The sequence below is a fragment of the Pseudomonas sp. CFBP 8770 genome, assembly GCF_014841705.1.
Taxonomy (GTDB): Bacteria; Pseudomonadota; Gammaproteobacteria; order Pseudomonadales; family Pseudomonadaceae; genus Aquipseudomonas.
The window spans coordinates 227,198-341,277 of record NZ_JACYUL010000001.1; the positions used below are offsets into that span (position 1 = coordinate 227,198).

A 114,080-nucleotide genomic window follows, 5' to 3' on the forward strand; every position below is an offset into this window, starting at 1 on the left:
CGTCGGGTACCTGCAGGGCGAGCTGGTGGTGGCTGCGCCGCTGTACAAGCAGCATTACTGTTTCAGCGACGGGCGCTGCCTGGAGGCGCCGGATCAAGGCATCAGGGTGTGGCCGGTGCGCTTCAACGGGGATCAGGTGGAGATTGGCAGGGTCTAGGGTGGTCTTGCGGGCCTCTTCGCGGGCAGAGGGCTCGCCGCCCGCCCCGCTCCCACAAGTTCAAATGAAACTCTGACTATGTGGGAGCGGGCTCTGCCCGCGAAGAGGCCCTCGCTGCCGAAGCAAACCCCATGGCTCAATGCTACGATTGGCGCCATGAACCTCGACAGCCGTATCAAATTCCGCCATTTGCTGTGCTTTCTCGAAATTGCCCGCCAGGGCAGCTTCGCCAAGGCCGCCGATGGCTTGTCCATCAGCCAGCCGGCGATTTCCAAGACGCTCAAGGAACTCGAAGACCTGCTGCAGACACGCCTGTTCGAACGCGACAAGAGCGGGGTCGAGCTGACCGCCGCCGGCGTGCGCTTCATGCGCTATGCCGGGCCTTGCGTGCAGGCCTTGCGCGATGGCGTCAGCAGTCTGCGCGGCGAGCCTGACGAAGCCCCGCAAGTGCGCATCGGCGTGCTGTCGACCGTGGAAAGCCAGCTGTTGCCTGAAGTACTCTGCCGCCTGCACGAACGCCACGCCGCATTGGTGGTCAGCGTGGCGACCGGGCCGGGGGCCTACCTGCTGGCGCAACTGCACGTCGGCGAGCTGGACCTGGTGATCGGCCGCATGACCGATAGCCCGCAGATCCAGGGCCTGTCGTTCGAACACCTGTACAGCGAATCCATGACGCTCGTGGTGCGTCCGGCGCATCCGCTGCTGGAAATGCGCCCGCTGAGCGCCGCGCAGGTCGGCCGTTACCCATGGGTGTTGCCGCTGGCCGGTACCACCATCCGCAAGCATGCGGACAGTTTGTTCGTGCAGTGCGCCATCACGCCCTCGGCGCAACGTCTGGAAACGCTTTCACCGACCCTCAGTCGACGCTACGTCGCCAGCAGTGACGCCATCTGGGTGGCCCCGCGCGATGCGGTGCAGCGCGATATCGTCACCGGCCAACTGTGCGAGCTCGATCTGGGCGTGCACGAGCCGGGTGGTTCGGTCGGCATTTGTCGCAACGCCGCGTTGCCGCTGGCGTTGCCGGCCCAGTGGCTGTGTGAAGTGGTGCGTGAAGTGGCTGCGCACTACGGGCAGGCACCCAGCACTGCGTGACACATGTTTCATCCAGCCGCTGCCGAGCCACTTTCCTTTTGCTGGCCTGAACTTATCGTCTTTTTGCCTCTCTCATGCCGGTAGCCATTGGTCGTGGCCGCCTGATAAGCTCGCGGCCTCATTCGATTGCCCTTATGGCGCATGAACAAGGAAATAGCATGAAACAGCATCGGTTGGCGGCGGCAGTTGCCTTGGTCACCCTGGTCCTCGCAGGTTGCGATTCCCAGACCAGCGTCGAGCTCAAAACCCCGGCGCAGAAAGCTTCCTATGGTATCGGCCTGAACATGGGCAAGAGCCTGGCTCAGGAAGGTATGGACGATCTCGATTCCAAGGCCGTTGCCTTGGGTATCGAAGACGCCGTCGGCAAGAAAGAGCAGAAGATCAAGGACGACGACCTGGTCGCAGCCTTTGCCGACCTGCAGAAACGCGCCGAAGAACGCATGACCAAGATGAACGCCGAAGCGCAGACCGCCGGCAAGAAGTTCCTCGAGGACAACGCCAAGAAAGACGGCGTCGTCACCACCGCATCCGGCCTGCAGTACCAGGTCATCAAGAAAGCCGAGGGCGCCCAGCCCAAGCCGACCGATGTGGTCACCGTCCACTACGAAGGCAAGCTGATCGACGGCAAGGTCTTCGACAGCTCCATCGAGCGCGGCGCGCCTATCGATCTGCCGGTCAGCGGCGTGATCCCCGGTTGGGTCGAAGGCTTGCAACTGATGCACGTGGGCGAGAAGGTCAAGCTGTTCATCCCGGCTGACCTGGCCTACGGCGCCCAGAGCCCGAGCCCGACCATTCCAGCCAACTCGGTGCTGGTGTTCGACCTGGAGCTGATCGCTATCAAGGACGCTGCCAAGGCTGCCGCTGACGCTGCGGCCGAAACCGACGACGCTGAAGTCGAAGAAGCCGCTCCCGCCAAGTAACCCGCTGAGTTGCCCTGAACGCCCCGCCTCGACGGGGCGTTTTCGTTTGAACCGGGCCCGTGCCAAAGAGTCTTAAAGGAAGCGGCATTAGCTGTTTTCGGAACACTGCGTCAAGGATTTTCGTGGCTTTTTTGTGTGAGTAAAAAACGCCCGATTTGACCTCAGCCCTTGAAAACCGGGCAGGTCAGGCACGAAAAGCAGCTCTGTTCACAAGGTTATCCACAAATACTGTGGATAACCTCAAACTGTCATTCGGCACCGGAGGGCTCATGAAAGCACCGTGGAATTTCACCCGTTTCCTGCCCATTGCCGAACGCGTTCTGAGTCGAGGCCGCTTGCCGGCCCTGATCTTCGCCGTGGCACGCAAGGGCAAGGGCTACCGGTTGGGCGCCTTGAAAGAAGACGTGCAACTGTTGCAGGCCCTGTGCCTGGCCTACTGGCGCGGCGAGTACCGCAGCATCAGCCCCAAGGCACTGGTGTCGATCGTTGCCGGCCTGGTCTACTTCGTCAGCCCCATCGACGCGATCCCGGATTTCCTGATCGGTGTCGGCATGCTCGACGACATCGCCGTGCTGGCTTGGGTGATGAAGACCCTGTCCGGCGAGCTCGACGCATTCCGCGCCTGGCGTCAGCGCCAGTCACCGGAAAAACTGCGAGTGCTCGAACGCCTCCCAGCTTCGGAGAAGGACCTGGAACTGGAAAAGTCCCATCGCTGAATTTTCCCGCTGAACCTGCTCGCCGACTTCGACGCGCAGTTAACGCCCCGAAGTCGGCAATCCCCTGTTAACATTCCGCCATTACGCTCGCATCGTCCGATGTGCGCGCTTATCGGGCGGGAGGATGCAATGGGGGTTCAGGTGATAAGCCGCGACGGCCAGCCGGAGTATGCGGTAGTGCCATGGGCCGAGTACCAGCGGCTGCTGGCTGCAGCTGCCGGTACCCCGGTCAGCGCCTCTGCAGATGTCGTCACCAACGCGCAGTCCTCGGCCGACCCGGTCGGCGCTGTAGCACCCGCACCACCACCCAGTTTCGAGCGCCTGCGTGAACTTCGCGAGGCCCGCGGCGTGCCGCTCGAAAGTCTGGCCCGCGCCGTAGGCATCAGCCCCTCCTACCTGTCGATGATCGAGACCGGCGAGCGCGAACCGGACGCCGCCATACGCCGCAGTCTCGCCTGGGAGCTGGGGGTGCCGGGCTGGAGCAGCAGCACGTGAGCCTGCGCATCAGTCGCCTGCAATGGGAGGGCCTGCTCGGCGAGCTGGATCACGCTCGGCGCCAGCGGCATCTGCTCACTTATCGCGCGCTGCTCGAGCGCCTGGAACTGCCCACACCCGCCATGCAGACGCTCACGGCAGCACTCGAATACCTGGCCATGATCGACGCCCGCGCCGATCAGCCACTGCGCAGCTCCCTGGTGATAAGCCAGGGTGCCAGCCGCTTGCCGCGCACCGGTTTTTTCGAATGCGCGGAAAAACTCGGACGCTTCTGCGGTCCGTCGGATGGCGTTGCCGCCGCCTCCTGGCATGCCTCGGAAGTGGCGCGCGTGTTCGAATACGCCTATCCGCCGACTACCGCGGCCTGAGCCGCTAGGCCGACTCGGCAAGCTGCGTGTCGATCACGTGCACGCTGGACCCCAGGACTTCCTTGGCCAGGTGCTTGGCCTGCGAAGCCATTTCCGCCAGTTGGCTGCCATCCATGAGAGCGCAGGCCTCGGCCCGCAAGCGAACCACGCCGATGGACAGCGACAACAAGGCAAACCGTTGCTGCTCGCCGCGACGATCCTTGGCCAAAAAACAGCCCGCGTGCAGATGCTCCGGGCGATAGAAGCGCCGGCACTGGTGCTGGAAATCCTCCTGTAGCTGGCTCAGGCGACGGCACCAATCGGCCGGGCTGATGACCAGGATGAAATCGTCTCCGCCGATGTGACCGACGAAATCCCGGCTCGGGTCCACGCGTTCGCTCAGGCACTGGGCCAGGCACAGCAGCACTTCGTCGCCACGCGCGTAGCCGTAGATGTCGTTGAAAGGCTTGAAGTTGTCGATGTCGACATAGCAGATGATCGCCTCGCGGCCCTGTTCCAGCACACGGGTCAGGCACTGCTGGATCGGCACGTTGCCAGGCAGCAGGGTCAAGGGGTTGGCATGCCGGGCCTGCTGGATTTTCAGCTCGGTGATCAGCTTGAGCACGTCGATGACCCGCCCCAGTCCCAGGTATTGTCCACCTTGGGTGACAATGAAGTCTTCCTCGATCCGCTGCCGTGCACGCCCGGTCAGCAACCGGCTGACCTGTTGCAGCGACTGCTTGCTGTCCACTGCCAGAAAATCATTGCTCATCAGCCGGCTGATCGGCTTGCGCGCGAACAGCTCGGTGGCGAAGGGCTTGAGCAAGGCATCGGACAGCGAGTGTCGATGGACGATGCCGCAGGGCCGCCGGTCGCTGTCGACGACGGCGAGGGTGTTCAGGTTGGCCTGCAGGCGAAAGCCTTCCAGGACCTGCTGCGTCGGCGTGTCGCGGTGCACCGCGGCCTGCTCGATGACCAACGGTGCGAGATCGCTGCCGTGGTCGCCAAGGGGTGGATTGCCGTCCTCGAACCGCGGGATCAGCCCACGCACGTCCCGTGGCGGCTGTTCCTGAGGGCGGCAAAGCAGATAGCCCTGGACCAGGTCGACACCCATTTCGATCAATACCAGCAACTCCTCGACCAACTCGATGCCTTCGGCGATCACTTGCGCTCGAGAAGCCTTGGCGATCTGCAGGATGGAACCGACGAATTCGCGCTTGAGTGCATCCTGGTGGATGCCGTCGATGAAGTGTCGGTCGATCTTCACATAGTCCGGACGCAACTCGGACCACAGGCGCAGGCTTGAATAGCCTGCACCCAGATCGTCCAGGGCAATCGAAAAGCCCATGGCGCGGTAGTGATGCAGCGCGTTGAACAGCAGTTGGAAATCGTCGGTAGGAGTCTGCTCGGTGAGTTCGATGACCACTTGGCTGGGGCTGATGCCGTAGCGCTGCAACAACTGCAATGTACGGCCGTCCTCGTGCAGGGGTTCGAGCAGCGACTCGGGCGAGACGTTGAGAAACAGCTTGCCGTCCAGGCGCTGTTCGCTGAAGCGGCGGCAGGCGGTTTCCCGGCACATCACTTCCAGCTCGTTGAGCCGACCGGCCTGGCGCGCCACTGCGAACAGATTGATGGGCGAATGCAGCGGGCTGTTCGAGGGCCCTCGACTCAATGCCTCGAAGCCAAGGATCTGCCGTTGCGACAGTGACACGATCGGCTGGAACAAGCAGTGCACACCGCCTTGGGCAAGAATGGTGTCCAGGGCGCTGAGCTGTTCTATGACGGTCATCGGTTCCTACCTTGCTGAATGTCGTGCTGGCCGGTCGCGCGAACGGGTCGAAAGCCGCGGGCCAGACGCAAAAAAAGACCCGCTGCAGACGCAGCGGGTCCCTATTTCACGACAGCTTCATGTCGGTTTGATGACCGTCCTGTCACCTATCCGTCAATGCAGGGCCATGCCACGGTCAATGCCGGGCCACCGACGTGTTGAGCTTCAGGTAGTCGAGCAGGATGCGCCCGGTTTCCGCGAGGTAGGCGTCATCTTCCGGCTTGGTCTTGTCCGGATCGGCGCCCAGGGCATCCTCGTCTTCCTTCTTCAACTCTTTCAGCGGCTCCTCGCCCTTGGCCTTGCGCCGAGTGTTTTCCAGGGCCAGCTGCTTGGCTTCGATATCGCTGTGCTGAGCACGACGGTCGGCCTCGTTCAGGCTGACGGTCTTCTCTTTCATCAACTGCTCGGCCAAGGCCAGGCGATCGCGGATGTAGATGAATTCCGGGTCCTTGACGGTGCGGGCGTCGTGGTCGGCGGTCAGCTTGGCCAGGTACGGCTTGAACGGATCGCTGGCCGGCTTGATGGCCGGGCGGATCGTGTCCCAGGGCATGGCTTCGGGCAGGGCGCTTTCACCGATTTCCTTGGTATCGATGATCGACGGGTAGGCGATATCAGGCAGTACGCCCTGGTGCTGCGTACTCTGCCCCGAGACACGGTAGAACTTGGCCAGGGTCAGCTTGAGCTCGCCGTGGTTGAGCGGCTGGATGGTCTGCACCGTGCCCTTGCCGAAGGTCTGGCCGCCGACGATCAACGCGCGGTGGTAGTCCTGCATGGCACCGGCGAAAATCTCCGACGCCGAAGCCGACAGGCGATTGACCAGCAGCGCCAGCGGGCCCTTGTAGAACGCACCGGGGTTTTCATCTTCAAGCACGTCGACGCGGCCATCGGCGTTGCGCACCAGCACGGTCGGGCCTTTCTCGATGAACAGGCTGGTCAGTTCGGTGGCTTCCTGCAGGGAGCCACCGCCGTTGTTGCGCAGGTCGATGACCACGCCGTCGACTTTCTCCTTCTGCAATTCGGTGAGCAGCTTGCGTACATCGCGGGTGGTCGACTTGTAGTCCGGGTCACCGGCGCGGAACGCCTTGAAGTCCAGGTAGAACGCAGGAATCTCGATCACGCCCAGCTTGTAGTCGCGGCCGTTTTCCTTGAGGTTGAGAATCGACTTCTTGGCCGCCTGCTCCTCGAGCTTGACCGCTTCGCGGGTGATCGAGACGATCTTGCTGGTCTGGTCGTTGGGCGCATTGGTGTGCGGAATCACTTCCAGGCGCACGGTAGAGCCTTTCGGCCCGCGAATCAGCTTGACCACTTCATCCAGGCGCCAGCCGACCACGTCGACCATTTCCTTGTCGCCCTGGGCAACACCGATGATCTTGTCGGCAGGGGCGACCTGCTTGGTCTTGTCAGCGGGGCCCGCGGGGACCAGGCGGACGATCTTGACCTGGTCGTTGTCGCTTTGCAGGACCGCACCGATGCCCTCGAGCGACAGGCTCATGTTGATGTCGAAGTTTTCCGCGTTGTCCGGAGACAGGTAGTTGGTGTGCGGATCGTAGGACTGGGCGAAGGTATTGATGTAGGCCTGGAAGATGTCTTCGGCGCGGGTCTGGTCCAGTCTCGCGAGCTGGTTCTTGTAGCGCTTGGACAGGGTGTCCTGGATCTGCGCTGCGTCCTTCCCGGCGATCTTCTGGCGCAGCACTTCATCTTTCACGCGCTTGCGCCACAGGTCGTCGAGCTCGGCCTCGTTTTTCAGCCAAGGAGCATCCTTGCGGTCTACCAGCAGGGTTTCCTTGGTGGTGAAGTCGAACTTGTCGACGCCCTTGTTCAGTTCGGCCAGGGCGAAGTCCAGGCGTGCCTTGACCCGGTCCAGATAGCGTTTGTAGATGATGAAACCGGGATCCAGGTTGCCGTTCTTCAGGAAGTCGTCGAACTGGGTCTTCCACTTGTCGAACTCGGCGATGTCGGCCGCAGTGAAATAACTGCGCGAGGGATCGAGCAGCTTGATGTAGCTGTCGTAGATGATGACCGAGCGCGCATCGTTGAGCGGCGGCTTGCTGTAATGATGACGCTTGAGCAGTTCGACGACATTGAGGCTGGCCACCACTTCGTCGCGATCGGGCTGAAGTTTGTCCCAGCTGTTGGCAGCGAAGGTATTGGCGGACATCGACAAGCTGCCGAGGCCGATACACAGCGCCAGGGCACTGCCGGGAATGAAATGCTTCATGCTGATTCGACGTGGGGGCAATTGATCACGCATATTAGGCCGTCTTTGAATTCGCCGGTTCCGTTGAAGCCGGACGCATAATGCGAAAAGCCCGACGCCAAGGCGTCGGGCTCAGTCATGACTCAACTATGGAGGCACCGTGAAGGCATTGCAAGGCGTGGAAGGACATGTGGAGTGGCTCGAACAACCGAGCCCGACGTGTGACGTAGGTCAAGTGAAGATTCGGGTAGCCGCGGCCGGCCTGAATCGGGCCGACCTGATGCAGCGCGCAGGCTTGTACCCGCCGCCGCCAGGCGCGAGCGATATCCTCGGCCTGGAATGCGCAGGCGTGATCAGCGAGGTCGGCGTGGGATCGTCCTGGCAGGTCGGCGACCGGGTCTGCACCTTGCTGGCCGGGGGTGGCATGGCCGAAGAAGTGGTGGTCGATGGTCGCCATGTGCTGCCTGTACCCGAGGGACTGAGCCTGCACGAAGCGGCGGGCATCGTCGAAGTCTACGCGACGGTGTGGCTGAACCTGTTCCAGCTGGCCGACCTGCAGCCGGGCGAGAAGGTCCTGCTGCATGCTGGCGCCAGTGGCATCGGCTCGGCGGCGATCCAGCTGTGCAAGGCGTTCGGCAACCCGACCTGGGTCAGCGTCGGTTCCGCCGAGCGCCTGGCCTATTGCGAAGCGCTCGGTGCCCAGGGCGGTGTGGTGCGGGGCGACGGGCTGGAAGCGTTGAAGGACCTGGGGCCGTTCAATGTGATCCTCGACCCGGTCGGCGCCAACTACAGCGAGCTGAACCTGGAGGTAGTGGCCCTTGACGGGCGCTGGGTGATGATCGGCCTGATGGGCGGTCGTGAAGCACAGTTCGACCTGGCCAAGGTCCTGGCCAAGCGTGTGCGGTTGCAGGGTTCAACCTTGCGCAGCCGTGACGATCAGTTCAAGGCCGACCTGCTCAGTGACCTGGGCCAGCAGGTATGGCCATTGTTCACTGAAGGGCGCTTGAAGTCGCAGCTGGCCAAGACGTTTCCGATCGCCGACGCCGAAGCGGCGTTCGAAGCGCTGGCAAGCAATCAGATTTCGGGGAAGGTGGTATTGGTGATCGACGAAACCCTGAGCTGAGCCCAGGGCTTTCGTCACGCGAACCCCTTGACCGGCTGCGAACGAGCGGGCACGGGGTCCGGCGTAGCGGCAATCAGCGCATGTCTGGCAGGCGCGCTTCGCTCTTGACTTCGGTCAGGGCAACGGCTTCGGCTGGCAGCACGACGCGGGTCTTGGCCAGCAGCTCACCCATGCTCGAAAGCACGCGGTACATCGAGTATTCCTCGGTGTAGCGCACTTCGGCGTAGCGGGTGTTGGCGGTGTACAGCTCGTTCTCACTGTCGAGTACGTCGAGCAGGGTACGCTGGCCCAGGCCGAACTGGTCCTGATAGGCCGCCCGCACGCGGGTGGTGGTCTCGGCGTATTCACGGGCGTATGGAATCTGCGTGCCGGCATTCTTCATCGCGTTCCACGACAAAGCCATGTTTTCGTTCAACTGACGCAGGGCATTGTTGCGAATGTCCATGGCCTGGTTGATGCGATGTGCATCGCCCTGCAGACGGGCCTTGTCGCTGCCGCCACGGTACAGGTTGTAGCTCATGCTCACACCGGCACGCCAATCGGTGTTGTTGTGGCCGCGCTCGCCCGAAAGGTTGTTGTTGGCACCGGTAGCCAGTTCAGCGTCGATCCGCGGGTAGAACGCGGACTTGGCGCCTGCGTACTGGCTTTCGGCAGCCTGCACGTCGGCCTGGGCCGATTTGAGGTACGGATTGTTTTCCATCATGGACTGGCGGGCGGCGTTCAGGTCGGCCGGCAGTTCGCCACGCATCGAAGGCAGCGGTTCCAGTTCGTCGGGCATGCGGCCCACGGCGCTGAAGAAGGCCGCTTCGGCATCGGCCAGGTTGACCTGAGCGGTGTTGTAGTTGTTCTCGGCCAGGGCGCGACGAGCACGCGATTGGTCGACGTCGGCGGTGCTGCCCACGCCGCGCTCGCTGCGCAGGCCGATCTGGTCGTTGACGCGCAGATGCGCCTGCAGGTTGTTCTTGGCCAGGGTTACCAGTTCACGGTTGCGCAGTACGTCGAGGTACACCTGAACGGCGCGCAGGGCGAGGTCCTGGGCGGTAGCCTGCACATAGTAGGCACGCGACGTAGCGGTCGAGCGGGTACGGCTGACTTCACTGGAGGCGCTGGAACCGTCGAACAGCATCTGGCGCAGGCGCAACTCTGACTGGGTGTAGTTCAGTGTTTCCTTGTTGTGGTTGCCGCGCGCGCGGGTATTCAGGTTGTCCGAACGCTCGCGACCGTAGCCTGCAACGAAATCGACGCTGGGGCGGTAGGCACCCTGGGCAATCTTCGTGTCCTCATCCGCGGCAAGGCGACTGTTGATGTTGGATGCCAACTCAGGGTGGTTATCCACGGTGCTCTGGATCGCCTCGGTGAGCGACATGGCTTGCGCGTGCGAGCACGCCATGGCCAACAAAATCGCGCTGCAGATGGGGGTGAAAACGCGCATTCGGGTGCTTCTCCGTGATGTGTGAAGTCGTGCAGACGCCAGAATGTTGGCGAATAACTCGTTTAAAAGTCCGTTTCGGGGTTGTAACAAGCGCAATCGAGGCGCCGAAAGCAGCGCGTTCAACGGAATTTTCACATGATATAGAGCAAAAAACAGTTATGCCATCATTCCTTTCGATGCTGGCAAATAGATTTCACTGCTCTCGAGGCGCGCGCCGTGAGCGGGGTTCAGTGCAAAAGAAGGCGCAAGGCCAGCGTTTTGGGGGGTGGCGCGGTACGGGCGAGATAAGACGGAAAAATGCGGTCGTATAGTGACGGAAAATTGTCACTGGTAATGAGGGGTGTATCAACCCTGATCCATCCTGAAGGACGAGATTAGTTGGTTGATTTCATTCAGATTTTATCAGGAGTCGACCGTTCGTCGACATCCTCGGTCACTGGAGGGTGACTTTTTGCGGCACCTGACCTGGGAAATCGATTGTCGGCTTGCGCTTCAGACACGTGTCTTCAGGCGAGCGAGATAGACAGTCACTGCGATGGCGACGCCAATGAGCAACACACGCAGCCACGGCCAGGGCGTCAACCAGCAGGAGACAGCGATGCTGACCCACAGGGAACCGATGGCCAATACCTTGGCTTTGCGGGGAATGCCTTCACCGTTGAGGTAGGCCTTGAGCAACGGGCCCAGTTGCGGATGGCCAAGCAGCCACGCGTGGAAGCGCGGGGAGCTTCGCGCAAAGCAGGCCGCGGCAAGGAGCAGGAAAGGGGTAGTGGGCATCACCGGCAGGACGATACCGATGACGCCGAGACACACGCTGGTACAGCCAATGCCCAGAAGCAGATAGCGCAGCCATGCCGGCCGAGCTTTATCCACGGCCTGTGCTTCAGTGATGGCGAGGCTTGAGAATGGCCGGTTTCTCGTCCGGGGCGTTGCACAGCAGGTAGAGGGCCGTCAGCGCTTCGGGAATCTGCACGATCATGTCGTCCATGAGATTGGCATCGGCGGCAATGTCGGAAAACTCAGGCTGCTCGTCGAACAGTCCGGAACCGACCATGATCGGCAGGAGCATCTCGCTGACTTCGTCTTCGGCGGTTTCGAACCAGGCGGCCTCGCGCAGGAATACCCCTTCCATGAAGCCGATGCACCAGCCGCGCAGGTCGGAGTCATCCGGCTCGTCGCCGAGGTCGAGGTCGCATGGCAGCTCGAATTCCTCGTCGCTGGCCAGCTGGCGCGCGATATGCGCCTTGAGCTGGATCAGCGTGCCTTCGATCTCTTCGCGCTGGGCATCGTCGCTGTAGTGCGGCGGCTCGGCGAACAGGGCGTCGATCCACTCGCGTTCGGGAACCTCTTCGGAGCAGATGGAGAGGGCGGTCAGGTAGCCATGGGCGGCGACGTAGTCCAGCGCCTCGTCATGCAGCTCATCGGCGTCGAGGAAGGCTTGCAGGCGGGTCAGTTGCTCGGCGAAGGACATTAACAGGTTACCTTGGAAGACTATGCGGATACTGAATTCTAGGCCTTGTTAGGCCCTGTGCGCCACCCAAGGGGTGAAATGGCAGGATGTGCGGGTGCTGCGCCGCGGTGCTGGCACTGGGGTATACTGCCGCGGTCTTTCGCTCAGGCCCCGAGTTCACGGGGCGGTAACCCCCGCTTACGCAAAGGCGGATGCGGCAAAAGCGCTTTTCATCCAGCCTGTGCGGCCCGGGTGGTTTTACGATTTCTGGAGTGACCCATGCTCGAACAGGCTCAACGCGTTCTTAAGGACATCTTCGGCTACGACAGCTTCCGTGGTCGCCAGGGTGCCATTATCGAACGTGTGGCCCGCGGTGGCGATGCCTTGGTATTGATGCCCACCGGCGGTGGCAAATCGCTGTGCTTTCAAGTGCCGGCCCTGTTGCGCGATGGCCTGGCGGTGGTGGTGTCGCCGCTCATCGCCCTGATGGACGACCAGGTCGCCACGCTCGAGGAGCTCGGGGTGGCAGCCGCGGCGCTGAACTCCACGCTCAGTTCCGATGAACAGCGCGAGTTGGCTGCGCGCATCCGCCGCGGCGAAATCAAGATGCTGTACCTGGCGCCGGAGCGCCTGGTGCAGCCGCGCATGCTGGATTTCCTGCGCGGTCTGGACATCGCCCTGTTCGCCATCGACGAGGCCCACTGCGTTTCGCAATGGGGCCACGACTTCCGCCCCGAGTACCTCCAGCTGGGCCAGCTGGCCGAACAGTTTCCCCACGTGCCGCGCATCGCCCTGACCGCCACTGCCGACAAGCGCACGCGCGAGGAGATCGTCACCCGTCTGCACCTGCAGGACGCCGAGCGCTTCCTGTCCAGTTTCGACCGGCCCAACATATTCTACCGCATCGTGCCCAAGGAAAGCCCGCGCAAACAGCTGCTGGCATTCCTCGCCGAGCGCCGCAGCGACGCAGGCATCGTTTACTGCCTGTCGCGCAAGAAAGTCGATGAAGTCGCCGCGTTCCTGTGCGAAAACAACTTTCCGGCGTTGCCGTACCACGCCGGCCTGCCTGCCGCGACGCGGGCCGCGAACCAGAAGCGCTTCCTCAACGAGGAAGGCCTGATCATGGTGGCTACCATCGCCTTCGGCATGGGTATCGACAAGCCCAACGTGCGTTTCGTCGCGCACATGGACCTGCCCAAGTCGCTGGAAGCCTACTACCAGGAAACCGGCCGGGCCGGCCGTGATGGCCTGCCGGCAGATGCCTGGATGGCCTACGGCCTGCAGGATGTGCTGATGCTCAAGCAGATGCTGCAGAATTCCGAAGGCGACGAGCGCCACAAGCGGCTCGAACAGCACAAGCTCGATGCCATGCTGGCGCTGTGCGAGGAAACCCGCTGCCGTCGTCAATCGTTGCTGGCCTATTTCGATGAAGAAATGCCCAATCCCTGCGGTCACTGCGACAACTGCGTCGACGGCGTGCAGACCTGGGATGCCACCGAGCCGGCGCGCCAGGCGTTGTCGGCCATCTACCGCACCGGGCAACGCTACGGCGTCGGTCATCTGGTGGACGTGCTGCTGGGCAAGGACACCGAGAAGGTGCGCAGTTTCGGCCACGACAAACTGGCGGTATTCGGTGTCGGCAAGGACCGCTCGGAAGGCGAGTGGCGTTCGCTGTATCGCCAGGTGGTCGCCCGCGGTCTGGCCGATATCGATCTTGAAGGCTACGGCGGCCTGCGTCTGAGCGACAGCTGCCGGCCGCTGCTGCGCGGCGAGGTGACGCTTGCGCTGCGCAAGGAAATCAAGCCGCAGACCTCTGCTCGCGGCAGTGGCTCGGCCAGCCCCGCCAGCCAGCTGGTGCGCGGCGAGGAGCGCGAACAGTGGGAAGCGCTGCGCACCCTGCGGCGCAACCTGGCGCAGGAACATGCGGTGCCGCCCTACGTCATCTTCCCTGACTCGACCCTGCTTGAAATGCTGCGCAGCCAGCCGACCAGCATGGCCGACATGGGGCGGGTCAGTGGCGTCGGCGCACGCAAGCTCGAGCGCTACGGCGAAGCGTTCCTGCAGGTACTGGCTGGCTCGGGCGGCGCGCAAGCGCCACGCGAAGTGGCCGATATCCGTCACGAGCTCATCAGCCTTGCCCGTGCTGGCATGACGCCGCTGCAGATCGCTGGCCAGTTACAGTGCAGTGAGAAGAATGTCTACAGCCTGCTGGCCGAAGCGATCGGCCAGCAGCAGCTGTCACTGGAGCAGGCGCTTGATCTTCCCGAGGAACTGCTCAGTGAAATCCAGGACGCCTTTCTCGACGGCGAAGGTGAATTGCCCGGCGTCGCCGAGATTGCGGGGCAGTTCACCGGCCGGGTGCCCGAAGGCGTGCTGTATTGCGTCCGTGCGGCGTTGCAGTCCGAATTCGAGGTGTGAACGAGGCTGTCACTCGGCATGAGTCTTGCCTGTGGGCTAAGGTCATGATTAGCTGACTAATCATCAGCTCCGACCTTCACGCACGCGCTGCTTGTGCAAGGCTGTTTTTTCAAGAGAGATCTATGCCGTTAACTGATCAACATCGCTTCGGAATGCAGCTGGCGCATATGTCCCGTGGTTGGCGGGCCGAACTGGACCGCAGGCTGGCGGGTCTGGGATTGTCGCAGGCGCGTTGGCTGGTCCTGCTGCACCTGGCGCGGTTCGGCGAAGCGCCGACCCAGCGCGAGCTTGCGCAGAGCGTGGGCGTAGAAGGCCCGACCCTGGCACGCTTGCTGGACAGCCTCGAAGCCCAGGGCCTGGTCGAGCGTCAGGCCGTGGTCGAAGACCGTCGGGCCAAGAAGATCATGCTGTGCCCGCCCGCACGGCCGCTGATCGAGCAGATCGAAACCATCGCCAACGCCTTGCGTGCCGAGCTGTTCATGGGTGTCGACGAAGAAGAACTGAGCACCGCCATGCGGGTACACAGCCGCATCCTGGCGAATCTGGAAAAGAAATCCTGAAGTCAACGGGCCGTCACCCGCTTGGAGCAAGTGGGCCGTACGGGCTATAAAGTTATTGGATGTCGGTCTTCAAGGGATTCCCATGCAAGTGCGTATACCGTCGCGTTCAAGGTTTGCTTCACGTCGTCTGCTGGCATCGGTATGGGCCATTGCGCTGTGCTACTCCACGGCCGCCTCGGCGCTGGGCCTTGGCGAGCTTACCCTGCGCTCGTCGCTCAACCAGCCGTTTCGCGCCGATATCGCCTTGCTCGACACCGCGGGGCTGGAGCAGGACGACATCAGTGCCAGCCTGGCGACGGCCGAAGAGTTCGCCAGGGCGGGGGTGGAACGCAGTTTCTTCCTCAACGACCTGAAGTTCTCGCCTGATTTCAGCGGCGCGCGCAAGGTCATTCACGTCAGCTCCAGCAAAGTGGTTACCGAACCCTTCATGAGTTTCGTGATTCAGGTCGGTCGGCCAAATGGACAGTTGCTTCGCGCCTTCACGGTGTTGCTCGACCCACCGGGGATGGGGCCGGGCCTCGCGGACCGCGCGCCCCAGCGCATCCAGCCAGTGCAGGCAAGTGCCCAGCCGCCCGCAGCAGCGCCGACCAAGCCCAAGGCCGCGACTGCCGCTGCGCCGACCGCCAGCGAGCCTGCGAAACAGGGGCCTGCCAGGGCCGCCGCGCAGGACGCTGCGCAACTGGCCGCCGCCGCCCTGGAAAACCAGCAACTGCAGAAGAGCTTCGACGAAGTGCAGGCGCGCCTGCAGAGCCTGGAGGCGCAGGTAGCCGACAAGGACAAGCAGGTCGCCCAACTGCAGGCACGCATGGCCGAGACACCTGCGGCCGAGGCCGAGTCGCCCGTCGCTCCCGCAACGGCACCCGCTGCGCCTGCGGCAACGCCTGAGCCATCGCCCGCATCTGCCCCACCCGCAGCGGTTGCCACGCCAGCACCGGCACCAGCGGAGGACGGCAGCGGCTGGTTGAACATCCTGGCCCTGGTTGCGGCACTGCTGCTGATCATTGCCCTGTTGCTGCTGTTGCGCCGCCAACGGCAGCGCAAGTCGGCCGCGCTGCAGGACGCGTTCGAACCGGTCGTCACCCAGCCGGTCCGCGCGACGCCGCCCGCCAGCGTGCCGGCCACTGCGCAGGTGGCCGCCACGGCGCCGATGCGTGCCGAGCCTGCGCCGGTGGTACGCCGTGAAACGCCGACGGCCACGGACGCCCTCGACGGTGCCAGCATTTATATTGCCTACGGCCGCTTCAACGAAGCCCTGGGCATTCTGCGTGACGGGCTGGCCAAGCAGCCGGAACGTACCGACCTGCGTGTGCGCATGCTCGAAGTGCTGGGCCAGCAAGGCAATGCGAAGGGCTTCGCCGAGCAGGAAAGCCTGTTGCTGGCTGCAGGATTCAGCGCAGCGACGCTGGCCGAGATACGCAGCCGCTTTCCCAACCTCGAGCCTGCGCAGGCGCCGTCAACGGCAAACAATGGTCTGCCACCGGCAGCAGCTGCAGCTGCAGTTGCACTGGCAACCACTGCGGCCGTTGCGGCATCGGTGCAGCCCGCTTCGAAGCCTGAGCCTGAGCCTGAGCCCGAAGCCGAACTGGAGTTCGAGCTGCCCGATCTCGACCTGGCGCCGCCTGAGCCATCAGCTCGGTCAACCCCGCCGCGCGAGCAGGAAGACGAATTTCAGCTCAACCTCGATGACCTGTCCATGGACGCCGATTGGGCGTTGGTCAGCCCATTCGATGATGCGCCGTCGCCCAAAGGCAAGCCGGCGCTCGTCGAGACGCCGCTCGAGGTCGAAATGGACCCTGCGTTCACCAGCAATCTGAAGGAGCTGCCGGAAGTCTTCGAGATGCCCGAAGAGCAGTTTCTCAGCGACTTCGCCGATGTCGAAGACGAGCCGTTCCTTCAGCAGGACGACGCCCCGCCCGGAAAGACCCAGGATGATATCGACAACGATTTCCTCGACAGCTTCATCGCCGACAGCGACCTGCCCGAGCTCGATGCCCTGACCGTGGATTTCGATGATCTGGAGCTGCAGCACGCTTCGGCGCAGAAACTCGATCAAGCCCAGCAGTTGCTCGATGAGGGCGATACCAGCGAAGCCAGCGCGCTCCTGCACGAACTGCTGCGCGAAGGCGATGACTCCTGCAAGCAGGCAGCACGGCAGTTGCTGAATCGGATGGATGAAGCGTGAACGATGGGACCGCACACAAGCCTCAGGTGGTGATCACCTATTGCACCCAGTGCCAATGGCTGCTGCGCGCCGCGTGGCTGGCCCAGGAGCTGCTCAGCACCTTTGGCGAGGACCTGGGCCAGGTTGCGTTGGCGCCCGCCAGCGGCGGCCGCTTTCTCATCACCTGTGACGGTGTGCAGGTCTGGGAGCGCAAGGCCGATGGCGGCTTTCCCGAGGCCAAGGTGCTCAAGCAGCGTATCCGTGACCTGATCGACCCCGCACGCGACCTGGGCCACAACGAAATCAGGCGCGCAACACCCGAGTAGACCTCCGCCTGGTCTGGATCAGTGCCGCCAGAACGCCGGCATGCACAGGATCAGCACGGTGATGATTTCCAGTCGGCCCAGCAGCATGCCCAGCGCCAGGATCCACTTCGCCGCATCCGGAAGCGTGGCGAAGTTGCCGGCCGGCCCTATCACCTCGCCCAGCCCCGGCCCTACACCGGAAACCGTGCTGGCGGCGCCGGTCAAGGCGGTCATCCAGTCCAGCCCCAGCAGTGACAGAGCCAGGGCGATGATGCCGACGGTAAAGCCGAAGAAGAACGAGAACGTCAGGATCGACCGGACGATTTCCTCGTCGAGGCGGTGGCCGTTGTATTTCTGTTTGATCACTGCGCGCGGATGAATCAGCTGGTTGAGGTTGGATTTGAGCAGGATATAGGCGACCTGGAAGCGGAATATCTTGATCCCGCCTGCGGTCGAGCCCGAGCAGCCGCCGATGAAGCCCAGGTAGAAAAACAGCATCAGCGAGAAATTGCCCCACAGGCTGTAGTCGCCCAAGGCGAAGCCCGTGGTGGTCACCACCGAGGTGACGTTCAGGGCCACGTGGCGGAATGCCGTCCACCATGGCAGCTCGGTGGTGGCCCAGTACCAGGTACCCAGCACCAGCCAGGTGGCGATCAACAGGATCAGCATGCCCTGCACCTGCTGGTCGCGCAGCAGCGCCTGGCGGTTGCCGCGCAGGGTCGAGACATAGAGCGCGAACGGCAGGCTGCCCAGAATCATCACCACGATGGCCACCCAGTGCACAGCCGGTTGCTGCCATTTGCCCAGGGACAGGTCGGACGTCGAGAAACCACCGGTGGAAATGGCCGACATCGCATGGTTGACCGCGTCGAACGGGCTCATCCCTGCCAACCAGAACCCCAGGGTGCCCAAGGCGGTGAAGCCGACATACACCAGCACGATGTACTTGGCGACCATGTGCGAGCGCGGCATGACTTTTTCAGAACGATCGCTGGATTCGGTCTGGAACAGCCGCATGCCACCAATGCGCAACAGCGGCAGAATGGCCACGGCCATGCCGATGAAGCCGATGCCGCCCAGCCAGTGCAGCATCGAGCGCCACATGAGGATGCCCGGTGACATCTCGTCCAGATGACTGAGCACCGTGGAGCCGGTGGCGGTAATGCCCGACATGCTTTCGAAAAAGGCGTCGGTGTAGCTGATGTGCTGAGTCAGCAGGAAGGGCAGGGCGGCGAACACGCACACCACCACCCAGCTGCTGACCGTGAGCAGGTACATGTCGCGCGGCCGCAGGTTGACGTTGTCGGGGCGGCCGGGCAGCACCAGCAGCAGGCCGGCGACGAAGGTGATCAGGCTGGCCCACAGGAACGACTGGATGTCCTCGGTGCGCTCGAACACCACCAGCGTGCCCATGGGCACGACCATGCTCACGGCCAGGGTGATCAGGAAGATGCCGATAATGAAACCGATGATGCGCAGGGTCGGCAACGCCATGGGGTCAGCTCTGGCCATGAAGGAAAGGGCCGCCATTCTACCTGCGGGCCACAGCATGTAAACCCGGCAGGCGAAGGCCGCTTGGGTCTAGAATAGCGGCTTATCGTTCGACAGGAGGTTGCCCATGGAGGCGCTCGAGGTTTTGCTCAATCGTGTTTCAGCTCCCCGGCTCATGGCGCCCGCGCCGACGGCCGCGCAGCGTGAGGTGCTGTTCCAGGCCGCACTGCGCGCGCCCGACCATGGCCAATTGCGGCCGTGGCGTTTTCTCACCGTCGAAGGAGAAGGCTTGCAGCAGCTTGGCGAAGTCTTGGCCGAGGCCACTGCGCTCAACCCCGAGGCGGGCGAAGCGGCGTTGGAAAAAGCACGCAACATGCCGTTGCGCGCGCCCTTGGTGGTGGTAGTGATCGCCCGCTTGCAGGAGCACCGCAAGGTGCCGCAGAGCGAGCAACTGCTGGCGGCTGGCTGCGCCGCCCATGGCATTCTGCTGGCGGCCAACGCGCAAGGGCTGGGAGGGGTGTGGCGCACCGGTGAGCTGTCCTATGCGCCTTATGTGGCCGGCAAACTGGGCCTGATCGAAGGCGAACAGATCATCGGCTTCCTGTACCTGGGCACGCCGGCGCGAGAGTTGCGCGAAGCGCCTGCGCTGGCTACCGCCGACTTCGTGCAAGCCTGGGGCGTCGAGGCCTGAAGCGTTCAGGCCCGAAACGAATGATCGCGGCGGTCTAGGCCACTACCACCGGCACCGGCGGCAGGTCCAGGGTCGCGATCAGGCCGCCTTGGGGGTGGTTTTCCAGGTGCAGGCTGCCGCCATGTCGCTCGGCGGCGCGGCGGGCAATGGCCAGGCCCAGGCCATGGCCAGCGGCGCTCTGCCCTGGCGCGCGAAAAAATGGCTCGCTTAGGCGCCCCAGGTGTTCCTCCGCCACGCCCGGACCATGATCGCGAACGCTGATGCGCACGCGCCCATCCACCTGTTGCGCCGACAGCACGACGGGTGCGGGCCCGGGGTTGAAGCGCAGGGCGTTGCGCAACAGGTTGTCCACGGCCCGCTCGATCATGGTCGGCCAGCCCTGCAGCGCAAGGTGCGTGGCAATGTCCAGTTCGATGGCCTGCTCCGGCATGGCGATCAAGGCATCCTTGCGTACGGCCTGCAGGAGTGCCGGCAGGTCCACATCCTCGGCCGTGGCCTGTTCCGCGTCGACCCGCGCCAGCACCAGGATCTCGCTGATCAGGGCTTCAAGACGATCGCATTCGCGCGTCAGGCGCGGCCACAACAGGTCGCGCTGGGCGGGCTCGGCCCGTTCCGCCAGGGCCAAGGCGATGCGTAGCCGCGCCAGCGGCGAGCGCAACTCATGGGACACGTCGCGCAACAACTGTCGCTGGCTACCGATCAAGCTCTGCAGGCGTGCGCCCATGCGGTTGAAGTCGCGCGCCAGCACGCCGAATTCGTCGCGACGGCTGGCCAGCTGCGCCAGGCTGTTCTGCTGATAGGTGGTCTGCCCCAACTCGTGCACGGCACCGCGCAGCCGGCTCAATGGGCGTGTGATGGACAATGTGACCATCAGGCTGAACAGCGTCAGTACGACCAGTGCGATCACCAGCGCGCTGATCGGCATGAGCAAGGAGTCGCGGTGCCACGAGTCGAGTTCGGGGTGCGGAATGCGGTAGATCAGCAAGTAGGTGTCGCCCGTGGTGGGGCTGGTGTAGTCCGCCGTCAGCCGACGCCATGGCAGGTCGCGATCGGCTTCGTTGTGGCGCGCCTCGAAGGCTTCGGCGCGACGCGGGAAGGTCCCCGGCACCACCGCCTCGCCGGCCTCGTTGAGGACCTGGGTGTCGATGCGATAGCGACGCTTGCGCTGTTCGAGCAGTTCCTGGGCCGCCTCGGCGCCTTTGCTTTCGTACCGCTCTACCCAGTCCTGGGCGAAATGCTTCACCGCCGGGTGCCGACTGAGGATCCAGGTGTCCTGGTTCAACATGTGGCCCAGCAGCACCGACAGGCCGGCTACCAGGGCGATGGCCAGCCAGAAGCTGGCCAGGATGCGCCAGAACAGTGAACGCAAGGCAAATTCCTCAATGAAAGAAGCCCGGTACGCATGCGCGGACCGGGCTGGGGGCTTGCGCCGATATTACTGGGTTTTCTTGCCTTGCTGGGCTTTCCAGGCCTGGAATTCGGCCCATTCGGCGCGGCGCTCGTCCTGCTTCTTTTTCATTTCGTCGAGCTGCTTCTGCTGCTCGGGCTTGAGCACCGCACGCACGTCGGCCTGCGCCTTGTCGTGGTTGGCCTTGATTTCATCTTCCATGGCCTTGCGATCGGCTGCCGGCAGCTTGTTCAGGTACTTCTTGGTGATGTCGCGCTGCTGATGGCGCTCTTCGCCCATCAGTTTGCCCACCTGGGTGCGTTGCTCGTGGGTCAGGTCGAGCTGGGCGAACGGCTCGCCGCCACGAGGGCCTGGGCCGCCCTTGCCTGGGCCTGGGCCGAAACCGTCAGGGCCGCCCTGCGGCATGGCCATCGCCAGGGTCGGCAGGGTAGCGGCGAACAGCATTGCGAGTGTGGTCTTGCGCATGGTGAATCTCCTGTCTGGTTCCCGGTGTCTACCGGATGTGCCCAGTTTATGGAGATCAAGGTCAGGCGCGGTCAATGCCGCGTAAGGCTTGTGTAAAGACATGACGCTAGTGACATTTACAAACCACACCGTTCGCGCTGCACGCAGCGGCAGCTACTGCGCATAGAAATAGCCACGGCTGCGCAGTGCCATGATCCGTGGGCGACCGTCGGCATGCGGGCCGATCTTCTTGCGCAAATTGCTGACGTGCATGTCCAGGCTGCGGTCGTAGAGGGTGAGCTTGCGGCCGAGTGCGATCTGCGCCAGCTCCTGTTTCTCCAGGGGCTCGCCCGGCTGGCGCATGAGTGCCTCGAGCAGGCGGCTTTCGGACACCGTCAGGTTGATGTCGTGTTGATCAATGCTGACCACGCCGCGCGCCGGACTGAAGCACAGGTCGCCCAGCTCCATCTGCCCCGCCACGGCAACCGGGTGACTGCGGCGCAGTACCGCGCGCAGGCGGGCAGTCAGTTCGCGCGGATCACAGGGTTTGGCCAGGTAGTCGTCGGCGCCCAGTTCCAGGCCCAGGATGCGATCCAGCGGTTCGCCCCGCGCCGAGAGCATCAGCACTGGCAGCTCGGCGTGTTCGCTGCGCAGTTGCTTGAGCAGTTCCAGGCCGCTGCCGTCGGGCAGCATCACGTCGAGCACCACGGCTGCCGGGGCCTGCTCGGCCAGGGCCTTGCGCGCGCTGCTGCCATCGTGGCAGGCACGGACCTGAAAACCTTCCTGGCTCAACCAGCTGTTCAGCAGTTCACACAGCTCGACGTCATCGTCGATCAGTAGCAGATCGCTCATCTAGACCTTCATTCGGGCGCAGGCAAGGTCTGCTTGAAGGGTTTGACCAGCACGTCCTTGTAGACCCCGGCTGCGACGAACGGGTCGGCGCCGGCCCAGGCCTGGGCTTCGTCCAGGGACTCGAAGCGAGCCACGATGAGGCTGCCGCTGAAACCGCTTTCGCCGGGGTCATTGCTGTCGATGGCGGGGTGAGGCCCGGCCAGTACCAGTTGCCCGGCGGCTTCCAGCTGTTTCAGGCGCTCCAGGTGCTCGGGCCGTGCGGCCAGGCGCTTTTCCAGGGAGTTGGGTGTGTCGGTGGCAATGATGGCGTAGAGCATGTCAATCCTCGGTTTTAGGTGTTGTACGATCGGAATCATGCAGGTGACGGGACAGGTAGATACCCTGGCCCACCAGGAACAGCAAGGTCATGGCCAAGCTGCCGAACACTTTGAAGTCGACCCAGAACTGCTCGAACGTAAAGGCCACGAACAGGTTGGCGGCACCGCAGAACAAGAAGAAGACCACCCACGCAACGTTGAGTTTCGCCCAGATCGGGTCGGGCAGGGTCAGCGCGTGGCCCATCATGCGTTTGATCAGCAGTTGCTTGCCGATGAAATGGCTGCCGGCGAACGCCAGCGCGAACAGCCAGTTGACCACCGGCGCCTTCCACTTGAGGAAGGTCTCGCTGTGAAAGGCCAGGGTCAGGCTGCCGAACACCAGGCAGGCGATCAGTGTCAGCCACTGGCCCTTTTCCAGCTTGCGCTGCTTGAGGAACAACAGGCCATAGACGACCACGGAGCTGGCGATGAGCACCTTGGTAGCGCTGAAGATGCCGCCCAGTTCGAAGCTGTGGCCCGCCAGGTCGACCATGTGCGGGTCGGTCTTGTAGACGATGAGGAACAGGAGCAGCGGGATGAAATCGATCAATTGTTTCACAGTGGCAGCCAGAAGCAGGATGTGGCGGCATAATAACAAACATCAATGACTGCGAAAGCGCCACTATGAATGTTGACCTGCACTGCCACAGCACCGCCTCCGACGGTGCCCTCGCGCCTGCCGTTCTGGTGCAGCGAGCTTTCGATCACGGCGTGCAGACCCTTGCCCTGACCGACCATGACACCTTGGAAGGCTTGCCAGAGGCCCGTGCGGCGGCCACAGCACTGAACATGCAGTGGGTCAGTGGTGTCGAAATGTCGTGCACCTGGGGCGGTGCGACCATCCACGTGCTCGGTTACAATTTCGCTCTGGATGCACCGCCGCTGGTGGCCGCGCTCGACAGCCTGCACCACGGTCGCTGGCTGCGCGCCGAAGAAATCGACCGACGCCTGGCGCTCAAGGGCATGCCGGGTGCACTGGACGGTGCTCGGGCCATCCAGAAGGGTCTGGGCGACAGCGGCAATGCGCCGGCGCGCCCGCACTTCGCCGATTTCCTGGTGCAGCAGGGCCACGTCAAGGATCGCCAGGAAGCGTTCCGCAAGTGGCTGGGGGCGGGCAAGCTGGGTGACGTCAAGCAGCACTGGCCCACGCTGGAGGACACCGTGCGCACATTGCGCGAGGCGAAGGCGTGGATCAGCCTGGCTCACCCGCTGCACTACGACTTCACGCGCAGCAAGCGGCGCAAGCTGATCGGCGACTATATTCAGGCCGGCGGCCATGCGATCGAGGTGGTCAACGGCATGCAGGCCGCCGAGCAGGTCGGCACGCTGTCCATCCTGGCCCGCGAATTCGGCCTGATGGTCAGTGGCGGCAGCGACTTCCACGGCCCTGGCACGTGGGGTGAAATCGGTGTCTATCGGCCATTGCCCGTCGACCTGCCGCCGTTGTCCGCGCGGTTCAAGCACGACCCGTCAACTTCCGCCTGAACAGGATGCCAACGTGAGTCAATTCTTTCAGATCCATCCGCAGAACCCGCAGCCGCGGCTGATCAAGCAAGCGGTCGAAATCATTCGCGGCGGTGGCATCGTGATCTACCCCACCGACTCCTCCTACGCCATCGGTTGCCAGATCGGCGACAAAAACGCCGTGGAACGGGTGCGCCGCCTGCGTCAGCTGGACGACAAGCACAACTTCGCGATCATCTGCTGCGATCTGTCGCAGCTGGGGCTGTTCGCCAAGGTCGATACCGCGGCGTTCCGTCTGCTCAAAGCGCACACGCCGGGGCCCTATACGTTCATCCTCAGTGCCACGCGTGAAGTGCCGCGCCTGCTGCTGCACCCCAAGCGCCGCACCATCGGCCTGCGCGTGCCCAGCCATCCGATCGCCCTGGCCTTGCTGGAAGAGCTGGGCGAACCGCTGATGAGCGTGAGCCTGATCATGCCCGGCGCCAAGGAGCCGCTCAGCGACCCTTACGAAATGCGCCAGTTGCTGGAAAAGCAGGTCGATCTGATCATCGACGGTGGTTTCGGCGGCACCGAGGCGTCCACCGTGATCAACCTGGCCGATGGCGATCCGCAGGTGGTGCGCGTGGGCTGTGGCGATCCGGCACCGTTCGCGGCCATGGCGTGAGTGATCTGAGTGCGGTCGAAGATCCGCCAATGAATCTTGCCCAGGGCTCGCCCGAGCAGCTGCAACTGGCGCTGGTCTACGGTCAGGCATTCACCCAGATGCCGCAGGACCTGTACATCCCGCCGGATGCACTGGAGGTGTTCCTCGAAGCGTTCGAAGGCCCGCTCGACCTCTTGCTGTACCTGATTCGCAAGCAGAACATCGACATTCTCGACATTCCCGTCGCGGAAATCACCCGTCAGTACATGGGCTACGTCGAGCTGATGAAAACCGTACGCCTGGAGTTGGCCGCCGAATATCTGGTGATGGCCGCCATGCTTGCGGAGATCAAATCGCGCATGCTGCTGCCGCGCAGCGCCGTGGTCGAGGATGACGAACACGATCCCCGAGCCGAGCTGATTCGCCGCTTGCAGGAGTATGAACGCTTCAAGGCTGCCGCCGAAGGCATCGATACCCTCAAGCGGGTAGGGCGCGACCTTTACGTGCCCAGGCTCGATGCGCCCCAGGCCAAGGTACGCAAGCTGCTGCCCGAGGTCAGCCTGGAAGAGCTGCTGATGTCGATGGCCGATGTGTTGCGCCGCAGCGACATGTTCGAAAGCCATCAGGTCAGCCGCGAGGCGCTGTCGACCCGCGAACGCATGAGCCAGGTGCTCGAACGCTTGCGCGGTGGCGGCTTCGTACCCTTCGTCGAGCTGTTCGGTGCCGAGGAAGGCAAGCTCGGTGTGGTGGTGACTTTCATGGCCATCCTCGAGCTGGTCAAGGAGCAGTTGATCGAACTGGTGCAGAATGACGCCTTTGCCGCTATCCACGTGCGTGCCCGAGCCGAACAATGAATTTGACTGACCCGCGCGATCTGGCGCCGCTGCTCGAAGCCTTTCTTCTGGCCTCCGGAAAACCCCAGTCTCTGGAACGCCTCCATGAGCTGTTCGAGGAAGCCGAGCGGCCCGAGCCGGCGGTGTTCAAGAAGGCCCTGGAGGTGCTGGGCAAGTCCTGCGAAAAGCGCGCTTTCGAACTGGTCGAGGTCGCGTCCGGCTACCGCCTGCAGATCCGCGAGAAGTACGCGCCCTGGGTCGGCCGGCTCTGGGAAGAAAGGCCGCAGCGCTATTCCCGTGCGCTGCTGGAAACCATGGCCCTGATTGCCTATCGCCAGCCCATTACCCGCGGCGAGATCGAGGACGTGCGTGGCGTGGCGGTCAACAGCAATATCGTCAAGACGCTGGTGGAACGCGAATGGATCCGCGTGGTGGGTTACCGCGACGTGCCGGGTCGGCCGGCGATGTTCGCCACCACCAAGGCGTTTCTCGACCATTTCAACCTGAAGAGCCTCGATGAATTGCCGCCGCTGGCGATTCTGCGCGAGATGGAACCCGAAACCATCCTCGAAGACCACGACGACGATGCGCCGGTGCCTGCTCATCTGCAGGCGCTTGCCGATGCCAGCGCCGAGGGCGAAGGCGCGGCCCCGGCCAAGGACGAGACCAGCTTCCGCTCGTTGCTGGTGGAACTGGATTCCATGGAGCAGGGCCTCAAGATCGACTTCGACGACCTGCTCCAGGACCCCGCGCCGACCGACGACGACCGCTGATAGCAAGGTAGACCTGTGGGAGCGCTCATCGGCCGCGAAAAGCTCGGCGCGGTGGGTCAGGTGGATCGCATCGAGGCTTTCGCGGCCACTGACCGCTCCTACGGGGGAGGGAGGTGCGATCTTTCTGTGGGAGCGGGCTCTGCCCGCGAAAAGAGCGACGCGGTGGGTCAGGTGGACCGCGGTGAGGCTTTCGCGGCCACTGACCGCTTCTACGAGGAGGGGGTGAACATGCTCCGCCAAGGTGCGCCCTTGGCCTGTGTGCTGCGTCCGGCAGCCGCGATACCGTACGCTTCCTGCGTTTGCCAGATGCACCAATGCGGGCAAGTACCGCCCTCCAATGGAGCATTTAATTCATTAAATTTAGTTCTTGAAGTATTTGATTCTTGGCTCTAGTCTCGTTCTCGACAGGCCTGCGCAAGCACCCAGGCCGCCATTGGCACTGACGTGAATCGGGAGCTGGACATGAGCGTGAAAGTACTTTTGAGCATGGCTGTAGCCACTGCGTTTTCGGCCTCGGCACTGGCTGCCGATTGGACCGTGGGTGCCAACGTCGGCAACGTGCCCTGGGAGTTCCAGGATGCCAAGGGCGATATCGTCGGCTTTGAAGTCGACGTGGTGAAGGAAGTCGCCAAGCGCGCCGGCAAGACCGTGGAGTTCGTCAACATCCCGTTCAATGGCCTGTTCAGCGCCGTGCAGTCCAAGCGCGCGGACATCGCCATTTCGTCCATCACCATCACGCCCAAGCGTCTGGAATCGGTCGGGTTCGCGCAGCCGTACTACGACAGCGACCAGTCGCTGTCGGTGCTGACCAAGTCCGGCATCAAGGGCCTGGATGACATGAGCGGCAAGGTGGTCGGCGTCGACACCGGTTCGACCGGTGACATGTGGGCCGCCAAGCATCAGGGCGAATACAAGTTCAAGGACATTTCGCGCTACGAAGGGCTGTCGCCGGCCATGCTCGACCTGGCGTCCGGGCGCATGGATGGCTACATCAGCGACATTCCCGCCGTGCTCTATTACATCAAGGACAAGCCGCAGTATGCCGTGGTCGCGCGCATCCCCACCGGCGAGAAGTACTCGCTGATGCACGCCAAAGGCTGGGCCGAAGGCGCGCGAGTGAACACGATCATCAGCGAGATGAAAAAAGACGGCGTGATCGCCGACCTGCACAAGAAGTGGTTCGGTGCGGCCGCCGCAGACGACTCCAGCACCGTGAAAGTCGTCGACGTTCCGCAATAAGCACCGCGCTTCAACCCGCCCGCTACCGGCCCACGACCAAGGTAACCGTTCATGGAGTTGCTACAGACTTTCTTCAACTGGGACGTGTTCGTTGACGCGCTGCCTTTGATGCTGCGCGGCCTTGGCGTGACCATATTGCTCGGCGTGGTGAGTATCGTACTGGGCCTGGCCGGCGGCCTGCTGCTGGCCATGCTCAGATTGTATGGCTACACCCCCGTGCGCTGGCTGGCACGGGTGTACATCGATGTGCTGCGGTCCATCCCGCTGCTGGTCCTGTTGGTGTTGATCTACTACGCCTTGCCCTTCGTCGGCATTCGCCTGTCGTCCTTCGCTGCCGCCACGGCCGCGCTGTCGCTGGTGTCGTGCGCCTATTCGGCGGAGATCTTCCGTTCCGGCATCGAGGCCATTCCCAAGGGTCAGTTCGAAGCGGCGGCTTCCCAGGGCATGAGCTTCTTCAACACCATGCGCGACGTGATCCTGCCGCAAGCCATGCGCATCGTCTTGCCGCCCATGACCAGCAACTGCATCAACGTCATGAAGGACACCGCCTTGGCCTCGGTGGTGGCCATGCCCGACCTGCTCAAGCAAGCCACCCAGGCCCAGGCGCTGTCGGCCAATCCAACGCCGCTGGTGGGGGCGGCGATCATGTACCTGTTGTTGCTGCTGCCACTGGTGCAGTTGGTCAGCTGGGTAGAGCGTCGCAACGGCAGCGGAGGCAAGCGAGCATGAGCAACGTCATCGAAATCGAACGGCTGGACAAATTCTACGGGCCATTCCAGGCCCTCAGCGATATCAACCTGACTGTCGCCCAGGGCGAAGTGGTGGTTATCCTGGGGCCTTCCGGGTCGGGGAAATCCACCCTGATTCGCTGCATCAACCTGCTCGAGCCCTACCAGGGTGGCGACATCCGGGTGTCCGGGCAGCGCGTGGAAACCGGCCCCAAGCTCGCCGGCATCCGCTGCGAAGTGGGCATGGTGTTCCAGAACTTCAATCTCTATCCCCACCTGACCGTGCTGGCCAATGTGGCCCTGGCGCCGGTGCGCGTGCGCGGCATGAACCGACGCGATGCCCACGAGCGCGCGCGGCTGTTGCTGGAAAAGGTCGGCATGTCTGCGCATGCCGACAAGTACCCCAGCCAGTTGTCCGGGGGCCAGCAGCAACGGGTCGCGATCGCCCGGACCATGGCCATGGAACCGCGGGTGATCCTGTTCGACGAGCCGACCTCGGCGCTGGACCCGGAAATGGTCGGCGAAGTGCTCGACGTGATGCAGAACCTCGCCCGCTCCGGCGTGACCATGATCGTGGTGACCCATGAGATGGGCTTCGCCCGCAAGGTTGCCGACCGGGTGATCTTCATGGAAACCGGTCGCATCATCGAACAGAACCATCCCCAGGCCTTCTTCACCGCGCCCCAGGAACCCCGTACCCAGGCATTCCTGCAGGCCATCCTGCACCACTGACAGGCTCGACCCCTAACAAGCAACCGGGAGACTCACTTTGACTGCCCTCGATATCGACTACGTCCGTCGCCAATTTCCCGCACTCGCCGACGGCTACGGCTACCTGGACAACGCCGGCGGCTCGGCGGTACTCAAACCGGTGGCCGAGCGCATCAGCCAGTACCTGCTCAACCACGCCGTGCAGTTGGGCGCTTCGTACGAGCCATCGGTGCAAGCCGGTGCCAAGGTGCTGGAAGCACGTGCCTCGGTGGCCCAGTTGATCAACGCTCGCCACTCCGAAGAGTGTGTGATGGGCGGTTCGACCACCTTGTTGCTGCAGTTGCTGGCGCGGGCGATTGCGCCTTCGATCGGCGCGGGCGACGAGATCATCGTCACGCACAGCGACCACGAAGCCAACATCGGCCCCTGGCAGCGGCTGTGCGAAGAGCGCGGGGCCACCCTGCGCGTATGGTCGGTGGATCGGTCCAGCCTGGAGCTGGAGCTGCGCGACCTGGAGCAACTTCTCGGACCGCGCACGCGTTACGTGGCGATGACCCACGCGTCGAACATTCTGGGCAGCGTCAACCCGGTCGCGCAGGTCGCCGAGCGCGTGCACGCCTGCGGTGCCAAGCTGGTGGTGGACGCGGTGGCGTACGCGCCCCACCGTCTGGTCGATGTGCAGGCCAGCGGCGCCGACTATTACGTGTTCAGCTTCTACAAAGTGTTCGGGCCGCATTTCGCGGTGCTGTGGGGCAAGCGCGAACTGCTGCTGGAACTGCCCAGCCTCAACCATTTCTTCATCGGCCAGGACGTGCTGCCGTACAAGCTGCAGCCGGGCAACGTCAACTACGAACTGTCCTACGGCTGCGTAGGCATCAGTGACTACCTGCTGGACATCGGCCGGCGCCTGGGTACCGAAGGCAGCGAACGACAGATCATGCAGGCGGCCTTCGATGCGTTCGAGGTGCAGGAAAACCTCCTGGCCGAGATTCTCCTGGGCTATCTGCGCGAGGCCGACGGCGTGCGCATCATCGGCAAACCGCGGGTGACGGCGGGCGATCGGGTACCGACCATCAGCTTCGTCGTCGAGGGCGTGCAGTCCGAGGCCATCGTGCGCCAGGTGGACGCGGCGCGCATCGGCATTCGTTTTGGTGACTTCTATGCCCGTCACTTGATCGAAGAACTGGGCCTGGCACCTCAGGGAGGGGTGGTACGCGTTTCCATTGCGCACTACAACACCGTCGATGAAATGACGCGGCTGGTGGAATGCCTGGCCCGAGCCATCGCAGACCTGCGTCCCAGCTGACCGCCATCGAGCCACTGAACCATGCCATTACCGCACACCCTTGAAGAACTGCGCAGCGCCATTGCAGTGGGGCAGGACAAACTCACTGCGCGCATGCGCGATGCCGCCCAGTACGTGATCGAGCACCCCCATGATGTGGCGCTCAATACGGTCGCCGCCCTGGCCGCGCGTTCGCAGATTCCCGCTTCGGCGTTCATTCGCCTGGCCCAGGCCCTGGGCTATGGCGGCTTCAGCGATCTGCAGCGGGTGTGCAAGGCGCCGTTGGAAAAGGCCGGGCAGGGCAGCTTCAAGGAACGTATTCGCCATTATCGCGGCGAACAGTTGCTCGACGACCCGAGCGATGTGGGCGCCATGCTCGGCGCGTTCAGCCGGGCCAACATCGTCTCCCTCGAACACCTCGCCGAAGGGCAGCAGGTGCAGGCGCTGAAACAGGCCATTGCCCTGCTGCAACAGGCGCGCACCACGTTCGTGGTGGGCATGCGCCGTTCGTTTCCGATGGCCGCCTACCTCAGTTATGCCCTGAGCCGGGTCGGACGGCGCGCCGTACACATCAGCGGCCTGGGCGGCAGCCTGCGCGAGCAGGTCGGCGCGCTGCACAGTGATGACGTGCTGGTGGCGGTGAGCTTTCCCCCGTATGCCCAGGAAACCATCGACGCCTGCAACCAGGCGGTCGCGGCCGGGACGCCGATCGTTGCCATCACCGACAGCTTGCTCAGCCCCATCGGCCAATGCGCCTCGGTGATGATCGAAGTCGACGACGCCGAACTGCTTGGCTTTCGCTCATTGACCGCCGCGTTCTGCGTGGCCCAGACACTGGCCATGGGCCTGGCCTTCGCCGCAGGTGAAACCTTTGGCGGCATCGACCACGACGCTTTGAAAGATATCGACTGCTGAGGCCCCAGGCCCGGCACTTTGCCCAACCTGCTGGAGAGCCGTACCGTGACATCACCCCTAAGAGATCTGGTCGGCTATGGCCAGCAACGTCCCCAGGGTACCTGGCCCAATGGCGCCCGGCTGGCGATCAGCCTGGTCATCAACTACGAGGAAGGCTCCGAACGGTCCCTGGCCATGGGCGATCCCGATCAGGAAAGCATGACCGAGTGGGGCAGCTATCAGTTTCCCGATGGTGTACGCAACCTGGCCATGGAGTCGATGTACGAATATGGCTCGCGGGTCGGCATCTGGCGCATCCTGCAGATTCTGCAGAAAGCCAACGTGCCGGCCACGTTCCATGCCTGCGCGGTGGCCTTCGAGCAGAACCCCGACGTGGCGCGCGCGGCGGTCGAACTGGGCCACGAAGTGTGCAGCCATGGCTACCGCTGGGAGGAAGTGTTCCGCCTGACCGAGGAGCAGGAGCGCGAGCACATCCGCTTGGCCATCGAGTCCTTCCAGCGCACCTGCGGCAAGCGCCCGGTAGGCTGGTACTGCCGCTATGGCGCCAGCGTGCGCACCCGTCGCCTGGTGGCTGAGGAGGGCGGGTTCCTCTATGACTCCGATGCCTACAACGATGACGTGCCGTACTTCGTCGACGTCGAAGGCAAACGCCGCCTGGTGGTGCCGTACACCAGTGACGTCAATGATTTCCGCTACTGGAATTCGCCGGGCCTGTCCCAGGCTTCCGACTTTCTTGAATACATGAAGGAAAGCTTCGAGGTGCTGCACGAAGAATCTGCAGACGGCTTGCGCATGATGTCCGTCGGCCTGCACCCGCGCATGGTCGGACGCCCGGGCCGGGTGCGCGCCCTGCAGAAGTTCATCGAGTACGCGCAGGGCCACGAAGGCGTGTGGTTCGCCACTCGCGAGCAGATCGCCCAGGCGTGGCTGGAGCGTGACGCTGCCGCAGTGTGAAAGCGGCTCTCTTTACCCGAAGACACTCTCCCACCTGATCGCGCTGTGCTGTTCCTGGCTCAGGTCCAGCACGCTTTCCACGTGGGCGAGGTGATGCAGCATCAGGGCAATGGCGCGTTTCTCGTCCTGCGCTTCGATGGCAGCAACGATTGCACCGTGTTCGTCCTCCGGGCAGGCGTGCATCTGCGGACCATCGTAGAGTGCATGCATCAGTGAGGTGACCGGGCACAACTGGCGCATGATGCGGGTAATGAAGCTGTTGCCGGCGATCTCGGCCAGCAGGCTGTGGAAATCGCCGGACAGCTTGATCAGCGCGCGCCGGTCCTGGTTCTTGCGCGCCAGGGCCTCCTTTTTCAGATGCGCATGCAGCGGCTTGCGTTGGGCCTTGGTCGAGCGATGGATGACGTTGCGAATGATCTCCGGTTCCAGCAGCCGGCGGGTGGCGAACAGGTCGCGGGTTTCCTGCACGGTGGGGCTGGTGACGAACGCGCCGCGGTTGGGGTGGAGCTTGACCAGACCTTCCTTGGCGAGCGCCATCAACGCCTGGCGGATCTTGTTGCGACCCACGCCGAAAGCGATCGCCAGCTTCTCCTCGGCCAGCTTGATACCCGGCGGCAGGCGGTGCTCCATGATGGCGATGGTGATGTGTTCGGCGATGCCGTCGGCATCCTGTGGTGTGCTCAGATCCATATCCGTTTCCTGACGTACCCTTGCCCGCGGTCATCCGCGGATGCGTCGGCTGATGCCGGTCAATTTTTCCATCACGATCATCATCACCAGGGTGACGATGACCAGCACGCTGGACAGAGCGGCGATGGTGACGTCCAGCTTGCTCTCCAGGTCCTGCCACATGCGGATCGGCAGCATGTCGGTGCGCGCGTCGCGCAGAAACAGCGAGACGGCAGTGTTATCGAACGACGACATGAACGCAATGAATGCGCCGGCCGCGATGCCTGGCGCAATCAGCGGCAAGGTAATGCGCCGCAACGCGTGCGCTCTCGATGACCCCAGGCTGGCAGCGCTTTCCAGCAGTGCCGGCGGCAACTGCATCAGCGCCGAAGAGGTGGTACGGATGACGTAGGGTACGCAGACCACGGTGTGACCGATCACTAGCGTGGTCATCGACACCGGCACGCCCAGCTCGCTGAAAAAGATCAATGCCGACAAGCCGAACGCCAGCCCCGGCAGAATCAACGGCGACATGAACAGCGCGTCCAGGCAGCGCGCTGTCTTGCTCGTGGAACGGGCGATTGCCAGCGACGCGGCAGTGCCCATGACCACACACAAGAGCGTGGTCATCGACGCCACCAGAAAACTGTTCCACGCCGCGAAATGCAGGGTGAACGCCTTGAGCAGGGCGACATACCAGCGTGTCGAGAAGCCTTGGGGCGGAAAGCGCAGTGAATAGCTGTCGGTGAACGAGACGATCAGCACGATAAGCGTAGGCGCCAACAGCAGAATCACGGCGGCCCAGGCCACCAGATAGAGTGTGGCCTTGAGGACGATATCAGACAGGTCGTTGCGACGTCCCATGCTCATGTGGTTGCGTACCCCTTGCTGAGGCGGCCCAGGTAGCTCAACAGCGTCACGCAGCCGATCACGGCCACCAGAAACACCAGTGAGATGGCCGCCGCGTATGGCCAGTTCTGCAGGGCCGACGCCTGCTGGTAGATGTACATCGGCATGAACAGCATCTGCCCGCCACCCACCAGAGACTGGGTGATGAAGGCGGTGATGGTCGCCGAGAAGGTCAGCAGGCTGCCGGCGATGATGCCCGGCAGCGACAGCGGCACGGTGATCCGCCGGAAGGTGCGCCAGGCGTTGGCGCCCAAGGCGGCGGAGGCATCCTCCAGATTGCTTTCCAGGCGTTGCAAGGTAGTGATCAGGGGCAGGGTCATCAGCGGCAACTGCACATTGGCCAAGGCCCAGATCAACCCTTCGCGGGAGTAGAGCAAGCGCAGCGGCTTGTCGATCCATGCCCAGCCCAGCAGCAATTCGTTGACGATGCCCTGGCGCCCGAGGATCACTACCCAGGCGAAGGTGCGCACCACCACGCTGGTCAGCAGCGGCATGACGATGATCATCATCAGCACCTTCTGGGTGGTTGGCGAGCTGCGTACGTAGGCCCAGGCCAGAGCGTAGCCCAGGCCCAGGCACAGCACGGTAACCTGCACGCCGAGCCACAAGGTATCGCCAAGCACGCGCAGCGCCAGGCCTTCGCCGAAGATCTTCGCGTATTGCGCTACGCCCCAGACGCTGACGGCGGTGTCGTCGTGCAGGCTGACCAGCACCAGCAACAACAGCGGCGTGATGAAGAACAGCACGAAGAATGCTGCCAACGGCAGGCCGTAGCGCAGGCTGTACACGGTGACGTCATGGTTTCGGGCGCTCACGTGCCGGACTCCTCACAGCGGGAAGGGATGGCTCCAGGCATGGCTCAGACCTGGATGTCCTTGTTGAAGCGCTCGATCCAGGCCGCCCGGTTCGGATTGATCACCTTCCAGTCCTGAAAGCGAAACCGCGACTTCATTTCTGCCTGGTCCTTGGCCAGTGATTCGGCTATCTCGCCAGACATCTTCACCTGCATGTTGGTCGGCACTACCAGGTAGGGCGCTTCCATCAGCTGCGACTGCACCTGGGGCGACATCGATGCCTCGATCAAGGCGAAAGCCAGATCGCGATTCGGTGAGTTCTTGACGATATGGATACTGGTCTTGAAAGCGATCGCGCCTTCCTTGGGCGCCACCCATTCCACCGGTACGCCACGGGCCTTGAGGATTTGGATGGCGTTGAAGTTGCCCGGGCTGATGTCGATCTGGCCTTGCTGGAACAGCGAAGCCAGTTGACCGGGGTTGGCGGCGACGGCGGCCAGGTTGGGCTTGAGTTTGGCCAGCAGTTCAAAGGCCGGTTCGATGTTGCTGTCCGAGCCGCCATGCAGTTTGGCCAGCTCGACCATGAAGCCGGTGCCCAGGGAGGAGTTCATGTTGGTGATGCCTACCCGGCCCTTGTACTCGGGCTTCCACAGGTCCATCCAGGAGTCGGGAGGGGTCTGGATGGTGTCCGGGTTATAGGTCAGGCCAACGATCTGATAGAAGATGCTCGGCCCCATCGGGTCTTGGGCTTCGGGCATCAACTGCTGGTAGTAGGCGCTGTCCGCCACCGGGTAGGGCTCGATCAAGCCCTGTTCGATGGCGGTCAGGGCAGGGCCCGGATCGTGCAACATGACGTCGATGGGCGGATGTTCACGGGAGGCCATGACCTTGGAGATCTGGTCGACAGAGATCATCGGGTCGAGAATGATGTTCGCGTCTTTCATGTGTTCCAGCGCGGCAGGCACCAGCACGGCCTTGTGTGCTTCTTCCCAGCTGCCGGTAAACGTCGCGAACACCAGATTGCGCGCCTGCGCCATGGTCAACTGCGGGAACAGCTGCAGTGCACCCAAGGCCAGGGCGGATTGCATGATGCGTCTGCGGGAAATATCCATCGTCGATTCCTCGTGCGGGTCAGTTCAGGGCTACAGGCTGGGCGCGGTAAACGTGGTGATCGCATGGGCACTGATAGGCCGCAGGCCCACCTGAGTGCCGGGCTTCAATGGCTCGGCACCCAGGCCGCGCGGCGAAGCGATCTTGATCCGCTGTCCGCCGGGCGTGAGCATTTCGTGGACGATCGAAGGGCCCAGTGGCAGGCCCAGTTCGACCTGGGCGGGAAATCCGTCGCCTGCGGTGGTCAGTTCCAGGTTCTCGGGACGGATGCAGGCCACTACGGCGCTTCCGGGCCGAGCGTCCTGCGGGGTGCGGCAGGCCAGCAGGCTGCCGTCGGCCAGGCGTACCCGAGCCGACTCCCCGGCGTAGCTTTCCAGGGTCCCGGGCAGCACGTTGGCGTTGCCGACGAAGGTATTGACGAACAGGCTGCTGGGCGAATCGTAGATCTTCGAAGGCGCGGCGAACTGCTCCAGGCGGCCGGCGTTCAGCACCGCCACACGGTCGGCCATCGACAGTGCTTCTTCCTGATCGTGGGTGACCATCACGCAGGTCACGCCCGACTGGCGCTGGAGCCGCTTGATCTCGATCTGCATGTCCATGCGCAGGCTTTTGTCCAGGGCCGAGAATGGCTCGTCGAGCAACAGGATTCGCGGTTCCACGGCCAATGCCCGGGCCAGCGCCACGCGTTGCTGCTGGCCGCCGGAGAGCTGACGCGGATAGCGATCGGCCAGATGGCCGAGCTGGATCATGTCGAGCATTTCATCGATGCGCGGCTTGCGCCGGGAGCGTGGAACGCGGCGAGCGTCCAGGCCGTAGGCAATGTTTTCGGCCACGCTCAAGTGAGGGAACAAGGCGTAATTCTGGAACACGATGCCGATGTCGCGATGATGCGCAGGCAAGTGGTCGACGAGCTTGCCACCGATCACTACCTTGCCGGAGGTCTGCGGCTGGAAGCCGCCGATGATGCGCAGCAGGGTGGTCTTGCCACAGCCGGACGGCCCCAGCAGCGCGACCAATTCGCCGGCAGCCACTTCCAGGGTGATGTGGTCGACCGCCGGTGTGGCGCCGGCGTACTGGTGGAAGATGTCGTCCAGGGTAAGGTCGAAACTGGCGGTGGCAGTCTTCATGCGGGGGCTCGCAGTGCTGAACTAGGTTGTCTGGCTCGAAGCAATGCATGTGCCAAGCGAGAGCGCCCCAGTGTCAATGCAACCTAACCCCTTGTTTTGCAATCACTCCACGCTTGGATTCGACTCCAGGTGAACTCAGATTGTGCACAATATGGTTAACTAAGTAGTGCACTAATCGGTGCTCATTATTCTCGTCTTCACCACAATGTTGCCATTTTCCGGCGCAGCACCACAGCGAAGGTCAGTCATCCCGGAACCCGCGTGCAGCGGCGCGCTTCTTGCTGGGGCAGCGTCATCGATAGTGTTCAAGGAGACACTGCATGGATATTCATCGTTTGAAGGCGCAACAGATCGCGCATTTGGTCAATACGCGCGAGCTGAGCGCGGTCGAGGTGGCGACAGCGGTGTGCGATCGTCTCGAGCGGTTGAATCCGTCGCTCAATGCGTTTATCGATTACCAGCGGGCCGACGTCCTGGCTCGAGCGCGTACCAGCGACCAGCGGGTCGCCGCCAAGGAATACCTGCCTTTGGCCGGCGTGCCGTTCAGCGTCAAGGACAACCTCTGGTTGGGCGGCCGACCGGCGACTTTCGGTTCCAGAGTGTTTGCCGACTTCGTGGCGCCGCGCGACTCCTGGTGCGTGCAACGGCTGAACGAGCTGGGCGGGGTCGCGCTGGGGATGACCAACTGTTCCGAGTTTGCCTGTAAGGGCATCACCACCAACCCGTTGCACGGCACCACCCGCAACCCGTGGAACCTGGCACTGACTCCGGGCGGATCGTCAGGGGGCGCGGTGGCTGCGGTGGCGGCCGGGTTGGGACCATTGGCCCTGGCGACCGACGCGGGTGGCTCCACGCGGCGTCCCGCCGCGCACACCGGACTGGTCGGCTTCAAACCGAGCCTTGGCGCCGTACCCAATCCCTGGGGGTTCGCCGATCCCAACCATCTGCTCTCGGTGATCGGCCAGTTGGGGCGCGATGTCGAGGACGTGACTCTCATGGCTCGCAGTCTGTTCGCCTGGTACGCCGCCGACCCCTTGTCACAGCCGCATTTCAGTGCCCAGTCGCTGTCTCCACAGCCGCGGGACCAGCGGTCGCTGCGGGTCGCCTGGTCGCCGGACCTGGGCCTGGGCATGGCGCTGGACAGCGATGTGGCCATGGCCATGGAGGCCGCATTGGCGACACTGGAGCGCGCCGGCTGGTCCATCGAGCTGGCCAGCCCGCGCTGGCCAGGCGGCCTGGAAGGTTATGCGTTGCTGGGCTTGCAGCACACAGCTTTGGCCGCGCAGTTCGGGGGGCTTGCAGACGATCAGTTGCAGCGCCTGGACCCAGACATCCTGGCGCAGATCGAAACAGGTCGGACGCTTTCCGGCGTACACACGGCCCGCTTGCTGGAGTTGCGCAACGGACTGTCGCTGAGCCTGGCCACATTCTTCGACGACTATGATCTGCTGCTGTGTCCTACCGCGCCGGTGGAAGCCTGGGCCGTGGGGCAATTGGGCCCCGCGACCATTGGCGGTCAGCCGGCCGGGCCGCGTGGGCATGCCGGTCATACCCCTGTGTTCAACTACTGCGGGGTGCCCGCGCTGTCGTTGCCGTGTGGCTTCGGCAAGCACGGGCTACCGGTGGGGCTGCAGGTGGTGGCAGCGCGGTACATGGACGGCCGCGTGCTTCAGGCCGCTGCAGAAATGGAGCGGGTGCTGGGCCTGTCGTTCGAGGCGCTCATGCTGCGCGACCAAAACATCCTCCAACCCCTGTAGCAGCGGCGCAAGCCGCGTCGGCGGTACCTGCGGTTTGGCAGACACCCCGCGGTGAACCCGGACGCGGCTTGCGCCGCTGCTACAGGAGGGCCTGTAACCCCGCTGGCAAGCCTTGGTTGGGCTTGGCGGGTGGGCGGGCGAAGCTGCCTTGGGTGGCCCGACCCGCCTGCAGGCGGTGCAACAGCTGCGCCTGGGCCACGCCACACGACACGCCGTCCACCACCGGAACCGGCAACCGCCCGGCCAACCCCCGTGCCAGCCCGGCCAACGGCGCACCGGCGAGGATCAGCACGTCGGCGCCATCTTCGTTCACCGCCAGGTGGCTGAGCTCCAGCAGGCGCTCGGCATGATCCTCCTGCACGCTGCCGGCATCGCGCAGCGGGCGGTCCAGATGGCGAATGCTGGCCAGACGGTCGAGCATCCCGTTCTGTGCCACGCACTCGCGGTACCAACTGGTGATGCGCCGGGAGATGGCGATGATCGAGATCCTCTGGCCCAGTTGGGCGGCCGTCATCAATGCCGCTTCGGTCATGCCCACCACCGGCACGTCCAGTACCTCCTTGAGCGCAAGCAGCCCGGGATCACCGAATGCCGCCACCAGTACTGCGTCGTAGCTGCCCAGACGCTCCCCGGCAATGATCGTCGCTGCGTGCGCGCCGAGCAGGGCTTCGAATCGGGTCTCGATGTAAGCCACACCGCTCGCCGCAGTCGCCATCTGGATCCGCGTATCCGCAGCCGCCGTGCGGTGCGCTTCTGCCTCGATCAGGTCGGTGACACTGTGGGAGATATTGGGATTGATGATCAGCAGTCTCATGGCGGTTCCTGGTGGTCAGGTTGCGTGGGGCGTCAGCCGAAAATTGCCTGCAGGTCGACTTCGGCTTCTTCTTCCACCGATAGGTCCAGCGTCGCCTCGATGTGGTCCAGGTGGCCCAGCATCAAGGCGATGGCTGCCTCGACCTGGCCTCGCTCCATGGCCTCGACGATTTCGGTGTGCTCATGGTTGGGGCAGGCGGGCACGTTCGGCGAGTCGTACAGCAGAATGATCAGGCAAGTCAGCGAGGACAGCTCACGCATCAGTTTGATCAGCGGCGGGCTGTCGACCATCTGCGCGATCAGCAGATGAAACTCGCCGGAGAGGCGAATCACCGCGCGCTTGTCGCCGGCTTCCCGAGCGGCGCGCTCCTCGGCCACATGAGCATGCAAGCGTTGAAACTGCTGCCGGTCGGGCTTGGCCGCCAGGCTACGGATCAGCGCCGGCTCCAGAATGCGCCGGGCCTGAAAGACATGCCGGGCTTCCTCCACCGACGGGCTGGCGATGAACGCACCCCGATTGGGAATGGTGGTGACGACTCCCTCATGGGCCAGGCGCGCCAGCACCTCGCGGATGCGTGTGCGATTGACCTGGAACACCCCGGCCAGCTTCTCCTCCACCAGCTTGGTACCGGGGATCAGGCGGTGTTCCATCACGGCGTTGAGGATGCGTTCGTAGATGCCATCGCGGGTGCTGCCGGTGCCCAGGATCTGCCCGGTACTGCGAACACGACGCGGGCGAGGGGAGAGTGTTTGTTGATCGAGCACGTAAGGGCTCCTCATAAGCTTCATTACTGTCAGATGGCGGATTGTCACAAAATGGTGTGCAGTTGTCCAAACATGCACCACGGCGACCCATACTCGGCCAGTGATCACTTTCCTGGGCGCGATGATCTCATACCCGTGGGAGCGATCTGCGAGCGCGACAGCCGCTCCGTGCGTTCACCGAGGCCCCGCCGTGCGGCCGCTGACCCGCCTTGGCACGATGCGAAACCAACCCGGTTTCCACGCGGTGCCACAAACATGGCATAACCGTTGCAAACTCTTTGCCACAAAGCCTCAGCCTTTAGTGACAATTGGAGAAGCCCGATGCCAGCTATTCGTTCGTCCACTACCTTGCTCAAGCGTGCCGTTTCGGCCTTGGTGTTGAGCCTCGGCATGATGGCCATGTCCCATGCCGACGAAGCCAAGCCGGTCAAACTCGGTTATGCCAAGTGCGCCCACTGCACGCCGTTGTCGCTGACGCCGCAAAACGCCACCGGGGTGAAACTCGACGCCATTGCCTTCAACACCGGCAACGATGTGCTCACAGCGCTGCTGTCCAAGAGCATCGACGTGGCGCAGGTCACCTACCTGCATTACGCCACCGCGCTGGACAAGGGGTTCGACGTGGTGGCCGTGTCCGGGCAGATCAATGGCGGCTCACAGATTCTGGTGGGCAACGACCTGCCGCTGCAGCCTGGCGACTGGGCCGGCTTGAAGGCGCTCATCGACAAGTACAAGGCCGAAGACAAGCCTTTCCGTGTCGCCGCTTCGCGCGGCAACGCCCAGGATATCCATATGCGTGGGGCGTTCCTCAAGCACGGCATCGATATCAACAAGGATGTGCAATTCATCAACATCCCCAACCCGTCTGACCACGTGCAGGCACTGCGCCGCGGCGAAGTGGAGCTGATCACTTCGGTGGACCCGTTCGCCACGCAGATCCGCGAGGTCAAGGCGGCCAAGTTCTTCGACTTTCCCTACGACCAGGCGGCTGGCAAGTTGACCAACCTGATCGTTACCCGCTCCGATGTGATCGAGGACAACCGCAAGGGCGTCGAGGAAACAGTGCGTTCCATCGTCAAGGTCAATGACCTGATGGCCAACGACAAGCCGTTGTTCATCGATACCATCCAGAAAGTCACCGGGCTGGACAAGGCCATCGCCACCGGCGCGGTCGACAACCTCTACCCCGACTACGCCATGCACCGCGCATCGGCCGTAGCCATTGCGCAAATGATGCGTGACCTCAAGTACATCAGCACCGATGTCAGCGAGCAGGTAGAGAAGAACCTGGACTACAGCTTTCTGGAAGCGGTGACCGGCAAGCCGAAAACCGAGCTGGGGTACTGAGATGAAAAGTACCGCCATCAAGGCGCACGGGGTCGGGCGAGGGCATGGCCCATCCCTGGGCCGACGCCTGTACAAACGCATCGAGCGCGGCATCGTGCCGGTGCTGCTGCTGGTGGGCTGGGAGATCTTTTCCCGCTCCGGCATCTTGCCGCGCGCGCTGCTGCCGGCCCCGTCCCAGGTCATGATCGCCTGGGCCGACTGGGTCTTCGCCACCGATGGCAACACGCAGAGCTACAGCGGCCACTGGATCCTCGATGTGGCCGCCAGCTCGTTCCGGGTGTTCGCAGGCTTCGCTATCGCGGCCTTGCTCGGCGTCGGCGCAGGCATGGCCATCGGCTGGTCGCGCACCGCAGAAAACCTGTTCGAGCCGGTGCTGCAGATTCTGCGACCGATCCCGCCGGTGTCCTGGATTCCCCTGGCGATCATCTGGTTCGGCATTGCCGACAAACCGGCGATCTTCCTGGTGTTCATGGGGTCGTTCTTTCCGGTGCTGTTGAGCACCATTCACGGTGTCAAGAACTGCGACCGCAACCTGTTGCGCGCAGGCGCCATGACCGGTGGTACGCCAAGCAAACTATTGCTTTACATCGTCTTCCCGGCGGCGCTGCCGAGCATCTTCTCGGGCCTGCGCATCGCCATCGGCTCGGCGTGGATGCTCACGGTCACAGCGGAAATGGTCGCGGTGAAAAGCGGCGTCGGCTATGTGCTGTGGGATTCCTATTATTTCCTGCGTTACGACATCGTCATCGCCTCCATGGTCAGCATCGGCCTGCTGGGTTTTCTCAGCGACTACGCGATCAAGCGTGTGGGCGCTTACCTGTTGCGCTGGCAGCGTGGCTCCACGTTGCAGAAGGAGGGCTGAGGCATGGCACTGATCACCATCGACCGCGTCTCACGCGTGTTCGACGACCCCAAGCGACCCACCGGCATCGTTGCCCTGGACGACGTCAGCCTGACGGTGGCGCGCAACGAATTTCTCTGCCTGCTGGGCCCCAGTGGCTGCGGCAAGTCGACCCTGCTGAACATGATCGCCGGCTTCGATCACCCTACCCAGGGCACGGTCAGCGTGGGCGGGCAGTCGATCACCGCACCGGGGGCCGATCGTGGCGTGGTGTTCCAGCAAGCCAACCTGATGCCGTGGTTGCCGGTCTGGGAGAACGTCGCCTTTCACCTGAAGATGCGCGGCGTGGGCAAGGAGATACGTCGTGAGAAGGCACAGAAATTCATTGAAATGGTGGGTCTGACCGGCTTCGAGAACCACTTTCCCAGCGAACTCTCGGGCGGCATGAATCAGCGCGTGGGCATCGCCCGCGCATTGCTCATGAACCCTGAAGTGATCCTCATGGATGAGCCGTTCGGTGCGTTGGACGAGCAGACCAAAATGGACATGCACGCCGAGCTGATCCGGATCTGGCGCGAGAGCCAGAGCACTATCGTATTCGTCACCCATGGCATCGATGAGTCCTTGGCGCTGGGTACCCATGTGGCGGTGATGTCGGCCCGCCCAGGGCGCATCCGCGAGTTGCTGCCGATCGAGCTGGAACGTCCGCGCGACCCGACCAGCAAGGCCTTCAACGACTACAAACGGCATATCCTGGCGCTGCTGCGCCCGGAGCCGGTACGGGAAAACGCCTGAGATGAAGACGCTGATCACCGGCAGCAGTGGCTTCGTCGGCCTGGCCTTGAGCGAGCACCTGCTGATGGCGGGTGAAGAAGTGATCGGTTTCGACCTGGGGCCGATTCCAGACGCCGCGCGAGCGGTTTTCGCCGAGTTGCCGGGACGCTTCATCGAGCATCAGGGCGATGTGCGCGATGCGACCGACCTGCGTACGCTCATGGGTCGCCATCGTCCCCAGCGGGTGGTGACCCTGGCCGCCATCACCGCCGACGCCGAGCGCGAGCGCCTGGCGCCACAGGCGATCTTCGAAGTGAACGTGGGCGGGGTGCTCGCGGCCATCGGCGCGAGCGCCGAGTGCGGCGTGTCGCGGCTGGTGCACATCAGCTCGGGCTCGGTCTACGGCAGCACCGGGCGTCACGCGCCGTTGCTCGACGAAGCACGTTCCGCCTTGGCCCCCGAGGGCTTGTACGGCCAGTCCAAGCGCAGCGCCGAGGACGCAGCGCGGCGCCTTGCCCAACTGCATGGGTTGCCCTTGGTTATCGGCCGCCTGGGCACTTGCTTCGGGCCCTGGGAAGCCGACAGCGGCGTGCGCGACACTCTCAGCGCACCGCTGCAACTGTTGCAAGTGGCCCGCCGTGGCGGCACGGCGATCCTGGCGCGCGACAGCCTGCGCGACTGGCTGTATGTCCGCGACGCCGCACAGGCCATCGGCCGCCTGCTGGAGCAGCCGCAGTGGCGATATCCCCTCTATAACCTGGCGGCGGGTTTCCAATGGCCGCTCAGTCAATGGTGCACGCGCTTGGCCACACGCTTCCCGGACTTCCGCTGGCGTCTGGCGGCGCCGGGTGAAACGCCGAACATCGAGCTGTACGCCGACTACGACCGGGCGAGCATGGCGCTCGATCGCCTGCGCGAAGACTGCGGCTTCGTTCCGCGATTCGGCATCGACGCTGCCGATCACGATTTTCATCACTGGCTTGCCCAGGTGGCAGGCCCCCAGACAAGGGTGAACCCATGACTCCCAGCCCTTTGGCGAACTCATCGAGTATGGCGGGCCAGGTATGCATCGTCACCGGTGCGGCCTCCGGCATCGGCCGCGCCATTGCCTGGCACCTGGCAAGCCACGGTGCCCGCGTGGTCATCGCCGATGTCACCACGGCTGTCATCGAGGGCGGCGAGCCAACCGCCGACCTGATTCGCGCCGCTGGCCATCAGGCCCTGTTCGTGCAGACTGACGTTGCCGCCAGCGCTCAGGTCGAAGCCTTGGTCGAGACCACGGTAGCGCGCTTCGGACGCCTCGATGTGCTGGTCAATAACGCCTGCATCCGCCACGCGCGGCCCTTGCTCGAGCTCGACGAGGCCGACTGGCAGCGTGTCCTGGACGTCAATCTCGGGGGTGTCTACCGCTGTTGCCGGGCTGCCGTGCGGCAAATGGTCGGCCAGGCGATAGTGGGTGAAACCCGCGGACGCATCGTCAACCTGTCCTCGCAACACGGCATGATTGCCGCGCCCCAGGACTTGGCCTATGGCGTGAGCAAGGCGGCTGTGGATTACCTCACCCGGCAGGTCGCCAGCGACTATGCCGAGCAGCGCATCGTCTGCAACGCGGTGGCGCCCGGCAAGATCCAGACCGGCGCCGGTGGCCGGGCGGTAGACCCGGCGGTGATGGAACGAGCCACGCGGCGTACCCCCTGGCCGCGGTTGGGCCATCCCGACGATGTCGCCAGGGCCGTGCTGTTTCTGGCCAGCGCCGAGGCCAGCTTCATCACCGGCACCACGTTGATGGTGGACGGCGGGTGGATGGCCGCATGATCGACAATCCACTGGATCTACTGATTACCGGCGCCGTGCTGCTGGACCCGGTCGATGGCCTTGCGCGGTCCGCGAGCCTGGGCATCCGTGGCCAACGCATCGCCCACGTCGGGCCAGCCGACCAGGCTGCGCCTAAAGCCGTGCGGCATCTGCACTTGCCGGGCCGGGTGGTGGTGCCCGGCTTCGTCAATACCCATTACCATGCCGGCCTGAATTTCGTCCGTGGGGTGGCGCCGGACTGCGGCTTCGCGCCGTCCTACACCCCCGGCCTGCCGCAGGCTTCATGGCTCAGCCCGGAAGAAGCACTGGCGTTGTCCCGCCTCGGTGCACTCGAAGCGCTACGGGCGGGTTGCACCACGCTTGTGGACAGCTTCGTGCATGCCGAGCACACCGTGGCAGGCATGGCCGAAACGGGTGTGCGGCTGTTCGCCAGCCAACGTCTGGCCGATGTCGATTTCGCCTCGGTGCTGCAAGGCACGCGGCGCTTCGACCTGAAGCGTGGCCTGGCCCAGCTGGACCACGCCGAGGCCTTCGTCGAACGCTGGGCAGGGCAGGCCGACGGACGCGTCCAGGCCCACCTGACCGCTCACGCGCCCGATACCTGCTCGCTGGACTTCCTGCGCCAGATTGATGCCTTGGCCCGCCGGCATGGGTTGCAGATCAGCACGCACCTGGCGCAGAGCCAGGACGAACTGGATTGGGTGCGCGCTACCCACGGCCGCTCGCCGGTGCAACTGCTCGATGAGCTGGGCATGCTCGATTCGCGCCTGCTGGCCGGTCACTGCATTCACGTGGATGACGAGGACATCGCCCGCATCGGCGCCTCGGGTGCTCATGTCGTGCACATCCCGGTCGGCAACGCCATGTCCGGACGGGTAGCGCCCACGCGTCGCCTGCTGCAGGCCGGCGCGCGCCTGTGCCTGGCTACCGACACCATGCACGGCGACATGATCGAGGTGATGCGCTGGGCGCTGGCGGTAGGGCGGTTGAGTGCCGGACGGGTCGCCGACGACTGGCAACCACGCGACGTGCTGCGCATGGCCACCGTCAACGGCGCCGCGGCGCTGGGTTGGGGCGACCATCTGGGTCGATTGGCGGTCGGCCAGTTGGCTGACCTGGCCATCCTCGACTATCGACAGCTCCACCTCACTCCCTGCATCGATGAGCTGGGCAGTTTGGTGCACAACGCCACCGGGGCCGACGTCGAAACCGTGATCGTCGACGGTCGGGTGGTGATCGACCAAGGCCGTTCGACCCAGGTCGACGAAGCCTGTGTACGTGCCGCAGCCGACACCGTGTGCCGCGACCTGTGGCAACGTTGCGAAAACCCTTTGCGCGCCTATCCTTCCTCGCACGCGATCACTGGAGGTCCAGCATGACCCGCCGTATTCGCCTGGGCGTGCTTACGCCTTCCTCGAACACCGCACTGGAGCCGCTGACCCAGGCGTTGATAGCCAGCCTGCCGGAAGTCAGCGTGCATTTCTCACGCTTCAGTGTCACCCAGATCGCCCTCAGTGCCGACGCGCTGGGCCAGTTCCAGCGCGAGCGGATTCTGGACGCGGCGCGCTTGCTGGCCGATGCCCATGTCGATGTCATCGGCTGGAGCGGCACCTCTGCCGGATGGCTGGGTTTCGATACCGACGTTGCGCTATGCCAGGCCATTACCGAGGCCACGGCGATACCGGCGACGACCTCGGTGCTGGCACTGAACAAGGCGTTGCAGCGCTTCGGCATTCGCCGCCTGGGCCTGGTTTCGCCGTATCTGGCGGAGGTACAGGCGAAGATCGTTGCCAATTATGCCGCGCTGGGTATCGATGCCAGCGCCGAAAGCCACCTGTCGCTGCAGGACAATTTCTCCTTTGCCGAAGTGGACGAGGCCACCCTGGATCGCCAGGTGGCCGAGGTGGTCGCGGCCGGTGCCGAGGCCATCACCACCTTCTGCACCAACCTGCACGCCGCCCACCGTGCCGAATCCTGGGAGCGCCAGCACGGGGTACCGGTGTTCGACACGGTGACGACGGTGCTCTGGGACATGTTGAACATGACCGGCGTGGACACACGTCGCTTGACCGGCTGGGGCCGGCTACTGCTTGAAGAGGCTTGATATGCAACCTTTCGATACGGTTATTCGCAACGCGCGCGTGGTCACTGCCGCTGACACCTTCACCAGTGACATCGGCATTCGCGACGGGCGCATCGTCGCCCTGGCCCTGGAGCTGCCCCCAGGCCTTGCGGAAATCGACGCGGCCGGCCGGCACGTGACCCCGGGCGGCATCGACAGCCACGTGCACCTGGACCAGCCCACCGGCGACGGCTCGGTGATGGCCGATGATTTTTTCAGTGGCACGGTGTCGGCGGCCTGCGGTGGGACCACCACGGTGATTCCTTTCGCCTGTCAGCAGAAGGGTGAAACCCTGCGTGCAGCAGTGGATGACTACCATCGCCGGGCAGGCAACAAGCCGGTCATCGACTACGCCTTTCACCTGATCGTCACCGACCCGACGCCGCAGGTATTGCGTGAAGAATTGCCGGCTCTGATTGCCGAGGGCTATACCTCGTTCAAGATCTACATGACCTACGACGCGCTGAAACTGGGCGATCGAGAGATTCTCGAAACCCTGTCCGTGGCCCGCCGCGAAGGGGCCATGGTCATGTTGCATGCCGAGAACAGCGACTGCATCGCCTGGCTCACCGAGCGGCTGCTGGCGGCCGGGCTCAGTGCGCCGCGCTACCACGCCAGCTCGCGACCGATGCTGGTGGAACGTGAGGCCACGCACCGCGCCATTGCCTTGGCCGAACTGGTGGATGTGCCCATTCTCATCGTCCACGTATCGGGTCGCGAGGCCGTCGAGCAGATTCGCTGGGCGCAGAACCACGGCTTGAAGGTGTATGCCGAAACCTGCCCGCAATACCTGTTTCTGACCGCCGACTCGCTGGGCTGTGACGACAGCTTCGAAGGCGCCAAATGCATCTGCAGCCCACCGCCTCGGGACGCCGCGAACCAGCAGGTGATCTGGGACGGGCTGGAAAACGGTTCGTTCGAGATATTCTCGTCCGACCACGCGCCGTTTCGTTACGACGGCCCCGACGGCAAGAAGGCCCACGGCGAAGACGTGTCGTTCGACCAGATCGCCAACGGCATTCCCGGTGTCGAAACCCGCATGGCGCTGTTGTGGTCCGAAGGCGTGCGCACCGGGCGCATCACGGCGCAAAGTTTCGTCGCGCTGACGTCGACCAACGCGGCAAAGATGTATGGGCTGTACCCGCGCAAGGGCAGTATCGCCATCGGCGCCGATGCCGATCTGGTGATCTGGGACGAAGGGCAGCCGGTGTCGATCAGCAACGAGATGTTGCACCACAACGTCGACTACACCCCTTACGCCGGTATGCAATTGAGCGCCTGGCCGGCCATCACGCTGTCGCGCGGCGAGGTGGTATGGGACGGTGAGCCTCGGGGCGAAGCGGGGCGGGGCCAGTTCTTGCCCTGCGAGCGTCCGGCACCGGCGCAGGTACGCCGGCGCAAGACCGAGTTGCCGCTGTGAGCGCGGTCGAGCAGGTGGCCGGGCGGCTGATCCGCGCCTGGCGCGAGCATCGCCGGCAGCCGGTCGACGGTGTGCGCCTGGACACCCAGGCGCAGGCGTATGAGGTGCAGCAGCGGGTGGCCGAGGCAATGGGCTGGTTCGCCCATGCGCCCGCACGGGCGTGGAAGCTGGGCGGTGCGCCCGCAGGTTTCATCAGCGCCGCCGGCGTGCCGGCCAGCGCGGTGCAGGCGTCCGGTTGGCAGGTGCCACCGGGCCACTGCCACGGGTTCGGTATCGAGGGCGAACTGTTCGTGCGGCTGTCCAGGGATCTGGATGAACACACCGACCTGGCTGGGGCGTATGCAGCCATCGACGCGTGGATGCCTGGCATCGAGTTGTGCGACACGCGCTGGGAGAACGGTGCCCAGGCCGATGCCTTGTTGCGCCTGGCGGACCAGCAACTGAACCGAGGCCTGATTGTTGGCATGCCGGTGGCTTTGGCATCCATCCCCGACTGGTCGGCCCAGGCCGCAACGCTGCGCGTCGACGGCGAACAAGTGGTGCGTGGCCTGGGCAGCCATCCGTTCCGCGAACCGTTGAACTCCCTGCCGTGGCTTGCGCGACACGCTGTCGCACTGGGCAACCCTCTGCGCGCGGGCGATCTGATCGCCACCGGAAGCTGGACCGGTATCCAATGGGCGCCCCCAGGCGCCAGCATCGAAGTCGACTTCCCCGGCATCGGCGCCGTGACCCTCGCGACCTGACCCACCGCGTTGCGCCCTTCGCGGCCACGGACCGCTCCTACAGTGGTCATGCGCTGCCACGGGGATCAGCGCCATCTCCCGTAGGAGCGGTCATCGGCCGCGAAAAGGGCGCCGCGGTACGCCTGACCCACCGCGTTGCGCCCTTCGCGGCCACGGACCGCTCCTACGGGAGAGGTGGGTGTGGGGCTGGTCATTGCCCCCGCGCATTCGCCGGGAAAAAAGAGTAGAGTGGCGCGCTTTTCCGATCTGCCCAAAGTTTTTTCATGAAAAGTTCCGCACCCGTCGCACCCAAGCGTTTCACCCTCAAGGTTGCCCTCTGGCTGCTCGACAGCCCCCGCCTGGGCCACAAGGTCAACGTCAAGCACCTGGCCGGACGCATGCTCAAGCAACCCGCGCGCGAAGGCGTGGTGGTCGCGCAGAGCCGCCTTGGCCAGTTGATGTGCCGCGATTGCGGCAACGCCCGCGACCAGCGCATCGGTCAGGAACTCCTGCGTCAGGCTGCCCGTGCCGGCGATGCAGGCGCCCAGACCGCCTTGAGCGATCTGCGCCGCGGCTGACAGGCGGTTTGCCCCTGGCGGCCGATGGCCTCAGACTGCCGCTCATCGAATCCGCATGAGAGCACACCATGGCCCTGGACGTAACCAGCCTGTTGATTGGCCTGCTGGCGGCCGCCTTGCCCTGCCTGGCGCTGGCCTGGCAGCTGCAGCGCAAAAGCACCGCCGCGCTGGCCCAGGTCGCCTTGCTCGACGAGCGCCTGAGCAACGCCCAATTGGCTCAGGACGGCCTGAGCGCGCAACTCGATGCCTGCCGCGATGAAGTCAGCGACCTCGGCCAGGCCAACTCGGCCAAGCAAGCCGAACTCGCCGGTCTGCGCCGCGAGGTCGAACTGCTGCAGAACGAACGCGACAATGCCCGCGATGCCGCCCACGCCTGGAACATCGAGCGTAGCACCCGGGAAACCGAGTTGCGTCGCCTCGATGCCCAGTGCGCCGGACTTTCCGCCGAATTGCGCGAACAACAGGACAGTCACCAGCAACGCCTGAACGACCTGCAGGGTTCACGGGACGAACTGCGCGCGCAGTTCGCCGAACTGGCAGGCAAGATCTTCGACGAACGCGAGCAACGTTTTGCCGAAAACAGCCAGCAACGCCTGGGGCAACTACTCGATCCGCTCAAGGAGCGTATCCAGTCGTTCGAAAAACGGGTGGAAGAGAGCTACCAGAACGAGGCCCGCGAGCGCTTTTCCCTGGGCAAGGAACTGGAGCGCCTGCAACAGCTCAACCAGCGTTTGAGCACCGAAGCCACCAACCTGACCCAGGCCCTCAAGGGCCAGAAAACCCAGGGCAACTGGGGCGAGTTGATTCTGGAGCGGGTGCTGGAGCATGCCGGCCTGGAAAAGGGCCGCGAGTACCAGACCCAGGTCAGCCTCAAGGGGCCGGATGGCGAGCGCTTCCAGCCCGACGTGCTGATCATGCTGCCCGGCGACAAGCAGGTGGTGGTCGATTCCAAGGTCAGCCTCACCGCCTATCAGCAGTACATCGCCGCCGAAGACGGCGCCATCGCCCAGGCGGCCCTGAAGCAGCACGTGCTGTCGCTGCGCAATCACGTCAAGGGCCTTTCGGGCAAGGATTACAGTCGCCTTGATGGCTTGCACAGCCTGGATTTCGTCCTGCTCTTCGTGCCCATCGAAGCGGCATTCTCGGCCGCATTGCAGGCCGAGCCCAACCTGTTCCAGGAGGCTTTCGACCGGCAGATCGTCATCGTCAGCCCGACGACCCTGCTAGCCACCCTGCGTGTCATCGACAGCCTGTGGAAGCAGGAACGGCAAAGCCAGAACGCTCGGGAGATCGCCGAGCGCGCCGGGTGGCTGTATGACAAGTTCGTGCTGTTCATCCAGGACCTCGACGAAGTCGGCAACCGCCTGCAGCAGTTGGACAAGGCCTACGGCGCGGCGCGCAACAAGCTCACCGAAGGACGTGGCAACCTGGTTAGCCGCAGCGAACAGCTCAAGCTGCTGGGCGCCCGTGCCAGCAAGAGCCTGCCGCCCGACCTGCTCGAGCGCGCCATGACCGAGGCCCATCAGGACAGCGGCGCCGAGGCCGACGCCGACGGCGTGTCAGTGCCGGCCCAGGTGCCGGTTGAGTAGCGCCCGCAAGGCCGCAGGCTTTACCGGTTTGGCCAGGTAGTCCAGCCCAGCCGCTTGCACCAGGGCGACGGTTTCGGGGCGCGCGTCGGCGCTGATCACCACGCCCGGCACCGGCTCGGCCAGCGCGGTGCGCAGCCAGGCCATCAGTTGCGTACCGGTTTCGCCCTCGTCCAGGTGGTAATCCACCAACGCCAATTGCGGCCGCTTGCCAGCGGCCAGCAGCGCTGCGCAGTCCTGGCGATTGCGCGCGGTCCACACCTCGCACCCCCAGCGGCTGAGCAAGCTGTGCATGCCCAGCAGAATGCTGTCTTCGTTGTCGACGCAGAGCACCCGTGCGCCACCCAGCGGCTGGCTGATGGGCGGCGGGGCGGGCAGGGCGGTTGCAGTGTCCGCGCCGGCCAGTGGTACCGTCACACTGAACACGCTGCCATGGCCGGGCCATGAGCGTACCTGCAACGGGTGGCCGAGCACCCGGCACAGGCCGTCGGCAATCGCCAGGCCCAGCCCCAGGCCTTTCTCGGCACGGGTCTGGTGACTGTCCAGGCGCTTGAATTCTTCGAAGATCGCTTCCAGCTTGTCGCGGGCAATGCCCGGGCCTCGGTCCCACACCTCGAGACTCAGCGCACCGGGCTTGCGCCGCACACCCAGCAGGATCGGGCCACGCCCATAGCGGAAGGCGTTGGTGAGGAAGTTCTGCAGCACGCGGCGCAACAGCTTGATGTCGCTGTCGACGCGCAGGTTGCTTCCCCTGAGGCGGAAATCCAGGCCCTGCTCCCGGGCCTGGGCCTTGAATTCCGGCCCCAGTGCGTCGAACAGTTCATTGAGCGCGAACCCCTTGCGGTCCGGGCTGATCTTGCCGTTCTCCAGACGGGAAATATCCAGCAGGTCGCTGATCAGGTCTTCGGCCGAGCGCAAGGAGTTGTCCATGTGCTGCACCAGCTGGCTGGCTTCGGCCGACAGGCCCGGCTGGTGTGACAGCGCCGCAGAGAACAGCCGCGCTGCGTTGAGCGGCTGCATCAGATCGTGGCTGACCGCCGCCAGGAAGCGCGTCTTGGACTGGTTCGCCGACTCGGCATGGCCCTTGGCTTCGGTCAGCGCCTGGTTCAACTGGGACAGTTCGTGGGTGCGGTCGGTCACCCGTTGTTCCAGGCCTTCGTTGGCGTCCTTGAGCGCCTGTGCGGCTTCGCGGTAAGCGGTGATGTCGGTGAAGCTCATGACGAAGCCACCCCCCGGCATCGGGTTGCCGATCAGCTCGATGACCCGCCCGTTGGGAAACAGCCGCTCGGAGGTGTGCGCGCGACCCTGGCGCATCCAGTGCAGACGCCTGGCGACGTGTACCTGCGCCTCGCCGGGCCCGCACAGGCCGCGCTCGGCGTTGTAGCGGATGATGTCGGCAATCGGCCGCCCGACGCTGATCAAGCCTTCCGGGTAATTGAACAGCTCGAGGTAGCGGTGGTTCCAGGCCACCAGGCGCAGCGACTGGTCGATCACGCTGATGCCCTGGGTGATGTTCTCGATCGCGCCCTGCAGCAGGGCACGGTTGAACTGCAGCACTTCGCTGGCTTCGTCGGCGATACGCACGACGTCTTCGAGCTGCATGTCGCGGCCTTCGATGGCCGCCTTTACCACCGCTCGCGTCGACGAGCTGCCCAGCACACCGGCCAGCAGGCGTTCGGTGTGGGCAATCCACTGGCCATCGGCATTCTGGTTGGGGTTGAAGCCCTTGCCCTGCCGATAGGCGTAGCGAAGGAAGCTTTGCCGTGCCCGCTCCTCGCCGACGAAGCGTGCCGCCAGGTTGAGCAGGTCATTGATCTGCACCGCCAGCAGCGAGCGGCCATGGGGCCCGGCATTGATCTCCTGGCCGATGAATCGCCCGGCTTGCCAGTGTTCGCTGACGCGGGTACGCGACAGCACCGAAACCCAGGCGAACAGAATGAAATTGCCGGCCAGCGACAGCACCACCCCTTGGGTCATGGGGCTGATGGGCAGGCCGAACGGGTTGCCGTGGATCCAGGCCAGGCCGGGGAACACGTCCAGCGGCAGGTTCAGGCTGTGTGCCGCCACTGGCAGCACCAAGGTGTAGAACCAGAGAAAGATGCCCACCGCCAGCCCGGCGAAAACCCCGCGCCGGTTGGCCTGTTTCCAGTACAGCGCACCGAGCATTGCCGGCGTCAGTTGGGTCACGGCGGCAAAGGCAATCTGGCCGATGGTGGCCAGGCTGGCAGTAGAGCCGAGCAGGCGATAGCTGACGTACGCCAACAGCAGAATCACCACGATGCTCACTCGGCGGACGCTGAGCATCCACTGGCGAAACACTTCGAAGGGCCGTTCCGCGCTTTGCCGACGCAGCAGCCAGGGCAGCAGCATGTCGTTGGAAACCATGGTCGACAGCGCGACGCTGGCGACGATGACCATGCCGGTGGCCGCAGAGGCACCCCCGATGAAAGCCAGCAGGGCCAGGGCCGGGTGGGCTTCGGCCAGCGGCAGGCTGATGACGAACGAGTCGGGAATCACCGAGCTGGGCAGCAGCATCTGCCCGGCCAGGGCGATCGGCACCACGAACAGCCCGGCCAGGATCAGATAGGCGGGAAACACCCAGCGCGCCAGGCGCAGGTCCTGCGGGTCGGTGTTCTCCACTACGGTGACATGGAACTGCCGTGGCAGGCAAAGAATCGCCATCATCGCCACGCCGGTCTGTACCACCATCGAGGGCCAATTGATCGTCTCTTGCCAGTACGCTTCCAGGCGCGGTGCCAGCATGGCCTGGTCGAGCAGGTCCTCGAAGCCGTCGTACAGCCCATAGGTGACGAAGATGCCCACGGCCAGAAACGCGAACAACTTGACCAGTGCTTCGAAGGCAATGGCCAGGACCATGCCGCGGTGGTGCTCGGTGACGTCGAGGGTGCGCGTGCCGAACAGAATGGTGAACAGCGCCAGCACCAGCGTCACCACCATGGCGGTGTCCTGGACGCGGGTCCCGGTGGCGTCGGCACCGGCGCCGATCAGCAGGTTCACGCCCAGCACGATGCCTTTGAGCTGCAGGGCGATGTAGGGCAGCACGCCGACCAGGCAGATCAGCGCCACCACCACGGCGAGGCTTTGCGACTTGCCATAGCGCGCCGCGATGAAGTCGGCAATCGAGGTGATGTTTTCCTGCTTGCTGATCATCACCATCTTTTGCTGCACCCAGGGCGCCAGCAGCATCAGCAGCACCGGCCCCAGGTAGATCGGCAGGAACGCCCACAACTGCTCGGCCGCCTGGCCCACCGCGCCGAAAAACGTCCAGCTGGTGCAGTACACCGCCAGCGACAGGCTGTAGACCCAGGCCCGTACACGGGGCGGCAGGGGCGTGCTGCGGCGGTCGCCGTAGAAAGCGATGGCGAACATCACGGCCATATAGGCCAGGGCGACGGTGGCGATCAATCCGCTGGACAACGACATCGATGACTCCGGAACGGGGCGGGCAGGCACCCGTCGAAGCGGGCACCCGCCAGTCTCGCACGGCGCACGCTGCGCCGTCAGCGCCGACCATGGTCGCAGCCACTGTCATCGAGTTGGGCGATAGGCGGTATAGCGTTATGCTGTGCGCCGACGATGCCGCCGCTGCCGATGGCTTCGTCGCCCCGCCAGAGCCCAGCCCACGCGGCATCATTCAGGTACAGGATCGATGAGTCAGCAGTCGCAGTTCGCCTTGCTCGGCAAGCGCCGTTTCCTGCCGTTTTTCGTGACCCAGGCCCTGGGTGCGTTCAACGACAACATCTTCAAGCAATCGCTGATCCTGACGATCCTCTACAAGCTCGCCATCGAGGGCGACCGCAGCGTCTGGGTCAACCTCTGCGCGCTGCTGTTCATCCTGCCGTTCTTTCTGTTCTCGGCGCTGGCCGGGCAGTTCGGCGAAAAGTTCGCCAAGGATCGCTTGATCCGCGCCATCAAGCTGGCCGAGATCGTCATCATGGCGGTGGGTGCGGTCGGGTTGGCTTTCGATCACCTGTGGCTGATGCTCGTCGCACTGTTCGCCATGGGCACCCATTCCGCGCTGTTCGGTCCGGTCAAGTACTCGATCATGCCCCAGGCCTTGCGGCCTGAAGAGCTGGTGGGGGGTAATGGCCTGGTGGAGATGGGCACGTTTCTGGCGATCCTGGCCGGCACCATCGGTGCGGGTGTGATGATGTCGTCCGCCCACTACGCCGGTGTCGTCGCCACCGCCGTGCTGTTGGTCGCCCTGCTTGGCTATGTCGCCAGCCGCAGCATCCCGCCGGTCAGCGCCGCCAATCCGGGGCTGGTGCTGGACTGGAACATCGCCCGGCAGACCTGGTTCACCCTGCGCCTGGGCCTGGGCCAGACCCGTGCGGTCTCGCGCTCGCTGGTCGGCAACTCCTGGTTCTGGTTCGTCGGCGCCGTCTACCTGACCCAGATTCCCGCCTATGCCCAGCAGTGGTTGGACGGCGACGAAACCGTGGTCACCTTGATCCTCACCGTGTTCTCGGTGGGCATCGCGCTGGGTTCGATGCTGTGCGAGCGCCTGTCCCGGCACAAGGTCGAGATGGGCCTGGTGCCCCTGGGTGCGCTCGGCCTGACGCTGTTCGGGGTGCTGCTGTGGTGGCATTCCAACGGCGTGTTGCAGGCCGCGCAGCCACAAGGCTGGCTGACGGCGCTGGGCCATGGTCAGACCTGGTGGGTATTGCTGGATATCCTCGGCTTGGGCGTCTTCGGCGGGTTCTACATCGTTCCGCTGTACGCGTTGATCCAGTCACGCACCGCCACCGAGCAGCGCGCGCGGGTCATCGCGGCCAACAACATCCTCAATTCGCTGTTCATGGTGGTCTCGGCGATCGTTTCCATCCTCCTGCTCAGCGTGGCCAAGCTGAGCATTCCCCAGCTGTTCCTGGTGGTGTCGCTGGCCAATCTGGCGGTCAACGGGTACATCTTCAGCGCAGTGCCCGAGTTCGCTTCGCGCTTCCTGCTCTGGTTGCGTGGTCGTTGATCGCTGCGCCGCCGGAGTGCTGACCTGGCCTAGAGCGATTCGGCGCGTCCGAGCACCACGCTGAGCGCGTTGCGTGCGTCGTCGAGCTGGACCAGCGTGGCATGCCGGGCGCCCAGGGCATCACCGTTCTCGATGGCAGTCAGGATCGCCTTGTGCCGCGGCAGGGCCAATTCGTGCAGGTTGGGTCGCCGGTTGGAATGACGCAGGGCCTCACGCAACGCCAGCGACAACATGTTGCACAGGTGCGCGAGCAGGTCATTGTGAGTGGCATCGGCGATGCGGCTGTGGAAATCCAGGTCCGGCTGCAGCACGTCATCGACCGACCCGGCCGCCTCCATGCGCTGGTAGGCCTCGCCAATCGAGGCCACTTCGGCCTCGGTGGCATGCTGGGCGGCCAGCGCCGCCGCTGCCGGCTCAATGATGGTGCGCACGCTGGTCAGCAAGGCGAAGAACTCGTTCTGCGGCGTGCTCTGCATCACCCAGTGCAGGACGTCGGGGTCGAGCATGTGCCATTCACGGCGCGGCTTGACCACCGAACCCACCCGTGGCCTGGAGTACACCAGACCCTTGGCCACCAACACCCGTGTTGCTTCGCGCAGCACCGGACGACTGACCGCGTATTCTTCACACAGCAGGGCTTCGGCGGGCAAGCGATCGTCAGGCTTGAAGCGGCCGGAGACGATCTGCATTCCCAGCTCCTGGACGATCCGCGAGTGCATGCTTTTGCGATCTGAAGGCTTGCGATAATCCATGGGGTGCATTCGGTCCTTGGGGCAGGTAATGCGCGATGATAGCACCTGCGCGCCAAGTCTTCGGGCGGGGTGTCAGAGCCCTTGCTGCAGGTTCTTGCGCAACGACAGCAGACTGGTCTGCAGCGCGCGCAGCTCGGCACTGCTGTGGCAGCTGGCCTTGACGATGTTGAGCGGTACCGACTCGGCTTTGTCGCGCAGGGCTCGGCCTTGCGCTGTCAGCTCGACGATCACCACACGCTCGTCGTCCTTGCTGCGGGTACGGCTGAGCAAGCCTTCGGCTTCCAGGCGCTTGAGCAGGGGCGTCAGCGAGCCGGGGTCGGTCAGCAGCCGGGTACTGATTTCGCCCACGGTCATGCCGTTCTTTTCCCACAGCACCATCATGGTCAGGTACTGCGGGTAGGTCAGGCCCAAAGCCTGCAGCAAGGGCTTGTACACCTTGGTCATCAGCAGCGATGTAGAGTACAGCGAGAAGCACAGCTGATTATCCAGCAGCAGGCTGTCGTCGACGCTGACTGCCTCGTCGTGAGTGGATTCGGTGTTCATGCTGATCCTTTTTCCAATGGTGCAAGTGCATTAGGCGATCCGCCGTTCGCAGGTTTCGGCGCTTCGCTCGTTCCTTCGTGAAGCTGGTGTTGATTTCGAGCTACAAACAGCGTGCATAGTTCGTTCTAGGTTGTGCAGCACTTCTACATCCTTCGGCGGCGGTCACACTGGTAGGATGCACGGCTGGATGATGCACGAAGGTGGATAGAGAGGCGGTATGTTCGAAACATTGCTCTACATTGCATTGGGTGCGGTGATGGGCACGCTGGGCGGGGTGTTCGGCATCGGCGGGGGGTTGATCGCGATCCCGGCACTCGGCGTGCTGTTCGGCGTGGACCAGCAACTGGCCCAGGGCACGTCGCTGGTGATGGTCGTGCCCAATGTGCTCCTGGCATTATGGCGCTATCACCAGCGTCGTCCCATACCCTGGCGTCATGCCTTGCCATTGGCCAGCGGCGGACTGGTGTTCGCCTGGATTGCCTCGGTGCTCGCGGCAGGGCTGGACCCGGCGTCGATGCGGGTGGGCTTCGTGGCCTTCCTGTTGGTGCTGGTAGTCTACAACATTGCGCAGATGTTCCTGCGCCCCGTGAACGGTACGGGCGAGATGCGTCATGCCTGGCCGTGGCTGGGCGTACTGGGTGGCTTTTCCGGTGTGATCGGAGGGTTTTTCGGGGTTGGCGGCGCCGTGCTGGCCACGCCCGTGCTGACCAGCGTTTTCGGCACCACCCAGATCATGGCCCAGGGCCTGTCGCTGGCCCTGGCCGCGCCCAGTACCAGCGTGACCCTCTTGACCTATGCTGTGCACGATCACGTCGATTGGGCCATGGGTGTGCCAATGGCCATCGGCGGCCTGTTGAGCATCAGCTGGGGCGTGAAGATCGCCTACAGCCTGTCTGAAAAAGTGCTGCGCGGCAGCTTCTGCGTGTTCCTCTTGCTGTGCGCCATCCTGCTGTTGTTCAGGGTCTGAGGCCCGAGCCGCCAGACAAGGTGCCGGCCTTGGCGGATTAATGCCACAATCGGCGCTTTCATTCGTCGTGACGAGCCTTCAGGTGGAAGACCAAGACAACCTGCAACCCCGCGAACGCACCGAGCACGTATTGGCCGAGGTGCACGACGCCTGGGGCATGATCCGTGTGCTGGAAGTCGCCGACTACCGTTTCCTCGAGTTCGGCGACGCCATCGAACAAAGCTGCACGTTCACGGCCGACCCCAGCTGGCTGGAATACGACTACACCCGTGCCATGCTGGTGGGCGCGCTCTGCCATGCGCAACCTGAAAGCGCGCTGTTCCTGGGCCTCGGTGCAGGCACCCTGACCCAGGCGTGCCTGAAGTTCCTGCCGCTCGACGACGTCGAGTGCATCGAGCTGCGCCCGGACGTGCCTCGCCTGGCGATCGAATACATGGGCCTGGAAGACGATCCAAGGCTGTACATCCGCGTCGGCGACGCGCTCGAGCTGCTACCCACCGCCGAAACCGCAGATCTGATCTTCGTCGACCTGTATACCGACCACGGTCCGGCTCCCGCCCACCTGGCCTGGCGGTTCCTGGAGCAGTGCCAGCAACGCCTGAACCCCGATGGCTGGCTGATCATCAACCAATGGGCGGGCGATGATGGCAAGCCGCTTGGAGCGGCCTTGTTGCGCGGCCTCTACCAGCGGCACTACTGGGAACTGCCGGTCAAGGAGGGCAATGTCATCGTCATGGTGCCGGCCGATATCGAGCAGGTATTGGACATGCCCGGCCTGTGCCAGCGTGCCGAGGCCCTGGCGCCCCAGCTGGGTTACTCGCTGCAGGGGCTGATCGACCTGGTGCGCCCGGCCAGCTGAGGCAGTGCGCCGCGCCACTGGCTGCGCTATTGGCCTCGGAACAGGGCAGGGCGCTGCTGCTGCATGGCCGCCAGGCCTTCGCGCGCGTCCTCGCTGGCGAACAGGCGCCCGCTGGTTGCGGCCAACTGAAGGCTGGCGGCGCCTTCACCTTCGCTCACGGCCAGGCGTGCCGACGCCAGGGTCGCCTGTACGCCCAGCGGTGCCTGTCGGGCAATCCGCTGAGCAAGCTGCAAGGCGTTGGGCAGCAGGTCTTCGCTGGCCATCACTTCCTGCACCAGACCCAGCCGCAGTGCTTCGTGGGCATCGAACTCATCGCCGGTCAGCAACCAGCGCATGGCGTTGCCCCAGCCGGCGATCTGCTGCAGGCGCAGCGTGGCACCGCCGAAAGGGAACAGCCCGCGCTGCACCTCCATCTGGGCAAAACGGGTATTGCTGGCGCACAGGTTGATGTCGGCCGCGAGCATCAGCTCGATGCCCACGGTCAGGCAATAACCCTGGGCCGCGACGATCACAGGCTTGCTCACCACCGGCCCACCCGAGACCCGCCAGGGATCGCAGCCCCCGGGCGGCACCTGCCAGCCCTGGCTGAGGCGCGTGCTCACCTCGGCCAGGTCCAGCCCCGCGGTGAAGTGCTCGCCATGACAGAACACCAGGGCCACTCGAGCCGCCGGCTCGCGTTCGAACGTGCCATAGGCCAGGCTCAAGGCATCGAGCATGGGCAGGTCGAAGGCGTTGCGCTTGGCAGGACGGTCCAGGCCGATGAGCATGACGTGCTCGCGCAGCTCGCAACTGACCTTGCCGGGGCAGGGGGTGGGCATGACGGCATCCTCGGAATGGTTTGAGTGAAAGGTTTCAGCTGCCGCACCTGCGCAGGCGCCTCTGCTAAAATAGACTGCGCCGTCAATTCGCGCAAAGCCCGCGTGGCTCTGCTGTCCACACGGGACGATGGTTCAAAAAAGTCTCACGTCGCGGCCATTTTCAGGTATAGTGCGCGCCGGTCTTTAACCAGGCCACGTTTAGGTAGCGCAATCCCCCGAAGACAGCTTCGGCTGCATGTCCGTTCCGCGGACTCTCCCTAACGATTCTTTCATTCAATCGTTTTCGCAAATCCCCGCCGACAAAGCTGCCAGGGTGACTCTCGAGTCTTACAAGGCATGCGCAGCTTTGGAGCATGGGTCTTTGCGGATGCACTTAGAGGCAGACCCATGACCCAGGAAATCGGCGGCTTCGCCGCTCTCGAACTTCATCCGAACATTGTTGCCGCTGTAGTCGCTACCGGCTACGAAGAGCCTTCGGCTATTCAGCAGCAATCGATCCCGATCATTCTCGCCGGTCATGACATGATCGGCCAGGCGCAGACAGGCACCGGCAAGACCGCGGCCTTCGCTCTGCCGATCCTGCATCGTATCGACCCGAGCAAGCGCGAGCCGCAAGCCCTGATCCTGGCGCCAACCCGTGAGTTGGCGCTACAAGTAGCCACTGCATTCGAAACCTACGCCAAGCAGATGCCTGGCGTTACCGTAGTGGCCGTGTACGGCGGTGCCCCGATGGGCCCGCAGTTGAAAGCAATCCGCAACGGCGCGCAAATCGTCGTCGCCACCCCCGGCCGTCTGTGCGACCACCTGCGTCGCGACGAGAAAGTCCTCGCCACCGTGAATCACCTGGTGCTCGACGAAGCCGACGAAATGCTCAAGCTGGGCTTCATGGATGACCTGGAAGTCATCTTCAAGGCCATGCCCGAGACTCGCCAGACCGTACTGTTCTCGGCCACCTTGCCGCAGTCGATCCGGGCGATTGCCGAGCGTCACCTGCGTGACCCCAAGCACGTCAAGATCCAGACCAAGACTCAGACCGTCACCGCGATCGAGCAGGCTCACCTGCTGGTTCACGCCGACCAGAAGACCTCGGCTGTCCTGCGCCTGCTGGAAGTCGAAGAGTTCGACGCCCTGATCGCCTTCGTGCGCACCAAGCAAGCCACCCTCGACCTGGCCAGCGCCCTGGAAGCCAAAGGCTACAAGGCGGCGGCACTCAACGGTGACATCGCCCAGAACCAGCGCGAGCGCGTCATCGAGTCGCTCAAGGATGGTCGCCTGGACATCGTCGTCGCTACCGACGTCGCTGCCCGTGGTCTGGACGTACCGCGCATCACTCACGTGTTCAACGTCGACATGCCGTACGACCCCGAGTCCTATGTGCACCGTATCGGTCGTACCGGCCGTGCCGGTCGCGAAGGCCGTGCGCTGCTGCTGGTGACGCCGCGTGAACGCCGCATGCTGCAGGTGATCGAGCGCGTGACTGGGCAGAAGGTTGCCGAGGTTCGTCTGCCCAACGGCCAGGCCGTTCTCGATGCGCGCATCAAGAAGCTGACCAACAGCCTGGCTCCGCTGGTCGCAGACGCCGAAAGCACCCATGGCGAGTTGCTCGATCGCCTGACCGCCGACATCGGTTGCAGCCCGCGCGCCCTGGCCGCGGCCCTGCTGCGCAAGGCCACCAATGGCCAGGCGCTGACCCTGGATGCGGTCGAGAAGGAGCAGCCTCTGGTGCCGACCAGCGCTCCGCGCGAACGCACCAGCAGCGGTGATCGCCCTGAGCGCAGTGACCGTGAGCGCCGCGCGCCAATGCCCCTGGGCGAAGGCCGTGCACGCTGCCGTACCGCCCTGGGTGCTCGCGACGGCATCGCCGCGAAGAACCTGCTTGGCGCCATCCTCAACGAAGGCGGGCTGGCCCGTGAAGCCATCGGTCGCATCCAGGTGCGTGACAGCTTCAGCCTGGTCGAGCTGCCGGAAGATGGTCTGGAGAGTCTGTTGAGCAAGCTCAAGGACACCCGTGTCGCTGGCAAGCAGTTGAAGCTGCGTCGCTATCGCGAAGACTGATTGCCTATAGTCTTCAGGCATAAAAAATCCCCGACTGGTTCGGGGATTTTTTTTGTCTTGATCGCGGCTCGTTCATCGCCAGCTCGAACTCGCTCCTGTGGGAGCGGGCTCTGCCCGCGAAGCGGACACCGCCGATCAATCAGTTCTTGGCTGGCGGCACTTGGGTAGCCGGAGTGGTACCTGGTGCGACCGGCATGCTCGAGTCGGACTTGGTAGCCTCCTGAGCTGCAGCCTTGTTCGACTCCATGGCCGCTTCGTTGGCCTTGGCGTTTTCCTTGGCGGCATCGTTCATCTTGTCTTGAGCCGAATCCATTTTTTCCTGCGCTTCCTGACGGTGCTCTGCAGCGTCTTGAGCCTTGTCTTCGGATTTCTTGTCGCAAGCAGCCAGACCAAGGGTGGCAGCCAGCATCAGGGAGTAAGCGAGTGTCTTGCGCATGGTGTTTCTCCTTATTGGGTATCTACGAGGCTAAGAGGGTGTGCGCCGGATATAAGTTCCATCACTGCAGTTATATATAAGTATCGGATCGCAATGAGGTTTTTCCATGACCTTGCTGTACCGATCAAGCACGCGAGTGGTTTTCACGGCGGCCCCGGCTGAAAAGGTCTGTCACCGGATGCCAGCCAACTCGCCTGCCGCAGCCCCCCTTGAAATCCCGATCGGCGGCCCCATCTCCTTGTCATCCCGCCGCTCATAGGCGGCACCTGCCATCTGATTGGAGTTTGATGACCATGAGTGTGGAAACTCAAAAGGAAACCCTGGGCTTCCAGACCGAGGTGAAGCAACTGCTGCACCTCATGATCCATTCGCTGTATTCCAACAAGGAAATCTTCCTTCGCGAATTGATCTCGAACGCCTCTGACGCTGTCGACAAGCTGCGTTTCGAAGCGCTGGCCAAGCCTGAGCTGCTCGAAGGTGGCGGCGAGCTGAAAATTCGCATCAGCTTCGACAAGGCCGCCAAGACGGTCACCCTGGAAGACAACGGCATCGGCATGAACCGTGACGATGTGGTCACCCACCTGGGCACCATCGCCAAGTCCGGCACTGCCGATTTCATGAAGAACCTCACCGGCGACCAGAAAAAGGACTCGCACCTGATCGGTCAGTTCGGCGTGGGCTTCTATTCGGCCTTCATCGTCGCCGACCAGGTTGACGTGTACAGCCGTCGCGCCGGCAGCCCTGCCAGCGAAGGCGTGCATTGGTCCTCCAAGGGCGAGGGCGATTTCGAAGTCGCCAACGTCGAGAAGGCCGAACGTGGCACCCGTATCGTTCTGCACCTGAAAAGCGCCGAAGATGAATTCGCCGACGGTTACCGTCTGCGCAACATCATCAAGAAGTACTCCGACCACATTGCCCTACCGATCGAGCTGCCCCAGGAAAGCTCGCCGGCCGAAGGCGAAGAGGCACCTGCGCAGGAATGGGAAACCGTCAACCGCGCCAGCGCCCTGTGGACCCGTCCGCGTACCGACATCAAGGACGAGGAATACCAGGAGTTCTACAAGCACGTCGGCCACGACTACGAGAACCCGCTGAGCTGGAGCCACAACAAGGTCGAAGGCAAGCTGGAATACACCTCGCTGCTGTACGTGCCCGCCCGTGCTCCGTTCGATCTGTACCAGCGCGAGGCACCGCGTGGTCTCAAGCTCTACGTGCAGCGCGTGTTCGTCATGGACCAGGCCGAATCGTTCCTGCCGCTGTACCTGCGCTTCATCAAGGGTGTGGTCGACTCCAACGACCTGTCGCTGAACGTGTCGCGCGAGATCCTGCAGAAAGACCCGATCATCGACTCGATGAAGACGGCGCTGACCAAGCGCGTGCTCGATATGCTCGAGAAGCTGGCCAAGAACGAGCCGGAGCAGTACAAGGGCTTCTGGAAGAACTTCGGCCAGGTCCTCAAGGAAGGTCCTGCGGAAGATTTCGCCAACAAGGAAAAGATCGCCGGCCTGCTGCGGTTCGCGTCCACCAGCGACGACAGCGGTGAACAGAGCGTTGGCCTGGCTGACTACCTGGCGCGGGTCAAGGAAGGTCAGGACAAGGTCTACTACCTGTCCGGCGAGTCCTATGCCCAGGTCAAGAACAGCCCGCACCTGGAAGTCTTCCACAAGAAAGGCATCGAAGTGCTGCTGCTGACCGATCGCATCGACGAGTGGCTGATGAGCTACCTGACCGAATTCGACGGCAAGGGCTTCGTCGACGTTGCCCGTGGCGACCTCGATCTGGGCAAGCTGGATTCCGAGGAAGACAAGAAAGCCCAGGAAGAAATCGCCAAGGACAAGGAAGGCTTGGTCGAGCGCCTGAAAGCGGCGCTGGGCGATTCGGTCAGTGAAGTGCGGGTTTCCCATCGCCTCACCGATTCGCCGGCGATCCTGGCCATCGGCGAGCAGGACCTGGGCATGCAGATGCGCCAGATCCTCGAAGCCAGTGGGCAGAAGGTGCCGGACTCCAAGCCGATCTTCGAATTCAACCCCAACCACCCGCTGATCGCCAAGCTGGATGTGGAGCAGAGCGAAGATCGTTTCGCCGACTTCTCCCATATCCTGTTCGATCAGGCGGCCCTGGCCGCGGGTGACAGCCTCAAAGATCCTGCCGGTTACGTTCGCCGTCTGAACAAGCTGCTGGTCGAGTTGTCCGTTTAAACAGTCCAGGTAAAAAGCCCGCTTCGGCGGGCTTTTTCGTTTTCAGTCATGACCTTTTGGAGATGCAAGCGTGAGCACATTGACCGTTCAATCCGTTGTCTACCAAATCGACGGGCAGGCCTACGAAAGCCGCCTGGTCTACGACACCGATATCGTGTCTCCGCGTCCGGGGCTGGTGATGGCACCGAACTGGATGGGCGTCAGCGAAGGTGCCGAGCGTATTGCCCAGTCAGTGGCTGCCAAGGGCTATGTGGTGCTGCTGGTCGACTTGTACGGTCAGGGTGTGCGTCCAGGCAATAACGATGAAGCGGCGGCTGCCATGACGCCGCTCAAGAATGATCGCGCCTTGTTGCGCAAGCGCATGCAGGTGGCGCTGCAGCAGCTGCACGAGCAGACGCATGCTGCCGTCGATCCAGCGCAATCGGCGGCCTTCGGTTTCTGTTTCGGCGGCTGCTGTGCGCTGGAGCTGGCACGTACGGGCGCGGCGCTCAAGGCAACCATTTCGTTCCACGGCACACTCGATACACCCAACCCGGCCGATGCCCATGACATCAAAGGTTCGGTTCTGGTGCTGCACGGCGACGCCGACCCCCTCGTGCCGGCCGAACAGCTGCCCGCCTTCCGTTCCGAGATGAACTCGGCAGACGTGGATTGGCAGTTGACCAGCTATGGCGGGGCTTACCATTCGTTCACCGACACCGAGGCCAACAACCCAGGTGTGCAGATGTACGATGCGAAAGTCTCGGCTCGCGCGTTCCAGGCGATGCACAACCTGCTCGAGGAAGTGTTCCAGGCCTGAACCGTCCCTGCACTGATTCCGCTATACCTGTGGGAGCGGGCCTGACTGAAACCGGGTGCTCGACTATTGGACCTCGGCCAGGTACGTCTCGATATCGATGACCGCACTGGTCATCAGCTTGTGCACCGGGCAGTGGTCGGCCACCACGTCCAGATCATGGCGCTGCGCTTCCGTCAGGTTGCCGAGCAAGGTGAGCTTGACCTGCAGGCGGTACTTGCCGGTGGGCTCTTCGCTAGCATCGCGCTTGACCTCCACATTCACTCCTGTGAGCGGAATGTTCTTGCGTTGGGCATAGAGCTTCAAGGTCAGGGCCTTGCAGGCACCCAGTGCGGCGTCGAAATAGTCGTGGGGCGAGGGTGCCGAGCCTGCACCGCCCAAGGCTTCGGGCAGGTCGGTGTGAAAAGCGTGTCGGCCATCGATATCGATGCTGTGGCGAAATCCGTCGCCAGGTTCGGTAATCACGGTGATAGCCATGGAAATCCCTTCGTTGGTGTGCTCGAGTCACACTGTATAGAGGGTTGTGCCATCCAGGGGGTTCAACCGCAGTCAATCGACCGATTGCAGGCAAAAAAAACGGCGCCCGCAGGCGCCGTCTTCAAGCAGAGCTCTGAATCTTACTGGCCGGTCCAGCGCTTGAGTACCAAGGTAGCATTGGTGCCGCCGAAGCCGAAGCTGTTGCTCATCACGGTATTGATTTCGACGTTTTCCTGGGTAACGGTCTGCACCGGCAGATCGGCTACGGCAGGGTCCAGCTCATCGATGTTGGCTGACCCGGCAATGAAGTTGCCTTCCATCATCAGCATGCAATAGATGGCTTCGTGCACGCCAGCGGCGCCCAGCGAGTGCCCGGACAGGCTCTTGGTCGAGCTGATGGCCGGATACTTGCCAGCGAAGACTTCACGCACACCCTTCATTTCGGCCACGTCGCCCACCGGCGTGGAGGTGCCATGGGTGTTCAGGTAGTCGATCGGGGTGTCGACGGTGGACAACGCCTGCTGCATGCAGCGGATGGCGCCTTCGCCGCTTGGCGCAACCATGTCGTAGCCATCGGAAGTGGCGCCGTAGCCAACGATCTCGGCATAGATGTGCGCACCACGGGCCAGAGCGTGCTCCAGCTCCTCGACCACTACCATGCCGCCGCCGCCAGCGATGACGAAGCCATCGCGGTCGCTGTCGTAGGCACGCGACGCTTTTTCGGGCGTGTCATTGCGCTTGCTGGACAAGGCACCCATGGCGTCGAACAGGAACGACTGGCTCCAGTGCTCCTCTTCACCACCGCCGGCGAACACCACGTCCTGCTTGCCCATCTGGATCTGCTCCATGGCGGTACCGATGCAGTGCGCGCTGGTGGCGCACGCCGAGGCGATGGAGTAGTTCAGGCCCTTGATCTTGAAAGGGGTGGCCAGGCAGGCCGAAACGGTGCTGCTCATGGTCCGGGTGACCCGGTACGGACCGACGCGCTTGACGCCTTTCTCGCGCAGGATGTCCAGCGCTTCCATCTGGTTCAGAGTGGAGGCGCCGCCCGACCCGGCGATCAGGCCGGTACGCGGGTTGGACACCTGCTCGTCGGTGAGGCCGGAATCCTTGATGGCATCCTGCATGGCCAGGTAGGCGTAGGCAGCCGCATGGCCGACGAAGCGGTACACCTTGCGGTCGATCAGCTCTTCCAGGTTGAGGTCGATGGAGCCGGAAACCTGGCTACGCAGACCCATTTCGGCATATTCCGGGTTGAAGCGGATGCCAGGGCGGCTTGCACGCAGGTTTGCGGAGACGGTGTCTTTGTCATTGCCCAGGCACGAAACGATGCCCAGACCAGTGATAACAACGCGGCGCATGCGGATAACCCTTAGAAATTTTCGGTGGATGTAAAGACGCCAACCCGAAGGCCGTCGGCGGTGTAGATCTCGCGGCCGTCGACGCTGACCGAGCCATCGGCGATGGCCATGTTCAGCTTGCCCTTGAGCACGCGCTTGATATGAATGTTGTACGTGACCTTCTTGGCCGTCGGCAGCACCTGGCCGAAGAACTTCACTTCGCCCGAGCCCAGCGCACGGCCACGACCTGGCAGGTCCTGCCAGCCCAGGAAGAAACCGACCAGCTGCCACATGGCATCCAGGCCAAGACATCCCGGCATCACCGGATCGCCTTCGAAGTGGCAGGCGAAGAACCACAGGTCCGGGTTGATATCCAGCTCGGCGACCAATTCACCCTTGCCGTACTTGCCACCTTCGGCGCTGATATGGGTGATACGGTCCACCATCAGCATGTTCGGGGCGGGCAGTTGCGCGTTACCTGGGCCGAACAGCTCGCCACGACTGCAGCGCAGCAGATCTTCCCGGGTAAAGGCGTTTTGTTTGGTCATGCGAGCTCCTCAATAGTCCCTGGTGGCAGGGGGCAGATCTTCCCGACCGACCAGAAGAATCAACGCCTGGGCCGGCAGCCTACACATAGACTATTGCGTTGTAGTGAAAGTCACAGCGCAAGCGATACGGAAGTACACTTGTTCACTGAAATTATAATGCCAGACAGCAGGCTTTGTCCGAATGGATGTACAAGACTGCCGCACTTTAGCATTTCTTGCCAGCAACGGGCGCTATCGCGAGGACATCCGGCATCCATTCCACGGCGCGTGTTCAGCCCGTCCAGCGCAGTAGAACCTGTTGCAGATCTGCGCGTTTGAACGGTTTTGCCAGGTAATCGTTCATTCCGGCATCCAGGCAGGTGTCGCGGTCGCCCAGCAGCGCGTTGGCGGTCAGGGCGATGATCGGCAGCTCTGCGCGTCCTGGAATCTGGCGAATCTGCCGCGACGCCTCGTAACCGTCGAGTACCGGCAGACGACAGTCCATCAGCACGGCCGAATAGAGGTGTGCACGTACCTGGCTGACCGCTGCGGCCCCGTCGCTGACGACATCGACGGCGTAGCCCAGGCTGCGCAGCATGGCTTCGATCACGGTCTGGTTGACCGCGTTGTCTTCCACCAGCAAGACACTGTGGCCGGCGCCGTCGTCGTTGCCGGACAGGTTGGGCACCGCTGCCGGGCGGGCCAGGCTCTGCTGGCTCAGCGCCAGCGGCATTTCCAGGGTGAACAGCGAGCCGTGCTTTTCCTTGCTCTGCGCACGCAGCGTGCCACCCATGCGTTCGGCCAGCGTCCGCGCGATGGGCAGCCCCAGGCCCGTGCCCCCATAGCGCCGCGAGATCGAGCTGTCGGCCTGGGCGAAGGCATCGAACATGCTCTCCAGTCGATCCTCGCCGATGCCGATCCCGGTATCGCGCACTGTACAGGTCAGCCAGATCAATTGGTGATCCAGTACCTGCCAGTGCACATTGATGTGCACCGCGCCTTCATCGGTGAACTTCAGCGCATTGCCGATCAGATTGACCAGAATCTGCCGGATGCGCGTCGGATCGCCCTCGACCTGCAACCCTTCGATGCCCTCGGCCAGCGTCAGTTCGAGCGCCAGTTTGCGTTGCCGAGCGGTGTGCTGAAAAGCCTGAACGCAACTGGTGATCAATTCGTGCAGGCCGAAACCGATGTGTTCCAGCTCCATCGCCGCTCGCTCGATGCGGGAAAAATCCAGAATGTCGTTGATGACTTTGAGCAGGTGCTCGGTGGACTCGGTTGCCACCTGGGCATAGTCGCGCTGTTCATGGCTCAGCACGGTGGTTTCGAGCAGCTGCAGCATGCCCAGCACGCCGTTCATGGGGGTGCGCAGCTCGTGGCTCATCATCGCCAGGAAATCCGACTTGGCGCTGTTGGCACGCTCGGCTTCCTCGCGGGTCTGGATCAGTTGCTGCATGGCCTGGTGTTGTTCGTGGCTGGCCTTGGCCAGGGCGCTGGCAAGGTTATTGATATGCCCGGCCAGATGCCCCAGCTCGCTGTCGTCGACGATGGGCAGTGGCCTGTCGAACTCGCCCTGGCCGATGGCCTTGACCACGCGACTCATTTCGCTGATGGGTTGGGCCAGGCTGCGCGCCAGCCGCCGGGCCAGCAGATAGGTGAACAGCAGCGCGAACAATGCCAGCACGCCGGCCTTGAGGACGATTTCCTGCTGGCGTTCGCTGAACGCGTCGTCGGACATGCCCACGATCACCCGGCCCAGGTAGTCGCCACTGCTGGCGCTGCCCATGTGCTGCTGCACCTGCGCCTGGTGGTCCTCCAGAAATGCCCCGCGGATCTGGATCGGCGCCTGGAACACTTCGACATGGGCCGACCGGTGCTCGTTCCTGACCCGCTGCTCGACATAGGCCAGGCGCCGATCGGTCTGGTCCTGAATCTCCAGAAAGCGAACGTGCGGAGTGGCGAGGGTTGCGCCGAGCAGCCCTTCCAGTACCGCGGCATTGTCGGTGACCACGCCATATTCCGAAGCGGGCGCGAGCTGGTTGGCAATCAATTGGCCAGTGTGATTGAGCTCCTGGCGCAGGTCCTGCAAACGCACGAAGGTGAAGAAACCGATCAGTAGCAGGGTCAGCAGCAGGGCCGGCCCGACGCTGATGATCTGGGTACGCGTATGAATGTCGCGGTTCAGGCGCAACTTCATGTCAGGGCGCGAGGCAATGGGAAAGTGGCGGACACGACTGGGCCTGAATCGAGTTGAACAGTCAGGCATGTTAACCGGTCAGAGCGACAATTCCAGTCGTATTGTTACCGCGGCGCAGGCCGGGGCTGGTTGTGTCGGGGCGGCTCCGTATAATGCTGCCGATCGCCCTCAACTCGACCAAATGGATGGGATATGACTCAAGAGCAGCCGATAGCCGTGCTGGGAGGAGGTAGTTTCGGCACTGCCGTGGCCAACTTGCTGGCCGAGAACGGCCATTCGGTTCGCCAGTGGATGCGCGACCCGGAGCAAGCCGAGGCGATTCGCCTGAATCGGGAGAATCCGCGCTACCTCAAGGGCATCAAGATTCTGCCGGGGGTGATCCCGGTCACCGACCTGCACGCGACCATCGCCGGCAGTGCATTGATTTTCGTCGCGCTGCCTTCCAGTGCCCTGCGCAGCGTGCTTGCCGTGCACGCCGACCAGCTGAGCGGCAAGATGCTGGTCAGCCTGACCAAGGGCATCGAAGCGCAGACTTTCAAGCTGATGAGCGAGATCCTCGAAGAGGTTGCGCCAGATGCCCGTATCGGCGTGTTGTCCGGCCCCAACCTGGCTCGCGAGATCGCCGAACATGCCCTGACTGCCACGGTGGTGGCGAGCGCCGACGAAGCCCTCTGCGAGCGGGTCCAGGCCGTCCTCCACGGGCGCACGTTCCGCGTCTATGCCAGCAGCGACCGCTTCGGCGTCGAGCTGGGCGGTGCGCTGAAGAACGTCTACGCGATCATCGCCGGCATGGCCGTGGCATTGGGCATGGGCGAGAACACCAAAAGCATGCTGATTACCCGTGCCCTGGCCGAGATGACGCGTTTTGCCGTCAGCCAGGGCGCCAACCCCATGACCTTTCTCGGTCTGGCCGGGGTAGGCGACCTCATCGTGACCTGCTCGTCGCCCAAGAGCCGCAACTATCAAGTCGGGTTCGCCCTGGGCGAAGGCCTGAGCCTGGAAGATGCCGTATCGCGCCTGGGCGAGGTGGCCGAGGGGGTCAACACGCTCAAGGTGCTCAAGGCGAAGGCCCAGGAACTGCAGGTCTATATGCCGTTGGTGGCAGGGTTGCATGCAATCCTGTTCGAAGGGCGTACCCTGAACCAGGTGATCGAGCTGCTGATGCGGGCCGAACCCAAGACTGATGTCGATTTCATTTCCACCAGTGGCTTCAACTGAGGAATACGCCATGAACCGTTCTTTCAACGATCCGGGCCGCGAGGCAATCGTTTTGCGGGTGCTCTGGATGCTGGTGTTCGTGCTGGTCTGGCAGGTTGCCCAGTTCCTGCTCGGTGCGCTGGTGCTGGTGCAACTCATCCATCGTCTGGTCCAGGGCGCGCCGAACGCTGCCATGATGGCCTTCGGCGACAGCCTGAGCCGCTACCTGGCCCAGATCGGTCGCTTCGGCAGCTTCCATACCGAGCAGAAGCCCTGGCCGTTTTCCGATTGGCCGCAGGCGCGTCCCGCCGACGGCGAAACTGCCTACGAGGCAGGCGCGGCCCGGCCTTTGGCCGACGAGCCGAAGCCATGAAGCTCTGGGTACTGCGCCACGGCGAAGCCGCCAGCCATGCCCGCAGCGATGCCGAGCGCGCCCTGACCTCGGTGGGCGAACGGCAGGTGCTGACCAGCGCGGTGCGCCTGCACGATCAGCCACTGGATGCCATCCTCGCCAGCCCGTATGTGCGCGCGCAGCAGACCGCCGCCCTGGTCCATGGCGTGCTGCACGCCGCCCCGGCGGTGCAGACCGTGCCGTGGCTGACGCCAGAGAGCGATCCGCTGGAGGTCGTTGACCACCTGCAGAAATTGGGCCTGGAGAACGTGCTGCTGGTCAGCCACCAGCCGCTGGTCGGCAACCTGCTGAGCCTGCTGGTTCATGGCAACTTGCGCGAGCCTGAGCCCATGCAGACCGCCAGCCTGGCCGAGCTGCACGGCGACTGGCCCTTGGCCGGGCTGATGTCCCTGCACGCCGTTCACCATCCCTAACCCGTCAGGAATACTCCCATGAGCCTGTGGCGTACCGAACCGGATCTCGAGCGCTTGAATGCGGCGCAGAAAAATACCATCGGCGAGTTGCTGGATATTCGCTTCGAAAGCTTCGATGCGCACTCCCTGACTGCCAGCATGGTCGTTGATGCACGCACCCATCAACCGTTCGGTCTGCTTCATGGCGGGGCCTCGGTGGTGCTGGCTGAAAGCCTGGGCTCCATGGCCAGTTTCCTCTGCATCGACACCGAGCGCTTCTACTGTGTGGGCCTGGAGGTGAACGCCAATCATCTGCGCGGGTTGCGCAGCGGCCGGGTGACGGGCGTGGCCCGTGCGGTGCACATTGGCCGCACCACTCACGTATGGGACATTCGTCTGCAGGGCGACGATGGCAAACCCAGCTGCATTTCGCGCCTGACGGTAGCCGTGGTGCCGCTGGGGCAGAACCCGCCGGCCCGTTGAGTCATGACTGCGCCGGTCCGCGAAATCCGCCTGTCGCTGCCTCATATCGAGCTGGCCGCCCATGTCTACGGACCCGAAGACGGCAGGCCGGTGCTGGCGCTGCACGGCTGGCTGGACAACGCCAACAGCTTTGCCCGCCTGGCGCCGCAGTTGACCGGGCTGCGCATCGTCGCCCTCGACCTGGCCGGGCATGGATACTCCGGGCATCGTCCGGTCGGCGCCGGTTATGCCCTGTGGGATTACGCCCACGACGTGCTGCAGGCGGCCGACCAGCTGGGGTGGCAGCGTTTTTCCCTGCTGGGGCACTCGCTGGGCGGGATCGTCGCCACCTTGCTGGCGAGTGCCTTGCCCGAGCGAATAGAGCGGCTGGCGTTGATCGACGGCGTGGTACCGCCGCTGGGCGCTGCCGAGGAGGGGCCACAGCGCCTGGGCGAAGCCCTGCATGCGCAGCAGGCATTGGGTCACAAGCGCAAATCAGTGTATGCCGACATCGATCGGGCTGTGCTTGCGCGCATGCACGGTCGTATCGCCGTCAGCCACGAGGCGGCCGAATTATTGGCGGCGCGAGGGCTGGAAGCGGTGGCAGGTGGATTCAGCTGGCGTAGCGACAGCCGCCTGACGCTGCCATCGCCGGTGCGCTTGAGCGAAGAACAGGCACTGGCGTACGTGCAGGCGATTCGCTGCCCGAGCCTGTTGATCCTCGCCGAGCAGGGCCTGCTGGTGAAAAATACTGCGCTGCTGGCCCGGTTGGGGCTCCCCCTGCAGGCGCTGCCCGGAGGCCATCACCTGCATCTGAATGACGACACCGGGGCCAGGCTTGTCGCAGGCTGTTTCAATCGCTTTTTTGCCACACCTTGACTTGCAGCAGGCAACTGCCGAGGCTTGTTAGGTTGAAACAGGAGAAGATCTTGATGGAACTCGCTGCTACGCTCGTTTACGGCCCTCCGGGCCACCACGCCTTGCTGCCCTCATGAATGCCTCGAAGCGGCTGCTGCCGGTACTCGCCGCTCTGCTGGGCAGCACCGCCCTGAGCACCTCGGCCATGGCCGCCGAGCTGCCCGCGCCGCCGGACGCCAAGGTCGTCGACCAACGTCCTGCGGTCGACAAGGAACGTATCTATCCGCTGGGGTCGCTGCGCAAGATCAGCGGCAAGCTGCGCATGGACGGCCAGGTCAACGCCAGAGGCCAGGTCAGCGCCACCACGTATGAACTTCCCGAAACCCAGACCGCGCGACAAGCCTTCAACGATGCCCGCGAGGCGCTGCAGCAGGGGGGCGCGCACACCTTGTACTGGTGCCAGGCGCGCGACTGCGGTGAAAGCAGCCTGTGGGTCAACGATGTCTTCGATGGCGCACGGCTGTCGGGGGCCGACGACCAGCAGGCGTTCGTGCTGCTGCGCCAGGCCGCTCCGGATGACAATACCCTGACCGCCCTCTACGCCATCACTCGCGGCAACCGTCGCGCCTATCTGCATGTCGAAACCTTCGTCGCCGATGCCCCGCTGGGTACCTTGCTGCCCACGCCGGCCACGGTGCTGCACGAATTGCGCAGCACCGGCGATCTCGATTACCCGGCCATGGGCGAAACGCCCGATGACACCTGGGTGGCCTTGCTGGCCCGCAGCCTGCAACTCGACAGCTCGATTCGGGTAAGCGTCTCCGGTGTATCGAGCGCTGCGGCCGCCGCCTGGCGCGACGCCCTGGTCGCCAAGGGTGTGCGCGCGGCTCGCTTGGAAACCGGTACCGAAAGCGTCAAGGGGCTGCATCTGGAAATCATTCGTTGAGCCTGCGTCGCCTTTGGAGCATTGATGCCGAGTAACGATCGCCTGCTGGTACAGATTGTCTTGCTGGCCCTGCTCGGCGCCTGCCTTTGGGTACTGGCGCCGTTTTGTTCAGCCCTGCTGTGGGGTGCGATCCTGGCCTACGCCAGTTGGCCGCTGATGCGGTTGCTGACCCGCTGGCTCAATGGCCGCGAGTCGCTGGCAGCCGGCATTCTCACCGGCTGCTGGATGCTGCTGGTGGTGTTGCCGCTGGTCTGGCTTGGCTTCAACCTGGCCGATCACGTGCGCGATGCGACGGCGTTCATTCGTGACGTGCAGGTCGATGGGCTGCCCGATGCGCCCGACTGGCTGGCCGGCATTCCTCTGGTCGGTGCGAGCCTGGTCGGTATCTGGAACACCCTCGACGAGCAGGGCGCGGCGTTCCTGGCCAGCGTCAGGCCCTACCTGGGGCAAGTCGGCAATTTCCTGTTGGCGCGCAGCGCGCAGATCGGCGGCGGGATCCTCGAACTCACGCTGAGCCTGGTCTTCGTGTTCTTCTTCTATCGCGACGGGCCACGCATGGCAGCCTTCGTGCTTCGGCTGTTGGAACGTCTGATCGGAGAGCGCGCCGGGTACTACATCGATCTGGTGGCAGGCACGGTGCAACGGGTGGTCAACGGGGTGATCGGTACCGCCGCCGCCCAGGCGATCCTGGCCTTGATCGGCTTCCTGATCGCCGGTGTGCCCGGGGCATTGGTACTTGGCATTTTCACCTTTCTGCTCAGCCTGATTCCCATGGGGCCGCCGCTGGCGTGGATTCCGGCCACCGCCTGGCTGGTGTGGCAGGGCGATTACGGCTACGCGATCTTCCTTGGCATCTGGGGGACTTTCGTCATCAGTGGCGTGGACAACGTGCTCAAGCCCTACCTGATCAGTCGCGGCGGCAACTTGCCGTTGGTGATCGTGCTGCTGGGTGTGTTCGGCGGACTGCTGGCCTTCGGCTTTATCGGCCTGTTCATCGGCCCGACCCTGCTGGCAGTTGCCTACAGCCTGCTGCACGACTGGACCCACACGGAACACAAGCCAAGTTAGATCTGCTGCGCCCTGTCGGGAGTCCCCCGGTGGGTCAGGCAGTCCGGGTGCACCCTTCGCGGCCGATGACCGCTCCTGCACGGATTTCGCAACCCTTGTGGGAGCGGTCAGTGGCCGCGAAAAGGTCGCTGCGGTGTGTCAGGCAGTCCCGGTGTACCCTTCGCGGCCGATGACCGCTCCTACGGATTCGGCGTGCGCCGACCGCCCCGAGGGTGTTTCCAGAGGGAAGGGGATCACTTGGGGTACAGCGGCGGCAATCCGGCGTTTTCTGCGGAAGGCTCCAGGGGCGGCTCGGTGCGCAGGAGGCTGCCGATGGCGCGCCATAGCTCCTCGCCCTGCCAGTATTGGCCACTTTCGCTGTAGAGCGCCCCATTGAGCCCATCCAGGGCATCGGACAGCGGCACGAAGCGCGCCGTCATGTCGGCCAGCGTCTCCGGTTGCTGCCGAGCCCAGGCGTCCAGGGCCTGGCGCGTTGCCTGAGGATCATTGGCCTGACAGGCGCGTTTCAGGTCGTCGAGCAAGGTGCGCGGGTTGGGCCCATTCTGTGCTGCGCGCAATACCGCCGGCTGTCCACGAGCCCGCCACCACAAGGCGAAGCCGATCATGGTGGTGAACAACAGCGTCACACTGGCGAGTTTCCATGGCCACGCAAGATCGGGGTCGGCATCGGCGGCGCCAACCGGGGTATCCACCATCAGGCTGGCGTTGCCGGCAACTTCCAGGCTGCGCGCGGGCAGACCGGTGCGCTCCAGATGGTCTTCATGGGTGTTCCACCAGACCACCTCGACACTCGGCAATTGCAGGGTGCCACTGCGCGCCGGTACCAGCGCCTCGCGTTCCTGGCGGCTGCCGATCAGACCCCGTTCACCGCTCTGGTTGTTCAACTGGGGCTGATCCGGGTAGCGTCGCAGGCCTTCCACTACGGTACTGGGCAAGGCCGGCAGCTGTGCGCTGGAGAGCCCCTCGGCCTTTACCTCCAGCGTACGGGTCAGAGAGTCGCCGACCTGGCTGCTCGGCGGGTCGGGGTTCCAGCTTTCACTCAGGCTCAGACTGCGTGCCGGCAACCACGGCGTGTCGGCGGGGTAGGCTGCTGGCACGCCCTTGACCGTCAAGGACATCTGCGCGGACGTCACCTTCATGAGCTTGCCGGGCCGCGGCGCGCTGTTGGCGCTGTCGCCAGGTGCGGTCGGCTCGACGGTGGTGGCGGTGAATGCCAGGGCGGGAATAATCAATTCGCCACTGCGCTGCGGATAGATCGCATAGCGCATCTCGATGACCCCGTGCCTAACGCCGTTGATGATCTTCTCGAAGGTGCGCGAGCCGCCCAGCGGCTCGATGCGCGCGTCGGCCAGTTGCAGAGGCGTCAGGCTGCTGTCGTCGTACAGGGGCACCGAGTGATAGATGCGCAAGGTCAACACCGCCTGGGCCTGCACATAGACACTGTCTTCATCCAGGCTGGCATCGATGAACACCGGCGCCATGTTGGCACGCAGCGGCTGGTCGCTGTGCAGCACTTGCAGCACGATTGGCTGGCTGCGCAGTTCACCCAGTTGCAGCGCAGCAATGGTAACGCTGCCGGTCTGTCGCGGGAGCAGGGTGATGATCCAGCGAGTCGTGGCCTGGCGGTCGCCATCCAGGCTGGTCAGGCGATTGACCTGGCGCGTGTCGCGCACCTCGAACGGGCCCTCGAGCGGCGTCAGATCGGGCTTGCCGAACTGCGTGACGTCGTTGGTTTCCAGGGTCAGTTCGACTGTTTCCCCTGAGTTGAGCCGCGAGCGATCGACGCTGGCCACCAGCGTGGCGGCATGCGCGCATTGGGCAAGCACGGCCAGGGTTGCACTGATGCAGAAGGCGCTGAAGCGACTCATCGACTCTTGTCCTGATGTTGTTGCTGTTCATACCAGAATTTGCGCCGCAACAGCTCGGCTGGATCGTCCGGAATCTGTCGCAGCCATTGTTCCAGGGCTTGGCGCTGTTCGGCATCCAGAGTGGTCTGGGCTGGCCGTGACGGCGGCCGGGTAGTGGACTCGTCATTCGGCGGCTGCGCCAGCGCCGAGGATTGTGCCTGATTCTGTTCTCCTCCAGCCTGACCGGAGGGGTTTTCTCGACTGCTCTGCGCGTCGTTGTTGCCTGGGGAAGCGTCGGCCGCCGTGGACGCGTTCGGATCCTCGGCGTCCGGCGCCGTCGCGCCCGGTGCGCGGGGCCGGTCGGCCTGGTCCGTGGAAGCTGCGGGAGGCTCGGCCTGGGCCTGGCGGACGAGTTGTTCCACCAGTGTGCGGTTGTCCAGCGCCGGCTGCAGGTCCGGCTGGCGCTCCAGCGCCTGCTCATAGGCGTCGAGGGCAGCTTCCAGTTCGCCGCTGCGCGCCAGGGCGTTGCCGCGGTTGTAGTGGTCGCGGGCGCTGTCGCCCTGGGCGAACCGCTCGGCGGCCGCTTCGTAGTCGCCCGCTTCGTACAGCGCCATGCCTTGCCACTGCGCATCGGCGAAGCGCCGCGCGGCCTGGGCCGGACGCTGCTGTTCGAGCAGGGCCTGGCCTTGCTGATCGCGGCGCAGCCAAAGGTCCTGAACATCGAAGGCATAACCTGGCTGCGGCACGATCAGCAGGCATAACGGCAAACAGAACAGCCAGCCGCGGCGGCCGGCGAGCGCCGCCAGCAACAGCAGGGGCAGCAGCAGCCAGTGACCTTGATCGGCCCAGCTGTCCAGCTGCTGTAGCTTGCCGTTGCCACGCAACACCGTGGGGCGATCGAGAAGGCCCAGGTTGCGCAGGTCCAGATCGTCCAGACGCGCTTGTCGGTACAGGCCGCCGACATCGGCAGCAAAGCTGCGCAGACCGACACTGTCCAGACGGGGCAAGCGAATCGCGCCTTGCTCGTCCTTGAGAAAATCACCGTTTTCCTGCTTCACCGGTGCACCGTCACGGGTGCCGATACCCAGAATCAACAATTGTGGCGAGTGCTGGTCCAGACGTTGGGCGATGCCCCGACGCTCGGCGTCGGACAGCTGCGACGCCAGCAGCAGGATGCGCCCCTGGCCCTGTTCCGCCTGGTCGAGCAAGTCCAGCGCGCGCTGCACGCCGAGGTCGGCGCGCTGGCCCTCGACAGGCATGATTGAGGGCTTGATTGCCTCCAGCAGGTTGCGACTGGTTCCCAGGTCATCGGACAGCGGCACCAACACGTGCGCGCTGCCGGCGTAGACGATAATGGCCGTCTGCGCATCACGGCGTGCGTCGAGCAGGTCCAGCAGTTTGCGCCGCGCCTGTTCCAGGCGATTGGGAGCCACATCGGTGGCCAGCATCTCGGGGCTCAGGGCGAGCACCACTACCAGCGGGTCGACGACGGTCCTGCCCGGCTGTTCGATGCGCTGCCAGCTGGGTCCCAACAGGGCCACCCCGGTCAGCAGCCAGGCCAGGCCCAGCACTATCCAGGGCGCCTTGCTCTGCCGACCGCTGCCACCGTCCAGCAGGACTCCGTGAAAGTGGCGGGGCAGCAGCAATTGCCAGCGCCCCGCGCGTTTCTGCCGGTGCCACAATTGCCACAGCAGCCAGACCAATGCTGGCCAGGCCAGCAGCCACCAGGGGCGAAACCAATGCGGCCACGCGTCGATCATTTGCGCCTCCGCAGCTGCAGCCGCTGCAGGCGCTCGCGCCATTGCGGAGCCGTCGGCAGAAAGCGGCGCTTGCGCAGGAACAGTTGCAGGGGATTGTTCGGCCAGTTCTGACGCACGACCAGCAACACGCTCAACAGCAACGCCGCGCTCAGCGGCCAGATATACAGCGCTTGCGCCGGTCGCGCCTGGGTGGGCTTCTGGTCGACCGGTTCCAGGGTGTCGAGGCTGGCGCCGATGGCTTGCAGCTGGTCACCGTCGCGGGCACGGAAGTACTGACCGCCGGTGATCTGCGCGATCTCGCGCAGAGAGGGCTCGTCCAGGTCCAGGCTGGGATTGAGCCCCAGCATGCTCAGCGCGCCATCGGCGCCGGGGTCGGCGCCGATGCCGATGGTATGGATGCGCACATGTTCCTGGGCCGCCAGGCGCGCGGCAGTGATGGGGTGAATCTGACCCCCATTGTTGGCGCCGTCGGTGACCAGAATGAGCACCCGGCTTTGCGCCGGGCGCAGGCGCAGACGTTTGAGCGCCAGGCCGATGGCGTCGCCGATGGCGGTGTTCTTACCGGCAATGCCGATCCGTGCTTCGTCGAGCCAGGTACGCACGGTGCGCCGGTCGAAGGTCAGCGGCGCCTGTACGTAGGCCTTGCTGCCGAACAGGATCAGCCCGACCCGGTCGCCCTGGCGATGTTCGAGAAAGTCACCGAGCAGGCGTTGGACCAGCTCCAGCCGACTGATGTCCTCGTTCTGCCAACGCATGTCGGGGTAGTCCATGGATCCGGACACATCCACCGCCACCAGCAGGTCGCGCCCGCTGGCAGCGATGGGCAGGGGGTCGCCCAGCCATTGCGGACGCGCCGCCGCGATCAGCAGCAGTAGCCACAGCAGCACGTAGGGCGCCTGTTGCTGCCAGGTCGGCAGGCTGATGCGTGCCCGGCGCCCGGCCAGCCCCTCGAGCTCATCGAGGAAGCTGACCTTGAGCGCCGCCTCGCCGCTGTCGGCGGCCGGCAGCAGCACACGCAGCAGCCACGGCAGCGGCAGCAGGGCGAAGACCCACAGCCAGGCGAACTCAAACATGCTTGCGTATCCAGGTTTCGACCGACTGCTGCAGGCCGGCGATGGCTTTGTCGTCCAGCTTGCACTCAGGCTTGTAGACGCCTTCGACCAGTACCATCCAGCGCGTGAGGCCGGCGGCCGGGCAGCGATTGTCGAGGAATGCCAGCCACTGGCGGCCATTGAGCACATGACTGTTGGCGTTCGGGTAGTGGTTGCGACACAGGCGCTTGAGCAGGCCGTTGATCTGCTGCAGCCACGCCCCGGCAGGTGCGCCATCGTAGGGTCGGGGCAAGCGCGCCAGCTCTTCCAGCGCGCCCTGGCGCACCGGATCCAGAAGTGGCTCGCCCACCATCGGCAGCACGGTCCTGCGGCGCCAGCGGTGACGCCAGTGCCAGGCGGCCCAGCCAAGGCTCGGCAGCAGCACGGCGAGCAGCCACCAGCCTGGGGCGGGTGGCCAGAGGCCGATCGGTGGCGGCGCGATCAACGGCTGCAACTGCTCCAGGGTACTCATTTGAGTGTGCCCGGCCGCTGCGGATTGAGGTATTCGCGCAGTTGCTCGATCATCTCGCTCTGCGTGCTCAGGGGCATCAGCAGCACACGCAGTTTTTGCGCCAGGCGTTCCCAGCGGGCGATGCGCGCTTCGCTCAACGCGCGGTAGGCCAGGCGCATCTCCGGGTTCAGCGTATCGATTTCCATCTGCCTGCCACGCTGGGCAAAACGCAATAGCCCGGCGGCCGGCAGCGCATGATCGAGCGGGTCGGACACCGGCAGCAACAGCAGGTCGCAGTGGCGCGACAGCAGGCTGAGCTGCTGCTCGGCGCCGTCGGTCAGCGCGCGCTCATCACAGATGACGATGGCCAGGCTGCCGGGGCGCAACACTTCGCGCGCCCGACGCAGGGCCATGCCCAGCGCGTCCTTTTCCGGCAGCGCTTCGGTGTGCAGCGACTGGTTAACGCGCACCAGGCGGTTGAGCAACTGCAGCAGGCTCTGCTTGCTGCGTCGGGGCTTGATCTCGTAGTGCTCGCCGTCGCCGAACACCAGCCCGCCAACTCGATCGTTGTGCCCCAGCGCGGCCCAGCCGATCAACGCCGCGGCCTGGGCGGCGAGCACCGACTTGAACATCTGGCCCGAGCCGAAGAACAACCGCCGGCTCTGCTCGACGAGAATGAAGATGGGCCGCTCGCGCTCCTCGTGGAACAGCTTGGTGTGCGGCTCCTGGGTGCGCGCCGTGACCCGCCAGTCGATGCTGCGCACATCGTCACCTGCCTGATACACGCGCACCTGGTCGAAGTCCACACCGCGGCCGCGCAGTTTGGAGTGGTGCAGGCCGATCAACGGGCTGCGCTGGGCCGGGGTGGAGAACAGCTGCACTTCGCGCACCCGATGGCGCATTTCGATCAGCTCGGCCAGGCTGATGCGAATGCCAGGCTCTGGCCGCGGCTCCTGGGTCATGGGGCTAGGCGACGGCAACGACGTCGAGGATGCGCTGGATCACGCGATCCTGATCGACCCCGGCGGCTTCCGCTTCGAACGACAGGATGATGCGATGGCGCAGCACATCGAACAGCACGGCCTGGATGTCTTCCGGGCTGACGAAGTCGCGCCCCGCCAGCCAGGCATGGGCGCGTGCGCAGCGATCCAGGGAAATGGAGCCCCGCGGGCTGGCGCCATAGGCCAGCCATTCGCCGAGCTCGGCGTCGAACTTGCTTGGGGTGCGCGTCGCCATGACCAGCTGCACCAGGTATTCCTCCACCGCATCGGCCATGTACAGCCCGAGGATCTCCTTGCGTGCGGCGAAGATGGCCTGCTGGCTGACACGCCGCTCGGGCTTGGTTTCGCCATTGAGCGCCTCACCGCGGGCCTGCTGCAGGATGCGCCGTTCCACGGCCGCATCCGGAAAGCCGATCTTGACGTGCATCAGGAAGCGATCGAGCTGCGCTTCGGGCAGCGGGTAGGTGCCTTCCTGCTCGATCGGGTTCTGCGTTGCCATGACCAGGAACAGCGGAGACAGGTCGTAGGTGCTGCGACCGACGCTGACCTGGCGCTCGGCCATGGCTTCGAGCAGGGCTGACTGCACCTTGGCAGGCGCACGGTTGATTTCGTCGGCCAGCACCAGATTATGGAAGATCGGCCCCTGCTGGAACACGAAGCTGCCGGTTTCGGGTCGATAGATCTCGGTGCCGGTGATGTCGGCCGGCAGCAGGTCCGGGGTGAACTGGATACGGTGAAACTGCGCCTCGACGCCTTCGGCCAGTTCCTTGATGGCTTTGGTCTTGGCCAGCCCCGGCGCTCCCTCGACCAGCATGTGACCGTCCGCCAGCAGCACGATCAGCAGACGCTCGACCAGTTTTTCCTGGCCAAGGATCTGCGTTGAAAGAAAGGTTCGCAGCGCCATCAGCGCTTCACGATGTTCCATCGTCGACGGTTCCTGAAAAAGGGACCGAGTACGCAGGTGAGGGCGTCTTGGCCGGGGGTCACTACTTTAATGCATTGGCGGGTGGCAGAGAAATCGGCATGTTCGATCGGGCAACTCTGTGGCCGCTCCTACACGTATACAGCTATACACAGCTGCGGAGAGCGAGGTCAGTTGATTGCCAATGTCCCGACACCCGCCAGCAGAATCCTCAATGTCTCCCCGATCTCCGCCAGTTCCGCCGCATCGCTGGAATGCTCTATTTCCAGCACATCATCGCCACCGAACACATCGGCATCCGCAGCGGCCACTTCCACCAGCAGGTGCTTGGCGCTCAGGGTCACCTTCAGGTCGCGCAGCAGGTAAGGCTCTTCACCGAGGGTGATTTCCAGCTCTTCTTCGTCCGGAAAGCGCGTCATCAGAAACATTTCTTCAGCGCTGCCGTGGCAGCACAGCAGCGCCATGTCGTCTTCTTCTTCGTCACGGGGGTTGACCAGCAACAGAGTGGCGGTGATGCGCATGCGGGGGAACCTGTCATATGAATGTGCCATGATTATACCCGACTACTGTCCGATCGGCTGGAACGCCCGTACCAGCGGTCTCGTACGACAACTCCTGCATGACCGAATATGTCGCCGCACCGCAAGAGTGCATGCCGGGCTCTGGGTAAGCTAGGTCGTTGGACCTCTTGAAATGTCGCCCCGCAGCGCCGGATTGGCTATGGTTGATCCGAACCGGGGTGACTTGCGACGCTTCACCCAATAACAAAGCCCAAGCGGAGTACCACAGATGGCGTTCTTCACCGCAGCCAGCAAAGCCGACTTCCAGCATCAACTGCAATCGGCCCTGGCTCAGCACATCAGCGAACAGGCACTGCCACAAGTGGCGCTGTTCGCCGATCAGTTCTTCGGCATCATCTCGTTGGACGAGCTCACCCAGCGGCGCCTCAGCGACCTGGCCGGCTGCACCCTGTCGGCCTGGCGTCTGTTGCAGCGCTTCGATCACGCCAAACCGCAGGTGCGCGTCTACAACCCCGATTACGAACGTCACGGCTGGCAGTCCACCCACACCGCCGTCGAAGTGCTGCATCACGACCTGCCGTTCCTGGTGGATTCGGTGCGCACCGAGCTCAACCGTCGCGGCTACAGCATCCATACCCTGCAGACCACCGTGCTCAGCGTGCGCCGCGGCAGCCAGGGCGAGCTGCTCGAAGTGCTGGCCAAGGGTGCCCAGGGCGAAGACGTCCTGCACGAATCGCTGATGTACCTGGAAATCGACCGTTGCGCCAACGCCGCCGAGCTCAGCGTGCTGGCCCGGGAGCTGGAGCAGGTGCTGGGCGAAGTGCGGATGGCGGTGCAGGACTTCGAGCCGATGAAGGCCAAGGTCCGCGAAATGATCACGCTGGTCGAGCAGACCGCGTTCGCCAGCGACGCGCAGGAAAAAGCCGAGATCACCGCATTCCTCGAATGGTTGACCGACAACCACTTCACCTTCCTGGGCTACGAGGAGTTCGTGGTCGACGCCGATGCGCAGGGTGGCCAGCTGCGCTACGACCCGCAGTCGTTCCTGGGCCTGACCCGGCTGCTGCGTGCCGGCCTGACCAGCGAAGACCTGCATATCGAAGACTACGCCGTGCAGTACCTGCACGAGCCGATGCTGCTGTCCTTCGCCAAGGCCGCGCACCCCAGCCGTGTGCATCGCCCGGCCTATCCCGACTACGTGTCGATCCGTCAGATCGACGGCGACGGCAAGGTGCTCAAGGAATGCCGCTTCATGGGCCTGTACACCTCGTCGGTGTATGGCGAAAGCGTGCGCGAAATTCCCTACATCCGGCGCAAGGTCGCCGAGATCGAACGCCGCTCCGGTTTCCACGCCAAGGCGCACCTGGGCAAGGAACTGGCCCAGGTGGTCGAGGTGCTGCCGCGCGACGACCTGTTCCAGACCCCGATCGACGAGCTGTTCAGCACCGTCATGTCGATCGTGCAGATCCAGGAACGCAACAAGATCCGCGTGTTCCTGCGCAAGGACCCCTACGGGCGCTTCTGCTACTGCCTGGCCTACGTGCCGCGCGACGTGTACTCCACCGAAGTACGGCAGAAGATCCAGCAGGTGCTCATGGAGCGCCTCAAGGCCAGCGATTGCGAGTTCTGGACGTTCTTCTCCGAGTCCGTGCTGGCTCGCGTGCAGCTGATCCTGCGCGTGGACCCCAAGAGCCGTCTGGACATCGACCCGCAGCAACTGGAAAACGAAGTGATCCAGGCCTGCCGTTCGTGGCAGGACGACTACGCCAGCCTGACCATCGAAAGCTTCGGCGAGGCCGCCGGCACCAATGTACTGGCCGACTTCCCGAAAGGCTTCCCGGCCGGTTTCCGCGAGCGCTTCGCCGCGCATTCGGCGGTAGTCGACATGCAGCACTTGCTGGCGCTGTCCGAATCGCGCCCGCTGGTGATGAGTTTCTACCAGCCACTGGCGCAGGGCGGTGAACGCCAGCTGCATTGCAAGCTGTACCACGCCGACACGCCGCTGGCGTTGTCCGACGTGTTGCCGATCCTCGAGAACCTGGGCCTGCGCGTACTGGGCGAATTCCCTTACCGCCTGCGCCATCGCAGCGGTCGCGAGTACTGGATCCATGACTTCGCCTTTACCTACAGCGAAGGCCTGAACCTCGATATCCAGCAGCTCAACGACACGCTGCAGGATGCCTTCGTGCACATCGTGCGCGGCGACGCCGAGAACGACGCGTTCAACCGCCTGGTGCTCACCGCCGGCCTGCCATGGCGCGACGTCGCGTTGCTGCGTGCCTATGCGCGCTATCTCAAGCAGATCCGCCTGGGCTTCGACCTCGGCTACATCGCCAGCACCCTGAACAACCATACCGACATTGCCCGTGAACTGACGCGGCTGTTCAAGACCCGCTTCTACCTGGCGCGCAAGCTGGCAGGCGATGACCTGGACGACAAGCAGCAACGCCTGGAGCAGGCCATCCTGAGTGCCCTGGACGACGTTCAGGTGCTCAACGAAGACCGCATCCTGCGTCGCTATCTGGACCTGATCAAGGCCACCCTGCGTACCAACTTCTACCAGCCCGATGCCAACGGCCAGGTCAAGTCGTACTTCAGCTTCAAGTTCAACCCCAAGCTGATTCCCGAACTGCCCAAGCCGGTGCCCAAGTTCGAGATCTTCGTCTACTCGCCGCGGGTCGAAGGCGTTCACCTGCGTTTCGGCAACGTCGCCCGCGGTGGCTTGCGCTGGTCGGACCGCGAGGAAGACTTCCGCACCGAGGTACTGGGCCTGGTCAAGGCGCAGCACGTGAAGAACTCGGTGATCGTACCGGTGGGCGCCAAGGGCGGGTTCGTTCCGCGCCGGTTGCCGCTGGGCGGCAGCCGCGACGAGGTGCAGAACGAGGCCGTGGCCTGCTACCGTATCTTCATCTCCGGTCTGCTCGACATCACCGACAACCTCAAGGACGGCAGCGTGGTGCCGCCGGCCAACGTCGTGCGTCACGACGATGACGACCCGTACCTGGTGGTGGCCGCAGACAAGGGCACCGCGACCTTTTCCGACATCGCCAACGGCATTGCCATCGACTACGGCTTCTGGCTCGGCGACGCGTTCGCCTCCGGCGGCTCGGCGGGCTACGACCACAAGAAGATGGGTATCACCGCCAAAGGTGCCTGGGTCGGCGTGCAGCGGCATTTCCGCGAACGCGGCATCAACGTGCAGAAAGACAGCATCACCGTCATCGGTATCGGCGACATGGCCGGCGACGTGTTCGGCAATGGCTTGTTGATGTCCGACAAGCTGCAACTGGTGGCGGCATTCAACCACCTGCACATCTTCATCGATCCCAACCCCGAGCCGGCCAGCAGCTTCGCCGAGCGTCAGCGCCTGTACGACCTGCCACGCTCCGCGTGGAGCGACTACGACACCTCGATCATGTCAGCCGGTGGCGGCATCTTCTCGCGCAGCGCCAAGAGCATTGCCATCAGCGCGCAGATGAAAGAGCGCTTCGACATCAAGGCCGACAAGCTGACCCCGACCGAGCTGCTCAACGCGCTGCTCAAGGCGCCGGTCGACCTGCTGTGGAACGGCGGTATCGGTACCTACGTCAAGTCCAGTGACGAGAGCCACGCCGATGTCGGCGACAAGGCCAACGACGCCCTGCGCGTGAATGGCAACGAGCTGCGCTGCAAAGTGGTGGGCGAGGGCGGCAACCTGGGCATGACCCAGCTGGGCCGTGTCGAGTTCGGCCTCAACGGCGGCGCGACCAACACCGACTTCATCGACAACGCGGCCGGGGTGGATTGCTCCGACCACGAAGTCAACATCAAGATCCTGCTCAACGAAGCCGTGCAGGCCGGGGACATGACCGAGAAGCAGCGCAACCTGCTGCTGGGCAGCATGACCGAGGAAGTCGGCCATCTGGTGCTGGGCAACAACTACAAGCAGACCCAGGCGCTGTCCCTTGCGGCGCGCAAGGCCTACGAGCGACTGGCCGAGTACCGTCGTCTGATGGCCGACCTGGAAGCACGCGGCAAGCTGGATCGCGCCATCGAGTTCCTGCCGACCGAGGAGCAGCTCAACGAGCGCGTCGCGAACAAGCAGGGTCTGACCCGAGCCGAGCTGTCGGTACTGATCTCCTACAGCAAGATCGACCTCAACGAAGCGCTGCTGGCTTCGGCAGTACCTGACGACGTCTATCTGACTCGCGACATGGAGACGGCCTTCCCGCCGTCGCTGGTCAGCAAGTACGCCGAGGCCATGCGCAGCCACCGCCTCAAGCGCGAGATCGTCAGCACCCAGATCGCCAACGACCTGGTCAACAACATGGGCATCACCTTCGTGCAGCGCTTGAAGGAGTCCACTGGCATGACCCCGGCCAGCGTGGTCGGGGCCTACGCCATCGTGCGCGACATCTTCCACCTGCCGCACTGGTTCCGCCAGATCGAGGCGCTGGACTATCAGGTGTCTGCCGATGTCCAGCTGGCTCTGATGGACGAGCTGATGCGCCTGGGTCGACGGGCTACCCGCTGGTTCCTGCGCAGCCGCCGCAACGAGCTGGACGCCGGTCGCGATGTGGCGCATTTCGGTCCGCACATCGCAGCGTTGGGGCTCAAGCTCGACGAGCTGCTCGAGGGTCCGACCCGCGAGCGGTGGCAGACCCGCTACCAGGGCTATGTCGAGTCTGGCGTACCGGAGCTGCTGGCGCGCATGGTTGCCGGCACCAGCCACCTGTACACGCTGTTGCCGATCATCGAAGCGTCGGACGTCACCGGCCAGAATGCCGCCGAAGTGGCCAAGGCATTCTTCGCCGTGGGCAGCAAGCTGGACCTGACCTGGTACCTGCAGCAGATCAGCAGCCTGCCGGTGGAGAACAATTGGCAGGCGCTGGCGCGCGAGGCCTTCCGCGACGACATCGACCTGCAGCAACGGGCGATCACCATTTCGGTGCTGAAGATGCAGGATGCGCCGGGTGATGTCGAAGAGCGCCTGGACCTGTGGCTGGAACAGCACGAGGTGATGGTCAAGCGCTGGCGTGCCATGCTCGACGAGATCAAGGCCGCCACGGGTACCGACTACGCCATGTACGCAGTGGCGAATCGCGAACTGATGGACCTGGCATTGAGTGGGGGCGTGCAAGTCAGCTGAGGCGAGGTTGGCTTTTTCGCGGCCGATGACCGCTCCTACGGGTTATCCGTAGGAACGGTCATCTGCAGCTAAGCGCTCAGCGCCTATCTCTGACCCGATCACCGCCCACAAAAAAACCCGTCATTCGACGGGTTTTTTCGTTCAGCTCATTTCAGCGTGGCATCAAGCCTGAACCACCGGAATGTTCGCGTTGGCCGCAGCATCGCGGAACTCGGCGATCTGGTCGAAGCTGAGGTAGCGGTACACATCGGCAGCCATGCTGTCGATGCTGGCCGCATAGCCCATGTACTCTTCAACGGTCGGCAGCTTGCCCAGAATGGACGCCACGGCGGCCAGCTCGGCGGATGCCAGGTACACGTTGGCACCATCGCCCAGGCGGTTCGGGAAGTTGCGCGTCGAGGTGGACACTACGGTGGAGTTGGGTTCCACGCGTGCCTGGTTACCCATGCACAGCGAGCAGCCCGGCATCTCCATGCGTGCGCCCGCCTTGCCGTAGATGCCGTAGTAGCCTTCCTCGGTCAGCTGATGGGCATCCATCTTGGTCGGCGGCGACAGCCACAGACGCGTCGGCAGTTGGCCCTTGACCTTGTCGAGCAGCTTGCCGGCAGCGCGGAAGTGGCCGATGTTGGTCATGCACGAACCGATGAACACTTCGTCGATCTTCTCGCCCTGAACGGTGGACAGCAGACGTGCATCGTCCGGATCGTTCGGTGCACACAGGACCGGCTCTTTCAAGTCGCTCAGGTCGATCTCGATGATTTCGGCGTATTCGGCGTCGGCGTCGGCACTCAGCAGTTCCGGGTTGGCCAGCCACGCTTCCATGGCCTGCGCACGACGTTCCATGGTCCGCGCATCGCCGTAGCCTTCGCTGATCATCCAGCGCAGCAGGGTGATGTTGGACTTCAGGTATTCGGCAATGGCCTTTTCCGGCAGCTTGATGGTGCAACCGGCGGCAGAGCGCTCGGCCGAAGCGTCGGACAGTTCGAACGCCTGTTCCACGGTCAGCTCGTTCAAGCCTTCGATTTCCAGGATGCGGCCCGAGAAGGCGTTGATCTTGCCTTTCTTCTCGACGGTCAGCAGGCCTTTCTGAATGGCGTAGTAAGGGATCGCATGGACCAGGTCGCGCAGGGTGATGCCTGGTTGCATGGTGCCCTTGAAGCGCACCAGCACCGACTCGGGCATGTCCAGCGGCATGACGCCGGTAGCGGCCGCGAAGGCCACCAGACCGGAGCCGGCCGGGAACGAGATGCCGATCGGGAAGCGAGTGTGCGAGTCACCACCGGTGCCGACGGTATCCGGCAGCAGCATGCGGTTCAGCCAGCTGTGGATGATGCCGTCGCCTGGACGCAGGGATACGCCGCCACGAGTGCGGATGAAATCCGGCAGGGTGTGGTGGGTGGTCACGTCGATCGGCTTGGGATAGGCCGCGGTGTGGCAGAAGGACTGCATGACCAGGTCGGCGGAGAAGCCCAGGCACGCCAGGTCTTTCAGCTCGTCGCGGGTCATCGGGCCAGTGGTGTCCTGGGAACCGACGGTGGTCATCTTCGGCTCGCAGTAGGTGCCGGGGCGCACGCCCTGGTTCTCTGGCAGGCCGCAGGCCTTGCCGACCATCTTCTGCGCCAGGGTGTAGCCCTTGCCGGTGTCGACCGGGGCTTCGGGCAGCTTGAACAGATCGGTCGGGCCCAGGCCCAGCTCGGCACGCGCCTTGTCGGTCAGGCCGCGGCCGACGATCAGCGGGATACGACCGCCTGCACGGACTTCGTCGAGCAGTACCGGGGTCTTGAGCTCGAAGGTGGTGATCACTTCGTCGCTGTCGTGCTTGCAGACCTTGCCCTGGTGCGGGTACAGGTCGATCACGTCACCCATGTTGATGTTCGACACGTCGAACTCGATCGGCAGGGCGCCGGCGTCTTCCATGGTGTTGTAGAAGATCGGAGCGATCTTGGTGCCGAAGCAGAAACCGCCGGCGCGCTTGTTCGGCACGTACGGGATGTCGGTACCGAAGAACCACAGCACCGAGTTGGTCGCCGACTTGCGCGACGAACCGGTACCGACCACGTCACCCACGTAGGCGACCGGGTAGCCGTCGGCGTACATCTGGGCAATCTGCTTCATCGGGCCGATCGAGCCCTGCACGTCGGGCACGATGCCTTCGCGAGCCATCTTCAGCATCGCCAGGGCGTGCAATGGGATGTCCGGGCGCGACCAGGCGTCGGGCGCAGGCGAGAGGTCGTCGGTGTTGGTTTCGCCGGTGACCTTGAAGACCCGCAGGCTGATCTTGTCGGCCAGGGTCGGACGCTTCTTGAACCACTCGCCGTCGGCCCAGGATTGCAGCACGCCTTGAGCGTGGGCATTGCCGTTCTTGGCTTTTTCCGCGACGTCGTGGAAGGCATCGAACATCAGCAGGGTGAACTTGAGCTGTTCGGCGGCAACCGGCGCCAGGGTCGCGTCGTCGAGCAGTTCGACCATGGTGGCGATGTTGTAGCCGCCTTGCATGGTGCCGAGCAGTTCAACGGCACGCTTGCTGTCGATCAGTGGCGATGTGGCTTCGCCCTTGGCCAGGGCGGAGAGGAAGCCGGCCTTGACGTAGGCGGCTTCGTCGACCCCTGGCGGTACGCGGTTGGTGATCAGGTCGACCAGGAAGGTTTCTTCGCCGGCAGGAGGGTTTTTCAGCAGCTCGACCAGGCCTGCGGTTTGTTCGGCGTTAAGCGGCTGGGGCACGATACCCTGGGCGGCACGCTCTTCGATGTGTTTGCGATAGGCTTCAAGCACAGTTATTACCCTCATCAGTGGTCCCGGAAGGGACGCTCATCCAGAGAACGCCTGCATCCATGCGCACGGTCTTTTCGGCCGTTCAGTCAGGAGGGCAGGTGTTCCATGCAGAAGCTGTTTTCAAAGTTTTACGCCTGTAGAAGGGAAATCTGATGAGGGCTGGCACCGGACGAGCGGTGCCAACACCCTTCTACTGGATCAACTGTGCTCGTGACGCTTTGAAAACAGCTTCCAATGGACATTGGCGCCTAAAAAGGCTGCATGATTCTACTTTATTTTGCGCAGGAAGTTAAGTTAAGCCCCACGATTTCTGGGGTGACCCCTGTTAGACAAAGGACTAACATGCGCCCGGTGTTCCACCGTCCAGCGTGCCGATCCGCCATGTCCAACCACTCCATCAAGACGCCCTGCGTGGGCCTGTGCTCCACCGTCTACGGTGACCTGGTATGCCGGGGCTGCAAGCGCTACCACCATGAAGTCATCCATTGGAACGGCTATGACGAAGCGCAGAAACGCGCGGTATGGATCCGTCTGGAGCAGTTGCTGGTGCAGGTGATGGTGGCCAAGCTGGAAGTCTTCGATGCGTCGAAGCTGCGCCAACAGCTGGAACAACGCAAGATCCGTTTCGTCGAGCGCCAGTCGGAGTACTGCTGGGCCTACCAGTTGATCGCCCGCGGCGCCCGCGTGATCAACAACCTGGAGGCCTATGGTCTGGTGCTGCTGCCCGAGTTCCGCGACTGGGATCTGCCACAGTTGCGCGATGCCATCGATCGGGAGTTCTTCATCCTGTCCGAGGCGCATTACCAGCGTTATATCGCGCCGGCGTTCGTGCGCGAGCTGAACGAACAGCGCATTATCTGAACTTGCAGCGAGGCCTTCGCGGGCAGAGACCCGCTCCCACAGGGTCCGCGCCAGTCTCTGTGGGAGCGGGTCTCTGCCCGCGAAGAGGCCCGCCCTGACCCCTCACAACCCCGGATACCCCCATGCTCATAGTCGCCGACGAAAACATCCCGCTGCTCGACGCATTTTTCGCAGGCTTCGGGGAAATACGCCGCTACCCAGGCCGAGCGATCGACCGCACTGCTGTCGCCGAGGCCGACATCCTGCTGGTGCGCTCGGTGACCCAGGTCGATCGTACCCTGCTCGAAGGCAGCAACGTGCGCTTCGTCGGCACCTGTACCATCGGCACCGACCACCTCGACCTCGATTACTTCGGCGAAGCCGGTATCCACTGGGCCAGCGCGCCGGGATGCAATGCCCGTGGCGTGGTCGACTACGTGCTGGGCAGCCTGCTGACCCTGAGCGAGATCGAAGGCCTGGCGTTGCCCCAGCGCTGCTACGGCATCGTCGGCGGCGGTCAGGTCGGTGGCCGCCTGGTGCAGGTACTGCGCGGCCTGGGCTGGGATGTGAGGGTGTGCGACCCCTTGCGCGCAGCAAAGGAGGGCGGCGACTTCGTCAGCCTGGAACACATCGTCGAGCATTGCGATGTGATCAGCCTGCACACACCGCTGACCCGCGGCGGCCCCCACCCGACCTGGCACCTGTTCGACGGCCCGCGCTTGCGCGCGCTCAAACCGGGTACCTGGCTGATCAATGCCGCGCGCGGCCCGGTGGTCGACAACGCTGCATTGCTTGAAGTGCTGCTCGAACGCGAAGACCTGCAGGCGGTGCTCGACGTCTGGGAGCACGAACCGGCGGTCGACCGGGCGCTGGCCGAGTGCTGCGTGATCGGCACCCCGCACATCGCTGGCTACAGCCTCGACGGTCGTCGTCGCGGCACGGCGCAGATCCATCAGGCGCTGTGCGACTTTCTCGGTCGCAGCGTCGATGTCCGCCTGGACGACCTGCTGCCCAGGCCCTGGCTCGGCGAAGTCAGCCTGAGTGCCGACAGCGACCCGGTCTGGGCGTTGGCCATGCTCTGTCGGGGCGTCTACGACCCGCGGCGCGACGATGCCGACTTCCGTCGCAGCCTGGCCGTTGACGGCCGGCAAGACCTTCCCCATGACGCCGACAATGCCCGGCAGCGGCTGGCCTTCGACCAGCTGCGCAAGCACTACCCGCCGCGTCGCGAAATCGAAGGGCTGCGCGTACACATCGACGGTCCGGCGCCGGAGCTCGAGCGCATCGTCGCGGCGCTGGGTGCGGTGCTGGTCTAGAACAGCATCGCTGGCCGAAGGCCTGAAAATCGAAACCCGGCCACCTGGACCGGGTTTCGAAGGCAGCGCAGCGGCGGGCTCGATCAGTCGTTGCCGACCGGCTTCACCACGTGTTCTTCCAGTTCGCGGCAGGCGTCCTGCACCATGTCTTCGGTGATGGGTACTTCGCGCCCCTGTTCATCGATGATCGCGCCCCCAACCGGCTCGTGGGGGTTCACGCGTACCACTTCGATGCTTTTCTGGGTGTCGTCATGCGAGCTCATGGCCTGTCTCCTCTTCAGGTGTGTGCGCCGTCTGCTTCGGGCCGCTTCCTAGCTGACTTTGTCCGTTTGATGGAGTTCCACTGTAGTCGATCGTGCGTCTGGGTGTAGGCTTGCAGATCATCTGAATACGGATCACCTCCCTTGCAGCTATTGTCTTCGGGTCAGCGGCGCGGCTTGCGCCTGGCCTGGCGCTTCGTGCGCCCCTATCGCTGGCAGGCCGTCGGCGCGTTGCTGGCACTGCTGCTCACCGCCGGCATTACTCTGTCCATGGGTCAGGGCATTCGCCTGCTGGTCGACCAAGGCTTCATGACCCAGTCGGCACACCTGCTCAATCGTTCCATCGCCGTGTTCGTGGTGCTGGTGCTGGCCTTGGCCACGGGAACGTTCGCGCGCTTCTACCTGGTGTCCTGGATCGGCGAGCGCTGCGTCGCCGACATCCGCAAGCAGGTGTTCGACCATCTGGTTCACTTGCACCCGGCGTTCTACGAAAACAACCGCAGTTCGGAAATCCAGTCACGGCTGACCACCGACACGGCATTGCTGCAGTCAGTCATTGGCTCGTCGCTGTCGATGTTCCTGCGCAACCTGCTGATGGTGATCGGCGGGGTGGTGCTGTTGTTCGTCACCAACCCCAAGCTCACCAGTATCGTGGTGGTGGCCTTGCCACTGGTGCTGGCGCCCATCCTGATGTTCGGGCGTCAGGTGCGGCGTCTGTCGCGGCAGAGCCAGGACCGTATCGCCAATGTCGGCAGCTACGTGGCCGAAACCCTGACCCAGATCAAGACGGTGCAGGCCTACAATCACCAGGCCGAAGACCAGAAACGCTTCGCCGTTACCGTGGAGCAGGCGTTCGACACGGCCCGACAACGCATCGTCCAGCGTGCGTGGCTGATCGCGCTGGTGATCGTGCTGGTGCTGGGTGCTGTCGCGGTGATGCTCTGGGTCGGCGGCATGGACGTGATCGGCGGGCGCATTTCCGCCGGCGAGCTGGCCGCGTTCGTGTTCTACAGCCTCATCGTCGGCAGTGCCTTCGGCACGTTGAGCGAGGTGGTCGGTGAGCTGCAGCGCGCCGCCGGTGCCGCGCAGCGCATTGCCGAGCTGTTGCAGGCGCGCAGCGATATCCAGCCGCCCAGCGTCGGTCTGCAGCAGCTGCCGCTGCGGGTCACAGGGGCGCTGGCGCTCGACGACGTGGTATTTGCCTACCCTGCGCGGGAAGCTGCACCCGCCATTCGCGGCCTGAGCCTGCAGGTCAGGCCGGGTGAAACCCTGGCGCTGGTCGGCCCCTCCGGCGCAGGCAAATCGACGCTGTTCGATCTGCTGCTGCGTTTCTACGACCCACAGCAGGGCCGCATTCTCATCGACGGGGTGGACCTGCGTCAGTTGGATCCGCAGGACCTGCGTCGGCATTTCGCCACGGTGTCGCAGACCCCGGCGTTGTTCTTCGGCAGCGTCGAGGACAATATCCGCTATGGCCGGGCGGACGCCACGGCCGAGCAGGTCGAGGCGGCAGCACGCATCGCCCATGCCCACGACTTCATCATGCAGTTGCCGCAGGGCTACCAGACGCCGCTCGGCGATGCTGGCCTGGGGCTTTCGGGAGGTCAGCGTCAACGCCTGGCAATTGCGCGCGCCTTGCTGGTCGATGCCCCGATCCTGCTCCTGGACGAAGCCACCAGCGCCTTGGACGCGCAAAGCGAACACCTCATTCAGCAGGCCATGCCCACGTTGATGCAGGGTCGCACGACACTCGTCATCGCCCACCGCCTGGCCACGGTACAGAACGCCGACCGCATTGCAGTCATGGATGAGGGGTGTCTGGTGGCGCTGGGAACCCACGCCGAGCTGGTGGCGAGCAATGCGCTGTACGCGCGTCTGGCTCATTTGCAGTTCGGGCGCTAGCGCAAACGGCCCCCAGGGCTGGGGGCCGCGATCATCAACGGTATTGGCAAAGGTAGGCGGTTTCCACTTCCACGGTCAGTTGAAACTTGCTGTTGGCAGGCACGTTGAACTGGCTGCCGGAGGCGAAGGTTGCCCATTCGCTGGCACCGGGCAGCTTGACCGTCAGGGCGCCCGATACCACATGCATGATTTCGGCCTGGGCCGTCCCGAATTCATACTCGCCTGGCGCCATGACGCCGATGGTGGCGGAGCCGTCCGTTTCGGAAAAAGCAATGGACTTCACGGTGCCGTCGAAGTACTCGTTGACCTTGAACATGAGGCGGTTCCTTGCGGAGGATTGGAAAGGGCTGGCCAGTATGCCCAAGCCCTCGCAGGTCGTCATCCGCTTTACGGCGCCAGCACCATGGGCAACAGTCGCGCCGTGTTGCGCGCGTCTTCGAGGGCTCGGTGCTGCTGACCGCAGAACTGCAGCCCGGCCAGTTGCAAGGCGCCGGTCAGACCGAGCGGCCGCGGTAACTGGCGGGTCTTGGCAAAGCGCTGCTTGAGGTTGATGTGGGGGACTCGCGCCAGTGCGCTTTCCAGGTTGAGCCGCTGCCAGTCCTGCAGCAACTGCAGCCGGTCGTAATCGCCCCAACTGACCCAGCCCTGCAGTTGCCCGCGGTGGGGTGACAACCACTGCTCGAAGTTTCTCCACACCTGGGTCAGCACCGCCGCCGCGTCCACGTCCGCTTGGCCGATGTGGGTCAGTTCTCGACAAAACGGGGTCAGGCTGGGGCGTCGCAATGGTTTGACGAATCGCTGGAAGTGATCGACCTCGCGTCCGTCGCGGTCGACCAGGCTCGCACCGATCTCGATGATTTCCATTTCAGTGACCGGCCAACCACCTTCGTCGGTGGTGGCTTCCAGGTCGATGACCAGCCAATGCGGCATACCAGGCTCCCATGCACGTGCGCTTAGAGCCTAGAGCACAGCCGGATGCAAAGAGTTCCGATAGCCCTGCAACCCTGTAACAGCGTTGCTCGACAGCGCCTGCTGCGGGCGCACGGGGCGTACTGCGCACCGGCACAGGGTTTAGCAGTTGTCAGCTCGACGTAAAACCCCTAGCGTACGTGCTTCGCGAAACGGCTGGTGGGGGTTTTCTGTCTTGAAGTACGGTTATGTTAAGGCGGCCCTGCCACGCCTGTTGCTGGCCGCAGTGGTTCCATGGGTAGCGGCCCTGTGGGCATCGGGCGCACACGCGGCCCAGGAAGTGCGGATCGGCGCGGCGCATTTTCCGCCGTACGTCGTTCATCCCGAGCAAGGCCGCAACGAAGGCCTGTTGCCGTCGCTTATCGAGCAGCTCAACCAGGTGCAGACCCACTGGCATTTCGTTCTGGTGCCGACTTCGATCGCGCGACGTTATCAGGACTTCGAGCGGGGCCGTGTCGACATGGCGATCTTCGAGAACCCGCTGTGGGGCTGGCAGCGCATCAAGCACAGTGCGGTCGATCTCGGACTGGAGGATGCTGAAGTCTTCGTGACGCTCAAACAGGGCAACAACCAGGATTTCTTCGCCGATCTGAATGGCAAGCGCATGGCGCTGTTCTACGGCTATCACTACGCGTTTGCGGATTTCGACGCCAACCCGCAGTACCTGCTGCGCCGGTTCAACGCCGTGCTCACGTATTCCCACGAAAGCAACTTGATGATGGTGGTGCGCAAGCGGGCCGACATTGCGATGGTCACGCAGTCATTCCTCAGCGACTTCATCGCCCGCAACCCGGATATCGGCGCACAACTGCTGGTTTCGCAACGGGTGGACCAGATCTATCGACACTACGCCTTGATACGTCCCGGTGCGCCGATCAGTGCCGAAGAGTTCGCTGCGCTGATGCAGCAGATGCACGCCAGCGGCAGATTGCTGCCTATCTTCGCGCCAGCCAAAGTGGCTGTGCTGGAGCAGCCTGCCCGTCGTGTGGTCGTGCGTAACCCTGCAGCCAAGCCCTGAAAGGCCTAACGATAGGATTGACGCCCCGAGACACGGGACACATACGCCCGGCTTTCGCGTTCAGCTTCCTCGCGGGTCGCGAAAGGGCCTTCCAGGGTCTTTTCCCGGGTGCTGAAAAAATAGAAACCGTTGACCGTGCTGAATCGTTCGGCACGAAAGTGCGTGGTTTCAACGAGGTCCTGCGCACGCTTGCCAAACATGATGTGCGTCCTGTGTAGAAATGGATCTTGGGTGTGGATCGGGCGAGTTCGCCGCCGGCGTCATCGTTGGCAGACGATGACGCCGGCGGCAAGAGCTTAAAGCATTTCTTCGGGCCGCACCCACTGGTCGAACTCGGCCTCGCTCAAGTAGCCCAGGGCCAATGCCGATTCACGCAGCGTCAAGCCTTCAGCGTAGGCCTTCTTGGCGATCTCGGCGGCCTTGTCGTAGCCAATGTGCGGGTTGAGTGCGGTGACCAGCATCAAGCCACGCTCGAGGTGCTCGCCCATCTGCTGCACGTCCGGCACCAGCCCGGCTACGCAGTGTTCCTGGAAATTGCGGCAGCCATCGGCCAGCAGCTTGATCGACTGCAGCAGGTTGTGAATGATCACCGGCTTGTACACGTTGAGCTGCAGGTGACCCTGGCTTGCGGCAATGCCGATGACCACGTCGTTGCCCATGACCTGGCAAGCCAGCATGGACAGCGCCTCGCACTGGGTCGGATTGACCTTGCCAGGCATGATGGAACTGCCCGGCTCGTTGGCAGGCAGTTTGATTTCGGCCAACCCTGCGCGAGGCCCTGAACCGAGCAGGCGGAAATCGTTGGCCAGTTTCATCAAGGCCACGGCGAGGGTCTTGAGAGCGCCCGAAAGACTGGTCAGCGGCTCGTGGCCGGCCAATGCCGCGAACTTGTTCGGCGCGGTGACGAAGGGCAGGCCAGACAGCGCAGCCAGCTCGGCGGCGATCGCTTCACCAAACCCTTTGGGCGCATTGAGCCCGGTACCTACTGCAGTGCCGCCCTGGGCCAGCTCGCACACGGCAGGCAAGGCATTGCGAATGGCCTTCTGGGCGTATTCGAGCTGCGCCACGTAGGCCGAGACTTCCTGGCCGAAGGTGATCGGCGTCGCGTCCATCATGTGTGTGCGGCCGGTCTTGACCAATTGCATGTGGCGTCCGGCCAACTCGGCCAGGCCCTCGCCGAGTGCGGCGATCGCCGGCAGCAGATCAGCCTGCACGGCTTGCACGGCGGCGATGTGCATGGCAGTAGGGAAGCAGTCGTTGGAGCTTTGCGAGCGATTGACGTGATCGTTCGGATGCACTGGGGACTTGCCGCCGCGGCCCTTGCCGGCCAGTTCGTTGGCGCGCCCGGCAATGACTTCGTTAACGTTCATGTTGCTCTGCGTGCCGCTGCCTGTCTGCCAGACCACCAAGGGAAACTGATCGTCATGCTCGCCTGCGAGGACTTCGTTGGCGGCCTGCTCGATCAGTCGGGCGATGTCGGCCGGCAGGTCACCGTTGCGATCGTTGACCCGCGCGGCGGCCTTCTTGACCAGTGCCAGGGCGTGCGAAACCGGCAGCGGCATGCGTTCCTCGCCAATGGCGAAGTTCACCAGCGAACGTTGGGTCTGGGCGCCCCAGTAGGCCTCTTGAGGAACTTCGACCTGTCCCAGGCTGTCTGTTTCGATACGACTCATGCTGTTCATGCTCCTTGTTGTCGATCTCGCGTCACACCCCGAAGATGCACGGGCGGGTCATGCTGCAGTTCACCGGCAGCCTTGGCTGTTAGGGTACGTACCGGGCGTCTGGTTCCATGAAACTGCAAGTGCCGTTCGTAGCCTGGGGTTGAGAGACGCACGAGCTTGAGCGCAGAATGATCGTTTCTGGGGTCTTACCTCGCTTGCTAGATAAGGAAACTCGATGACTCGTTTTCGCGCCATCTGCACCGCGGCTGTTCTCGTCTGTGCCAGTGGCCAGGTACTTGCCGACACCGCCAGCCACAACGCCAGCGCCGAAGCCTTCCTGATGATGGCTCATGCGGACAAGCTGGGTACGCCGGTGTACATGCAAGTGCAGCAAATGTTCGCTCAGCGCTTCGAGCAGACCAAGGCACCGGCCAGCAAGCAGGCGACCCTGGAGACCTATCAGGCCAAGGCCAATGCGGCGTTGGACCAAGCCATCGGCTGGCCCAAGCTCAAGCCGGACATGGTCAAGCTGTACACCACCAATTTCTCCGAGCAGGAGCTCAAGGACCTGGTGAAGTTCTACCAGTCGCCGCTGGGCAAGAAAGTGCTGGAAAAAATGCCAGCCGTGACCCAGCAGTCCGCGCAACTGACCCAGCAGAAGCTGGAGAGCGCAGTGCCAGTGGTCAACAACCTGTTGGCTGACATGACCAAGGAACTGGACCCACAGGGCGCAGCCAAGGCTGCTGCCGGCCCGGCCAAGCCAGCGAAGCCTTGACGGAGTCGTCGCCGATGTCGATGAAGGAACGTATCGTATCCACCCTGCAGATGCTGCAACCCACACATCTGCAGGTGCTGGACGAAAGCCACATGCACAGCCGGGGCACCGAGACCCACTACAAGGCGGTGTTGGTCAGTGAGCGCTTCGCCGGCCTCAACAGCGTCAAGCGCCACCAACTGGTGTACGGCACGCTCGGCGAGCTGATGGGTGAGTTCCATGCATTGGCGTTGCACACCTACACGCCTGAAGAATGGGCGCAGACAGGGGCCGCACCGGCTTCGCCCACCTGCGCTGGCGGTGGGCACTGAGTCAGGGAATTTGCTAGAATCTGCGACCCGCCAGCGGCATGCCGTTAGCGGGTTTTTTCATTTCCGTTCCCTGACCTGTCCCCTGGCTAGTCCTGCGGACTGTCCCCCAAGAAAATCCGGTCCGGCCCTTGCGCGGTCGACCACCTGGAGCGTTTTACCCATGACCCAAGCGATCGTCGTGGCGGCACTGTACAAGTTCGTCACCCTGGAAGATTACGTCGAAATGCGTGAGCCGCTGCTGCAGGCCATGCTCGACAACGACATCAAAGGCACGCTGCTGATAGCGGCCGAAGGCATCAACGGCACCGTGTCCGGCACCCGCGAAGGCATCGACGGCTTGTTGGCCTGGCTCAAGCTAGACCCACGCATGGACGACATCGACCACAAGGAATCGTACTGCGACGAGCAGCCGTTCTATCGCACCAAGGTCAAGCTGAAGAAGGAAATCGTCACCCTGGGCGTCGCGGGAGTGGACCCCAACCTGACGGTCGGCACCTATGTCGAGCCGCAGGACTGGAATGCGTTGCTCGACGATCCTGAAGTGCTGCTGATCGACACTCGCAATGACTACGAAGTCGCCATCGGCACCTTTCAGGGCGCCGTGGACCCCAAGACCGCTTCGTTCCGCGAATTCCCGGATTACATCAAGGCGCATTTCGACCCAGCGGTACACAAGAAGGTCGCCATGTTCTGCACCGGCGGTATCCGTTGCGAAAAAGCCTCCAGTTACATGCTCGGCGAAGGCTTCGAAGAGGTCTATCACCTCAAGGGCGGCATTCTCAAGTACCTGGAGCAGGTGCCCCAGCAAGAAAGCAAGTGGCAAGGTGACTGCTTCGTCTTCGACAACCGCGTCACGGTGCGCCACGACCTCAGCGAAGGCGATTACGATCAGTGCCATGCCTGTCGCACGCCGATCAGTGTCGACGATCGCGCCAGCGAACACTACGTTCCCGGCGTCAGCTGCCCGCATTGCTGGAACAGCCTGAGCGAAAAGACCCGCAAGAGCGCCATTGATCGTCAGAAGCAGATCGAACTGGCCCGCGCGCGCAATCTGCCGCACCCTATCGGCCACAACTATCGCAAAGCTGCCCAGGATTGAGTCCATGTCGCACAACCGCCTGATCTACGTGATGGACCCGATGTGCTCCTGGTGCTGGGGCTTCGCGCCCGTGGCCCAGGCCCTGATGGACCAGGCCGAGGCGGCAGGGGTCAAGACCCACATCGTAGTGGGCGGACTGCGCAGCGGCGGCGCGGCGCTGGAGCCGACCACCCGCGATTATATCCTCGAGCACTGGCACGCAGTGCACGAGGCCAGCGGCCAGGCCTTCGCGTTCGAGGGCGCGTTGCCGGCAGGCTTCGTCTACGACACCGAGCCGGCTTGCCGAGCGATCGTGGCGGTGCGCGAACTGGCCCCCGATCTGGCCTGGCCCTTGGTCAAGCTGATCCAGCAGGCGTTCTACACCCTGCGCCTGGATGTGACCCAACCGGTGCAGTTGGCTGCCCTGGCCGAACAGGCCGGTGTGCCGCGCATCGAGTTCGTCGAGGCTTTCGACAGCGATCAACGGGTGCAAACCACCCAGGCTGATTTTGCCTGGGCGCAGGGACTGGGCATTGCCGGCTTTCCCACCTTGCTCGCAGAGCGCGATGGCCAGTTGGCTTTGCTGACCAATGGCTATAGGCCCCTGGCCGATCTGGCGCCGCTGTTGGACCGCTGGCTGGAACGTGCCGCCGATGCATGAGCGACCCGGCCCCGTCGGGGCGGCAGGTTCGCAGACCACGCCCGCGGCAGACCGCCTGAGCTGGGGCGAAATACGCCGATTGGCATTGCAGCACAAGCGTACGCTGTGGACGGCCAATGGCGTCGCGGTACTCGCCACCTTGTGCAGCGTGCCGATACCCCTGTTGCTGCCGCTGCTGGTCGATGAGGTGCTGCTGGGGCATGCCGGCAGTGCCACGCGCTGGATGAGCCAGGTGTTGCCCGCGGCCTGGCAAATCCCCGTCGGGTTCATCGGCCTGATGCTGGTGATCAGTTTCACCCTGCGTTGTGGCGCATTGCTTTTCAATGTCGTGCAGGCGCGGCTGTTCGCCGGGCTGGCCAAGGACGTGGTCTATCGCCTGCGTCTGCGTCTGATCGAACGGCTCAAGCGCATCTCCCTCAGTGAATACGAAAGCCTGGGCAGCGGGACCGTCACCACCCACCTGGTCACCGACCTGGAAACCCTGGACAAATTCGTCGGCGAGACCCTGAGCCGCTTTCTGGTGGCCGTGCTGACGCTCGCCGGCACTGCAGGCATCCTGATGTGGATGCACTGGAAACTGGCGCTGCTCATTCTCCTGTTCAACCCTCTGGTGGTATACGCCACGGTGGTGCTGGGCAAGCGCGTCAAACACTTGAAGAAGCTCGAGAACGACAGCACGGCGCGCTTCACCCAGGCACTCGGCGAAACCCTGGACGCCATCCAGGAAGTACGCGCCAGCAACCGCCAGGGTTATTTCCTGGGCCGCCTCGGCCTGCGCGCGCGCGAGGTGCGCGACTTCGCGGTCGCCTCGATGTGGAAGAGCGATGCGTCGGGCCGTGCCAGCGCGCTGCTGTTCCAGTTCGGCATCGATATCTTCCGCGCCGCAGCGATGCTCACGGTGCTGTTCTCCGACCTCAGTATTGGCCAGATGCTGGCGGTGTTCAGCTATCTCTGGTTCATGATCACCCCGGTGGAGCAGTTGTTGAACCTGCAATACGCCTATTACGCTGCAGGTGGAGCGCTGAACCGGATTAATGAAGTGCTCGCTCGCGCCGATGAACCCAGGTACCCGGGCGGCAGCGATCCGTTCCATGACCGCGAGACGGTGGGCATCGACATTCGCGGTTTGAGCTTCGCCTATGCCGAGGACAAGGTGCTGGACCGGCTGGACCTGAGCATTGCGCCTGGCGAAAAGGTCGCCATCGTCGGCGCCAGCGGGGGAGGCAAGAGCACACTGGTGCAATTGCTGCTCGGGCTCTATACGCCGCAGGCCGGAGAGGTGCGCTTCGGCGGTACGTTGCAGCAGGCGATCGGCCTGGAAACCCTGCGCGACAATGTCGCGGTGGTGTTGCAGCATCCATCACTGTTCAACGATACCATTCGTGCCAACCTGACCATGGGGCGCACGGCCTGCGACCAGGCGTGCTGGAATGCGCTGCAGATTGCCCAGTTGGACAACACGGTGCGAGACATGCCCCAGGGCCTGGACAGCATCGTCGGCCGTTCGGGCGTTCGCCTTTCCGGAGGCCAGCGCCAGCGTCTGGCGATTGCTCGAATGGTGCTGGCCGAGCCCAAGGTGGTCATTCTCGACGAAGCCACTTCTGCGCTCGATGCGGCCACCGAGTACAACCTGCACCAGGCCCTTGCGCGATTCCTGCGCGGGCGCACCACTTTGATCATTGCCCACCGGCTGTCTGCGGTGAAGCAGGCCGACCGGGTGCTGGTATTCGACGGCGGCCGGATCGCCGAAGATGGCGATCATCAGCAGCTCATCGCGGAGGCCGGGCTGTATGCGCGTCTGTACGGTTATCTGCAACAGGTTTGAGTCCGTGCCTGGCGGCGCGACCAGCCATGAAAAAAAAGATTCGGCACTGACGAAAACTGTGCCGGTCCTTTCCGAAACTAGCCTAGAGTGTGCCAGTGGTGATTGAAGTTCTGACTTGGACGTTGCCTGGATCGCTGAAGCAAGGAACCTCATGAAGCACACACAGACTCTCGATACGCCGAGATTGCTGGGGATTGTCTGGCCATTCATCGCCGTTGTGGGGTTGATGGCAATGCTGGGTTGCATCAGCCTCTACGCGCTGTCCGCGGTGCGTAGCTATGTCGCGGGCGAAAGCTTCTGGTCCAAGGGCCAGAAAGACGCTATCTACTACCTCAACCTGTACGCCGACAGCCGCGACGAGGAAGTCTTCCAGAAGTACCTGCGCGCCATCGCCATTCCCCAAGGCGGTCACCAGCTGCGGCTGGCCCTCGACCAGCCCGAGCCCGATCTGGCAGCTGCACGGACGGGAATCCTCAAGGGCAACAACCACCCTGACGACATGCAGAACATCATCTGGCTGTACCGCCACTTCAGCGATGTGAGCTACATGTCCAGGGCCATCGCGCACTGGAAGATCGGCGACACCTACCTGGTCGAACTCGACGCCCTTGCGCAGCAGATGCACTCGGCGCAGCAGGCCGGCACCGCCAGTGAAGCGGACATGGCGCGCTGGAAGCACCAGATCATGCTCATCAATGATGCGGTCACGCCTGCCGCGATGGCCTTCAGCGCGGCACTGGGCGAAGGCTCGCGCGCGGTGCAGTACCTGTTGGTGGTCAGCAACCTGCTGGTGGCACTGCTGTTGATCGTGCTGGCGCTTTGGCGTACGCGCAAATTGCTCAACCAGCGCCATGCTTTCGCCTATGCCTTGCAACTGGAAAAGGACCGCGCCCAGGTCACCCTGGCGTCGATCGGCGACGGCGTGATCACCACGGATGTCGAAGGCGCGATTCTCTACATGAACCCGGCCGCCGAGCGACTCACCCACTGGAGCGCCGACCAGGCCGTGGGGCTGCCGCTGGCGGCGCTGTTCAACCTGCTCGACGAAAACGCGGAGAAGGACAGCTTCACCCTGATCGATCACATCGTCAGTGGCGACCTGCGCGGCGGCAGCGAACACGCCAAGCTGATCCAGCGCCTGGACGGCAGCACGGTCTCGGTGACGCTGGTGGGTGCGCCGATCCAGACCGACCAGCACATCAGCGGTACCGTGCTGGTGCTGCACGACATGACCCAGGAGCGTCAGTACATCGCCAACCTGTCGTGGCAGGCCACGCACGATGCGCTGACCGGGCTGGCCAACCGCCGCGAATTCGAGTTCCGCCTCGAGCAGGCGCTCAGCGCGCTGCAGCGCTATCCGGGCTGCCACTCACTGATGTTCCTCGACCTCGACCAGTTCAAGCTGGTCAACGACACCTGCGGCCACGCGGCGGGCGACGAGCTGCTTCGCCACATTTGCGCACTGCTGCAGTCCGGGCTGCGCGAGGGTGACACCCTGGCCCGCCTGGGCGGTGACGAGTTCGGCATCCTGATCGAGAACTGCTCGGCCGCCGAATCGGAGAAACTGGCCGAAACACTGCGCCACACCGTGCAGAACCTGCACTTCGTGTGGAAGGGGCGCCCGTTCGTCACCACTGTCAGCGTTGGCATGGTGCACCTGACCCAGGCCCCGATCACCCTGGAAGCCTCGATGCGCGCCGCCGACATGGCCTGCTACCTGGCCAAGGAACGCGGTCGCAACCGCGTTCAGGTCTACCACGCCGCCGACAGCGAACTAACCGTGCGGGTCGACGAGATGGCATGGGTCCAGCGCCTGCACATGGCCCTGGAGGAAAACCGGTTCTGCCTGTACGCACAGGAGATCGCCGCCCTGGGGATACAGGACGGACCGCCAGGTGGGCACATCGAGATCCTGCTGCGCCTGAGCGATGAAACCGGCCGCATCATCATGCCCGAAGTGTTCATCCCGGCTGCCGAGCGCTACGGCCTGATGACCGCCCTCGATCGTTGGGTGGTGCAGAACGTATTCAAGGTCGTGCGCCAGACCCTCGACCAGCCCGATCAGGGGCCGCTGGCGGTGTGCGCGATCAACCTGTCCGGAATCAGCATCGGGGATGACGAATTCCTTGAATTCCTCCGCGAGCAATTTAGCTTGCATGCGATTCCCCCCGAGCTGATATGTTTCGAGATTACCGAGACCAGCGCCATCGCAAATCTCGGCAGCGCTATCCGTTTTATCAATGAATTGAAGGGCTTGGGTTGTCACTTTGCACTCGACGACTTCTGCGCCGGTATGTCTTCTTTTGCTTATTTGAAACATTTACCCGTTGATTATTTGAAAATCGACGGCAGCTTCGTTAAAGATATGTTGGACGACCCGATCAATCGGGCGATGGTGGAAGTGATCAACCATATTGGCCATGTCATGGGCAAGCGCACCATTGCCGAGTTTGTCGAGACGCCTCTGATAGAACAGGCCTTGCTGGAAATTGGTGTGGACTACGCACAAGGATACTTGATCGAGCGACCGCAGGTTTTCACCTGTAACAGTCTGCGCCGTCACCTGGGCAGACTGCGGCCGTTGCGCTTTGGCGTTCCCGACACTTTCCGATAAGGGCAATTTGCCGCTGTTCTTCACTTAATTAAATGGAGGTTTGCCAGTGAACGATCCTTTTATTCGCCTGGGTCCGCTGATGGACGCAAAAAGTTATCCCGAGTGGGCACAGAAACTGATCGAAGACTGTGCGCCGAACAAGCGTCGGGTCGTCGAGCATGAGGTTTACGCGCGCATGCGCGACAACCAGCTGAGCTCGCGCACCATGCGACATTACCTGATCGGCGGCTGGCCGGTGGTGGAGCAGTTCTCGCTGTACATGGCGCAGAACCTGACCAAGACCCGTTTTGCCCGGCATCCGGGCGAGGACATGGCGCGGCGCTGGCTGATGCGCAACATCCGTGTCGAACTCAACCATGCCGATTATTGGGTGCATTGGAGCCAGGCGCATGGCGTCAGTCTGCAGGATCTCATTGCCCAGGACGTGCCGGCCGAGCTGCATGCACTCAGTCACTGGTGCTGGCAAAGCTGTGCCACCGACTCGCTGGCGGTCGCCATGGCGGCCACCAACTATGCCATCGAGGGTGCAACCGGCGAGTGGTCGGCAGTGGTCTGCGCCGAAGACACCTATGCCCAGGCATTCCCCGAGCAGAACCGCAAGCGCGCCATGCGCTGGCTGAGCCTGCATGCCCAGTACGACGATGAGCATCCGTGGGAAGCGCTGGAAATCATCTGCACCTTGATCGGCAACCATGCCACCGAACTGCAGCAGGCCGAGCTGCGCAACGCCATCTGCAAGAGCTACGACTTCATGTTCCTGTTTCTGGAGCGCTGCATGGCGCTGGAGCTGCAGCGCACCACCACCCTGGACAAAAGGGTCGTGGCTTGAAACGGGCTAGCGGCGTGACGCAGCACTAGCAGGACTGCCTCAGGCGGCGCCACGGTTGCGCGACAGGCTGGCTGGCCGGTCGTCACAGCGGTCGGCGTCCGCCCTGAGGACACATTTCACTGGGCGTCGAACGCCCGGCCATTGACCCCCCGACTGTCGGGTCCCATCAAGTACAGATACACCGGCATGATCTGTTCGGGCAGCGGGTTGCGGCCTGGCTCCTCGGCAGGGTACGCCTGCGCCCGCATGGCCGTGCGCGTGGCACCGGGGTTGATACTGTTGGCGCGCGCCGCGCTGACACCTTCCAGCTCGTCGGCAAGGGTCTGCATCAGGCCTTCGGTGGCGAACTTCGACACGCCATAGGCGCCCCAGTGTGCGCGGCCCTTGCGACCGACACTGCTGGAGGTAAATGCTATCGAGCCATCCGCTGCCTGCTTCAGCAGCGGTAGCAGCGCGCGAGTGAGCATGAAGGTGGCATTGACGTTGACCTGCATCACCTGGACGAACTCGTCGTCAGGCAGCACGTCGAGTGGCGTGCGCGGGCCAATGATCGAGGCGTTGTGCAGCAGGCCATCGAGGCGGCCGAACGTGCGCTCGATCATCTGTGCCAATTGCGCGTACTGCTCGCTTCGCGCGCTCTGCAGGTCGAAGGTGATGACCACCGGCTGGGCATGCCCGGCGGCTTCGATCTCGTCGTACACGCTGGTCAGGTTGGATTCGGTCTTGCCCAGCAGCAGCACGGTCGCGCCATGGGCAGCGAAGGTTTTCGCGGCGGCAGCGCCGATGCCACGGCCGGCACCGGTCACCAGGATGATGCGCCCGGCCAGCAGGTCGGGGCGGGCTGAGTAATCGAACATGGAAACTCCTGCAAAGTTGTACGGTTCAGCAGCCGCAAAGGGCCTGGTCAAGCACGCGGCGCAGATCCGACGGGTGATCGACCACCACGTCGGCGCCCCAGTGATCCGGGTTGTCTTCGGGATGGATGTAGCCGTAGCGCACTGCTGCCGTCCTGGTGCCGGCATCGCGGCCCGACTCGATGTCGCGCAGATCATCACCGACGAACAGCACGCTGGCCGGGTCCAGGTCGAGCTTGCTGCAGGCCAGCAGCACCGGTTCAGGGTCCGGCTTGCTGCGCGTCACGTGATCGGGGCAGATCAGTACCGCCGACCGCTGCGCCAGCCCCAGCTGCTGCATGATGGGCTCGGCGAAGCGCAACGGCTTGTTGGTCACCACGCCCCAGATCAGCTTGGCCTGCTCGATGTCCGCGAGCAGTTGCGCCATGCCTTCGTAGAGATGGCTGTGGACCGCGCAGCCGTGTTGGTAGCGCTCGAGGAACTCCAGGCGCAAGGCCTCGAACTCCGCTGACTCGGGCGCCAGGTCGAACGACGCCTGGACCATGGCCTTGGCGCCGCCGGAGATCACGTCGCGCACACGTTGCTCGTCGATCGGCGGCAGGTCGCGCTCGGCGCGCATGGCCTGGCAGATGGCGATGAAGTCCGGCGCGGTGTCGAGCAGCGTGCCGTCCATATCGAAAAGTACCGCTCGAAGGCGCATGCTCATTCCTCGCGAAGGGTCTGGATCATGTAGTTGACGTCGACGTCCGCAGCCAGCTTGTAGTGCTTGGTCAGCGGGTTGTAGGTCAGGCCGGTGATGTCCTTGACGGTCAGTCCGGCCTCGCGGCTCCAGGCGCCGAGTTCGGAAGGGCGGATGAATTTCTTGAAGTCATGGGTGCCGCGGGGCAGCAGCTTCATGATGTACTCGGCGCCGATGATCGCGAACAGGTACGCCTTGGGGTTGCGGTTGATGGTCGAGAAGAACACCTGGCCGCCAGGCTTGACCATGCGGAAGCAGGCGCGGATCACCGATGAAGGGTCCGGCACGTGCTCGAGCATCTCCAGGCAGGTAACCACATCGAAGCGCTGCGGGCATTCGGCCGACAAGGCTTCCGCGGTGATCTGGCGGTATTCCACTTCCACCCCGGACTCCAGCTGGTGCAGGCGGGCGACCGCCAGCGGCGCCTCGCCCATGTCGATGCCGGTGACCTTGGCACCGCGCAAGGCCATGGCCTCGCTCAGGATGCCGCCGCCACACCCCACATCCAGAATCTGCTTGCCCGCCAGGTTGACGCGCTCGTCGATCCAGTTGACGCGCAACGGATTGATGTCGTGCAGCGGCTTGAACTCGCTGTTGCGGTCCCACCAGCGGTGCGCCAGGGCTTCGAACTTGGCGATTTCAGCGTGGTCGACGTTGCTCATTGGGTGTCCTCTAAACGATATGATTCTTGAATTCTGTAGGGCCGGGCATCGCAGCCGTCACTGTCCGGCGGCGATACGCTCGCCCCAGGCGCATGCCTTGTCGCGCAGCAGTCGTTCGTCCAGGCGGGTCAGGCGACCTTCGTCGAGCAGTTGCCTGCCGGCGACCCAGACATGCCGGACGCAGTCGCGGCCGCTGGCGTAGATCAGTTGCGAGACCGGGTCGTAGACCGGCTGCTGAGCCAGTCTGGACAGGTCGAATGACGCCAGGTCGGCGGCCTTGCCGACTTCCAGCGAGCCGATATGTGCCTCCATGCCCAGCGCCCGGGCACCATTGAGGGTAGCCATGCGCAGCGCGCGATGGGCATCCAGTGCGGTCGCCGAACCCGCCACGGCCTTGGCCAGCAGCGCTGCGGTGCGCGTATCGCCGAGCAGGTCGAGGCTGTTGTTGCTTGCCGCACCATCGGTACCCACGGCCACGTTGACGCCGGCTTGCCAGAGCTTCTCCACCGGACAGAAGCCACTGGCCAGCTTGAGGTTGGACACCGGGCAGTGCACGACGTTGCTGTTGCTTTCCATCAACAGCGCAAGGTCGGCGTCGTCCACCTGGGTCATGTGCACCGCCTGGAAGCGCGGCCCCAGCAAGCCGAGGCGGGCGAGCCTGGCCAGCGGACGCTCGCCGCTCTGTTGCAGGGCATCGTGCACCTCGCCTGCGGTTTCGTGAACGTGCATGTGGACGGCGGCGTCCAGCTCGTCCGCCAGCACCCGGATCTTCTCCAGGTTCTCGTCGCTTACCGTGTAGGGCGCATGCGGGCCGAAGGCAATGCTGACGCGTGGATGGTGCTTGAGGTCGTTGAACAGCTCTACACCCTTGTGCAGCGCCTCGTCGGCATCACGCGCGCCGGGGATGGGGAAGTTCAGCACCGGCACGGTGATCTGCGCGCGCATGCCACTGGCGTGCACGCGCTCGGCGGCCACTTCCGGAAAGAAATACATGTCCGAAAAACAGGTGATGCCGCCCTGTAGCTGCTCGGCGATCGCCAGGTCGGTGCCGTCGCGCACGAACGCCTCGCTGACCCAGCGGGCCTCGGCGGGCCAGATGTGTCGTTCGAGCCAGGTCATCAGCGGCAGGTCGTCGGCCAGGCCACGGAACAGCGTCATGGCCGCGTGCCCATGAGCATTGACCAGCCCCGGAGCGAGCAGCTGCCCCGGCAGTTCGCGGGTTTCGCGTGCCTGCAGCCGGGCGGCTGCGCTGCGTGGCCCGATGAAGGCTATCTGGCCGTCGCGGATACCCAAGGCATGCTCCTCGAGCACGACACCGGCGGGCTCGACCGGTACCAGCCAGGTGGGCAGTAGCAGCAGGTCCAGGGCGGTATCGACATCGGGCATGGCAAGTTCCGGGGCTTCGGCAGGTGATGGCGAAGTATACCCGAGCGTCTTGGACGGGGGCTCGCTATAATCGAGCGCTTTTGGTGTCTGAGTACGGAGTGGGGCATGCGTGATCGATTGTTGGCGGCGGAACGGGTCAAAGCCGTTGATTGGCGAGGTGACGCGTTGCACCTGATCGACCAGCGCGCGCTGCCTGCGCAGCAAGTCTGGCATGCCTGTGTCGATGCACCCGGTGTGGTAGACGCAATCCGCTCCGGGGTCGTGGCCGGTGCCTCTGCCGTTGCCATCAGTGTCGCCTATGCGGTGGTGCTGGCCGCACGCTTGCACCGCGCGGCCGGGCCTGACTGGCGCGCTGCGCTGGACGAGGACCTGCGCCTGCTGGCCGCGGTTCGCCCGGCCACCGCTCACCTGTTCTGGGCGCTGGAGCGCATGCGCGAGCGCCTGGGCCGGGTGCTTGCGGACGAGGACCCACTGCCCGCGCTCGAAGCCGAAGCCTTGGCCATCCATGAAAGCGACCGCGAAGCCAACCTGACCATGGCCCAGTTGGGCGTGGAACTGATCCGTCGGCACCAGGGCAATCTGCAGACCGTGCTGACCCATGGCAATGCCGGTGCCCTGGCCACCGGCGGGTTCGGCACGGCGCTGGGGGTGGTGCGCGGCGCGTTCCACGACGGCATGCTCGAACGTGTCTATGTCGATGAAACCCGGCCGGGCCTGCAAGGCTCGCGCCTGACCGCCTGGGAGTTGTCCAGCGAGGGTGTCCCGGTGACCGTGGCCGCCGACTCGGCAGCCGCACACCTGATGAAAAGCAAAGGCATCACCTGGGTGATCGTCGGCGCCGAGCGAATTGCCGCCAACGGCGATGTCGCCGCCCGGATCGGCACCTATCAGCTGGCGGTCTGCGCGATGCACCACGGCGTTCGTTTCATGGTGGTGGCCGCCAGCGCGGCAATCGACATGGCGCTGGAGAGCGGCGATGACATTCCCTTGCTCGAGCGCGATGCCCGGGAGCTGCTGGAAGTGTCCGGGACACGAATCGGCGCGGACGTCGAGGCGTTCAACCCGGTTCACGACGTGACGCCGGCCGATCTGATCGACGTGCTCGTCACTGAAAAAGGCATCGTCGAGCGGCCCGATGCGGCCAAGCTGGCGCAACTCATGTGTCGCCGGCGTCTGCATTGAGCGCGCCGTATCCATAAAAAGACCTTTTTTCGATGAAGAGCTGGCCTAGCAGCGCCGCAGCGCCATGTCAGAGGCGCGATGCCCTTCGATCAAGGGTCCTGTCAGGGTTTAAGGGGATAGGTGTCTGACGGCGATTGTGCTACCATTCGGCGGTTTTCGGGGGTGCATCGCGGTGTCCCCCCAACGCCGTGGGTCCAAGGCGTAACTCGTTGATTTGTCGTAAGTCGCCGTTGGCATCGGCCAGCGGTGGCAAGCTTCGTTCTTCTCACAGGGAGGCAACGGAGTTTCACCAGAAAAAGGAATCAGGCTTCTCATGGGCGAACTGGCCAAAGAAATCCTCCCGGTCAATATCGAAGACGAGCTGAGACAGTCCTACCTCGACTACGCCATGAGCGTGATCGTCGGTCGTGCACTGCCTGATGCACGTGATGGCTTGAAGCCCGTGCATCGCCGCGTTCTGTTTGCGATGAGTGAGCTGGGCAACGATTGGAACAAACCCTACAAGAAATCGGCCCGTGTGGTCGGTGACGTGATCGGTAAGTACCACCCGCACGGTGATACCGCGGTCTACGACACCATCGTGCGCATGGCCCAGCCGTTCTCGCTGCGCTACCTGCTGGTCGATGGCCAGGGCAACTTCGGTTCCGTGGACGGCGACAACGCCGCCGCCATGCGTTACACCGAAGTGCGCATGACCAAGCTGGCCCACGAGCTGCTGGCCGACCTGCACAAGGAAACCGTCGACTGGGTGCCCAACTACGACGGCACCGAATTGATCCCAGCGGTCATGCCGACGCGCATTCCCAACCTGCTGGTCAACGGTTCCAGCGGTATCGCCGTGGGCATGGCGACCAACATCCCGCCGCACAACCTGGGCGAGGTGCTCGATGGCTGCCTGGCGGTCATCGACAACCCGGACGTCACCTTCGATGAACTGATGCAGTTCATTCCCGGGCCGGACTTCCCGACTGCCGCCATCATCAACGGTCGCCAGGGAATCATCGAGGCGTACCGTACCGGTCGTGGCCGGATCTACATGCGTGCCCGCTCCCATGTCGAGGACATCGACAAGGTCGGCGGCCGTCAGCAGATCGTCGTCACCGAGCTGCCGTACCAGTTGAACAAGGCCCGCCTGATCGAGAAGATCGCCGAGCTGGTGAAAGAGAAGAAACTCGAAGGCATCTCCGAGTTGCGCGACGAGTCCGACAAGGACGGCATGCGCATCGTCATCGAGCTGCGCCGCGGTGAAGTGCCGGAGGTGATCCTCAACAACCTCTATGCCCAGACCCAGCTGCAGGCCGTGTTCGGGATCAACATCGTTGCCCTGATCGACAACCGTCCGCGCATCCTCAACCTCAAGGACCTGCTCGAAGCCTTCGTTCGCCACCGCCGTGAAGTCGTCACCCGGCGCACCGTGTTCGAACTGCGCAAGGCGCGCGAGCGTGGCCACATTCTCGAAGGCCAAGCGGTTGCGCTGTCCAACATCGATCCGGTCATCGCCCTGATCAAGGCCTCGCCGACGCCGTCCGAAGCCAAGGAAGCGCTGATCAGCACGCCATGGGAGTCCAGCGCCGTTGTGGCGATGGTCGAACGTGCCGGTGCCGAGTCCTCGCGTCCGGAAAACCTCGATCCGCAGTACGGCCTGCGCGACGGCAAGTATTTCCTGTCGCCGGAACAGGCCCAGGCCATCCTCGAACTGCGTCTGCATCGCCTGACCGGTCTGGAGCACGAGAAGCTGCTGGCCGAGTACCAGGAGATCCTCAACCAGATCGCCGAGCTGATCCGCATCCTCAACAGCGCCGAGCGCCTGATGGAAGTGATCCGCGAAGAGCTGGAACTGATCCGCTCCGAATATGGTGATGTGCGCCGTACCGAGATCCTCGATTCGCGCCTCGACCTGACGCTGGGCGACATGATCCCGGAAGAAGAGCGCGTGGTGACCATTTCCCACAGCGGCTACGCCAAGACCCAGCCACTGTCGTCCTACCAGGCCCAGCGCCGGGGCGGCAAGGGCAAGTCGGCCACCGGCGTCAAGGACGAGGACTACATCTCGCACCTGCTGGTCGCCAACAGCCATGCCACGTTGCTGCTGTTTTCCAGCAAGGGCAAGGTGTACTGGCTCAAGACCTACGAAATTCCCGAGGCGTCCCGTGCTGCGCGCGGCCGTCCGCTGGTCAACCTGCTGCCGCTGGATGATGGCGAGTACATCACCACCATGCTGCAGATCGACCTCGAGGCCCTGCAGGCCACCGCCGGCGCCGACGAAGACCTCGACGACGCC

The 114,080-nt window shown here is 63.8% G+C and carries 103 protein-coding genes and 2 pseudogenes (2 of these 105 running past the window's edge); 61 read left to right on the forward strand and 44 right to left on the reverse strand.

What is annotated here, in order from left to right; translation table 11 throughout:
• The 6 genes from nirD to IFT98_RS01030 form a co-directional block, all read left to right on the forward strand.
• Window positions 1-157 carry the final stretch of a nitrite reductase small subunit NirD gene (gene nirD, locus IFT98_RS01005; protein WP_192049702.1) on the forward strand. 206 nt of this gene lie to the left of the window's left edge, so the window shows 157 of its 363 coding nt (coding positions 207-363); its start codon lies beyond the left edge, outside the window; the stop codon is at window positions 155-157.
• Between the two features lie 156 nt (window positions 158-313).
• Window positions 314-1,249, forward strand: coding sequence for a pca operon transcription factor PcaQ (gene pcaQ, locus IFT98_RS01010; protein ID WP_192049700.1), 936 nt, complete (start codon window positions 314-316; stop codon window positions 1,247-1,249).
• Window positions 1,250-1,407: 158 nt separating this feature from the next.
• Complete coding sequence (locus tag IFT98_RS01015) at window positions 1,408-2,169, forward strand: FKBP-type peptidyl-prolyl cis-trans isomerase (RefSeq protein ID WP_122713182.1); 762 nt, start codon at window positions 1,408-1,410, stop codon at window positions 2,167-2,169.
• Window positions 2,170-2,438: 269 nt separating this feature from the next.
• A complete protein-coding gene (locus IFT98_RS01020) occupies window positions 2,439-2,885 on the forward strand; it encodes a YkvA family protein (RefSeq protein ID WP_122479188.1) in 447 nt (148 codons plus the stop codon).
• A gap of 129 nt (window positions 2,886-3,014) precedes the next feature.
• Window positions 3,015-3,380: a helix-turn-helix domain-containing protein gene (locus IFT98_RS01025; protein WP_192049698.1), complete on the forward strand. Its 366-nt coding sequence runs from the start codon at window positions 3,015-3,017 to the stop codon at window positions 3,378-3,380.
• Window positions 3,377-3,748 (forward strand): hypothetical protein, encoded by a 372-nt coding sequence (locus tag IFT98_RS01030; RefSeq protein ID WP_192049696.1) that lies wholly within the window; start codon window positions 3,377-3,379, stop codon window positions 3,746-3,748. The genes IFT98_RS01025 and IFT98_RS01030 overlap by 4 nt, the downstream gene beginning before the upstream one ends.
• Window positions 3,749-3,752: 4 nt before the next feature.
• Here IFT98_RS01030 and IFT98_RS01035 read toward each other — a convergent pair whose 3' ends face one another.
• On the reverse strand, window positions 3,753-5,516 hold the full coding sequence (locus IFT98_RS01035; protein ID WP_192049694.1) for a bifunctional diguanylate cyclase/phosphodiesterase: 1,764 nt from the start codon (window positions 5,514-5,516) through the stop codon (window positions 3,753-3,755).
• A gap of 175 nt (window positions 5,517-5,691) precedes the next feature.
• Window positions 5,692-7,773, reverse strand: coding sequence for a carboxy terminal-processing peptidase (locus IFT98_RS01040; protein ID WP_192049692.1), 2,082 nt, complete (start codon window positions 7,771-7,773; stop codon window positions 5,692-5,694).
• Between the two features lie 139 nt (window positions 7,774-7,912).
• On the opposite strand from IFT98_RS01040, the gene IFT98_RS01045 reads away from it, so the two are divergent.
• Window positions 7,913-8,875, forward strand: coding sequence for a zinc-binding dehydrogenase (locus IFT98_RS01045; protein ID WP_192049690.1), 963 nt, complete (start codon window positions 7,913-7,915; stop codon window positions 8,873-8,875).
• Window positions 8,876-8,948: 73 nt separating this feature from the next.
• Here IFT98_RS01045 and IFT98_RS01050 read toward each other — a convergent pair whose 3' ends face one another.
• From IFT98_RS01050 to IFT98_RS01060, 3 genes are all read right to left on the reverse strand, one after another.
• Window positions 8,949-10,307, reverse strand: coding sequence for a TolC family outer membrane protein (locus tag IFT98_RS01050; RefSeq protein ID WP_192049688.1), 1,359 nt, complete (start codon window positions 10,305-10,307; stop codon window positions 8,949-8,951).
• A 492-nt stretch (window positions 10,308-10,799) separates the two neighbouring features.
• Entirely contained in the window at window positions 10,800-11,180 is a 381-nt protein-coding gene (locus IFT98_RS01055; protein WP_192049686.1) for a DUF454 family protein, read from the reverse strand.
• A 10-nt stretch (window positions 11,181-11,190) separates the two neighbouring features.
• Window positions 11,191-11,778 carry a UPF0149 family protein gene (locus IFT98_RS01060; RefSeq protein ID WP_090356978.1) on the reverse strand — a complete coding sequence of 196 codons (588 nt, stop codon included), beginning with the start codon at window positions 11,776-11,778 and terminating at the stop codon, window positions 11,191-11,193.
• A gap of 258 nt (window positions 11,779-12,036) precedes the next feature.
• Here IFT98_RS01060 and recQ point away from each other — a divergent pair, with 258 nt between their 5' ends.
• The 4 genes from recQ to IFT98_RS01080 all read left to right on the forward strand — a co-directional run bounded on the left by recQ (window position 12,037) and on the right by IFT98_RS01080 (window position 17,222).
• Window positions 12,037-14,175 (forward strand): DNA helicase RecQ, encoded by a 2,139-nt coding sequence (gene recQ / locus IFT98_RS01065; RefSeq protein ID WP_192049684.1) that lies wholly within the window; start codon window positions 12,037-12,039, stop codon window positions 14,173-14,175.
• A gap of 122 nt (window positions 14,176-14,297) precedes the next feature.
• Window positions 14,298-14,735, forward strand: coding sequence for a MarR family transcriptional regulator (locus IFT98_RS01070; protein ID WP_122797331.1), 438 nt, complete (start codon window positions 14,298-14,300; stop codon window positions 14,733-14,735).
• Window positions 14,736-14,817: 82 nt separating this feature from the next.
• Complete coding sequence (locus IFT98_RS01075) at window positions 14,818-16,917, forward strand: FimV/HubP family polar landmark protein (RefSeq protein ID WP_192049682.1); 2,100 nt, start codon at window positions 14,818-14,820, stop codon at window positions 16,915-16,917.
• On the forward strand, window positions 16,914-17,222 hold the full coding sequence (locus IFT98_RS01080) for a SelT/SelW/SelH family protein (protein WP_192049680.1): 309 nt from the start codon (window positions 16,914-16,916) through the stop codon (window positions 17,220-17,222). Before IFT98_RS01075 ends, IFT98_RS01080 begins: the two co-directional genes overlap by 4 nt.
• A gap of 18 nt (window positions 17,223-17,240) precedes the next feature.
• Here IFT98_RS01080 and IFT98_RS01085 read toward each other — a convergent pair whose 3' ends face one another.
• Entirely contained in the window at window positions 17,241-18,695 is a 1,455-nt protein-coding gene (locus IFT98_RS01085) for a TrkH family potassium uptake protein (protein ID WP_185793857.1), read from the reverse strand.
• Between the two features lie 124 nt (window positions 18,696-18,819).
• Between IFT98_RS01085 and IFT98_RS01090 the strand changes: the two genes are divergently transcribed.
• The gene (locus IFT98_RS01090) at window positions 18,820-19,383 is read left to right on the forward strand and encodes an NAD(P)H nitroreductase (protein ID WP_122713169.1); all 564 of its coding nucleotides are present in this window, start codon (window positions 18,820-18,822) and stop codon (window positions 19,381-19,383) included.
• Between the two features lie 34 nt (window positions 19,384-19,417).
• Here the strand turns inward: IFT98_RS01090 and IFT98_RS01095 are convergent, their stop codons facing one another.
• From IFT98_RS01095 to IFT98_RS01115, 5 genes are all read right to left on the reverse strand, one after another.
• Window positions 19,418-20,752: a sensor histidine kinase gene (locus tag IFT98_RS01095; RefSeq protein WP_192049678.1), complete on the reverse strand. Its 1,335-nt coding sequence runs from the start codon at window positions 20,750-20,752 to the stop codon at window positions 19,418-19,420.
• A gap of 66 nt (window positions 20,753-20,818) precedes the next feature.
• Window positions 20,819-21,256 (reverse strand): Spy/CpxP family protein refolding chaperone, encoded by a 438-nt coding sequence (locus IFT98_RS01100; RefSeq protein ID WP_192049676.1) that lies wholly within the window; start codon window positions 21,254-21,256, stop codon window positions 20,819-20,821.
• 153 nt (window positions 21,257-21,409) lie between these two features.
• Window positions 21,410-22,087, reverse strand: coding sequence for a response regulator transcription factor (locus tag IFT98_RS01105; protein ID WP_192049674.1), 678 nt, complete (start codon window positions 22,085-22,087; stop codon window positions 21,410-21,412).
• An 8-nt stretch (window positions 22,088-22,095) separates the two neighbouring features.
• Window positions 22,096-22,404, reverse strand: a complete 309-nt coding sequence (locus IFT98_RS01110; RefSeq protein ID WP_122479170.1) for a YciI family protein — start codon at window positions 22,402-22,404, stop codon at window positions 22,096-22,098.
• A 1-nt stretch (window position 22,405) separates the two neighbouring features.
• Window positions 22,406-23,002, reverse strand: a complete 597-nt coding sequence (locus tag IFT98_RS01115; RefSeq protein WP_192049672.1) for a septation protein A — start codon at window positions 23,000-23,002, stop codon at window positions 22,406-22,408.
• A gap of 65 nt (window positions 23,003-23,067) precedes the next feature.
• Here IFT98_RS01115 and IFT98_RS01120 point away from each other — a divergent pair, with 65 nt between their 5' ends.
• The 10 genes from IFT98_RS01120 (at window position 23,068) to IFT98_RS01165 (ending at window position 31,988) form a co-directional block, all read left to right on the forward strand.
• Window positions 23,068-23,928 carry a PHP domain-containing protein gene (locus IFT98_RS01120; protein WP_122479168.1) on the forward strand — a complete coding sequence of 287 codons (861 nt, stop codon included), beginning with the start codon at window positions 23,068-23,070 and terminating at the stop codon, window positions 23,926-23,928.
• A gap of 13 nt (window positions 23,929-23,941) precedes the next feature.
• Window positions 23,942-24,571, forward strand: coding sequence for an L-threonylcarbamoyladenylate synthase (locus tag IFT98_RS01125; protein WP_122479167.1), 630 nt, complete (start codon window positions 23,942-23,944; stop codon window positions 24,569-24,571).
• Between the two features lie 131 nt (window positions 24,572-24,702).
• Complete coding sequence (locus tag IFT98_RS01130; protein ID WP_192049963.1) at window positions 24,703-25,404, forward strand: segregation and condensation protein A; 702 nt, start codon at window positions 24,703-24,705, stop codon at window positions 25,402-25,404.
• A complete protein-coding gene (gene scpB, locus IFT98_RS01135) occupies window positions 25,401-26,156 on the forward strand; it encodes an SMC-Scp complex subunit ScpB (protein WP_192049670.1) in 756 nt (251 codons plus the stop codon). The genes IFT98_RS01130 and scpB overlap by 4 nt, the downstream gene beginning before the upstream one ends.
• A gap of 462 nt (window positions 26,157-26,618) precedes the next feature.
• Window positions 26,619-27,395, forward strand: coding sequence for a transporter substrate-binding domain-containing protein (locus tag IFT98_RS01140; protein ID WP_122713162.1), 777 nt, complete (start codon window positions 26,619-26,621; stop codon window positions 27,393-27,395).
• Window positions 27,396-27,446: 51 nt separating this feature from the next.
• Window positions 27,447-28,124, forward strand: coding sequence for an amino acid ABC transporter permease (locus IFT98_RS01145; protein WP_122479164.1), 678 nt, complete (start codon window positions 27,447-27,449; stop codon window positions 28,122-28,124).
• Window positions 28,121-28,855: an amino acid ABC transporter ATP-binding protein gene (locus tag IFT98_RS01150; protein WP_192049668.1), complete on the forward strand. Its 735-nt coding sequence runs from the start codon at window positions 28,121-28,123 to the stop codon at window positions 28,853-28,855. The genes IFT98_RS01145 and IFT98_RS01150 overlap by 4 nt, the downstream gene beginning before the upstream one ends.
• A gap of 37 nt (window positions 28,856-28,892) precedes the next feature.
• Window positions 28,893-30,140, forward strand: a complete 1,248-nt coding sequence (locus IFT98_RS01155) for a cysteine desulfurase-like protein (protein WP_192049666.1) — start codon at window positions 28,893-28,895, stop codon at window positions 30,138-30,140.
• 21 nt (window positions 30,141-30,161) lie between these two features.
• On the forward strand, window positions 30,162-31,034 hold the full coding sequence (locus tag IFT98_RS01160) for a MurR/RpiR family transcriptional regulator (RefSeq protein ID WP_192049664.1): 873 nt from the start codon (window positions 30,162-30,164) through the stop codon (window positions 31,032-31,034).
• 45 nt (window positions 31,035-31,079) lie between these two features.
• Entirely contained in the window at window positions 31,080-31,988 is a 909-nt protein-coding gene (locus IFT98_RS01165; RefSeq protein ID WP_192049661.1) for a polysaccharide deacetylase family protein, read from the forward strand.
• A 12-nt stretch (window positions 31,989-32,000) separates the two neighbouring features.
• Here IFT98_RS01165 and IFT98_RS01170 read toward each other — a convergent pair whose 3' ends face one another.
• The 5 genes from IFT98_RS01170 to IFT98_RS01190 are packed head-to-tail and all read right to left on the reverse strand — an operon-like array spanning window position 32,001 to window position 36,597.
• A complete protein-coding gene (locus IFT98_RS01170; RefSeq protein WP_197976682.1) occupies window positions 32,001-32,678 on the reverse strand; it encodes a GntR family transcriptional regulator in 678 nt (225 codons plus the stop codon).
• Between the two features lie 30 nt (window positions 32,679-32,708).
• A complete protein-coding gene (locus IFT98_RS01175; protein ID WP_192049659.1) occupies window positions 32,709-33,527 on the reverse strand; it encodes an ABC transporter permease in 819 nt (272 codons plus the stop codon).
• Window positions 33,524-34,381, reverse strand: a complete 858-nt coding sequence (locus IFT98_RS01180; RefSeq protein ID WP_122713158.1) for an ABC transporter permease subunit — start codon at window positions 34,379-34,381, stop codon at window positions 33,524-33,526. Before IFT98_RS01180 ends, IFT98_RS01175 begins: the two co-directional genes overlap by 4 nt.
• A gap of 44 nt (window positions 34,382-34,425) precedes the next feature.
• On the reverse strand, window positions 34,426-35,472 hold the full coding sequence (locus tag IFT98_RS01185) for an ABC transporter substrate-binding protein (protein WP_192049657.1): 1,047 nt from the start codon (window positions 35,470-35,472) through the stop codon (window positions 34,426-34,428).
• Window positions 35,473-35,502: 30 nt separating this feature from the next.
• Window positions 35,503-36,597, reverse strand: coding sequence for an ABC transporter ATP-binding protein (locus IFT98_RS01190; RefSeq protein ID WP_192049655.1), 1,095 nt, complete (start codon window positions 36,595-36,597; stop codon window positions 35,503-35,505).
• Between the two features lie 320 nt (window positions 36,598-36,917).
• Between IFT98_RS01190 and IFT98_RS01195 the strand changes: the two genes are divergently transcribed.
• Complete coding sequence (locus IFT98_RS01195; protein ID WP_197976681.1) at window positions 36,918-38,354, forward strand: amidase; 1,437 nt, start codon at window positions 36,918-36,920, stop codon at window positions 38,352-38,354.
• A gap of 79 nt (window positions 38,355-38,433) precedes the next feature.
• Here IFT98_RS01195 and IFT98_RS01200 read toward each other — a convergent pair whose 3' ends face one another.
• Entirely contained in the window at window positions 38,434-39,168 is a 735-nt protein-coding gene (locus tag IFT98_RS01200; RefSeq protein WP_192049653.1) for an aspartate/glutamate racemase family protein, read from the reverse strand.
• Between the two features lie 32 nt (window positions 39,169-39,200).
• Complete coding sequence (locus tag IFT98_RS01205) at window positions 39,201-39,932, reverse strand: GntR family transcriptional regulator (RefSeq protein ID WP_342214112.1); 732 nt, start codon at window positions 39,930-39,932, stop codon at window positions 39,201-39,203.
• Window positions 39,933-40,253: 321 nt separating this feature from the next.
• Here IFT98_RS01205 and IFT98_RS01210 point away from each other — a divergent pair, with 321 nt between their 5' ends.
• The 11 genes from IFT98_RS01210 to rmuC all read left to right on the forward strand — a co-directional run bounded on the left by IFT98_RS01210 (window position 40,254) and on the right by rmuC (window position 51,140).
• Complete coding sequence (locus tag IFT98_RS01210) at window positions 40,254-41,279, forward strand: ABC transporter substrate-binding protein (protein WP_192049649.1); 1,026 nt, start codon at window positions 40,254-40,256, stop codon at window positions 41,277-41,279.
• Window position 41,280: 1 nt separating this feature from the next.
• A complete protein-coding gene (locus tag IFT98_RS01215; protein WP_122713151.1) occupies window positions 41,281-42,141 on the forward strand; it encodes an ABC transporter permease in 861 nt (286 codons plus the stop codon).
• 3 nt (window positions 42,142-42,144) lie between these two features.
• Window positions 42,145-42,915, forward strand: a complete 771-nt coding sequence (locus IFT98_RS01220; protein ID WP_192049647.1) for an ABC transporter ATP-binding protein — start codon at window positions 42,145-42,147, stop codon at window positions 42,913-42,915.
• A 1-nt stretch (window position 42,916) separates the two neighbouring features.
• Window positions 42,917-43,915, forward strand: coding sequence for an NAD-dependent epimerase/dehydratase family protein (locus tag IFT98_RS01225; protein ID WP_192049645.1), 999 nt, complete (start codon window positions 42,917-42,919; stop codon window positions 43,913-43,915).
• Window positions 43,912-44,709 (forward strand): SDR family NAD(P)-dependent oxidoreductase, encoded by a 798-nt coding sequence (locus IFT98_RS01230; protein ID WP_197976680.1) that lies wholly within the window; start codon window positions 43,912-43,914, stop codon window positions 44,707-44,709. Before IFT98_RS01225 ends, IFT98_RS01230 begins: the two co-directional genes overlap by 4 nt.
• Complete coding sequence (locus IFT98_RS01235; RefSeq protein ID WP_192049643.1) at window positions 44,706-46,088, forward strand: amidohydrolase family protein; 1,383 nt, start codon at window positions 44,706-44,708, stop codon at window positions 46,086-46,088. Before IFT98_RS01230 ends, IFT98_RS01235 begins: the two co-directional genes overlap by 4 nt.
• Window positions 46,085-46,813 (forward strand): maleate cis-trans isomerase family protein, encoded by a 729-nt coding sequence (locus IFT98_RS01240; protein WP_192049641.1) that lies wholly within the window; start codon window positions 46,085-46,087, stop codon window positions 46,811-46,813. The genes IFT98_RS01235 and IFT98_RS01240 overlap by 4 nt, the downstream gene beginning before the upstream one ends.
• Window position 46,814: 1 nt before the next feature.
• The gene (gene hydA, locus IFT98_RS01245) at window positions 46,815-48,251 is read left to right on the forward strand and encodes a dihydropyrimidinase (protein WP_122797351.1); all 1,437 of its coding nucleotides are present in this window, start codon (window positions 46,815-46,817) and stop codon (window positions 48,249-48,251) included.
• Complete coding sequence (locus IFT98_RS01250) at window positions 48,248-48,994, forward strand: fumarylacetoacetate hydrolase family protein (protein WP_192049639.1); 747 nt, start codon at window positions 48,248-48,250, stop codon at window positions 48,992-48,994. The genes hydA and IFT98_RS01250 overlap by 4 nt, the downstream gene beginning before the upstream one ends.
• 263 nt (window positions 48,995-49,257) lie before the next feature.
• A complete protein-coding gene (locus IFT98_RS01255; protein ID WP_192049637.1) occupies window positions 49,258-49,551 on the forward strand; it encodes a sel1 repeat family protein in 294 nt (97 codons plus the stop codon).
• Window positions 49,552-49,733: 182 nt separating this feature from the next.
• Window positions 49,734-51,140 (forward strand): DNA recombination protein RmuC, encoded by a 1,407-nt coding sequence (gene rmuC, locus IFT98_RS01260; protein ID WP_192049957.1) that lies wholly within the window; start codon window positions 49,734-49,736, stop codon window positions 51,138-51,140.
• Here the strand turns inward: rmuC and IFT98_RS01265 are convergent.
• Window positions 51,111-54,581 (reverse strand): hybrid sensor histidine kinase/response regulator, encoded by a 3,471-nt coding sequence (locus IFT98_RS01265; protein WP_192049635.1) that lies wholly within the window; start codon window positions 54,579-54,581, stop codon window positions 51,111-51,113. The two genes, rmuC and IFT98_RS01265, sit on opposite strands and share 30 nt — an antisense overlap.
• A 226-nt stretch (window positions 54,582-54,807) precedes the next feature.
• On the opposite strand from IFT98_RS01265, the pseudogene IFT98_RS01270 reads away from it, so the two are divergent.
• Window positions 54,808-56,112 (forward strand): annotated as a pseudogene (locus IFT98_RS01270) (MFS transporter); the annotation flags it as partial.
• A 41-nt stretch (window positions 56,113-56,153) separates the two neighbouring features.
• On the opposite strand, the gene IFT98_RS01275 reads toward IFT98_RS01270, so the two are convergent.
• Together IFT98_RS01275 and IFT98_RS01280 are read right to left on the reverse strand one after the other, a co-directional pair.
• On the reverse strand, window positions 56,154-56,876 hold the full coding sequence (locus IFT98_RS01275; protein ID WP_122713141.1) for a FadR/GntR family transcriptional regulator: 723 nt from the start codon (window positions 56,874-56,876) through the stop codon (window positions 56,154-56,156).
• A 72-nt stretch (window positions 56,877-56,948) separates the two neighbouring features.
• Window positions 56,949-57,419 (reverse strand): MarR family winged helix-turn-helix transcriptional regulator, encoded by a 471-nt coding sequence (locus IFT98_RS01280; protein ID WP_192049633.1) that lies wholly within the window; start codon window positions 57,417-57,419, stop codon window positions 56,949-56,951.
• Between the two features lie 217 nt (window positions 57,420-57,636).
• Here IFT98_RS01280 and IFT98_RS01285 point away from each other — a divergent pair, with 217 nt between their 5' ends.
• Window positions 57,637-58,386 (forward strand): sulfite exporter TauE/SafE family protein, encoded by a 750-nt coding sequence (locus tag IFT98_RS01285; protein ID WP_192049631.1) that lies wholly within the window; start codon window positions 57,637-57,639, stop codon window positions 58,384-58,386.
• A 157-nt stretch (window positions 58,387-58,543) separates the two neighbouring features.
• Complete coding sequence (locus tag IFT98_RS01290) at window positions 58,544-59,245, forward strand: spermidine synthase (protein WP_244650984.1); 702 nt, start codon at window positions 58,544-58,546, stop codon at window positions 59,243-59,245.
• A gap of 26 nt (window positions 59,246-59,271) precedes the next feature.
• Here the strand turns inward: IFT98_RS01290 and IFT98_RS01295 are convergent, their stop codons facing one another.
• Window positions 59,272-60,063: a crotonase/enoyl-CoA hydratase family protein gene (locus IFT98_RS01295; RefSeq protein ID WP_192049627.1), complete on the reverse strand. Its 792-nt coding sequence runs from the start codon at window positions 60,061-60,063 to the stop codon at window positions 59,272-59,274.
• A 353-nt stretch (window positions 60,064-60,416) separates the two neighbouring features.
• On the opposite strand from IFT98_RS01295, the pseudogene IFT98_RS01300 reads away from it, so the two are divergent.
• Window positions 60,417-62,118: pseudogene (locus tag IFT98_RS01300) on the forward strand (DEAD/DEAH box helicase).
• Window positions 62,119-62,257: 139 nt separating this feature from the next.
• On the opposite strand, the gene IFT98_RS01305 reads toward IFT98_RS01300, so the two are convergent.
• Window positions 62,258-62,554, reverse strand: a complete 297-nt coding sequence (locus IFT98_RS01305) for a hypothetical protein (RefSeq protein WP_122479134.1) — start codon at window positions 62,552-62,554, stop codon at window positions 62,258-62,260.
• A 293-nt stretch (window positions 62,555-62,847) separates the two neighbouring features.
• Between IFT98_RS01305 and htpG the strand changes: the two genes are divergently transcribed.
• Both htpG and IFT98_RS01315 read left to right on the forward strand, forming a co-directional pair.
• Window positions 62,848-64,752 carry a molecular chaperone HtpG gene (gene htpG / locus IFT98_RS01310; protein WP_192049625.1) on the forward strand — a complete coding sequence of 635 codons (1,905 nt, stop codon included), beginning with the start codon at window positions 62,848-62,850 and terminating at the stop codon, window positions 64,750-64,752.
• A gap of 70 nt (window positions 64,753-64,822) precedes the next feature.
• On the forward strand, window positions 64,823-65,551 hold the full coding sequence (locus tag IFT98_RS01315; RefSeq protein ID WP_192049624.1) for a dienelactone hydrolase family protein: 729 nt from the start codon (window positions 64,823-64,825) through the stop codon (window positions 65,549-65,551).
• A gap of 63 nt (window positions 65,552-65,614) precedes the next feature.
• Here IFT98_RS01315 and IFT98_RS01320 read toward each other — a convergent pair whose 3' ends face one another.
• The 4 genes from IFT98_RS01320 to IFT98_RS01335 form a co-directional block, all read right to left on the reverse strand.
• Window positions 65,615-66,025: an OsmC family protein gene (locus tag IFT98_RS01320; protein WP_192049622.1), complete on the reverse strand. Its 411-nt coding sequence runs from the start codon at window positions 66,023-66,025 to the stop codon at window positions 65,615-65,617.
• A 140-nt stretch (window positions 66,026-66,165) separates the two neighbouring features.
• Window positions 66,166-67,386 (reverse strand): beta-ketoacyl-ACP synthase I, encoded by a 1,221-nt coding sequence (fabB, locus tag IFT98_RS01325; RefSeq protein WP_192049620.1) that lies wholly within the window; start codon window positions 67,384-67,386, stop codon window positions 66,166-66,168.
• Window positions 67,387-67,397: 11 nt separating this feature from the next.
• Window positions 67,398-67,913 (reverse strand): 3-hydroxyacyl-[acyl-carrier-protein] dehydratase FabA, encoded by a 516-nt coding sequence (gene fabA / locus IFT98_RS01330; protein ID WP_122479130.1) that lies wholly within the window; start codon window positions 67,911-67,913, stop codon window positions 67,398-67,400.
• A 271-nt stretch (window positions 67,914-68,184) separates the two neighbouring features.
• Window positions 68,185-70,089: an ATP-binding protein gene (locus tag IFT98_RS01335; protein WP_192049618.1), complete on the reverse strand. Its 1,905-nt coding sequence runs from the start codon at window positions 70,087-70,089 to the stop codon at window positions 68,185-68,187.
• 192 nt (window positions 70,090-70,281) lie between these two features.
• Here IFT98_RS01335 and IFT98_RS01340 point away from each other — a divergent pair, with 192 nt between their 5' ends.
• The 7 genes from IFT98_RS01340 (at window position 70,282) to IFT98_RS01370 (ending at window position 75,424) form a co-directional block, all read left to right on the forward strand.
• Window positions 70,282-71,307, forward strand: a complete 1,026-nt coding sequence (locus tag IFT98_RS01340) for an NAD(P)H-dependent glycerol-3-phosphate dehydrogenase (protein ID WP_192049616.1) — start codon at window positions 70,282-70,284, stop codon at window positions 71,305-71,307.
• A 10-nt stretch (window positions 71,308-71,317) separates the two neighbouring features.
• Entirely contained in the window at window positions 71,318-71,659 is a 342-nt protein-coding gene (locus IFT98_RS01345) for a DUF4389 domain-containing protein (protein WP_192049614.1), read from the forward strand.
• Complete coding sequence (gene sixA / locus IFT98_RS01350) at window positions 71,656-72,111, forward strand: phosphohistidine phosphatase SixA (RefSeq protein ID WP_192049612.1); 456 nt, start codon at window positions 71,656-71,658, stop codon at window positions 72,109-72,111. Before IFT98_RS01345 ends, sixA begins: the two co-directional genes overlap by 4 nt.
• Before the next feature lie 18 nt (window positions 72,112-72,129).
• A complete protein-coding gene (locus tag IFT98_RS01355; RefSeq protein WP_192049610.1) occupies window positions 72,130-72,573 on the forward strand; it encodes a hotdog fold thioesterase in 444 nt (147 codons plus the stop codon).
• Window positions 72,574-72,576: 3 nt separating this feature from the next.
• The gene (locus IFT98_RS01360; RefSeq protein ID WP_192049608.1) at window positions 72,577-73,431 is read left to right on the forward strand and encodes an alpha/beta fold hydrolase; all 855 of its coding nucleotides are present in this window, start codon (window positions 72,577-72,579) and stop codon (window positions 73,429-73,431) included.
• Window positions 73,432-73,615: 184 nt separating this feature from the next.
• Window positions 73,616-74,356: a DUF4892 domain-containing protein gene (locus IFT98_RS01365; RefSeq protein ID WP_244650983.1), complete on the forward strand. Its 741-nt coding sequence runs from the start codon at window positions 73,616-73,618 to the stop codon at window positions 74,354-74,356.
• 24 nt (window positions 74,357-74,380) lie between these two features.
• Entirely contained in the window at window positions 74,381-75,424 is a 1,044-nt protein-coding gene (locus tag IFT98_RS01370) for an AI-2E family transporter (RefSeq protein ID WP_192049604.1), read from the forward strand.
• 233 nt (window positions 75,425-75,657) lie between these two features.
• Here the strand turns inward: IFT98_RS01370 and IFT98_RS01375 are convergent, their stop codons facing one another.
• From IFT98_RS01375 to IFT98_RS01405, 7 genes are all read right to left on the reverse strand, one after another.
• On the reverse strand, window positions 75,658-77,292 hold the full coding sequence (locus tag IFT98_RS01375) for a BatD family protein (RefSeq protein WP_192049602.1): 1,635 nt from the start codon (window positions 77,290-77,292) through the stop codon (window positions 75,658-75,660).
• Complete coding sequence (locus IFT98_RS01380) at window positions 77,289-79,031, reverse strand: VWA domain-containing protein (RefSeq protein WP_192049600.1); 1,743 nt, start codon at window positions 79,029-79,031, stop codon at window positions 77,289-77,291. The genes IFT98_RS01375 and IFT98_RS01380 overlap by 4 nt, the downstream gene beginning before the upstream one ends.
• Window positions 79,028-80,104: a vWA domain-containing protein gene (locus IFT98_RS01385; protein ID WP_192049598.1), complete on the reverse strand. Its 1,077-nt coding sequence runs from the start codon at window positions 80,102-80,104 to the stop codon at window positions 79,028-79,030. Before IFT98_RS01385 ends, IFT98_RS01380 begins: the two co-directional genes overlap by 4 nt.
• Window positions 80,097-80,594, reverse strand: a complete 498-nt coding sequence (locus tag IFT98_RS01390; protein ID WP_192049596.1) for a DUF4381 domain-containing protein — start codon at window positions 80,592-80,594, stop codon at window positions 80,097-80,099. The genes IFT98_RS01385 and IFT98_RS01390 overlap by 8 nt, the downstream gene beginning before the upstream one ends.
• Complete coding sequence (locus IFT98_RS01395; RefSeq protein ID WP_192049594.1) at window positions 80,591-81,535, reverse strand: DUF58 domain-containing protein; 945 nt, start codon at window positions 81,533-81,535, stop codon at window positions 80,591-80,593. The genes IFT98_RS01390 and IFT98_RS01395 overlap by 4 nt, the downstream gene beginning before the upstream one ends.
• A 4-nt stretch (window positions 81,536-81,539) precedes the next feature.
• On the reverse strand, window positions 81,540-82,499 hold the full coding sequence (locus tag IFT98_RS01400; RefSeq protein WP_122479105.1) for an AAA family ATPase: 960 nt from the start codon (window positions 82,497-82,499) through the stop codon (window positions 81,540-81,542).
• Between the two features lie 167 nt (window positions 82,500-82,666).
• Window positions 82,667-83,017, reverse strand: a complete 351-nt coding sequence (locus tag IFT98_RS01405; RefSeq protein WP_122797374.1) for a hypothetical protein — start codon at window positions 83,015-83,017, stop codon at window positions 82,667-82,669.
• A gap of 268 nt (window positions 83,018-83,285) precedes the next feature.
• Here IFT98_RS01405 and IFT98_RS01410 point away from each other — a divergent pair, with 268 nt between their 5' ends.
• Window positions 83,286-88,145 (forward strand): NAD-glutamate dehydrogenase, encoded by a 4,860-nt coding sequence (locus IFT98_RS01410; protein WP_192049592.1) that lies wholly within the window; start codon window positions 83,286-83,288, stop codon window positions 88,143-88,145.
• Between the two features lie 162 nt (window positions 88,146-88,307).
• Here the strand turns inward: IFT98_RS01410 and acnB are convergent, their stop codons facing one another.
• The gene (acnB, locus tag IFT98_RS01415; protein WP_122797376.1) at window positions 88,308-90,917 is read right to left on the reverse strand and encodes a bifunctional aconitate hydratase 2/2-methylisocitrate dehydratase; all 2,610 of its coding nucleotides are present in this window, start codon (window positions 90,915-90,917) and stop codon (window positions 88,308-88,310) included.
• A 381-nt stretch (window positions 90,918-91,298) separates the two neighbouring features.
• On the opposite strand from acnB, the gene IFT98_RS01420 reads away from it, so the two are divergent.
• Complete coding sequence (locus IFT98_RS01420) at window positions 91,299-91,778, forward strand: DUF1289 domain-containing protein (protein WP_192049590.1); 480 nt, start codon at window positions 91,299-91,301, stop codon at window positions 91,776-91,778.
• A 122-nt stretch (window positions 91,779-91,900) separates the two neighbouring features.
• On the forward strand, window positions 91,901-93,073 hold the full coding sequence (gene pdxB, locus IFT98_RS01425; protein WP_192049589.1) for a 4-phosphoerythronate dehydrogenase PdxB: 1,173 nt from the start codon (window positions 91,901-91,903) through the stop codon (window positions 93,071-93,073).
• Between the two features lie 83 nt (window positions 93,074-93,156).
• On the opposite strand, the gene IFT98_RS01430 is transcribed toward pdxB, so the two are convergent.
• Entirely contained in the window at window positions 93,157-93,336 is a 180-nt protein-coding gene (locus tag IFT98_RS01430) for a PA1571 family protein (RefSeq protein WP_122797379.1), read from the reverse strand.
• Between the two features lie 141 nt (window positions 93,337-93,477).
• Here IFT98_RS01430 and IFT98_RS01435 point away from each other — a divergent pair, with 141 nt between their 5' ends.
• On the forward strand, window positions 93,478-95,235 hold the full coding sequence (locus tag IFT98_RS01435) for an ABC transporter transmembrane domain-containing protein (protein WP_192049587.1): 1,758 nt from the start codon (window positions 93,478-93,480) through the stop codon (window positions 95,233-95,235).
• Between the two features lie 34 nt (window positions 95,236-95,269).
• On the opposite strand, the gene ppnP is transcribed toward IFT98_RS01435, so the two are convergent.
• Entirely contained in the window at window positions 95,270-95,551 is a 282-nt protein-coding gene (gene ppnP, locus IFT98_RS01440) for a pyrimidine/purine nucleoside phosphorylase (RefSeq protein WP_192049585.1), read from the reverse strand.
• A gap of 71 nt (window positions 95,552-95,622) precedes the next feature.
• Window positions 95,623-96,165: an exonuclease domain-containing protein gene (locus IFT98_RS01445; RefSeq protein WP_192049583.1), complete on the reverse strand. Its 543-nt coding sequence runs from the start codon at window positions 96,163-96,165 to the stop codon at window positions 95,623-95,625.
• A 214-nt stretch (window positions 96,166-96,379) separates the two neighbouring features.
• Between IFT98_RS01445 and IFT98_RS01450 the strand changes: the two genes are divergently transcribed.
• Window positions 96,380-97,222, forward strand: a complete 843-nt coding sequence (locus IFT98_RS01450) for a PhnD/SsuA/transferrin family substrate-binding protein (protein WP_192049581.1) — start codon at window positions 96,380-96,382, stop codon at window positions 97,220-97,222.
• Between the two features lie 5 nt (window positions 97,223-97,227).
• Here IFT98_RS01450 and IFT98_RS01455 read toward each other — a convergent pair whose 3' ends face one another.
• Together IFT98_RS01455 and IFT98_RS01460 are read right to left on the reverse strand one after the other, a co-directional pair.
• Complete coding sequence (locus IFT98_RS01455) at window positions 97,228-97,422, reverse strand: DUF6316 family protein (protein ID WP_122479086.1); 195 nt, start codon at window positions 97,420-97,422, stop codon at window positions 97,228-97,230.
• A 96-nt stretch (window positions 97,423-97,518) separates the two neighbouring features.
• The gene (locus tag IFT98_RS01460) at window positions 97,519-98,895 is read right to left on the reverse strand and encodes a class II fumarate hydratase (protein WP_192049579.1); all 1,377 of its coding nucleotides are present in this window, start codon (window positions 98,893-98,895) and stop codon (window positions 97,519-97,521) included.
• Window positions 98,896-99,118: 223 nt separating this feature from the next.
• On the opposite strand from IFT98_RS01460, the gene IFT98_RS01465 reads away from it, so the two are divergent.
• The 7 genes from IFT98_RS01465 to IFT98_RS01495 all read left to right on the forward strand — a co-directional run bounded on the left by IFT98_RS01465 (window position 99,119) and on the right by IFT98_RS01495 (window position 106,976).
• Window positions 99,119-99,658, forward strand: coding sequence for a DUF2059 domain-containing protein (locus IFT98_RS01465; protein WP_122479082.1), 540 nt, complete (start codon window positions 99,119-99,121; stop codon window positions 99,656-99,658).
• A 14-nt stretch (window positions 99,659-99,672) separates the two neighbouring features.
• Entirely contained in the window at window positions 99,673-99,969 is a 297-nt protein-coding gene (locus IFT98_RS01470) for a BolA family protein (protein ID WP_192049577.1), read from the forward strand.
• Between the two features lie 160 nt (window positions 99,970-100,129).
• Window positions 100,130-101,068 (forward strand): oxygen-dependent tRNA uridine(34) hydroxylase TrhO, encoded by a 939-nt coding sequence (trhO, locus tag IFT98_RS01475; RefSeq protein WP_192049575.1) that lies wholly within the window; start codon window positions 100,130-100,132, stop codon window positions 101,066-101,068.
• Between the two features lie 4 nt (window positions 101,069-101,072).
• A complete protein-coding gene (locus tag IFT98_RS01480; RefSeq protein WP_192049573.1) occupies window positions 101,073-101,708 on the forward strand; it encodes a DsbA family protein in 636 nt (211 codons plus the stop codon).
• Window positions 101,701-103,533 carry an ABC transporter ATP-binding protein gene (locus tag IFT98_RS01485; protein ID WP_192049564.1) on the forward strand — a complete coding sequence of 611 codons (1,833 nt, stop codon included), beginning with the start codon at window positions 101,701-101,703 and terminating at the stop codon, window positions 103,531-103,533. The genes IFT98_RS01480 and IFT98_RS01485 overlap by 8 nt, the downstream gene beginning before the upstream one ends.
• Before the next feature lie 151 nt (window positions 103,534-103,684).
• Window positions 103,685-106,147 (forward strand): EAL domain-containing protein, encoded by a 2,463-nt coding sequence (locus tag IFT98_RS01490; protein ID WP_192049562.1) that lies wholly within the window; start codon window positions 103,685-103,687, stop codon window positions 106,145-106,147.
• Window positions 106,148-106,193: 46 nt separating this feature from the next.
• Window positions 106,194-106,976, forward strand: coding sequence for an iron-containing redox enzyme family protein (locus IFT98_RS01495; protein WP_192049561.1), 783 nt, complete (start codon window positions 106,194-106,196; stop codon window positions 106,974-106,976).
• 116 nt (window positions 106,977-107,092) lie between these two features.
• On the opposite strand, the gene IFT98_RS01500 is transcribed toward IFT98_RS01495, so the two are convergent.
• From IFT98_RS01500 to IFT98_RS01515, 4 genes are read right to left on the reverse strand one after another with little or no spacing between them, the layout of a single operon-like run.
• Entirely contained in the window at window positions 107,093-107,833 is a 741-nt protein-coding gene (locus IFT98_RS01500; protein ID WP_192049559.1) for a YciK family oxidoreductase, read from the reverse strand.
• A gap of 25 nt (window positions 107,834-107,858) precedes the next feature.
• Window positions 107,859-108,530 (reverse strand): N-acetylmuramic acid 6-phosphate phosphatase MupP, encoded by a 672-nt coding sequence (mupP, locus tag IFT98_RS01505; RefSeq protein ID WP_192049557.1) that lies wholly within the window; start codon window positions 108,528-108,530, stop codon window positions 107,859-107,861.
• A 2-nt stretch (window positions 108,531-108,532) separates the two neighbouring features.
• Window positions 108,533-109,231 (reverse strand): bifunctional 2-polyprenyl-6-hydroxyphenol methylase/3-demethylubiquinol 3-O-methyltransferase UbiG, encoded by a 699-nt coding sequence (gene ubiG, locus IFT98_RS01510; protein WP_122713103.1) that lies wholly within the window; start codon window positions 109,229-109,231, stop codon window positions 108,533-108,535.
• Window positions 109,232-109,288: 57 nt separating this feature from the next.
• The gene (locus IFT98_RS01515; RefSeq protein WP_192049555.1) at window positions 109,289-110,617 is read right to left on the reverse strand and encodes a TRZ/ATZ family hydrolase; all 1,329 of its coding nucleotides are present in this window, start codon (window positions 110,615-110,617) and stop codon (window positions 109,289-109,291) included.
• Window positions 110,618-110,722: 105 nt separating this feature from the next.
• Between IFT98_RS01515 and mtnA the strand changes: the two genes are divergently transcribed.
• Together mtnA and gyrA are read left to right on the forward strand one after the other, a co-directional pair.
• Window positions 110,723-111,799 (forward strand): S-methyl-5-thioribose-1-phosphate isomerase, encoded by a 1,077-nt coding sequence (mtnA, locus tag IFT98_RS01520; RefSeq protein WP_192049553.1) that lies wholly within the window; start codon window positions 110,723-110,725, stop codon window positions 111,797-111,799.
• 313 nt (window positions 111,800-112,112) lie between these two features.
• Window positions 112,113-114,080, forward strand: partial view of a DNA gyrase subunit A gene (gene gyrA, locus IFT98_RS01525; RefSeq protein WP_192049551.1) — the 5' portion only. It continues 837 nt past the right edge of the window; the window shows 1,968 of its 2,805 coding nt (coding positions 1-1,968); its start codon is at window positions 112,113-112,115; the stop codon falls past the right edge of the window.

What these genes read in the sequence shown, in the direction of transcription:
- IFT98_RS01365 (WP_244650983.1), top strand. Translation starts at nt 73,616, where the DNA reads ATGGCCGCCGAGCTGCCCGCGCCGCCGGACGCCAAGGTCGTCGACCAA.
- IFT98_RS01380 (WP_192049600.1), bottom strand. Translation starts at nt 79,031, where the DNA reads ATGATCGACGCGTGGCCGCATTGGTTTCGCCCCTGGTGGCTGCTGGCC.
- IFT98_RS01200 (WP_192049653.1), bottom strand. Translation starts at nt 39,168, where the DNA reads ATGAGACTGCTGATCATCAATCCCAATATCTCCCACAGTGTCACCGAC.
- IFT98_RS01340 (WP_192049616.1), top strand. Translation starts at nt 70,282, where the DNA reads ATGACTCAAGAGCAGCCGATAGCCGTGCTGGGAGGAGGTAGTTTCGGC.
- IFT98_RS01120 (WP_122479168.1), top strand. Translation starts at nt 23,068, where the DNA reads ATGAATGTTGACCTGCACTGCCACAGCACCGCCTCCGACGGTGCCCTC.
- IFT98_RS01385 (WP_192049598.1), bottom strand. Translation starts at nt 80,104, where the DNA reads ATGTTTGAGTTCGCCTGGCTGTGGGTCTTCGCCCTGCTGCCGCTGCCG.
- IFT98_RS01025 (WP_192049698.1), top strand. Translation starts at nt 3,015, where the DNA reads ATGGGGGTTCAGGTGATAAGCCGCGACGGCCAGCCGGAGTATGCGGTA.
- ubiG (WP_122713103.1), bottom strand. Translation starts at nt 109,231, where the DNA reads ATGAGCAACGTCGACCACGCTGAAATCGCCAAGTTCGAAGCCCTGGCG.
- IFT98_RS01215 (WP_122713151.1), top strand. Translation starts at nt 41,281, where the DNA reads ATGAAAAGTACCGCCATCAAGGCGCACGGGGTCGGGCGAGGGCATGGC.
- mtnA (WP_192049553.1), top strand. Translation starts at nt 110,723, where the DNA reads ATGCGTGATCGATTGTTGGCGGCGGAACGGGTCAAAGCCGTTGATTGG.
- IFT98_RS01500 (WP_192049559.1), bottom strand. Translation starts at nt 107,833, where the DNA reads ATGTTCGATTACTCAGCCCGCCCCGACCTGCTGGCCGGGCGCATCATC.
- IFT98_RS01110 (WP_122479170.1), bottom strand. Translation starts at nt 22,404, where the DNA reads ATGCTCTACGCCATCATTGCCACCGACACACCCAACTCCCTGGAAAAG.
- sixA (WP_192049612.1), top strand. Translation starts at nt 71,656, where the DNA reads ATGAAGCTCTGGGTACTGCGCCACGGCGAAGCCGCCAGCCATGCCCGC.
- IFT98_RS01235 (WP_192049643.1), top strand. Translation starts at nt 44,706, where the DNA reads ATGATCGACAATCCACTGGATCTACTGATTACCGGCGCCGTGCTGCTG.
- IFT98_RS01455 (WP_122479086.1), bottom strand. Translation starts at nt 97,422, where the DNA reads ATGTTTGGCAAGCGTGCGCAGGACCTCGTTGAAACCACGCACTTTCGT.
- IFT98_RS01430 (WP_122797379.1), bottom strand. Translation starts at nt 93,336, where the DNA reads ATGAGCTCGCATGACGACACCCAGAAAAGCATCGAAGTGGTACGCGTG.
- IFT98_RS01445 (WP_192049583.1), bottom strand. Translation starts at nt 96,165, where the DNA reads ATGCCGCATTGGCTGGTCATCGACCTGGAAGCCACCACCGACGAAGGT.
- IFT98_RS01485 (WP_192049564.1), top strand. Translation starts at nt 101,701, where the DNA reads ATGCATGAGCGACCCGGCCCCGTCGGGGCGGCAGGTTCGCAGACCACG.
- IFT98_RS01280 (WP_192049633.1), bottom strand. Translation starts at nt 57,419, where the DNA reads ATGAACACCGAATCCACTCACGACGAGGCAGTCAGCGTCGACGACAGC.
- IFT98_RS01480 (WP_192049573.1), top strand. Translation starts at nt 101,073, where the DNA reads ATGTCGCACAACCGCCTGATCTACGTGATGGACCCGATGTGCTCCTGG.
- pcaQ (WP_192049700.1), top strand. Translation starts at nt 314, where the DNA reads ATGAACCTCGACAGCCGTATCAAATTCCGCCATTTGCTGTGCTTTCTC.
- IFT98_RS01345 (WP_192049614.1), top strand. Translation starts at nt 71,318, where the DNA reads ATGAACCGTTCTTTCAACGATCCGGGCCGCGAGGCAATCGTTTTGCGG.
- IFT98_RS01320 (WP_192049622.1), bottom strand. Translation starts at nt 66,025, where the DNA reads ATGGCTATCACCGTGATTACCGAACCTGGCGACGGATTTCGCCACAGC.
- IFT98_RS01015 (WP_122713182.1), top strand. Translation starts at nt 1,408, where the DNA reads ATGAAACAGCATCGGTTGGCGGCGGCAGTTGCCTTGGTCACCCTGGTC.
- IFT98_RS01265 (WP_192049635.1), bottom strand. Translation starts at nt 54,581, where the DNA reads ATGTCGTTGTCCAGCGGATTGATCGCCACCGTCGCCCTGGCCTATATG.
- IFT98_RS01160 (WP_192049664.1), top strand. Translation starts at nt 30,162, where the DNA reads ATGCCATTACCGCACACCCTTGAAGAACTGCGCAGCGCCATTGCAGTG.
- IFT98_RS01400 (WP_122479105.1), bottom strand. Translation starts at nt 82,499, where the DNA reads ATGGAACATCGTGAAGCGCTGATGGCGCTGCGAACCTTTCTTTCAACG.
- IFT98_RS01085 (WP_185793857.1), bottom strand. Translation starts at nt 18,695, where the DNA reads ATGGCGTTGCCGACCCTGCGCATCATCGGTTTCATTATCGGCATCTTC.
- IFT98_RS01240 (WP_192049641.1), top strand. Translation starts at nt 46,085, where the DNA reads ATGACCCGCCGTATTCGCCTGGGCGTGCTTACGCCTTCCTCGAACACC.
- IFT98_RS01105 (WP_192049674.1), bottom strand. Translation starts at nt 22,087, where the DNA reads ATGAGCGATCTGCTACTGATCGACGATGACGTCGAGCTGTGTGAACTG.
- IFT98_RS01335 (WP_192049618.1), bottom strand. Translation starts at nt 70,089, where the DNA reads ATGAAGTTGCGCCTGAACCGCGACATTCATACGCGTACCCAGATCATC.
- IFT98_RS01285 (WP_192049631.1), top strand. Translation starts at nt 57,637, where the DNA reads ATGTTCGAAACATTGCTCTACATTGCATTGGGTGCGGTGATGGGCACG.
- IFT98_RS01150 (WP_192049668.1), top strand. Translation starts at nt 28,121, where the DNA reads ATGAGCAACGTCATCGAAATCGAACGGCTGGACAAATTCTACGGGCCA.
- IFT98_RS01395 (WP_192049594.1), bottom strand. Translation starts at nt 81,535, where the DNA reads ATGACCCAGGAGCCGCGGCCAGAGCCTGGCATTCGCATCAGCCTGGCC.
- hydA (WP_122797351.1), top strand. Translation starts at nt 46,815, where the DNA reads ATGCAACCTTTCGATACGGTTATTCGCAACGCGCGCGTGGTCACTGCC.
- IFT98_RS01275 (WP_122713141.1), bottom strand. Translation starts at nt 56,876, where the DNA reads ATGGATTATCGCAAGCCTTCAGATCGCAAAAGCATGCACTCGCGGATC.
- IFT98_RS01295 (WP_192049627.1), bottom strand. Translation starts at nt 60,063, where the DNA reads ATGCCCACCCCCTGCCCCGGCAAGGTCAGTTGCGAGCTGCGCGAGCAC.
- IFT98_RS01515 (WP_192049555.1), bottom strand. Translation starts at nt 110,617, where the DNA reads ATGCCCGATGTCGATACCGCCCTGGACCTGCTGCTACTGCCCACCTGG.
- IFT98_RS01100 (WP_192049676.1), bottom strand. Translation starts at nt 21,256, where the DNA reads ATGCGCAAGACCACACTCGCAATGCTGTTCGCCGCTACCCTGCCGACC.
- IFT98_RS01020 (WP_122479188.1), top strand. Translation starts at nt 2,439, where the DNA reads ATGAAAGCACCGTGGAATTTCACCCGTTTCCTGCCCATTGCCGAACGC.
- fabA (WP_122479130.1), bottom strand. Translation starts at nt 67,913, where the DNA reads ATGACCAAACAAAACGCCTTTACCCGGGAAGATCTGCTGCGCTGCAGT.
- IFT98_RS01355 (WP_192049610.1), top strand. Translation starts at nt 72,130, where the DNA reads ATGAGCCTGTGGCGTACCGAACCGGATCTCGAGCGCTTGAATGCGGCG.
- IFT98_RS01070 (WP_122797331.1), top strand. Translation starts at nt 14,298, where the DNA reads ATGCCGTTAACTGATCAACATCGCTTCGGAATGCAGCTGGCGCATATG.
- fabB (WP_192049620.1), bottom strand. Translation starts at nt 67,386, where the DNA reads ATGCGCCGCGTTGTTATCACTGGTCTGGGCATCGTTTCGTGCCTGGGC.
- mupP (WP_192049557.1), bottom strand. Translation starts at nt 108,530, where the DNA reads ATGCGCCTTCGAGCGGTACTTTTCGATATGGACGGCACGCTGCTCGAC.
- IFT98_RS01170 (WP_197976682.1), bottom strand. Translation starts at nt 32,678, where the DNA reads ATGGATCTGAGCACACCACAGGATGCCGACGGCATCGCCGAACACATC.
- htpG (WP_192049625.1), top strand. Translation starts at nt 62,848, where the DNA reads ATGAGTGTGGAAACTCAAAAGGAAACCCTGGGCTTCCAGACCGAGGTG.
- IFT98_RS01220 (WP_192049647.1), top strand. Translation starts at nt 42,145, where the DNA reads ATGGCACTGATCACCATCGACCGCGTCTCACGCGTGTTCGACGACCCC.
- recQ (WP_192049684.1), top strand. Translation starts at nt 12,037, where the DNA reads ATGCTCGAACAGGCTCAACGCGTTCTTAAGGACATCTTCGGCTACGAC.
- IFT98_RS01140 (WP_122713162.1), top strand. Translation starts at nt 26,619, where the DNA reads ATGAGCGTGAAAGTACTTTTGAGCATGGCTGTAGCCACTGCGTTTTCG.
- IFT98_RS01360 (WP_192049608.1), top strand. Translation starts at nt 72,577, where the DNA reads ATGACTGCGCCGGTCCGCGAAATCCGCCTGTCGCTGCCTCATATCGAG.
- IFT98_RS01040 (WP_192049692.1), bottom strand. Translation starts at nt 7,773, where the DNA reads ATGAAGCATTTCATTCCCGGCAGTGCCCTGGCGCTGTGTATCGGCCTC.
- IFT98_RS01470 (WP_192049577.1), top strand. Translation starts at nt 99,673, where the DNA reads ATGTCGATGAAGGAACGTATCGTATCCACCCTGCAGATGCTGCAACCC.
- IFT98_RS01175 (WP_192049659.1), bottom strand. Translation starts at nt 33,527, where the DNA reads ATGAGCATGGGACGTCGCAACGACCTGTCTGATATCGTCCTCAAGGCC.
- IFT98_RS01305 (WP_122479134.1), bottom strand. Translation starts at nt 62,554, where the DNA reads ATGCGCAAGACACTCGCTTACTCCCTGATGCTGGCTGCCACCCTTGGT.
- IFT98_RS01420 (WP_192049590.1), top strand. Translation starts at nt 91,299, where the DNA reads ATGTCCAACCACTCCATCAAGACGCCCTGCGTGGGCCTGTGCTCCACC.
- IFT98_RS01185 (WP_192049657.1), bottom strand. Translation starts at nt 35,472, where the DNA reads ATGGATATTTCCCGCAGACGCATCATGCAATCCGCCCTGGCCTTGGGT.
- IFT98_RS01410 (WP_192049592.1), top strand. Translation starts at nt 83,286, where the DNA reads ATGGCGTTCTTCACCGCAGCCAGCAAAGCCGACTTCCAGCATCAACTG.
- IFT98_RS01050 (WP_192049688.1), bottom strand. Translation starts at nt 10,307, where the DNA reads ATGCGCGTTTTCACCCCCATCTGCAGCGCGATTTTGTTGGCCATGGCG.
- ppnP (WP_192049585.1), bottom strand. Translation starts at nt 95,551, where the DNA reads ATGTTCAAGGTCAACGAGTACTTCGACGGCACCGTGAAGTCCATTGCT.
- pdxB (WP_192049589.1), top strand. Translation starts at nt 91,901, where the DNA reads ATGCTCATAGTCGCCGACGAAAACATCCCGCTGCTCGACGCATTTTTC.
- IFT98_RS01230 (WP_197976680.1), top strand. Translation starts at nt 43,912, where the DNA reads ATGACTCCCAGCCCTTTGGCGAACTCATCGAGTATGGCGGGCCAGGTA.
- IFT98_RS01290 (WP_244650984.1), top strand. Translation starts at nt 58,544, where the DNA reads ATGATCCGTGTGCTGGAAGTCGCCGACTACCGTTTCCTCGAGTTCGGC.
- IFT98_RS01370 (WP_192049604.1), top strand. Translation starts at nt 74,381, where the DNA reads ATGCCGAGTAACGATCGCCTGCTGGTACAGATTGTCTTGCTGGCCCTG.
- IFT98_RS01090 (WP_122713169.1), top strand. Translation starts at nt 18,820, where the DNA reads ATGGAGGCGCTCGAGGTTTTGCTCAATCGTGTTTCAGCTCCCCGGCTC.
- IFT98_RS01075 (WP_192049682.1), top strand. Translation starts at nt 14,818, where the DNA reads ATGCAAGTGCGTATACCGTCGCGTTCAAGGTTTGCTTCACGTCGTCTG.
- IFT98_RS01195 (WP_197976681.1), top strand. Translation starts at nt 36,918, where the DNA reads ATGGATATTCATCGTTTGAAGGCGCAACAGATCGCGCATTTGGTCAAT.
- IFT98_RS01375 (WP_192049602.1), bottom strand. Translation starts at nt 77,292, where the DNA reads ATGAGTCGCTTCAGCGCCTTCTGCATCAGTGCAACCCTGGCCGTGCTT.
- IFT98_RS01060 (WP_090356978.1), bottom strand. Translation starts at nt 11,778, where the DNA reads ATGTCCTTCGCCGAGCAACTGACCCGCCTGCAAGCCTTCCTCGACGCC.
- IFT98_RS01490 (WP_192049562.1), top strand. Translation starts at nt 103,685, where the DNA reads ATGAAGCACACACAGACTCTCGATACGCCGAGATTGCTGGGGATTGTC.
- IFT98_RS01145 (WP_122479164.1), top strand. Translation starts at nt 27,447, where the DNA reads ATGGAGTTGCTACAGACTTTCTTCAACTGGGACGTGTTCGTTGACGCG.
- IFT98_RS01465 (WP_122479082.1), top strand. Translation starts at nt 99,119, where the DNA reads ATGACTCGTTTTCGCGCCATCTGCACCGCGGCTGTTCTCGTCTGTGCC.
- scpB (WP_192049670.1), top strand. Translation starts at nt 25,401, where the DNA reads ATGAATTTGACTGACCCGCGCGATCTGGCGCCGCTGCTCGAAGCCTTT.
- IFT98_RS01405 (WP_122797374.1), bottom strand. Translation starts at nt 83,017, where the DNA reads ATGCGCATCACCGCCACTCTGTTGCTGGTCAACCCCCGTGACGAAGAA.
- IFT98_RS01035 (WP_192049694.1), bottom strand. Translation starts at nt 5,516, where the DNA reads ATGACCGTCATAGAACAGCTCAGCGCCCTGGACACCATTCTTGCCCAA.
- IFT98_RS01190 (WP_192049655.1), bottom strand. Translation starts at nt 36,597, where the DNA reads ATGAAGACTGCCACCGCCAGTTTCGACCTTACCCTGGACGACATCTTC.
- IFT98_RS01460 (WP_192049579.1), bottom strand. Translation starts at nt 98,895, where the DNA reads ATGAGTCGTATCGAAACAGACAGCCTGGGACAGGTCGAAGTTCCTCAA.
- IFT98_RS01210 (WP_192049649.1), top strand. Translation starts at nt 40,254, where the DNA reads ATGCCAGCTATTCGTTCGTCCACTACCTTGCTCAAGCGTGCCGTTTCG.
- trhO (WP_192049575.1), top strand. Translation starts at nt 100,130, where the DNA reads ATGACCCAAGCGATCGTCGTGGCGGCACTGTACAAGTTCGTCACCCTG.
- IFT98_RS01390 (WP_192049596.1), bottom strand. Translation starts at nt 80,594, where the DNA reads ATGAGTACCCTGGAGCAGTTGCAGCCGTTGATCGCGCCGCCACCGATC.
- IFT98_RS01255 (WP_192049637.1), top strand. Translation starts at nt 49,258, where the DNA reads ATGAAAAGTTCCGCACCCGTCGCACCCAAGCGTTTCACCCTCAAGGTT.
- IFT98_RS01225 (WP_192049645.1), top strand. Translation starts at nt 42,917, where the DNA reads ATGAAGACGCTGATCACCGGCAGCAGTGGCTTCGTCGGCCTGGCCTTG.